At 49.8% G+C, this 113097-nt stretch carries 114 protein-coding genes (1 of these 114 only partly in view); 67 read left to right on the top strand and 47 right to left on the bottom strand.

The annotated features are described in order from the left end of the window. The 3 genes in view from DRJ53_RS19515 to DRJ53_RS19505 are tightly spaced (at most 6 nt apart) and all read right to left on the bottom strand, a layout consistent with a single transcriptional unit that may run on beyond the window. A protein-coding gene (locus tag DRJ53_RS19515; RefSeq protein ID WP_123893712.1) for a hypothetical protein crosses the window boundary here: on the bottom strand, window positions 1–582 show its 5' portion. 39 nt of this gene lie to the left of the window's left edge; 582 of the gene's 621 nt are visible here — the first part of the coding sequence; its start codon is at window positions 580–582; its stop codon lies beyond the left edge, outside the window. Beyond that, window positions 579–1127 (bottom strand): RNA polymerase sigma factor, encoded by a 549-nt coding sequence (locus DRJ53_RS19510; protein WP_114237342.1) that lies wholly within the window; start codon window positions 1125–1127, stop codon window positions 579–581. The genes DRJ53_RS19515 and DRJ53_RS19510 overlap by 4 nt, the downstream gene beginning before the upstream one ends. 6 nt (window positions 1128–1133) lie before the next feature. Then, complete coding sequence (locus DRJ53_RS19505) at window positions 1134–1994, bottom strand: hypothetical protein (RefSeq protein WP_123893710.1); 861 nt, start codon at window positions 1992–1994, stop codon at window positions 1134–1136. A 454-nt stretch (window positions 1995–2448) separates the two neighbouring features. Between DRJ53_RS19505 and namA the strand changes: the two genes are divergently transcribed. Further along, window positions 2449–3513, top strand: a complete 1065-nt coding sequence (gene namA, locus DRJ53_RS19495) for an NADPH dehydrogenase NamA (protein ID WP_114237339.1) — start codon at window positions 2449–2451, stop codon at window positions 3511–3513. 37 nt (window positions 3514–3550) lie between these two features. On the opposite strand, the gene DRJ53_RS19490 is transcribed toward namA, so the two are convergent. From DRJ53_RS19490 to DRJ53_RS19480, 3 genes are all read right to left on the bottom strand, one after another. Beyond that, complete coding sequence (locus DRJ53_RS19490; RefSeq protein ID WP_114237364.1) at window positions 3551–5653, bottom strand: catalase; 2103 nt, start codon at window positions 5651–5653, stop codon at window positions 3551–3553. Window positions 5654–5830: 177 nt separating this feature from the next. Then, window positions 5831–6229, bottom strand: coding sequence for a DUF779 domain-containing protein (locus tag DRJ53_RS19485; protein ID WP_114237338.1), 399 nt, complete (start codon window positions 6227–6229; stop codon window positions 5831–5833). Window positions 6230–6408: 179 nt separating this feature from the next. Continuing rightward, window positions 6409–7941 (bottom strand): aldehyde dehydrogenase family protein, encoded by a 1533-nt coding sequence (locus DRJ53_RS19480; protein WP_114237337.1) that lies wholly within the window; start codon window positions 7939–7941, stop codon window positions 6409–6411. Between the two features lie 165 nt (window positions 7942–8106). Here DRJ53_RS19480 and DRJ53_RS19475 point away from each other — a divergent pair, with 165 nt between their 5' ends. Next, window positions 8107–9039: an AraC family transcriptional regulator gene (locus DRJ53_RS19475; protein ID WP_114237336.1), complete on the top strand. Its 933-nt coding sequence runs from the start codon at window positions 8107–8109 to the stop codon at window positions 9037–9039. Between the two features lie 6 nt (window positions 9040–9045). Here DRJ53_RS19475 and DRJ53_RS19470 read toward each other — a convergent pair whose 3' ends face one another. Both DRJ53_RS19470 and DRJ53_RS19465 read right to left on the bottom strand, forming a co-directional pair. Continuing rightward, window positions 9046–9798, bottom strand: coding sequence for a transporter (locus tag DRJ53_RS19470; RefSeq protein WP_114237335.1), 753 nt, complete (start codon window positions 9796–9798; stop codon window positions 9046–9048). A gap of 105 nt (window positions 9799–9903) precedes the next feature. After that, window positions 9904–13245 (bottom strand): methylmalonyl-CoA mutase family protein, encoded by a 3342-nt coding sequence (locus tag DRJ53_RS19465; RefSeq protein ID WP_114237334.1) that lies wholly within the window; start codon window positions 13243–13245, stop codon window positions 9904–9906. A gap of 147 nt (window positions 13246–13392) precedes the next feature. On the opposite strand from DRJ53_RS19465, the gene DRJ53_RS19460 reads away from it, so the two are divergent. From DRJ53_RS19460 to DRJ53_RS19440, 6 genes are all read left to right on the top strand, one after another. Beyond that, complete coding sequence (locus DRJ53_RS19460) at window positions 13393–13959, top strand: hypothetical protein (RefSeq protein ID WP_114237333.1); 567 nt, start codon at window positions 13393–13395, stop codon at window positions 13957–13959. A gap of 103 nt (window positions 13960–14062) precedes the next feature. Further along, window positions 14063–15013, top strand: coding sequence for a hypothetical protein (locus tag DRJ53_RS19455; RefSeq protein ID WP_206609842.1), 951 nt, complete (start codon window positions 14063–14065; stop codon window positions 15011–15013). After that, a complete protein-coding gene (locus DRJ53_RS19450) occupies window positions 15010–16551 on the top strand; it encodes a vanadium-dependent haloperoxidase (protein ID WP_114237332.1) in 1542 nt (513 codons plus the stop codon). The genes DRJ53_RS19455 and DRJ53_RS19450 overlap by 4 nt, the downstream gene beginning before the upstream one ends. A gap of 42 nt (window positions 16552–16593) precedes the next feature. Beyond that, a complete protein-coding gene (locus tag DRJ53_RS21745; RefSeq protein ID WP_241558635.1) occupies window positions 16594–16854 on the top strand; it encodes a hypothetical protein in 261 nt (86 codons plus the stop codon). A gap of 18 nt (window positions 16855–16872) precedes the next feature. Beyond that, complete coding sequence (locus DRJ53_RS19445; protein ID WP_241558634.1) at window positions 16873–17697, top strand: hypothetical protein; 825 nt, start codon at window positions 16873–16875, stop codon at window positions 17695–17697. A 115-nt stretch (window positions 17698–17812) separates the two neighbouring features. Next, window positions 17813–19285: a RapZ C-terminal domain-containing protein gene (locus tag DRJ53_RS19440; protein WP_114237331.1), complete on the top strand. Its 1473-nt coding sequence runs from the start codon at window positions 17813–17815 to the stop codon at window positions 19283–19285. A gap of 619 nt (window positions 19286–19904) precedes the next feature. Here the strand turns inward: DRJ53_RS19440 and DRJ53_RS19435 are convergent. Continuing rightward, a complete protein-coding gene (locus DRJ53_RS19435) occupies window positions 19905–20849 on the bottom strand; it encodes a UDP-3-O-(3-hydroxymyristoyl)glucosamine N-acyltransferase (RefSeq protein WP_114237362.1) in 945 nt (314 codons plus the stop codon). Between the two features lie 389 nt (window positions 20850–21238). On the opposite strand from DRJ53_RS19435, the gene DRJ53_RS19430 reads away from it, so the two are divergent. From DRJ53_RS19430 to DRJ53_RS19415, 4 genes are all read left to right on the top strand, one after another. Further along, a complete protein-coding gene (locus DRJ53_RS19430) occupies window positions 21239–22117 on the top strand; it encodes a YicC/YloC family endoribonuclease (protein WP_114237330.1) in 879 nt (292 codons plus the stop codon). 118 nt (window positions 22118–22235) lie between these two features. Beyond that, window positions 22236–22712, top strand: coding sequence for a gliding motility lipoprotein GldH (locus DRJ53_RS19425; protein ID WP_162303935.1), 477 nt, complete (start codon window positions 22236–22238; stop codon window positions 22710–22712). A gap of 108 nt (window positions 22713–22820) precedes the next feature. Next, a complete protein-coding gene (locus DRJ53_RS19420) occupies window positions 22821–23801 on the top strand; it encodes a sensor histidine kinase (RefSeq protein ID WP_114237328.1) in 981 nt (326 codons plus the stop codon). A 106-nt stretch (window positions 23802–23907) separates the two neighbouring features. After that, complete coding sequence (locus DRJ53_RS19415; RefSeq protein ID WP_114237327.1) at window positions 23908–24612, top strand: response regulator transcription factor; 705 nt, start codon at window positions 23908–23910, stop codon at window positions 24610–24612. A 610-nt stretch (window positions 24613–25222) separates the two neighbouring features. On the opposite strand, the gene DRJ53_RS19410 is transcribed toward DRJ53_RS19415, so the two are convergent. Next, on the bottom strand, window positions 25223–25930 hold the full coding sequence (locus tag DRJ53_RS19410) for an SDR family oxidoreductase (protein WP_114237326.1): 708 nt from the start codon (window positions 25928–25930) through the stop codon (window positions 25223–25225). A gap of 226 nt (window positions 25931–26156) precedes the next feature. Between DRJ53_RS19410 and DRJ53_RS19405 the strand changes: the two genes are divergently transcribed. Continuing rightward, a complete protein-coding gene (locus DRJ53_RS19405; RefSeq protein ID WP_114237325.1) occupies window positions 26157–26852 on the top strand; it encodes a YjjG family noncanonical pyrimidine nucleotidase in 696 nt (231 codons plus the stop codon). 526 nt (window positions 26853–27378) lie between these two features. Here DRJ53_RS19405 and DRJ53_RS21370 read toward each other — a convergent pair. The 4 genes from DRJ53_RS21370 to DRJ53_RS19385 all read right to left on the bottom strand — a co-directional run bounded on the left by DRJ53_RS21370 (window position 27379) and on the right by DRJ53_RS19385 (window position 30262). Continuing rightward, the gene (locus DRJ53_RS21370) at window positions 27379–27555 is read right to left on the bottom strand and encodes a hypothetical protein (RefSeq protein ID WP_155523231.1); all 177 of its coding nucleotides are present in this window, start codon (window positions 27553–27555) and stop codon (window positions 27379–27381) included. 44 nt (window positions 27556–27599) lie between these two features. Beyond that, entirely contained in the window at window positions 27600–28256 is a 657-nt protein-coding gene (locus DRJ53_RS19395; protein WP_114237323.1) for a phosphatidylserine decarboxylase family protein, read from the bottom strand. A 112-nt stretch (window positions 28257–28368) separates the two neighbouring features. After that, window positions 28369–29319: a DUF3078 domain-containing protein gene (locus DRJ53_RS19390; protein WP_114237322.1), complete on the bottom strand. Its 951-nt coding sequence runs from the start codon at window positions 29317–29319 to the stop codon at window positions 28369–28371. A 184-nt stretch (window positions 29320–29503) separates the two neighbouring features. Beyond that, window positions 29504–30262, bottom strand: a complete 759-nt coding sequence (locus tag DRJ53_RS19385; RefSeq protein ID WP_123893709.1) for a DUF5995 family protein — start codon at window positions 30260–30262, stop codon at window positions 29504–29506. Between the two features lie 145 nt (window positions 30263–30407). On the opposite strand from DRJ53_RS19385, the gene DRJ53_RS19380 reads away from it, so the two are divergent. Both DRJ53_RS19380 and DRJ53_RS19375 read left to right on the top strand, forming a co-directional pair. Continuing rightward, window positions 30408–31124: a nucleotidyltransferase family protein gene (locus DRJ53_RS19380; protein WP_114237320.1), complete on the top strand. Its 717-nt coding sequence runs from the start codon at window positions 30408–30410 to the stop codon at window positions 31122–31124. A 170-nt stretch (window positions 31125–31294) separates the two neighbouring features. Next, on the top strand, window positions 31295–33238 hold the full coding sequence (locus DRJ53_RS19375; protein WP_114237319.1) for a M1 family metallopeptidase: 1944 nt from the start codon (window positions 31295–31297) through the stop codon (window positions 33236–33238). A gap of 134 nt (window positions 33239–33372) precedes the next feature. Here the strand turns inward: DRJ53_RS19375 and DRJ53_RS19370 are convergent, their stop codons facing one another. Continuing rightward, on the bottom strand, window positions 33373–34500 hold the full coding sequence (locus DRJ53_RS19370; RefSeq protein WP_241558633.1) for a metallophosphoesterase: 1128 nt from the start codon (window positions 34498–34500) through the stop codon (window positions 33373–33375). A 242-nt stretch (window positions 34501–34742) separates the two neighbouring features. On the opposite strand from DRJ53_RS19370, the gene DRJ53_RS19365 reads away from it, so the two are divergent. After that, window positions 34743–35213 carry a regulatory protein RecX gene (locus DRJ53_RS19365; RefSeq protein ID WP_114237318.1) on the top strand — a complete coding sequence of 157 codons (471 nt, stop codon included), beginning with the start codon at window positions 34743–34745 and terminating at the stop codon, window positions 35211–35213. A gap of 119 nt (window positions 35214–35332) precedes the next feature. Beyond that, window positions 35333–36274, top strand: a complete 942-nt coding sequence (locus DRJ53_RS19360; protein WP_114237317.1) for a lipid A deacylase LpxR family protein — start codon at window positions 35333–35335, stop codon at window positions 36272–36274. Between the two features lie 19 nt (window positions 36275–36293). On the opposite strand, the gene DRJ53_RS19355 is transcribed toward DRJ53_RS19360, so the two are convergent. Then, window positions 36294–36929, bottom strand: coding sequence for an HAD family hydrolase (locus tag DRJ53_RS19355; protein ID WP_114237316.1), 636 nt, complete (start codon window positions 36927–36929; stop codon window positions 36294–36296). A gap of 120 nt (window positions 36930–37049) precedes the next feature. Here DRJ53_RS19355 and DRJ53_RS19350 point away from each other — a divergent pair, with 120 nt between their 5' ends. Then, entirely contained in the window at window positions 37050–37406 is a 357-nt protein-coding gene (locus DRJ53_RS19350) for a four helix bundle protein (protein ID WP_114237360.1), read from the top strand. A 67-nt stretch (window positions 37407–37473) separates the two neighbouring features. Here DRJ53_RS19350 and uvrB read toward each other — a convergent pair whose 3' ends face one another. From uvrB to DRJ53_RS21430, 4 genes are all read right to left on the bottom strand, one after another. Further along, on the bottom strand, window positions 37474–39501 hold the full coding sequence (gene uvrB, locus DRJ53_RS19345; RefSeq protein ID WP_114237315.1) for an excinuclease ABC subunit UvrB: 2028 nt from the start codon (window positions 39499–39501) through the stop codon (window positions 37474–37476). A gap of 155 nt (window positions 39502–39656) precedes the next feature. Beyond that, entirely contained in the window at window positions 39657–40112 is a 456-nt protein-coding gene (locus DRJ53_RS19340) for a methylglyoxal synthase (protein ID WP_114237314.1), read from the bottom strand. A gap of 319 nt (window positions 40113–40431) precedes the next feature. Continuing rightward, window positions 40432–41433, bottom strand: a complete 1002-nt coding sequence (recA, locus tag DRJ53_RS19335) for a recombinase RecA (protein ID WP_114237313.1) — start codon at window positions 41431–41433, stop codon at window positions 40432–40434. 133 nt (window positions 41434–41566) lie between these two features. Beyond that, window positions 41567–41806 (bottom strand): hypothetical protein, encoded by a 240-nt coding sequence (locus tag DRJ53_RS21430; RefSeq protein WP_162303933.1) that lies wholly within the window; start codon window positions 41804–41806, stop codon window positions 41567–41569. Here DRJ53_RS21430 and DRJ53_RS19330 point away from each other — a divergent pair. The 4 genes from DRJ53_RS19330 (at window position 41805) to DRJ53_RS19320 (ending at window position 44159) form a co-directional block, all read left to right on the top strand. Next, complete coding sequence (locus tag DRJ53_RS19330; RefSeq protein ID WP_162303932.1) at window positions 41805–42281, top strand: DUF4920 domain-containing protein; 477 nt, start codon at window positions 41805–41807, stop codon at window positions 42279–42281. The two genes, DRJ53_RS21430 and DRJ53_RS19330, sit on opposite strands and share 2 nt — an antisense overlap. 99 nt (window positions 42282–42380) lie before the next feature. Continuing rightward, window positions 42381–42539 carry a hypothetical protein gene (locus DRJ53_RS21365; RefSeq protein WP_155523230.1) on the top strand — a complete coding sequence of 53 codons (159 nt, stop codon included), beginning with the start codon at window positions 42381–42383 and terminating at the stop codon, window positions 42537–42539. 44 nt (window positions 42540–42583) lie between these two features. Continuing rightward, a complete protein-coding gene (locus DRJ53_RS19325; RefSeq protein ID WP_114237311.1) occupies window positions 42584–43378 on the top strand; it encodes a DUF1206 domain-containing protein in 795 nt (264 codons plus the stop codon). 136 nt (window positions 43379–43514) lie between these two features. Continuing rightward, window positions 43515–44159 carry an outer membrane beta-barrel protein gene (locus DRJ53_RS19320; RefSeq protein ID WP_114237310.1) on the top strand — a complete coding sequence of 215 codons (645 nt, stop codon included), beginning with the start codon at window positions 43515–43517 and terminating at the stop codon, window positions 44157–44159. A 257-nt stretch (window positions 44160–44416) separates the two neighbouring features. Here the strand turns inward: DRJ53_RS19320 and DRJ53_RS19315 are convergent, their stop codons facing one another. Next, window positions 44417–46057 (bottom strand): ABC-F family ATP-binding cassette domain-containing protein, encoded by a 1641-nt coding sequence (locus tag DRJ53_RS19315; protein WP_114237359.1) that lies wholly within the window; start codon window positions 46055–46057, stop codon window positions 44417–44419. A gap of 316 nt (window positions 46058–46373) precedes the next feature. On the opposite strand from DRJ53_RS19315, the gene DRJ53_RS19310 reads away from it, so the two are divergent. After that, entirely contained in the window at window positions 46374–46580 is a 207-nt protein-coding gene (locus DRJ53_RS19310; RefSeq protein WP_114237309.1) for a hypothetical protein, read from the top strand. A 179-nt stretch (window positions 46581–46759) separates the two neighbouring features. Here the strand turns inward: DRJ53_RS19310 and DRJ53_RS19305 are convergent, their stop codons facing one another. Both DRJ53_RS19305 and DRJ53_RS19300 read right to left on the bottom strand, forming a co-directional pair. Then, on the bottom strand, window positions 46760–47467 hold the full coding sequence (locus DRJ53_RS19305) for a phosphatase PAP2 family protein (protein ID WP_114237308.1): 708 nt from the start codon (window positions 47465–47467) through the stop codon (window positions 46760–46762). Window positions 47468–47700: 233 nt separating this feature from the next. After that, on the bottom strand, window positions 47701–48435 hold the full coding sequence (locus DRJ53_RS19300) for a DNA-formamidopyrimidine glycosylase family protein (RefSeq protein ID WP_114237307.1): 735 nt from the start codon (window positions 48433–48435) through the stop codon (window positions 47701–47703). Between the two features lie 432 nt (window positions 48436–48867). Here DRJ53_RS19300 and DRJ53_RS19295 point away from each other — a divergent pair, with 432 nt between their 5' ends. Both DRJ53_RS19295 and DRJ53_RS19290 read left to right on the top strand, forming a co-directional pair. After that, a complete protein-coding gene (locus DRJ53_RS19295; protein ID WP_114237306.1) occupies window positions 48868–49125 on the top strand; it encodes a KTSC domain-containing protein in 258 nt (85 codons plus the stop codon). A 117-nt stretch (window positions 49126–49242) separates the two neighbouring features. Further along, a complete protein-coding gene (locus tag DRJ53_RS19290; protein WP_114237358.1) occupies window positions 49243–49611 on the top strand; it encodes a response regulator in 369 nt (122 codons plus the stop codon). Between the two features lie 92 nt (window positions 49612–49703). On the opposite strand, the gene DRJ53_RS19285 is transcribed toward DRJ53_RS19290, so the two are convergent. The 3 genes from DRJ53_RS19285 to DRJ53_RS19280 all read right to left on the bottom strand — a co-directional run bounded on the left by DRJ53_RS19285 (window position 49704) and on the right by DRJ53_RS19280 (window position 52177). Further along, window positions 49704–50582, bottom strand: a complete 879-nt coding sequence (locus DRJ53_RS19285; protein ID WP_114237305.1) for an SDR family NAD(P)-dependent oxidoreductase — start codon at window positions 50580–50582, stop codon at window positions 49704–49706. A 442-nt stretch (window positions 50583–51024) separates the two neighbouring features. Further along, a complete protein-coding gene (locus DRJ53_RS21360; RefSeq protein ID WP_155523229.1) occupies window positions 51025–51183 on the bottom strand; it encodes a hypothetical protein in 159 nt (52 codons plus the stop codon). Window positions 51184–51244: 61 nt separating this feature from the next. After that, window positions 51245–52177 carry a YihY/virulence factor BrkB family protein gene (locus DRJ53_RS19280; protein ID WP_114237304.1) on the bottom strand — a complete coding sequence of 311 codons (933 nt, stop codon included), beginning with the start codon at window positions 52175–52177 and terminating at the stop codon, window positions 51245–51247. 136 nt (window positions 52178–52313) lie between these two features. On the opposite strand from DRJ53_RS19280, the gene DRJ53_RS19275 reads away from it, so the two are divergent. The 5 genes from DRJ53_RS19275 to DRJ53_RS19255 all read left to right on the top strand — a co-directional run bounded on the left by DRJ53_RS19275 (window position 52314) and on the right by DRJ53_RS19255 (window position 54835). Continuing rightward, complete coding sequence (locus DRJ53_RS19275; RefSeq protein WP_114237303.1) at window positions 52314–52616, top strand: hypothetical protein; 303 nt, start codon at window positions 52314–52316, stop codon at window positions 52614–52616. 186 nt (window positions 52617–52802) lie between these two features. Further along, window positions 52803–53018 carry a hypothetical protein gene (locus tag DRJ53_RS19270; protein ID WP_114237302.1) on the top strand — a complete coding sequence of 72 codons (216 nt, stop codon included), beginning with the start codon at window positions 52803–52805 and terminating at the stop codon, window positions 53016–53018. A gap of 264 nt (window positions 53019–53282) precedes the next feature. Beyond that, complete coding sequence (locus DRJ53_RS19265; protein WP_123893707.1) at window positions 53283–53816, top strand: hypothetical protein; 534 nt, start codon at window positions 53283–53285, stop codon at window positions 53814–53816. Window positions 53817–54113: 297 nt separating this feature from the next. After that, window positions 54114–54341 carry a hypothetical protein gene (locus DRJ53_RS19260; protein WP_123893705.1) on the top strand — a complete coding sequence of 76 codons (228 nt, stop codon included), beginning with the start codon at window positions 54114–54116 and terminating at the stop codon, window positions 54339–54341. A gap of 56 nt (window positions 54342–54397) precedes the next feature. Then, window positions 54398–54835 carry a hypothetical protein gene (locus DRJ53_RS19255; protein WP_206609841.1) on the top strand — a complete coding sequence of 146 codons (438 nt, stop codon included), beginning with the start codon at window positions 54398–54400 and terminating at the stop codon, window positions 54833–54835. Window positions 54836–54920: 85 nt separating this feature from the next. Here DRJ53_RS19255 and DRJ53_RS19250 read toward each other — a convergent pair whose 3' ends face one another. Further along, window positions 54921–55376: a GNAT family N-acetyltransferase gene (locus DRJ53_RS19250; RefSeq protein WP_114237299.1), complete on the bottom strand. Its 456-nt coding sequence runs from the start codon at window positions 55374–55376 to the stop codon at window positions 54921–54923. A 273-nt stretch (window positions 55377–55649) separates the two neighbouring features. Between DRJ53_RS19250 and DRJ53_RS19245 the strand changes: the two genes are divergently transcribed. Next, the gene (locus DRJ53_RS19245; protein WP_123893703.1) at window positions 55650–56144 is read left to right on the top strand and encodes a hypothetical protein; all 495 of its coding nucleotides are present in this window, start codon (window positions 55650–55652) and stop codon (window positions 56142–56144) included. An 80-nt stretch (window positions 56145–56224) separates the two neighbouring features. Here DRJ53_RS19245 and DRJ53_RS19240 read toward each other — a convergent pair whose 3' ends face one another. After that, complete coding sequence (locus DRJ53_RS19240; protein WP_114237297.1) at window positions 56225–56647, bottom strand: hypothetical protein; 423 nt, start codon at window positions 56645–56647, stop codon at window positions 56225–56227. A gap of 497 nt (window positions 56648–57144) precedes the next feature. Here DRJ53_RS19240 and DRJ53_RS19235 point away from each other — a divergent pair, with 497 nt between their 5' ends. Both DRJ53_RS19235 and DRJ53_RS19230 read left to right on the top strand, forming a co-directional pair. Then, window positions 57145–58248: a fatty acid desaturase family protein gene (locus DRJ53_RS19235; protein ID WP_206609840.1), complete on the top strand. Its 1104-nt coding sequence runs from the start codon at window positions 57145–57147 to the stop codon at window positions 58246–58248. 14 nt (window positions 58249–58262) lie between these two features. After that, the gene (locus DRJ53_RS19230; protein ID WP_114237296.1) at window positions 58263–59672 is read left to right on the top strand and encodes a membrane dipeptidase; all 1410 of its coding nucleotides are present in this window, start codon (window positions 58263–58265) and stop codon (window positions 59670–59672) included. 72 nt (window positions 59673–59744) lie between these two features. On the opposite strand, the gene DRJ53_RS19225 is transcribed toward DRJ53_RS19230, so the two are convergent. Next, window positions 59745–61313 carry an ArnT family glycosyltransferase gene (locus DRJ53_RS19225; protein WP_114237295.1) on the bottom strand — a complete coding sequence of 523 codons (1569 nt, stop codon included), beginning with the start codon at window positions 61311–61313 and terminating at the stop codon, window positions 59745–59747. A gap of 331 nt (window positions 61314–61644) precedes the next feature. Here DRJ53_RS19225 and DRJ53_RS19220 point away from each other — a divergent pair, with 331 nt between their 5' ends. Next, window positions 61645–63960, top strand: a complete 2316-nt coding sequence (locus DRJ53_RS19220) for an ATP-dependent helicase (protein ID WP_114237294.1) — start codon at window positions 61645–61647, stop codon at window positions 63958–63960. A gap of 108 nt (window positions 63961–64068) precedes the next feature. On the opposite strand, the gene DRJ53_RS19215 is transcribed toward DRJ53_RS19220, so the two are convergent. Both DRJ53_RS19215 and DRJ53_RS19210 read right to left on the bottom strand, forming a co-directional pair. Next, entirely contained in the window at window positions 64069–65616 is a 1548-nt protein-coding gene (locus DRJ53_RS19215) for a hypothetical protein (protein ID WP_114237293.1), read from the bottom strand. 394 nt (window positions 65617–66010) lie between these two features. Beyond that, window positions 66011–66415 carry a hypothetical protein gene (locus DRJ53_RS19210; RefSeq protein ID WP_114237292.1) on the bottom strand — a complete coding sequence of 135 codons (405 nt, stop codon included), beginning with the start codon at window positions 66413–66415 and terminating at the stop codon, window positions 66011–66013. Window positions 66416–66419: 4 nt separating this feature from the next. Between DRJ53_RS19210 and DRJ53_RS19205 the strand changes: the two genes are divergently transcribed. The 4 genes from DRJ53_RS19205 (at window position 66420) to pnuC (ending at window position 69279) form a co-directional block, all read left to right on the top strand. Then, a complete protein-coding gene (locus tag DRJ53_RS19205) occupies window positions 66420–66917 on the top strand; it encodes a hypothetical protein (RefSeq protein ID WP_114237291.1) in 498 nt (165 codons plus the stop codon). A 72-nt stretch (window positions 66918–66989) separates the two neighbouring features. Further along, the gene (locus DRJ53_RS19200; RefSeq protein WP_123893701.1) at window positions 66990–67787 is read left to right on the top strand and encodes a hypothetical protein; all 798 of its coding nucleotides are present in this window, start codon (window positions 66990–66992) and stop codon (window positions 67785–67787) included. Window positions 67788–67881: 94 nt separating this feature from the next. Beyond that, window positions 67882–68478, top strand: coding sequence for a NifU family protein (locus tag DRJ53_RS19195; RefSeq protein ID WP_114237289.1), 597 nt, complete (start codon window positions 67882–67884; stop codon window positions 68476–68478). A 159-nt stretch (window positions 68479–68637) separates the two neighbouring features. Continuing rightward, window positions 68638–69279, top strand: a complete 642-nt coding sequence (pnuC, locus tag DRJ53_RS19190; RefSeq protein ID WP_114237288.1) for a nicotinamide riboside transporter PnuC — start codon at window positions 68638–68640, stop codon at window positions 69277–69279. Between the two features lie 401 nt (window positions 69280–69680). Here the strand turns inward: pnuC and treA are convergent, their stop codons facing one another. Further along, entirely contained in the window at window positions 69681–71225 is a 1545-nt protein-coding gene (treA, locus tag DRJ53_RS19185) for an alpha,alpha-trehalase TreA (protein ID WP_114237287.1), read from the bottom strand. A gap of 200 nt (window positions 71226–71425) precedes the next feature. After that, a complete protein-coding gene (locus tag DRJ53_RS19180) occupies window positions 71426–71806 on the bottom strand; it encodes a RidA family protein (protein WP_114237286.1) in 381 nt (126 codons plus the stop codon). A gap of 195 nt (window positions 71807–72001) precedes the next feature. Between DRJ53_RS19180 and DRJ53_RS19175 the strand changes: the two genes are divergently transcribed. The 5 genes from DRJ53_RS19175 (at window position 72002) to DRJ53_RS19155 (ending at window position 76366) form a co-directional block, all read left to right on the top strand. Continuing rightward, entirely contained in the window at window positions 72002–72634 is a 633-nt protein-coding gene (locus DRJ53_RS19175) for a 3-hydroxyacyl-CoA dehydrogenase family protein (protein WP_114237285.1), read from the top strand. A gap of 251 nt (window positions 72635–72885) precedes the next feature. Next, a complete protein-coding gene (locus tag DRJ53_RS19170) occupies window positions 72886–73371 on the top strand; it encodes an RNA polymerase sigma factor (RefSeq protein ID WP_114237284.1) in 486 nt (161 codons plus the stop codon). 6 nt (window positions 73372–73377) lie between these two features. Then, window positions 73378–74487 (top strand): anti-sigma factor, encoded by a 1110-nt coding sequence (locus DRJ53_RS19165; protein WP_114237283.1) that lies wholly within the window; start codon window positions 73378–73380, stop codon window positions 74485–74487. 142 nt (window positions 74488–74629) lie between these two features. Next, window positions 74630–75457: a porin family protein gene (locus DRJ53_RS19160; RefSeq protein WP_162303931.1), complete on the top strand. Its 828-nt coding sequence runs from the start codon at window positions 74630–74632 to the stop codon at window positions 75455–75457. 339 nt (window positions 75458–75796) lie between these two features. Further along, window positions 75797–76366, top strand: coding sequence for a L,D-transpeptidase family protein (locus tag DRJ53_RS19155; RefSeq protein WP_114237281.1), 570 nt, complete (start codon window positions 75797–75799; stop codon window positions 76364–76366). A gap of 122 nt (window positions 76367–76488) precedes the next feature. Here DRJ53_RS19155 and DRJ53_RS19150 read toward each other — a convergent pair whose 3' ends face one another. The 3 genes from DRJ53_RS19150 to acs all read right to left on the bottom strand — a co-directional run bounded on the left by DRJ53_RS19150 (window position 76489) and on the right by acs (window position 80885). Further along, on the bottom strand, window positions 76489–77772 hold the full coding sequence (locus DRJ53_RS19150; RefSeq protein WP_114237280.1) for an alpha/beta fold hydrolase: 1284 nt from the start codon (window positions 77770–77772) through the stop codon (window positions 76489–76491). Window positions 77773–77906: 134 nt separating this feature from the next. Next, a complete protein-coding gene (add, locus tag DRJ53_RS19145) occupies window positions 77907–78893 on the bottom strand; it encodes an adenosine deaminase (protein WP_114237279.1) in 987 nt (328 codons plus the stop codon). Between the two features lie 78 nt (window positions 78894–78971). Continuing rightward, window positions 78972–80885, bottom strand: coding sequence for an acetate--CoA ligase (acs, locus tag DRJ53_RS19140; protein WP_114237278.1), 1914 nt, complete (start codon window positions 80883–80885; stop codon window positions 78972–78974). Window positions 80886–81181: 296 nt separating this feature from the next. On the opposite strand from acs, the gene DRJ53_RS19135 reads away from it, so the two are divergent. The 3 genes from DRJ53_RS19135 to DRJ53_RS19125 all read left to right on the top strand — a co-directional run bounded on the left by DRJ53_RS19135 (window position 81182) and on the right by DRJ53_RS19125 (window position 83750). Next, window positions 81182–81484: a GIY-YIG nuclease family protein gene (locus DRJ53_RS19135; protein ID WP_338323175.1), complete on the top strand. Its 303-nt coding sequence runs from the start codon at window positions 81182–81184 to the stop codon at window positions 81482–81484. 252 nt (window positions 81485–81736) lie between these two features. After that, on the top strand, window positions 81737–83266 hold the full coding sequence (locus tag DRJ53_RS19130; protein WP_114237277.1) for an MFS transporter: 1530 nt from the start codon (window positions 81737–81739) through the stop codon (window positions 83264–83266). 241 nt (window positions 83267–83507) lie between these two features. Beyond that, the gene (locus tag DRJ53_RS19125; RefSeq protein ID WP_114237276.1) at window positions 83508–83750 is read left to right on the top strand and encodes a DUF6814 family protein; all 243 of its coding nucleotides are present in this window, start codon (window positions 83508–83510) and stop codon (window positions 83748–83750) included. Between the two features lie 216 nt (window positions 83751–83966). On the opposite strand, the gene DRJ53_RS19120 is transcribed toward DRJ53_RS19125, so the two are convergent. From DRJ53_RS19120 to DRJ53_RS19105, 4 genes are all read right to left on the bottom strand, one after another. Next, the gene (locus DRJ53_RS19120) at window positions 83967–85331 is read right to left on the bottom strand and encodes a TolC family protein (RefSeq protein ID WP_114237275.1); all 1365 of its coding nucleotides are present in this window, start codon (window positions 85329–85331) and stop codon (window positions 83967–83969) included. After that, entirely contained in the window at window positions 85328–86650 is a 1323-nt protein-coding gene (locus DRJ53_RS19115) for an HlyD family secretion protein (protein ID WP_114237274.1), read from the bottom strand. The genes DRJ53_RS19120 and DRJ53_RS19115 overlap by 4 nt, the downstream gene beginning before the upstream one ends. A gap of 46 nt (window positions 86651–86696) precedes the next feature. Beyond that, window positions 86697–88349: a peptidase domain-containing ABC transporter gene (locus DRJ53_RS19110; RefSeq protein WP_114237273.1), complete on the bottom strand. Its 1653-nt coding sequence runs from the start codon at window positions 88347–88349 to the stop codon at window positions 86697–86699. A gap of 96 nt (window positions 88350–88445) precedes the next feature. Continuing rightward, on the bottom strand, window positions 88446–88793 hold the full coding sequence (locus DRJ53_RS19105) for a hypothetical protein (protein ID WP_155523228.1): 348 nt from the start codon (window positions 88791–88793) through the stop codon (window positions 88446–88448). A 329-nt stretch (window positions 88794–89122) separates the two neighbouring features. Here DRJ53_RS19105 and DRJ53_RS19100 point away from each other — a divergent pair, with 329 nt between their 5' ends. The 14 genes from DRJ53_RS19100 to DRJ53_RS19035 all read left to right on the top strand — a co-directional run bounded on the left by DRJ53_RS19100 (window position 89123) and on the right by DRJ53_RS19035 (window position 102482). Next, window positions 89123–89470 carry a hypothetical protein gene (locus DRJ53_RS19100; protein ID WP_114237271.1) on the top strand — a complete coding sequence of 116 codons (348 nt, stop codon included), beginning with the start codon at window positions 89123–89125 and terminating at the stop codon, window positions 89468–89470. A gap of 274 nt (window positions 89471–89744) precedes the next feature. Further along, on the top strand, window positions 89745–91379 hold the full coding sequence (locus tag DRJ53_RS19095; protein ID WP_114237270.1) for a SulP family inorganic anion transporter: 1635 nt from the start codon (window positions 89745–89747) through the stop codon (window positions 91377–91379). Window positions 91380–91453: 74 nt separating this feature from the next. Beyond that, entirely contained in the window at window positions 91454–92089 is a 636-nt protein-coding gene (locus DRJ53_RS19090) for a carbonic anhydrase (protein ID WP_114237269.1), read from the top strand. A 188-nt stretch (window positions 92090–92277) separates the two neighbouring features. Next, on the top strand, window positions 92278–93420 hold the full coding sequence (locus DRJ53_RS19085) for a glycoside hydrolase family 130 protein (protein WP_114237354.1): 1143 nt from the start codon (window positions 92278–92280) through the stop codon (window positions 93418–93420). Window positions 93421–93527: 107 nt separating this feature from the next. Further along, window positions 93528–93821 carry a TFIIB-type zinc ribbon-containing protein gene (locus DRJ53_RS19080; RefSeq protein ID WP_114237268.1) on the top strand — a complete coding sequence of 98 codons (294 nt, stop codon included), beginning with the start codon at window positions 93528–93530 and terminating at the stop codon, window positions 93819–93821. A gap of 69 nt (window positions 93822–93890) precedes the next feature. Further along, on the top strand, window positions 93891–94805 hold the full coding sequence (gldA, locus tag DRJ53_RS19075; RefSeq protein WP_114237267.1) for a gliding motility-associated ABC transporter ATP-binding subunit GldA: 915 nt from the start codon (window positions 93891–93893) through the stop codon (window positions 94803–94805). Between the two features lie 21 nt (window positions 94806–94826). Then, a complete protein-coding gene (locus DRJ53_RS19070) occupies window positions 94827–95057 on the top strand; it encodes a hypothetical protein (RefSeq protein WP_114237266.1) in 231 nt (76 codons plus the stop codon). After that, window positions 95054–95500 (top strand): PIN domain-containing protein, encoded by a 447-nt coding sequence (locus tag DRJ53_RS19065; protein ID WP_114237265.1) that lies wholly within the window; start codon window positions 95054–95056, stop codon window positions 95498–95500. The genes DRJ53_RS19070 and DRJ53_RS19065 overlap by 4 nt, the downstream gene beginning before the upstream one ends. Window positions 95501–95663: 163 nt before the next feature. Beyond that, on the top strand, window positions 95664–96947 hold the full coding sequence (eno, locus tag DRJ53_RS19060; protein ID WP_114237353.1) for a phosphopyruvate hydratase: 1284 nt from the start codon (window positions 95664–95666) through the stop codon (window positions 96945–96947). Between the two features lie 166 nt (window positions 96948–97113). Next, window positions 97114–97428 carry an FtsB family cell division protein gene (locus tag DRJ53_RS19055; RefSeq protein WP_175580769.1) on the top strand — a complete coding sequence of 105 codons (315 nt, stop codon included), beginning with the start codon at window positions 97114–97116 and terminating at the stop codon, window positions 97426–97428. Between the two features lie 125 nt (window positions 97429–97553). Then, complete coding sequence (locus tag DRJ53_RS19050) at window positions 97554–97784, top strand: hypothetical protein (protein WP_240040750.1); 231 nt, start codon at window positions 97554–97556, stop codon at window positions 97782–97784. Window positions 97785–97876: 92 nt separating this feature from the next. Further along, on the top strand, window positions 97877–98554 hold the full coding sequence (nth, locus tag DRJ53_RS19045) for an endonuclease III (protein WP_114237263.1): 678 nt from the start codon (window positions 97877–97879) through the stop codon (window positions 98552–98554). 176 nt (window positions 98555–98730) lie between these two features. Beyond that, window positions 98731–101058 carry a hypothetical protein gene (locus DRJ53_RS19040; RefSeq protein WP_123893699.1) on the top strand — a complete coding sequence of 776 codons (2328 nt, stop codon included), beginning with the start codon at window positions 98731–98733 and terminating at the stop codon, window positions 101056–101058. A 293-nt stretch (window positions 101059–101351) separates the two neighbouring features. Then, the gene (locus DRJ53_RS19035) at window positions 101352–102482 is read left to right on the top strand and encodes a cellulase family glycosylhydrolase (RefSeq protein ID WP_114237261.1); all 1131 of its coding nucleotides are present in this window, start codon (window positions 101352–101354) and stop codon (window positions 102480–102482) included. Window positions 102483–102583: 101 nt separating this feature from the next. Here DRJ53_RS19035 and DRJ53_RS19030 read toward each other — a convergent pair whose 3' ends face one another. From DRJ53_RS19030 to DRJ53_RS19020, 3 genes are all read right to left on the bottom strand, one after another. Continuing rightward, window positions 102584–102805 carry a hypothetical protein gene (locus tag DRJ53_RS19030; protein WP_114237260.1) on the bottom strand — a complete coding sequence of 74 codons (222 nt, stop codon included), beginning with the start codon at window positions 102803–102805 and terminating at the stop codon, window positions 102584–102586. 117 nt (window positions 102806–102922) lie between these two features. Beyond that, a complete protein-coding gene (locus DRJ53_RS19025; RefSeq protein WP_114237259.1) occupies window positions 102923–103498 on the bottom strand; it encodes a type 1 glutamine amidotransferase domain-containing protein in 576 nt (191 codons plus the stop codon). 62 nt (window positions 103499–103560) lie between these two features. Beyond that, on the bottom strand, window positions 103561–103818 hold the full coding sequence (locus tag DRJ53_RS19020; RefSeq protein WP_114237258.1) for a hypothetical protein: 258 nt from the start codon (window positions 103816–103818) through the stop codon (window positions 103561–103563). A 127-nt stretch (window positions 103819–103945) separates the two neighbouring features. Between DRJ53_RS19020 and DRJ53_RS19015 the strand changes: the two genes are divergently transcribed. From DRJ53_RS19015 to DRJ53_RS18990, 6 genes are all read left to right on the top strand, one after another. Then, window positions 103946–104311, top strand: coding sequence for a hypothetical protein (locus DRJ53_RS19015; protein WP_114237257.1), 366 nt, complete (start codon window positions 103946–103948; stop codon window positions 104309–104311). A gap of 139 nt (window positions 104312–104450) precedes the next feature. Next, a complete protein-coding gene (locus DRJ53_RS19010) occupies window positions 104451–104660 on the top strand; it encodes a hypothetical protein (protein WP_114237256.1) in 210 nt (69 codons plus the stop codon). 90 nt (window positions 104661–104750) lie between these two features. After that, window positions 104751–105266, top strand: a complete 516-nt coding sequence (locus DRJ53_RS19005) for a hypothetical protein (protein WP_114237255.1) — start codon at window positions 104751–104753, stop codon at window positions 105264–105266. A gap of 197 nt (window positions 105267–105463) precedes the next feature. Further along, a complete protein-coding gene (tsaB, locus tag DRJ53_RS19000; RefSeq protein WP_114237254.1) occupies window positions 105464–106138 on the top strand; it encodes a tRNA (adenosine(37)-N6)-threonylcarbamoyltransferase complex dimerization subunit type 1 TsaB in 675 nt (224 codons plus the stop codon). A 122-nt stretch (window positions 106139–106260) separates the two neighbouring features. Further along, window positions 106261–106593, top strand: coding sequence for an ArsR/SmtB family transcription factor (locus DRJ53_RS18995; protein WP_114237253.1), 333 nt, complete (start codon window positions 106261–106263; stop codon window positions 106591–106593). Between the two features lie 66 nt (window positions 106594–106659). Further along, window positions 106660–107340 carry a rhodanese-like domain-containing protein gene (locus tag DRJ53_RS18990; RefSeq protein ID WP_114237252.1) on the top strand — a complete coding sequence of 227 codons (681 nt, stop codon included), beginning with the start codon at window positions 106660–106662 and terminating at the stop codon, window positions 107338–107340. Between the two features lie 75 nt (window positions 107341–107415). Here DRJ53_RS18990 and DRJ53_RS18985 read toward each other — a convergent pair whose 3' ends face one another. The 4 genes from DRJ53_RS18985 to ispG form a co-directional block, all read right to left on the bottom strand. Then, entirely contained in the window at window positions 107416–107871 is a 456-nt protein-coding gene (locus tag DRJ53_RS18985; protein ID WP_114237351.1) for a GNAT family N-acetyltransferase, read from the bottom strand. Between the two features lie 37 nt (window positions 107872–107908). After that, the gene (locus DRJ53_RS18980) at window positions 107909–108811 is read right to left on the bottom strand and encodes a lysophospholipid acyltransferase family protein (RefSeq protein WP_114237350.1); all 903 of its coding nucleotides are present in this window, start codon (window positions 108809–108811) and stop codon (window positions 107909–107911) included. A gap of 109 nt (window positions 108812–108920) precedes the next feature. Then, the gene (gene nadB, locus DRJ53_RS18975; RefSeq protein WP_114237251.1) at window positions 108921–110519 is read right to left on the bottom strand and encodes an L-aspartate oxidase; all 1599 of its coding nucleotides are present in this window, start codon (window positions 110517–110519) and stop codon (window positions 108921–108923) included. Window positions 110520–110674: 155 nt separating this feature from the next. Next, window positions 110675–112765: a (E)-4-hydroxy-3-methylbut-2-enyl-diphosphate synthase gene (gene ispG / locus DRJ53_RS18970; protein ID WP_114237349.1), complete on the bottom strand. Its 2091-nt coding sequence runs from the start codon at window positions 112763–112765 to the stop codon at window positions 110675–110677. A 32-nt stretch (window positions 112766–112797) separates the two neighbouring features. On the opposite strand from ispG, the gene DRJ53_RS21355 reads away from it, so the two are divergent. After that, the gene (locus DRJ53_RS21355) at window positions 112798–112953 is read left to right on the top strand and encodes a hypothetical protein (protein ID WP_155523227.1); all 156 of its coding nucleotides are present in this window, start codon (window positions 112798–112800) and stop codon (window positions 112951–112953) included. Window positions 112954–113097 lie beyond the last annotated feature (144 nt).

Raw genomic sequence — 113097 nt, 5'->3', positions numbered from 1 at the left:
CTTATCGCTGATGTTTTGCAGGCCGCGGCGCTTTTTAGGCACCGTGTCTTGCTTTACTTCGGGCAGCGCTGCGGGCACATTTGTGGTCGCTTGCGCCGTGAGGTTTTCAGCAGGCGTAAAACTGCTGTCGCCATTTGGTGTTGGCGCAATGGTCACATCTGCAATTGCAGTTTCGGGTGCCGCCGTTTGCGGCTTGCCTGTGTTAGCTGCGGGTGGGCCATTTACGGGTTTCATCAATGCGCTTTGATTGGAAGGAATATCATTATTAATTGTTGGCGTTGCTACCTGGATGTTGGCAGGAGTATTTGCAGGAGTGTTGTTGGTTATTTTGTTGGAAACGGGTTGGAGATACAAAAAAGCGATCAGCGCACCTACAACGGCCAGCAAACCTGCACCAACGGCAAGCCCGCCGCCGCTCCATGGCGATGGTGGTTCGGGCATATTTCCGCCTTCGTCCGATGGCAGGTCAATATCCAACTGCCGCTCAATCCGCAGCCAGATGGCATCGGCCATATCGGGCAGCGGCAGTGCGGTAAGTTTGCCGGTGATGATTTCCTCGTATCGTTCTTTTGGATGCATCAATTATTCAAATGCTGTAGTTGCTGTTGCAGGGTTTTGCGGGCTTCGCTCAGGTGCCATTTCGATGTGCCCTCGCTGATGTGGAGCCGCTCGGCAATTTCGCGGTGGTTGTAGCCTTCCACCGCATACAGCACAAACACGGCATGCGTTGCCGGCGGCAGTCGTTTGATCAGGTTCATGATCTCTTCGGCACCCATTTGTTCCAACGCCGCGTTGTTGATATACGCAGGCTGCGCCACCGATTCCAATTCCACCTCTTCGCTAAACCGGCTGCGTGTTTTTATGTGGTCCAAACCTTCGTTTACCACAATGCGTTTGATCCATGCATGCAGCGAACCTTTTTCGGGATCAAAGGTGTGGATGCTTTTAAATATCTTGACAAACGCATGGCTCATGATGTCGGCTGCATCCAGTTCATCGCGGCTGTAGCGCAGCGCAATGGTCATAGCAAAGCCATAGAACTGACGGTACAGCCCTTCCTGCGCACTGCGCCGGTTGGCGCGGCAGCCATCAAGTAGTTCCTGTATGTCGGTTGCTATGGTTTGCATGGGTGCTTAAAAGCTGCGTGCTACGTTATCACGGTCTTTTTCTACGTCCTGCATCCGCTTCAGCAAAATGGCCGAAGCAATGGACGAAAGCACCAGTTTATCTGATGCCTCCAAATCGTTGTACAGCCAAAGTGAGTTGTCCATGATGTCGATAATGGCCACCAGTCCATCGTCCCATTTAAGTTCATAACCCGTAAGCATGGGGCCGCCCAGTACTTTGGTTTGCTTGCCGCTTTTGGTGGTTACATCTTGCAGTCGCAGGGGTTTTATAATAATTTTTTCTTTGCCGTTGGTGGCGTAGCCTTCTTCCTCTATATGTGGTTGGTAAAATAAGCCGCGGATGGTGTCTTTTTTCGAATCATACTTGTGCGTCATCACCAGCGACCAGGGTTCCGGTGTTTGTGCACTCACCGGCACAATGGCTGCCGTAAATGCATACTCGTAGCGCTGCGTGGCCGATACGTTGCCGAGCAAAGCATGGTCTGTTTTATACACCAAGTCTTTTTCATTGAACTTTTCGGTGGCATAAATCTCCGTGATGTTGTTGCCATCGGAAAGGGTGTATTGAAACTTGTTGTGCTGTGCTAAAAGCTGGCGGTCGGTACCGATGTTGATGACGCGTAATAGGAAATCCTCGGGCCGCATGCCAAAGCGGGTGTACTGCACCGACGAGCTAAAATCCCACCCGCGTTTGATGGCAGATGTTTGGTATTGGGCAAACGAAAGTTTCTGGTTCACCATCCAGCCATTGAGTCCTTTGATGGGCAGGCGGGTGGCGCTGCTGCTAAACTGTTGCGGCACCGAAACTTTTACGGCCGTACAGGAAGAAAAGAATGCTATTAAAAATGAGTAAGAGATCCATTTCATCGTTAAAGGTTTTGTTGGTTAGTGTTTGGTTGTGGTATGAACTAAAAAGTAGGTGAACATTTGGGTGCTGTCAGGCAAGGTACAGGCCGGGCATCCGGCGGTAAAATGCTTTATGCTGGGCGGTTGCATTACTTGTTGAATAAAACAACCTGCAGCGTTGTTGAAGTAAGTAAACGGGGCGCATTAATACCGGATGCTGCTGCTTTAGCAATCCCTCGGTTGGTGTTCGTTCAGTTGGTTGTTCATGATTAAAAATTGATGATTGCTTTTTGTCTTCCCATTTATAAACAGTACCCCTTGCGGAGGCAAAAGGGTTGGGTGAAAATTTTTTGCTTAACAAATCATTAACGGCTGTTGCCTATCAGGCCATAGAAAAGATCAATAGCAAACAAACACAGCGCTGACAAATGGAGCGGCATTTGCAAGCAACTTTGCTCCTGAAGAAGCACACATTATGGCATTACTATTTCAACCCTTAACCTTTAAAAGCATCACCCTCAAAAACCGGCTCGTTGTATCGCCCATGTGCCAGTACTCCGCACAGGATGGCTTTGCCAACGACTGGCACCTGGTGCACCTCGGCAGCCGCGCCGTAGGCGGTGCAGCGCTCATCATCCAGGAGGCAACAGCCGTTAGCCCCGAGGGCCGCATTACACCTGCCGACCTCGGCATCTGGAGCGACGAGCACATTCCGTTTTTGCAACGCATCACTTCCTTTATTACTGGGCAAGGTTCCGTGCCGGGCATACAACTGGCGCATGCCGGCCGCAAGGCCAGCCACCGTGCACCCTGGCTCGGTGGCGATTCACTCAACCATGAGGAAGGCGCATGGCAAACCGTTGCACCCAGTGCGCTATCTTTTTCCGATGACACTCCTGCACCCATTGAGCTTGATACAGCCGGCATCAAAAAAGTAGTGGCCGATTTTAAAGCAGCTGCGCAGCGTGCCTTGCAGGCCGGTTATAAAGTGGTGGAAATTCATGCGGCACATGGCTACCTGCTGCACGAATTTTACTCGCCGCTGTCCAACCAGCGCACCGATGAATACGGCGGATCGTTTGAAAACCGTATCCGACTGGTGCTGGAAGTAACAGCCGCCGTGCAGGAAGTGTGGCCTAAAGACCTGCCCATTTTTGTGCGCATTTCCGCAACCGATTGGACGGAAGGCGGATGGACCGGCGACGACTCGGTGCAATTGGCAATTAAATTAAAAGAGATGGGTGTCGACCTGGTCGATTGCTCGACCGGCGGAAATGTGCCTGCGGCAAAAATCCCGGCGGGACCGCTGTACCAGGTGGCGTATGCCGAGCAGGTGAAAAAAGGCGCAGGCATTGCCACCGGCGCGGTGGGCATCATCACACAGGCAAGCGAAGCCGAGGCTATTTTGCAAAATGGCCAGGCCGACCTCATCATCATTGCCCGCGAGTTTTTGCGGCAGCCTTATTTTCCGCTGCATGCAGCCAAAGACCTGGGCGTGGATATAGAATGGCCCGATCAATACAAACGAGCCAAGCGATAAAACAAAAACGCAGCACCAATTGGTGCTGCGTTTTTTATTAAGCCGGTATCAGCTCTTTATTTTCTTCCCGTTCCCAATGCCGGTGTTTTTTCATGGCTTCAATAAACTGCCGGCCTACTTCGGCTGCATCGCCGCCTTTTGCCGAACTCACCAAACCTTTGTCGGTTTGTGCTTGCTCAAACACCATCTGCTCGGGCAACTGGCAGGCCTCAACCAATTCCACGCCTTCGCCAATGGCTGCAATGGGTTTGCAATGTTTATACGCTTCGCGAATAAAATGCAGCACCTTGCCCATCTTTTTCATGCTGTCCACCGATTGGCGGCCACCGGGTATCAGCACCGCATCGTACATAATGGAGCCGGTGGTTACATGGCTTTTATCGGTTTGCACATCGGCGCCAGTGGCGGCTTTGCGCTGGCCCTGTGCTTTGGAAATAACCTCGCAGGTAGCGCCTGCTTTTTCCAGCATGCCCTTTATCTCGTCCAGCGCTTTGCCATCAAAACCATCTTCAATCAGTATGGCCACTTTGCGGCTTTTGATGGAATCCATTGCCGTATTCAACTGGCTCAATGCCGGCGACACATCCACCCGGCGTTTGCCTTCGGTGGTGGGCATTGGTTGCGGCTCCACGGTTATCTTTTTGGTAACGCCAACGCCTTCGGCCACTTGCTGCGCCAGCTCGGTATCTACTTTTGCAATAAGGTCCACCATGCGTTCGCGGATATGCATCGTATCCACTTTGCCCAGTTCGAATTGAAAGGCTTCCAAAATATGCATTTGCTCCGCTTTCGACACGCTGTTGTAAAACAGGCGGGCCTGTGTAAAATGGTCGTTGAAGCTTTCGCTGCGCTGCTTGATCTTGTGGCCATCGATGCGTTCGGCATAATGGGTAAATGCACCCATATCGGCACCAGCCGCATAAGGGCATCCGCCACCCAGCGAGTTGGGCGAATAATTGACCTTGCGTTTCATATTGTTCTGGCGCATGTAACCATCCTGCTGGTTATTCACCACCGGCACCTGCGGCCTGTTGATGGGTATTTCGGCAAAATTGGGCCCACCCAGGCGAATGAGCTGCGTATCGAGGTAGGAGAACAAGCGGCCCTGTAACAGCGGGTCGTTGGAAAAATCAATACCGGGCACCAGGTGGCCTGGGTGAAAAGCAACCTGCTCTGTTTCCTGGAAATAATTATCGGGGTTGCGGTTCAGGATCATTTTGCCCACCGCCTGCACCGGCACCAGTTCTTCGGGCCATATTTTGGTGGCATCGAGTATGTCGAAATCAAAAGCAAATTCATCTGTTTCGGGGATGATCTGCATGCCTAATTCATACTCGGGGAAAGCTTCTTTTTCAATGGCCTCCCACAGGTCGCGGCGATTAAAGTCGGGGTCTTTGCCGGCCAGTTTCTGCGTTTCGTCCCACACCAGCGAATGCACGCCCAACGTAGGTTTCCAATGAAATTTTACAAAATGCGAAACGCCTGCTTCGTTAATGAGCCGGAAGGTATGCACACCAAAACCTTCCATCATGGCGTAGCTGCGCGGCAGGGCCCGGTCGCTCATGGCCCAAAAAATCATGTGCAGCGATTCGGGCATCAGGGAAATAAAATCCCAGAAGTTATCGTGTGCCGCCGATGCCTGCGGAATTTCATTGTGCGGCTCGGGCTTCACGGCATGCACCAGGTCGGGAAACTTGATGGCATCCTGGATAAAAAACACCGGGATGTTGTTGCCCACCAGGTCGTAGTTGCCCTCGGTGGTATAAAACTTAGTGGCGAAGCCCCGTGCATCCCGCACCGTGTCGGCCGATCCGCGGGAACCAGCCACGGTAGAAAAGCGCACAAACACTTCGGTTTGGAGGCTTGGGTCGGTCAGGAATTTTGCCTTGGTGTATTGCTTGAACGAGTCGTTGTACACACGAAACACGCCATGCGCCGCGGCACCCCGTGCATGTACCACCCGCTCCGGTATCCGTTCATGGTCGAAGTGGGTCATCTTTTCCCGGAAATGAAAGTCTTCGATGAGGGTAGCGCCTCTGACGCCTGCTTTCAGCGAATTGTCGTTGTCTGCAATCTTCAGCCCCTGGTTGGTGGTAAGGTGCTGCTGCGTGCTGTCGTTGCCTTGTTCATGATTTCCCATGCGTTCCATTTTTTTGAGTGAAAAAAATGGCAGAAGGGACAGCGGCTTATTTACCCGGCAAAGAGCACTGCGCATTAATTGCCGGGCCGACTAAGATAGATAAAAAACCGCACCAGCACATGGCGCTTGGGTGATGCTTTTGTTATTGAATGAGGCTGGATGTTGTATAGGCTGCAATCATTGATGCAACAATTCGTTGTTGCCTGCATTTTCGGTTAGAGATTGCAGTTGGGCCAGCTCGCTTTGGGTAAACACCCTGGAGCGGGTAAGGAAACGTACGCCCAGCGGAATTTCCAGCGAAAAAGAGCTGCCGCGGCCCGGCGTTACATCCAGGATCAGTTGGGTATGTTTCCAGTATTCATATTGATCGCGGCTCATGTAAAACGGGCAGTCTTCAATGGTTTGGAGCAATACATCGCTGTTGCCGGTTTTAAATTCGCCCAGCGTAAAACACATTGGCTGCGATCCGTCGCAACAGCCGCCGCTTTGGTGAAACATCAGCGGGCCATGCAGTTCTTTCAGTTGCCTGATCAGCACTTTTGCAGCATCGGTGGTCACTACTTTTGGAGGAGCCATTGTTCGTTGGTTTTTGTGTTGTGCTAAAAAGCAAATGCATCAATCATTAAGTCTGTAACCGACCCGGTAACACAACACTTTTATTTAAAAAGAAAAAGACACAAAGCCCGCTGCGCTGCAACATCAAATTATCCTTCGAGCAGCTTGGTGTGCTTTGTGTCTTCGTGGTTCAAAAGCCTTTAAAAAAATCCGAGCTTTTGTTTGCTGTACGAGATCAGCATATTTTTTGTCTGACGGTAATGATTCAACATCATCTTGTGGGTTTCGCGGCCAAAGCCCGATTTTTTATAACCACCAAACGGTGCATGTGCCGGGTAAGCATGGTAGCAGTTTACCCACACACGACCTGCCTGAATAGCGCGGGGCACCGTGTACAGTTCATGCGCATCGCGGGTCCATACGCCGGCACCTAAACCATACAGCGTATCGTTGGCAAGCTCGATGGCTTCTTCTGTGGTTTTAAACGTAGTTACCGATGTTACCGGGCCAAAAATCTCTTCCTGGAAAATGCGCATTTTGTTGTGTCCGCGGAAGATGGTGGGCTCAATGTAATAGCCGTTTTCCAGCGCTGCTTCATTTTTAAATGCACGGCCGCCACACAACACTTCGGCACCTTCCTGCCTGCCAATATCGAAGTAGCTCATTACCTTATTGAACTGGTCTTCCGATGCCTGTGCACCCATCATGGTGGTTTTATCCAGCGGGTTGCCCAGCTTAATGGCAAGGGTGCGTTTTACCACGCGTTCCAGAAACTTATCGGCAATGCTTTCGTGCACCAGTATGCGGCTGGGGCAGGTACATACTTCGCCCTGGTTCAGCGCAAACATCACGGCGCCTTCAATGGCTTTGTCAAAATATTCATCATCGGCTTCCATTACCGATGGAAAGAAAATGTTGGGGCTTTTGCCGCCCAGCTCCATGGTTACAGGCACCAGGTTTTCCGATGCATACTGCATGATGAGGCGGCCTGTTGTGGTTTCTCCGGTAAAGGCTACTTTACTTACACGAGGCGATGTGGCCAGCGGCTTGCCCGCTTCGGGGCCAAAGCCGGTTACAATATTCAATACACCCGGCGGCAACAGGTCGCCAACCAGTTCCATCAGGCACATAATGGAAGTGGGTGTTTGCTCCGCGGGTTTTACAATAACACAGCAACCTGCAGCCAGCGCCGGTGCTACTTTCCATGTGGCCATCAGCAGCGGAAAGTTCCATGGAATGATTTGTCCCACCACGCCAATTGGCTCGTGCAGTTGTATGCTTACAGTTGTTTCATCGTGCTCCGAAATAGAGCCTTCCTCGGCACGCAGCACGCCGGCAAAATAGCGGAAATGATCCACTACCAGCGGCAGGTCGGCGGCCAATGTTTCACGGATGGCCTTACCGTTGTCGATGGTTTCCACAGCCGCCAGATACTCCAGGTTTTCCTCGATGCGGTCGGCGATTTTTAATAAAATATTGCTGCGTTTGGAGGCCGCCGATTTGCTCCATGCAGGAAATGCCGCCCATGCAGCATCGAGTGCCCGCTCAATATCCTGCGCATTGCCCCTTGCGGCCTGCGTAAATACTTTGCCGTCTACCGGCGAAATATTATCGAAGTACTGGCCCGAAGCAGGTGCGGTAAATTTCCCGTTGATGTAATGGTCGTAACGGTCTTTGAACGATGGGCGTGCCACCAGGTTTTCGGCCCGGGCCGCCACAGTTGCGGTAGACATATGCAAGCAAGTTTTTGGGTGAAGAATAGGTACAAGTTGGAAAAAACAGGGGATAGGAGGGGCAGAAAATCGTATTATTTTATAGCACAATTGTACTTTAATTAACCGGCTGCTGCATTTTTCTGCTTAATTTAAACCGACTAACGATTACCAAAAGCATTGCCTGTGGCTACAAAGCGCCTGTTGCACACCATCAACCTTACTCCGGAAAAACACTTGCAAACGCTGGTGGAGGCCCGCCGCATATTTAACCTGCACAATTGCGAGCTGAATGTTTTTGAAAGCTACCAGCAGGCTTATGCCGTGCCGCTGCAGTTTTCCGATTTTGTAATTACCAGCATGGTGCGGGGTAAAAAAATAATGCACCTGCCCAACAAGCCTGCGTTTGACTACCTGCCCGGCGAAACCGTGATTGTGCCGGCAAACCAAACGATGGTGATTGATTTTCCGGAAGCGGCTGCACACAATCCATCGCAGTGTATTGCACTGGCGGTGGACGATGGTTATATCCGCAAAACATTGCAGTATTTAAACGAACATTTCAACAGCGATCCGGATGGCACAACCGATTGGAAACTGCAGTGCAATAAATTTCATTTTGACAACGATGAAGAGATCACAGCACTGATCAATAAACTGATTCGCATTTGCAGCAGCGCCGATAAAGCCAAAGGTGTTTTTGCCGATCTGAATTTAAAAGAATTGTTGATCCGGCTGATTCAAAGCCAGCACCTGCAACAGGTGGAAGTGGCTGCCATCTGCGATCCCAATCGTTCGCGGCTGCAGTTTGTGCTGCGCTATATTCACGAACACCTGACCGATAAAATACTGGTAGACCAGTTGTGCCACAAAGCATACCTGAGCCGCAATGCATTCTTTAAATGGTTTCGCGAACAGCTAGGCATCACGCCGCTTGAATACATTATCCGCGAACGCATCAAACTGGCTAAGGAGTTGCTTTCCACACGGCGCATGTCCTTATTTGAAGTAAGCCTGCAATGCGGCTTTTCGGACGTGAATTATTTTGTTCGCCTGTTTAAAAAAGTGGAAGGCATTACGCCTAAAGCATACCAGCGGCTGTCCGGTTTTTATGCATAAATGCACTTACATTTTAAACCGAAATGCAAGGCCGGTGCTGATAAAATATTCCGGTGCTTCATGCGATAAACCTTTACCTGCAATCACATCCAGCTTCAGGTTTTTGGAAATAAAATAGCCCATGCCGGCATCCACCACATGCTCCGGACCATGGCCTTTTTGCCATTTACCATAAGCTTCCACAAACAGTTGCCATTTGTTGTTAAGGGTGAGTTGCGGTTCAATGGTCGCAATCCATTGCGGCGCCGTAGCATTGCCATCCCACTCGGCGCCAACATTGTAATCAAGCTCCCATTGTTCGCCCCATTTGTTTTCCATCAGCAGGCGCAGTTGCGGTGCTACATGCGGCGCTTTATTGTCGTGTGATGCCCAGGTGGGCATGCCTGCCATGCCCATAAATGTGGTTTGCGGCAATGCGCCGTTCCCTTCAAGCAGCGCTGCTTTAAAGCCAAGATGCACCGGCAGCAAACCATATTTGTATTCGCTTTTAGAAAATGCTTTTTCCGAATCCGCATCGATCTCTGCACGCAGTTCCACCTTTTTCGACAGGCCGTATTTTACAGCGGTGCGTGGATGAAAGATGGTGTAATCGCCGCCGCTGGCTTCCTTGCGGATGCCGGCTTCTATCTGCACATATTTAGGCGCTGTCAGTTGCGGTGTTTGCGTTTCGCTGGGTCGGTCGGCCACCACTTTATCTTCCTGTGCACCGGCACATTGCACCAGCAATAACATGCCTGCCGCGGCCATCCATTTGATCATGAATTATGGTTTTATAAAGTGGATAAAAACTTGTGCCAGTAACAAAAAAAGCCCCGGCAGATGTGCTAATCTGCCGGGGCTTTTATAAAAACATGTATTTGTTTACTACATGCTTCTGCGGTATTGTCCGCCCACTTCGTACAACGCATGGGTAATCTGTCCCAGCGAACAATACTTCACCGTTTCCATCAGTTCGGCAAAAAGGTTGCCGTTGCTAATGGCTACTTCTTTCAACTGCTTTAGTGCTGCTTCGCTTTTGTCTTCATTGCGCTTCCAGAAGGCGTGCAGGTTTTCGATCTGCAGCTCTTTTTCTTCCCTTGTTGCGCGGATCACTTCAGCAGGTAAAATCGTAGGACTTCCGGCTTTGTTCAGAAAAGTGTTTACACCGATCAGCGGTAGTTCGCCGGTATGTTTCAGGTGCTCGTAATGCAGGCTTTCTTCCTGTATTTTGTTGCGCTGATACATGCGTTCCATAGCGCCCAACACACCGCCTCTTTCAGTAATGCGGTCAAACTCCTGCAACACGGCTTCTTCCACCAGTTCGGTCAGTTCTTCAATGGCAAAAGAGCCCTGAATAAAGTTCTCTGTTTTTGCCGAACCCAACTCGCGGTTGATGATCAGTTGAATGGCCATGGCACGGCGTACACTTTCTTCGGTAGGCGTAGTAATGGCTTCGTCGTATGCGTTGGTGTGCAGGCTGTTGCAGTTGTCGTAAATAGCATACAGCGCTTGCAGCGTGGTGCGAATGTCGTTGAAATCAATTTCCTGCGCATGCAGGCTGCGGCCACTGGTTTGAATATGATATTTCAGCTTCTGGCTGCGGTCGTTGGCACCGTATTTTTCTTTCATAGCTTTGGCCCAAATGCGGCGTGCCACACGGCCAATTACGCTGTACTCGGGGTCCATGCCATTGGAGAAAAAGAACGAAAGGTTGGGCGCAAAATCGTCGATGTGCATGCCGCGGCTCAGGTAATATTCTACATAAGTAAAACCGTTGGCCAGCGTAAACGCAAGCTGCGTAATGGGGTTGGCGCCGGCCTCCGCAATATGATATCCCGAAATAGAAACCGAGTAAAAATTGCGTACTGCGTTTTGAATAAAATATTCCTGCACATCGCCCATTAATTTTAGCGCAAACTCGGTGCTGAAGATGCAGGTGTTTTGTGCCTGGTCTTCCTTTAAAATATCGGCCTGCACCGTGCCGCGTACCTGTTGCAAGGCGGTTTGTTTGCATTGCTCATACACATCGGCAGGCAGCACTTCATCGCCACTAAGGCCAAGTAGCTTTAAACCCAGCCCATTGTTGCCATGGGGCAATCTTTCCGGTGCCGCAGGATTGTAATAGCGCGGGGGATTATTGTTCTTGTATTTTGTTTTGGCAAACGTTTCTACGTCGCTCCACAGTCCATTTTGCTCAATATATTTTTCGCATTGCTGGTCGATGGCGGCGTTCATGAAAAATGCCAGCAGCATGGGCGCCGGCCCATTAATAGTCATCGATACAGATGTCTTCGGATCGCACAGATCAAAACCGCTGTATAATTTTTTTGCATCGTCAACGGTAGCAATACTCACACCGCTGTTGCCTACTTTGCCGTAAATATCGGGGCGGTGTGCAGGGTCTTCACCATAGAGTGTTACGCTGTCAAATGCAGTGGAAAGGCGCTTTGCAGGCTGCCCTTCCGATACATAATGGAAGCGTTTGTTGGTGCGTTCCGGGCCGCCTTCGCCAGCAAACATGCGGGTAGGATCTTCGCCCTGGCGCTTTAGTTCAAACACGCCGGCGGTGTATGGAAACTCGCCGGGCAAACCTTCCTGCAATTGCCAGCGCAGTATATCGCCCCAGTCTTTGTAACGCGGCAAAACAACTTTCGGAATGCGGGTGCCGCTCAGCGAAGTAGTGGTCAATGGTTGGCGGATCACTTTATCACGCACCTGGTATTCAAAAAAATCAGCGTTGTATTTTTTTACAACCTGCGGCCACTGTTCAATTAGCTTGCGGCATTGCGGATGCAGCTTTTCTTCAAAGGCAAGTTTTAGAGATTCCATCTCTTTAAAAGCCGGAATCTCTTGCATCACACCATTAATTTGGTACAGCTTTGAAGCAACCGCGCATTGGTCTGTTACCCATTTATCATAAGCCCGGTTGGTGTCGGCTATTTCGCTCAAATAACGAACCCGTTTGGGCGGAATGATCTGCGATTTGCTGGTGGTATCTTTTGTATGCTGGTGCAATTCAATGGCGCCGAAACCGGCACCCGTTTTGGTTTGCACAGCGGCCATCAGTTTTTCAAACAACTCGTTTACACCCGCATCGTTGAACTGTGCGGCGATGGTGCCCACTATGGGTAGTTCATCGTCTTTTGCTGTCCACAACTGGTGGTTGCGTTTGTATTGCTTCCGCACATCGGCCAGTGCATCCAGTGCGCCGGCTTTATCAAATTTATTAATGGCTACTACATCGGCATAATCGAGCATGTTGATCTTTTCGAGCTGCGATGCCGCACCGTATTCTGGCGTCATTACATACAAACTAACATCGCAATAATCCAAGATGGATGCATCGCTTTGGCCCACACCTGCCGATTCCAAAATGATAAAATCAAACGCGGCTGCTTTGCAAATATTCAATGCATCCTGCACGGCCGAACTCAGCGCTGTGTTGTCATCCCGCGTAGCCAGCGACCGCATATAAGCCCGTGGCGATGAAATGCTGTTCATGCGAATACGATCGCCGAGCAACGCACCACCGGTTTTTTTCTTGGATGGATCGACTGAAACTACCGCGATGGTTTTATCCCCAAACGCAGCCAAAAACCTGCGCACCAGTTCGTCGGTAACCGATGATTTGCCTGCGCCACCAGTGCCGGTAATGCCGAGGACGGGTATTGTTTTTTCGGTGAGTAGATCCACTTTATTGACCACACCGTTTTCGGCATTGGTTATTTGCCGTGCTATCTGCCGCACATCTTTTACTTCGCCCAGGTTCATGGGTTTAGTATAAACACCGTTGCCGTTCAGGCTCGTGTCGCATTGTTTCAACACGTCTTCAATCATCCCTTCCAGCCCCAGTTTCCTGCCATCATCGGGGCTGTAAATGCGGGTGATGCCGTAATCGTGCAACTCTTTAATTTCCTGTGGCAAAATGGTGCCGCCGCCGCCGCCAAATATTTTGATGTGGCCACAGCCCGCTTCGTCCAGCAGGTCTTTCATGTATTTAAAAAACTCCACGTGGCCGCCCTGGTAGGAGGTAATGGCAATGCCCTGCACATCTTCTTCAATAGCGCATTCTACTATTTCGTGCACCGAACGGTTGTGACCCAGGTGAATGATCTCGGCGCCCTTCGATTGCAAAATGCGGCGCATGATATTGATGGCGGCATCGTGCCCGTCGAACAGGGATGCGGCCGTAACTAAACGAATCTTGTTTTCGGGTTGGTAACTCATAATGTAATTAAAAAGCAAGCGTTGAGGCCAAAGGTACAGCAGAATAGGAGAGGGTAATAGTGCAGCATTTTGGGGACTGCATTGGTCTTAAAATAAAATTGGATATTAATACCCGGGTTTGTTAAAAAATGTTAATTTGAGCCCTGCTTGAAACGATTTGCCGCCATATTTTTCCTGGGCCTGCTCCTTTTTAATATTGCAGGATACCGCCTGCTGTTCAACTGGGCAGAGCACCGCGCTACAACGGCGCTGATTGCCGCAGTGGATGGGGAACAATATGATGCATCCGAACTCATCACCATCACAGTACCGCTGTCGCTGCCTTACCAAATGGACTGGACCGATTGGGAACAGGTGCGTGGCGAAATTGAATTGGACGGCGTAACCTACCAGTATGTGCAGCGCAAAGTGGTGGATGGGCAAATCCATTTGCAATGCCTGCCTAATAAACAGCAATCCAAAATTGAATCGGCCCGCGACCGGTTTTTTGAGTTGGCCAATTCATTCCAGGCCGATGGTACTGGTAAAAAAGGAGCGGCCGGCAGCACCATTAAATTTTCCAAACCAGCCCTGTCCGATTTTGACGACCAATGCATGTTGTGGCGCATTCCGCAGCTTTCCGCGCCAACGCCAATACAGCACTTTTTTGATCAATCCCTGATACCGCAACCAGCACTAACAGTAATGGGCCAGCCGCCCGAGGTTCGTTGTTAAGCACATTACATTTCAATCCACACAGTTTACCTAAAGCCTGATTGGTTAAAAGCCATTGGCTACACGGGTATTCATTTCAACGAACCACCACAATAACTTTTTTATGAGATGCAATAACGCTGGCAGGCTCCTGCTTGCAGCTGCGTGTTGCTTTTTTTGGAGCGCCGGCCAGGCCCAAACCGACCTGGATGCGCTGACCATGAACAAAAAGCAACTATGCGTAGGATTTCAGTACAGCCACAATTCCTGGGATCACTATTGGGAAGGAACGCTCAAACGCACCAACGAAAACATCGGCACCATTACCACGCAAAGTGTAGCCCTGATGGGCAACTACGGCATCAGCAATAAAGTAAACCTGCTGTTTGCTGTGCCTTATGTTTTTACCAAAGCATCGGCCGGAACATTGCAGGGACAAAAAGGATTTCAGGATGGCACGCTGGCCGCTAAATGGAATGCATTTCAGCACAAAGGCGAAAAGCAGGCTTTTTCGCTGTTTGCGCTGGCTGGTGTTTCGGCGCCGTTGAGCAATTACACGCCTGACTTTTTGCCCATGTCCATTGGCCTGCACAGCCGAGCTGCTTTTGTGCGGGGCCTGGCCGACTATCAGCGCGGAAAATTTTTCATCACCGGTTCTGCTTCGTACCACCTGCGCAACAATGTGGACATTGCCCGCACCGCGTATTACACCACCGAAATGCACTACACCAACGAAGTGGAAATGCCCGATATGTGGTATGCCAACCTGCGCACCGGTTACCGCGGCCGCCAGCTTATTGTTGAAGCCACCGCCGACCGCACCACCACGCTTGGCGGTTTTGATATCAGGAGAAATGACATGCCTTTCCCAAGCAACCGGATGAATCTAACCAATGTAGGCCTTAGCCTGCGGTACGAACCGGGCTGGCTGAAATGGGTTACGCTTACTGCCGGTGGCACACATGCCGTGGCAGGCCGCAACATGGGCCAGGCCACCGCTTACTATGCCGGCGCATTTTACATTTTCAACTTTGGGAAAAAAGCAGCAGTAACCAAAACAAGCCAAACACCATGAAACATTCGTTATCCTTTTTTATAGGTGCCTGCGCACTGTTATTTGTTGCATGCAACAAAACGCCGGAAGACCGCTCTGAGTCGTTCCCCGCACTGGCACCAGCCAACATCGATATCCAGGCTGGTACCTGGAAGCCACTGCTGCTCACCAAAGCCGATGAAGTAAGTCTGCCCGCACCGCAGGCCGCCAACAGCCCGGGCTACATTGCCGAACTGAATGAAATAAAAAGCTGGCAGCAAAAACTAACCGGCGAGCAAAAAGCATCGATCCGGTACTGGGGTGCCGGTGGTGTGCTCCGCTGGAACGAGATCATGCGTACGCTAGTGGCCAAGTACAACCTGCCGCCATATCAAAATGCCGATGGCACTTATCCCGTGCCCAATGCAGCCAACCCCTTTGCGTATCCCATTTTCCCGTTTGCCAGTCCGCCTTATGCTGCACGGGCCTACGCTTATGTATCGGCTGCGCAGTACGATGCGCTGGTGGCGGCATGGCATTACAAAAACCTGTACAAACAAGCCGCGCCACACAAGGCCGATGCCGGTATAAAGACCCTGTTGCCGGTTTCGGAGCTGTCTACTTACCCATCGGAAGATGCCGTGATTGCCGGTGTGTCGGCCGAATTGTTGAAACTGCTGTTTCCTACCGAGCAGGCCTATGTACAGCAAATGGCTACAGAGCACAAGCTGTCGCGCATTTTGGCCGGCATGAACACCCGCAGCGAGCTGGAAGCCGGCGAGGCTTTGGGTAAAATGATTGCGCAAAAATTTGTGGCCCGTGCCCGCACCGACCGTGCCGGTACCGCCGGAGGCAATCAGGCGCAATGGGACCAAATGGCTGCAGATGCTGTTGCCAAAGGCGAAACGCCGTGGATCAGTATTGATGCGCCCAAACGGCCACCCATGCTGCCGCTTTTTGGCAAAACCAAATCGTTCCTGATGGACTCGATGATGGTGATCAACGGCCGGCCGGCAGCACCGCCATCTGTGCACTCGGCGCAGTTTAAAAAAGAACTGGAAGAAGTAAAATACTACACCGAAAATGCGACCCCAGAACGCATCCGCATTGTGCAGTTTTGGGCCGATGGTGTAGGCACCTACACACCGCCGGGCCACTGGAATGCCATTGCAGCCGAAGCCTTTGTAAAGGAACGCTACAGCGAGGTACGCTGGGCCCGTAACCTGGCCTTGCTCAACCTGGCCATGATGGATGCAGCCATTTGCTGTTGGGATGCAAAATTCACTTATTTCAACCCGCGTCCATCGCAGGTAGATCCGTCGATTAAAACACTGACCGGCGTGCCCAATTTCCCTTCATTTACTTCGGGACATTCCACGTTCAGCGGTGCCGCATCTACATTTTTATCGTACCTGCTGCCCGGCCAGGCTGCCGGCTTTAAAAGCATGGCAGATGAAGCATCCATGTCGCGGTTGTATGGCGGCATCCACTACCGCAGCGATTGCGAAGTGGGCCTGGAAATGGGCAACACCATTGGCAAAATTGCCATCTCCCGTGCCCGTACCGATGGCGCGGATTGATCCTTTTTCTAAACATCTTCATTACAACAAACGAACACCAACATGAACAATACTTTTATCAAATACATGCTTGCCGCAGCAGTTGCCGGCATTTCAATAACGCCTAAAAGCGCACTGGCGCAGGGTTGCGTGGCGATACGCGGCACGGGTACGGTTTGTACCAAAATGTCGCACATCGAAGAAGAAACTAGGGGCTGGCAACTCAATACCAACTACCGTTATTTTAAATCTTTCCGCCACTTTAAAGGCCGCGAAGAACAGAAAGAACGACTGGTGCAAAACACCGAAGTAATCAACTGGTAGCATACCCTCGACCTGTCGTTGGTTCGTGTGTTCAATAACCGCTGGTCGATGGTGGTGGGCATGCCGCTGCTGGGCAACAGCCGTTCCTCGCTATACGAGCATGGCCGCGCCGAACGCCACCGCTCGGGCTCTTATGGCCTCGGCGATATGCGCATTGTGGGCTACCACTGGATGCTGGATCCGGCAAAAAGTAAAAAAGGAAATATTCAACTGGGCCTGGGCTTGAAACTGCCAACTGGCGAAGAGAACTACCAGGATTATTTTCAAAATGTTGGCCCGAATAAAACACCCGAACTGCGTCCGGTGGATCAGTCGATTCAATTGGGCGATGGCGGCACAGCGTTGATCACGGAGTTAAATGGCTTTTATAATTTCAACGAACGGGCAGGCCTGTACACCACGTTGTTTTACATGGTTAATCCACGCGAAGTAAATGGAGTACGTACCTACCGCGAAACACTCAACGCATCACTGGCCAACGAAAGCATCATGAGCGTGCCCGACCAATACATGGCAAGGCTGGGTGCCAATTATAGCCTGGGGGGCAAATTAAACGGTGTATCAGTGCTGTTGGGTGGCCGTCTGGAAGGCATCCCGGTAAAAGACCTGGTGGGCGGCAGCGAAGGCTTTCGCAGGCCCGGATACATTGTTTCGGTGGAGCCCGGTGTGAATTACATGGTCAAAAAAATGAACTTTTTCCTGACTGCACCCTTTGCGGTGGAACGCAACCGCACACAAAGCGTAACCGATAAAGAGGCTACTGCCAAAACCGGCGTGTTCCGCCAGGGCGATGCCGCCTTTGCCGACTGGGTGTTGAACCTGGGCTTCTCAGTGAAGTTTTAATTGATAAGAAAATAGCGCTAAGGGTTGGGCCGGTGACGCCTGTTGGGTATGGGTAAAATACCGGCAGGCGGCAAACAGCTCAACCCTTTTTCTTTGTGAGTACTACATTTGCGCCATGCAGCAATTGATTGACGCCATTTCGGAATTGTACCAGCAGTGGAAAGGGCAGGCCCCTAAACAGGTGGATGTGTTGCCGGAATCGGGTAGCGACCGCCGCTATTTTCGCCTGCATGGCGAAGATGGGGAAACCGTGATTGCCACCTCGGGGCCCAATGTGCGGGAAAACGAAACCTTTATTTACTTCTCCGAACATTTTACCGCCAAAGGGCTGCCGGTGCCCCGTGTGCTGGCCGTAAGCGACGAAAAAAACCTGTACCTGCAACAGGATGTAGGCGATACTTCGCTGCTGGAGGTATTGGAGCAGCAAGGCTATAATGAAGCCTCCTATGAGCTGTTTAAAAACAGCCTGAAGGCGCTGGCGCACCTGCAGGTAACCGGCGACGATGGGTTGGACTACGACCGCTGCCTTACCAACAAGGAGTTTGGCAAACAGGCCATCATGGCCGACCTGCTGTATTTTAAATTTTACTTTCTGGATGCGCTGCGCAAGCCTTATGATAAACAAAACCTGATTGACGATTTTGAGGCGCTGAGCAACTACCTCACACATACGGAGTACAAGTACTTTATGTTCCGCGACTTTCAAAGCCGCAATATACAGGTGCAGCCCGACGGGTCGGTGCATTTTATCGACTACCAGGGCGGCATGAAAGGCGCACCGCAATACGATGTGGCTTCGCTGATCTGGCAGGCAAAGGCCAACCTCCCCGACGAGTGGAAAGACCGCCTGCTGCAGGATTATATGGACGCATTTGAAGCCACCATCGGCAAACCTTTGGACCGCGCCGTTTTTCAAAGCCAGTACAATGGTTATGTATTGATCCGCCTGCTGCAGGTTTTGGGTGCTTATGGCTTCCGCGGCTTGTTTGAACGTAAAGCGCATTTCCTTACTTCCATTCCGCTGGCGCTGAAAAACCTGCGCTGGTTTGTGGAGCATAACAGCTTGGGCATCATGCTTGCCGAGTTTAGGAAAGTACTGGACCTGTGCACTGCCGATGAAGTGATCGAGCATTTTACACCCATACAGGCCAGCGAGGATACGCCGCTCGTGGTGCAGGTGGGCTCGTTCTCTTATAAAAAAGGCCTGCCCGAAGATACCTGCGGCAATGGTGGCGGCTTTGTGTTCGACTGTCGCGGTATTGACAACCCCGGTCGCCACGAGCAATATAAAACCGTGCATGGCCGCGATAAAGTGGTGATGGATTACCTGGAACGCCAAACCCGCATGCAGGACTTTTTAAACTCTGTTTTTGACATTGTAGATATTTCGGTGGAAGATTATATCCGCCGCGGCTTTACGAGCCTTACCGTTAGCTTTGGTTGCACCGGCGGACAACACCGCAGCGTGTATGCCGCCGACGCACTGGCCAAGCATTTAAAAAATAAATATGGAGTAAAAGTGGAGCTGTTTCACCGCGAACAGGAGTATAAAGGGTGGAAAAATGAGCGGTATGGTGTGGAAGGATGATGGATGATTGATGGTGGATGATGGTAGGAAGTTGACAGTTGGTAGTTGATAGTTGATAGTAGTGTAAGTGCAGTAAGTCATTGCGAGGCGCGGCGGTGGTGATTTAGTTTGCTGCATCTTGTGCGCCGAAGCAATCTCCAACATATAAAAGCTGGTTTTAGAAATTAGACGTTATCCATTTACCGTTTTTGCAAATGCGTTGATCAGGAAAACGTCAAGTATCAGTTGCTCAACTGTACTTTCAACAAAAAGGCGGAACAATTTATTTTGTTCCGCCTTTTTGTTGGCCCGATCAATTTTTTGTTGAACTGATCTTTATGCGAGGTTGACTTTGATGAAACATCGTTTAAATAAAGACGGTAATTCATTTACTTACTGAATAATTGGAGATTGCTTCGGCGCACCATATTTATCCAGCTACGATAACACTACCGCGCCTCGCAATGACGAATCGCTGCTGAACGATGCTATGATTTGCCCACTAAATTTTGGTACTAAAACACACTGCAACCCACAAACCCGTCACTCGCCAACCAAAAACTCCAGTCTGCCTACTACCAACAATCAACTATCAACTGTCAACTCCCTACAACCATCTATCATCCATCATCTCTCCCCACTACTTCATAATCTTATCCCACAACAACGGCAGACGCTTCAGCCAAACCGATTCGCGGTTTTTGTTCATCGCCAGGTCGGCGGGAGTACCAAAATATTTCCCGTTGCCTGCGGGCAGTGATTTGGTGATGCCGCTTTGTCCCAGCACCTCTACACCTTTACCAATCGTAATGGTTTTATTGACGCCTACCTGTCCCCAAAGGATCACTTCATCTTCCAAAATAGTAGCACCGGCAATGCCCACCTGCGCAGCAATCAAACAGTTCTTACCCATCACCACATCGTGGCCCACATGCACCAGGTTATCGATGCGGGTGCCGGCACCAATAATGGTGTCCGATGTTACACCGCGATCGATGGTGCAGTTGGCGCCAATTTCCACATCATCTTCAATCACCACGCGGCCGCAGCTCTGCATTTTTTTATAATGCACGGGGCGGGCCGTTTTTTTATTGTAGTAAAAAGCGTCAGATCCAATGATGGTGCCCGCCTGTATCACCACGTTGTTGCCAATGACGCTATGGTCCATTATCACTGCGTTGGGATGAATAACAGAATTGCTACCAATGGTTACGTTGTTGCCGATCACTGCACCGTGCATCACGACGGCGTCTGGTGCAATGCTTGATCCAATGCCTACAGGTGCCTGCACCGGCCTGAATGGTTGATAGTGATTGACGATTTTCAGGTATGCTTCAAAAGGTTGGTCTACCAACAGCAAAGCCTTGTGGGACGGGAACTCCGCCTCCTGGTTGATGATGATAAAGGACGCTGCAGACTCAATACATTTCTGGTAATATTTCGGGTGATCTACAAATGCAAGGTCGCCCGCTTCCACGCGGTGTATTTCGTTGATGCCGGTGGCTGCACCTTCGGTGTTGCCGATGAGTTGCGCACCAATCAATGCGGCAATTTGGGTTACGGGCACAGGTTGTGCAAAGCGCATACGCAATAATTTTTGCGAAGGTACGCAGCCCGCATTTTGTACACTTAAAAAGAGCGGGCAGGCAACCATTGATGCAGTAAAAGCGTTTCAATTATTGCAACTGCATCATCCGCTTTGTGCATTGTTTGATGTTATGCTGGTGCATGATGCATGCACATATCAGCAGTAAATAAAAAAATGTGTATAAAAACTGCATTAATTTTTTTTAGTTCGGAAAAAATCTTTTTAATATTGTGTTAGGAATTTTTTAATTCCTGTACTTACTAACCCATCTACATATTAGCCTCGCATCAGCGAGGCTTTTTCTTTGCAGTAAACGGAGCACCTGCAATACCGATTTATCCACCTTATTTGGAATAACTTTACCCCACACAAATAAACTTAGGTACATGCTAAAATCAATGACCGGCTTTGGACGTGCAGAGCAATCGGTAGGCGACAAAACCTTTTTAATCGATATCAAATCGCTCAACGGAAAGCAGTTTGACCTGCAATTGAAAATGCCCGCATTCCTGAAGCCTTTTGAGTTCGACATACGCAGGTTGCTGTCGGAGGGATTGGGCCGGGGCACGGTTGATTGCAGCATCAACCTAAAGGAAACAGGCAACGCGAAACCCGTAACCATCAACACCGGGCTGGCCAAAACATATTATTACCCGCTGGCCGAACTGGCCAAGGAACTGAACCTCGATGCATCTACCATTTTAAGCACACTGGTAAAGCTGCCCGAAGTAATTACACCCACCAGCGAAACACTGACCGAAACGGAGTGGTCGCAGTTTGAACAAATGATGCAAACGGCCATTGCCAACTTAAACGAGCACCGCCTGGATGAAGGCCGCTCCCTGAAAGGCGACCTGGAACTGCGCATTGAAAACATCCGCAAACAACAGGCAGTGGTAACCGAATTGGCGCCGCTGCGCCAAACAAAAATCCGCGAGAACCTGACCCGGCTGCTGGAAGAAAAAGTGGGCAAGGATGCATACGACGACAACCGACTGGAGCAGGAGTTGATTTATTACATCGAGAAGATCGATATTTCGGAAGAGCAGGTGCGCCTCAACAACCACTGCGATTATTTTATTACGGTAATGAACGAGGACAATGCTGAATCGAAAGGCAAGAAGTTGTCGTTCATTCTGCAGGAAATTGGCCGCGAAATAAATACCACCGGCTCAAAGGCTTACGATTCGCAAATTCAAAAAGCAGTGGTGCTGATGAAAGACGAACTGGAAAAAGCAAAGGAGCAGGTGTTGAATGTGATGTAGAGTCTGAAGACGGAAGTCCGATGTCCGAAGAATGTTCTGAAAGAATCAACCGTTTTCATCGTCGGACTTCGGACACCGGACTTCGGTCATATTTCCCATTTTTGCAAAAAATATCTTCTTGAACAAGCGCTTTATTTTTTTTGCCGCAATATGCCTGGTGTTGCTATCGTGCACTACGGGCAACCTGTACGAAAAAGTGGTGTCCATACCGGGCCACCAGTGGGCGGGCAATTACCAGCCTAAATTTACTTTCAACATCACCGACACGGCCACACCGTACCGGGTATATGTTATTTTCCGGCATTCGGAAAAATACAATTACAACAACCTGTGGTTGCGCCTCGGCATCCAGGCGCCGGATAGCAGCGCCGTATCCTCCGTTCAATACGAACTGCCGCTGGCCACCAATGAAAAGGGCTGGCTGGCTTCGGGCCTTGATGATCTGTATGAGCACCGCATTGGCCTGACGCCGGAGTCGGGCGATTTTTATTTTAAAAAGAGCGGCACCTATACTTTTACCATTGCCCAACTGATGCGTGAAGACCCACTGCAGGCCAGCTACAACGTGGGGCTGCGCATTGAGCGGAAACAATAGGGCGATTGACGAATTACGATTTCGGATTTTAGATTGTTGAGCCCAAGTTTATCAATATTGGCTATTAACCTGAAATCGTCAATCGTCAATCCAAAATCAGAAATCTACATGACTGATGTGCACAGAAAAAAACTACAGCGGGTAACCATCATTTACTGGGTGCTGCTCCTGTATATTTTTGCGGCACTCTATTGGTGGTATTATTCACTGGAGCTGCAAAACCAGGAAATGTATGTGCTGCAAAAAGCAGCCATCGAAGGGTTGCAGCAGACCGCTCCGGCCGAATACAACCGGCGTTTGTTCCTGATCGAAGACGGCACCCGCCGCGATACCTGGAAGCACCAAAGCGAAGGCGTTACGTTTTTTGGACTGATCGTATTTGGCGCCGCATTTATTTACCGTTCCGTGCAGCGGCAGTTTCGATTGCAGCAACAGCAGCAAAACTTTATGATGGCCGTTACCCACGAACTAAAAACGCCCATCGCTGTTTCCCGCCTCAACCTCGAAACCATGCAAAAGCACCAGTTGCCCGAAGACAAACGGTCGCGGCTGCTGCGCATGACGCTTCAGGAAAACCTGCGCCTCGATACCTTAATCAACAACATTTTATTGTCGTCGCAACTTGAAGCCAATGCATATAAAATGCAGCACGAGCCTGTTGATTTTTCGGCCTTGGTTTCGGAAGTGGTCAGCGGCTTCCAGGCCCGCTACCCCGACCGCCAGGTGGCCAAGCAACTGCAGGAAAACGTAACCATCAACGGCGACGCCGTGCTGCTGAACCTGCTGGTGAGCAACCTGCTCGAAAATGCGCACAAGTACTCGCCAAAGGTCAGCGCCATTGAAGTACAACTCGATAGCACTGCCGCCGGTGCACAGCTACAAGTGATCGATGAAGGCGAAGGCATACCTGAGGCAGAAAAAAGCCATGTGTTTGAAAAGTTTTACCGCATTGGCAACGAGCAAACCCGCAAGGCCAAAGGCACTGGCCTGGGCCTGTGGTTGTGCCGCAAAATAGCGCAGGACCACGGCGCCCAAATCCGCATTGCGGATGGTGTGCCCACAGGCAGTATTTTTATAGTTCAGTTTTAAAATAAGTTTGAACCACTAAGACACAAAGAACACCAAGTTTCACCAAGTACATTCTTCGTGTTCCTTTGTGCTCTTCGAGTCTTAGTGGTTTAATAAAGCCCAATCAATGGAACAAAAGCAATACTCCATACTGCTGGTAGAAGACGAAGAAAACCTGCACGAAACCTTGAAGATGAACCTGGAACTGGAAGGCTACGAAGTAACATCGGCGTTTGACGGCGCCGCTGCCATGAAGGCGGTGCACAACGAATATTTCGACCTCATCATCATGGATGTGATGCTGCCCGAAATGGACGGCATTTCGGCCACGCAAAACATACGGCTTACCAACAACGAAGTGCCCATCCTCATCTTAAGCGCCAAAAGCACTTCGGCAGATAAGGTATTGGGGCTGAAACGCGGTGCCGACGATTACCTCACCAAGCCCTTCGACCTGGAAGAGCTGATGTTGCGCATTCAAAAACTGATCAACAAAAACAAAAAGATCCAGGAAAAATCCAGCGTTGGCGACACGTATTCGTTTGGCGGCAATACCATCGATTTTAAAGCGCAGGAAGCCCAAACGGCCAGCGGCGAAAAGCTGCAGTTGAGCAAGAAAGAGGCTATGCTGCTGAAGCTGCTCATCGAAAACAAAAACGAAGTGGTGCCCCGCGAAAAGATCCTGCAATCGGTGTGGGGTTACAACGTTTATCCCACCACCCGCACCATCGATAATTTCATCCTCAACTTCCGCAAATACTTCGAGTCGGACAGCCGCAACCCCAAATATTTTCACTCGGTGAGGGGCGTGGGGTATAAGTACACGGAGTAAGTATTTACCTATTCGCTGGTGAGGCGTAGGCCTCTTATAATATTGAAAGATTCCATCTCTTCAAGAGATGGAATCTTTTTTTGTAACCAGCTGTAGTATTGCTATGCTGCACCTGTTGCGTCGCACACTTGTACGTTCTGTATTGTTATTCGGCTTTTATCTATGCACCTGTAGTAAGCTGTTCTCTTTAGGGTCATGTCATGCCGACGCATGTTGGCATCTCCTTCTTCTCGCGGAGTTTACAAAAGCACAAGGAGATGCCGAAACAAGTTCGGCATGACAGACACTGTTTGTGTATGGTTTCCTACTGGTCCGCTATAAATACACACTCAATTAGTAATGCTCTTTCTCCACCAATCACACTCTTGCCCTGTCATCCTGACGAAGGAAGGATCTGAACTTGCCACATTCGAGTTCTCTGCAACTTTCAGATGCTTTGCTGTGCTCAGCATGACAAAGGCAAGAACCCGCACCTGAATTTAAAAGCATAAATCAGCGAAACAAAAAAGCCACAAGGATTGTAGTCCTTGTGGCTTCAATATTCAAAACAAAAAGTTCATGCTATTTGCAAACACTGTAATTACAAATCCGCATTTAGTAAAAACGGAATCTACAAATCACCCAACTGCGGCCGCACCACAATCTCCTCCACAGTAGCCTGCGGTGAAAGATGCGCTGCCTGGTACACCAGCAAGGCAATGTCTTTTGCTTCCATGATGCGGCTTTGCGGCACATCGCTGCCGGCCCAAGAGTCGGTATACACGGCGCCGGGCATTACAGCCGTTACTTTAATGCCATGCTCTTTTAATTCTTCCCGCAGGTTTTTAGAAAACCCCAGCAACGCAAATTTGGAAATGCTATAAGCCCCACCGTTAGGGTAAGCCTTTAGCGAAGCAATGGAACACATATTGAAAATATGCCCGCTCCGGGCTGCCTTCATGGAGGGCAGCAGCGTTCGGGTAAGATGGTAAGCACTGTACAGGTTTACTGCCATCATGTGCTCCAATGCACCATCGGGTTCATCACCCACATTGCCGGGCACGAACGAGCCCGCATTATTTACCAGCACATCGATCTGCGGCACCCGGTGCAGTATCCATTGGCCCAGCGCCACCGTTGCTTCTTTATCGGCCAGGTCGGCGGCTTGCGCCAAAATGCGGGTACGTGGAAAGCGACCCTGCAACTCACGGGAAAAAGTTTCCAAGTATTCTTTGTTGCGTGCCGTAAGAATCAGCGTGTGGCCTTGCTTGTCCTGCGCAAAAGCTTCGGCAATGGCCCGGCCCAACCCACGCGATGCACCAGTGATCACAATGTTCATGTGGGCAAAGATAAAGGGAAGGCGGGTGGCGTGAGGAGGTAGTAGTTGGGAGGTAGTAGTTGGGAGTTAACAGTTGGGAGTTAAGAGTCGAGAGTCTGTAGTCGGAGTTTATAGTATGTTGTTTCTACTGGTTGTAGAAAAATGTAGTTATCAAAATTATTTTCCTGCCAACCACCAACTACCAACTATCAACTCCACACTGCCAACTCTCCTTAACTTGCGGCCCATGAAGTACCGCCACTTGTTCTTCGACCTGGATCATACCCTTTGGGATTTTGACGCCAATGCCCGTGCCACGCTGGAACACCTGCACCACGAGCTGCAACTACACGATAAAGGCGTGCACGATTTTGAGGCTTTTTATAAGAATTACCTGGTCCACAACGAAACGCTGTGGAACAAATACCGTCTTGGAAAAATAAAACAGGATGAACTGCGCCTGAAACGCATGTGGCTGTCGCTGCTCGATTTTAAAATTGCAGATGAAGTGCTGGCAAGGGAAATGAGCAAGTTGTTTTTGCAAATGCTGCCTACCCGCACCCTGTTGTTTCCGCACACGGTGGAGGTGCTGCATTATCTTAAAGCCAAAGGCTACACCATGCACATCATCACCAACGGGTTTGAAGAAGTGCAATTGGGTAAGTTGCACAATTGCGGCCTCACCTCTTTTTTTCAGCATGTCATCACATCCGAAGGTTCCAATAGTTTGAAACCCCGGCCGGAAATTTTTCATTACGCCATGAGCAAGGCCGGCGCCCTTGTTGCCGAAAGCCTGATGATTGGCGACGGCCCAGATATCGATATTGCGGGGGCTGCATCGGTGGGTATGGATAGTGTATATGTCAATCATATTTCGCAAGAAAAAGACCCTGTGGCTACCTATACCATTTTTCATTTGGAAGAGCTGGAAAGGATCTTGTAAAATGTCGAACAGATGAACAAGGAACAGAAGAAGTTGGGGAAGAATAACGAACAAGGAATAAGGAATGACGAATGTCGAATTGGAACAGCCAATGGTTTGGGAATTATGAATGCGGAATGATGAGTAATGATTTGGTGACGTAGTTCAATAATGGCGCAATCCCATACTTCAAAGCGAAGGCAGCTATAAATAAAATAAAAATGTGGGCATAGCCCACACCTGTTGGTAGCAATAAGAAATTGAATATATCATTCTGGGCGTAGCCCAAACCCGTGCACCGTTTTGCTTTGCGAATAACCATCCCACTTACAGGGTTGATCTACGATCAACGGCAAATTAAAATGATGTTGATTGTGTTGCTACCAACGGGTTTGGGCTACGCCCAATACTTTCGTGCTGCAATAGTTCGCCGCACCACAAGCACCCAATAATTAATAATTCATCATCCGTCATTTGACTTCGGTATTCGTCTGTTCCTTGTTCATCTGTTCTCACAAAAAAGCCTCCATCCGGAGGCTTTGTCTTTTTAGGCATATCTGCTGCATTTGGATTTTTTATACATCCCGTTGCAGTTTCCTTTTTTTACTTCTTTTTGTACTTCCTTTTTAGCCGTTGCTTCTTTCTTGTTGCCATTCACCGATGCATACACAATGGAGGCGGTTGTGAGCAGTCCTGCTGCTGCAAACAGTACAAACTTTTTCATGGCTGGGTGTTTTCAACAAGTTACCACAAATAGCGGCCTCCTGTTTACCACGTACCCAAAACGGTTACGCCCCCCTGCACCTTCTGGTTGAGCTTTACGGTAATATTGGTGTCCAGCGGCAGCAGCAGGTCTACCCTTGAGCCAAACTTGATAAAGCCCATTTCGCTGCCTTGCTCCACCACATCGCCGGGCTTCAGGTAGTTTACAATACGCTTGGCCAGCGCACCGGCAATTTGTTTTACCAGCACTTCACGGTTGCCGCTGCGGTACACCACCGAGTGGCGTTCGTTGTCGGTCGAAGATTTAGGATGCCAGGCCACCAGGTATTTGCCCTTATGGTATTGGCTGTACAGCACTTCGCCGCTCACCGGGTTGCGGTTTACATGCACGTTCAGCGGGCTCATAAATATGGAAAGCTGCAGGCGTTTTTCTTTAAAATATTCATCGGGCTCCACTTCTTCAATCACCACCACGGTGCCATCGCAAGGCGCCACAATTGAGGCTTCCCCCTGGTGATGATCGCGTTTGGGAATGCGGAAAAACGAAACAATAAACAGCAGCAGCACGAAGGTGGCCACAAAAATCAGCCAGCCCAGTACCGTTGAAAAAGAGGCCAGAAAATAAAAGGCCAGCACATTGATAATGGCAAATACAATTACTGCTACAATGATGCTGTTGAACCCTTCCTTATGAATCTTCATATTGCGAAAATAGGGCGCAAAACTACGAGAATAGTCGACAGTTCTGCATTGAAAGTTAGATGCAGCCTCTTATGGCACTGCTTTCGCCGGGTGCTGGCTACACGGCTGCACCTTATCTAGGCGCTTTGATATTGCTTGTTTTGATCAGTAGGCCGGCACCAAACAGCGACTTTACCTGCAGCGCCGGCGTATTGCTTTCGGAGCCAAATAGGCGTACATCGTCATCGTAAATAAGGTCAAGATTCCAGGTAAACGAAAGTACATTGGTCAGCTTTAGTGCCCACACATTGGTCATAAACAGGTCTACGTTTTTCGGGTTGTGGCGATAGTTGGAAAATAGGTCGAGACGGCCGCGGTAAGAAACCGATTTGCTCAACTCTTTAATATAATTGGCCGTCAAAAAAGCACCCAGCTCTAAGTTTGAAGTCTTGCCCGGGTCCACGCCGTACAGGCCTTTTGCCGAAAGCGAGTCGTTGCGCACCACTACCCAACGCGAGGTGATGGGCGAAATAAAAATGGACAGGTTGGGGGCAGGTTTAAAATCGGCACCGAGGCTGACGGTGATATAAGCCGGCGATAAAAACGCGGAGGAAAGGGTAGGATCATCGTCGGTGTTGAACGTGTAGCCATTGAACAGTTGCGACCGGAAGTTGAACAACCCGCCGATGCTCCATTTATCGGAAACCGAGTAACCGTATTTCGATAAAAAGTCCAGGCGGTCGTCGTTTTTGCGTTCGCCCAGCGAAGAGGTTTTTACATAGCCCAAATTAAAATCAAGTATGTTGTCCCAACTGTTGCGGCCCCTTTTGTAAAACGCAAACATGTTGAGTACCGATGTGGCTGAGAGGCTGAAATCGTCGCCGCCGGCAGCCCAGTTGTTGAGCGAACCCTGCGTTACGGCCAGGTTGTAGGTGAGGCCGCGTTTCCACTTTTGTTCTACCGTGTCCTGTTCAAATCGTTTTACGGCTTTTGATGTTTCGTCGCGCAGCCTTTTTACGGTGGAATCCTGGGCAAAAATTGCGGTGGAGCACATCAGCATCAGGATCAGGAGCAGCCTGTTCATTTGGTTTTGTTTTGGGTGAAAAAGAAATGGTGTTTGGGGGCAAAGATAAGTTTTGCTGTAACAAGCCTTTTTGCATGGAGTATTGGATACAGCTACAAACACATTTTGATAGATCTAAAAACATACGATGCAACGGCCGGTTTTTAATAGCCTAACGCAATAACTTCCGCTTGTTATAGCTGCATCAATTTGCCTGCAACAATTGAATGATATCGCCGGGTTGTTTGGGCTCCATCCATTGCACTGTTTTTAATAAAAATGACGTGTAGCGGCCCGGCCAGATGATGCCGCCTGCCACCTTGGTAACCGTGTGGTCAATAACATCAATACACTGATCCCGTGCTGCATTGTCGCCGGCATAAGCCAGCAGCAGCGCATTGGCCCAGGATGCTTCCCTTGCCTTTACAATACTGAAATTAACCACGGCTTCGTGGCTGTTTTGTGTGATGCGCCCCAGCATGCGCAGCGGCAACCATATGCGGCACAAGCGGTCGTACATGGTGCCTACCAGTGATGCAATCACTTCGTTGATTTTTACAAAATCTCCATGCATGCCTTCAATAGCGCTGCCCGGCGCCATTTGCGCTGCGGCAATAGCGAGGTCCAGGTTGATGTGTGTATTTACACCCAGCAGCATGTGCTGGATAACGGCCAGATTGTTTTGCTTGCAGGCATCAAAGGCGGTTTGCCAGCTTTGCGAGCAGGGCTTGCCGTGATTGTAGCAATGCCATGCCTGCACGTATAAGTTGGCAAAAATGGTATCCAACTTATCCATCCGTGGGCCATCGGCAAACAAACCCTTATTAATGCCTTGTTGCACGGCCACGGTGGTGCGGTGATACAGGGCGGCAAAATATCCTTGCCGCGATTGGTGCTGTACGCACCACGCAACGATCTCTTCGAGTTGGGCAATTACTTCGGCGATGTTTTTGGCTGGAGGCATGAGGGGAAAGGTAATGCGCACCTGCCGGTAATGCAACAGGCATTGGGCAGCCGGTTTAAATACTGTTTGTGTTGTATGCTTACTGCTGGCCGGGCTTTTGCCTTTTGCGAAGCCATATCTTGCACTCCTCTAATTTTTATACAACATGCAGGCAATGATCTTTGCGGCGGGCTTAGGCACCCGCTTTAAACCATGGACCGACGAACACCCCAAGGCACTGGCCGTGGTGAATGGCAAAAGCCTGTTACAACGCAACGTGGCGTACCTGCAACAGTGGGGCATCAGTGATGTGGTGGTAAACGTGCACCATTTTGCCAACCAGATAGAACAGGCCGTTGCAGAAGCCGGTGGCTGGGGCAGCAACATCTGTATTTCGGATGAACGTAACGACGTACTGGAAACCGGCGGCGGCCTGCTGCATGCGCAGTCGCTGTTGCAGGGCAGCGAACCGTTTGTAACCATTAATGTGGATATACTCACGAACCTGGACCTGGGCGCTATGATCGAACACCACAAGGAGCAAAACGCATTAGTTACATTGGCAACAACCGATCGTAGCACATCGCGGTACCTGTTGTTTGATGAAGACGACCGCCTATGCGGCTGGCGTAACACGGCCACCGGCGCCGAAAAGCTGCCGGTGCATAAAGAAGTACTGCGCCAAAAAGCATACAGCGGCATTGCCGTGTTTCAGCCCGAAATATTTAGTTGGATGCAACACACCGGCAAGTTTTCGCTGATTGATGTGTACCTGTCGCTGGCCACTGCGCATAAGATCATTTCCTTTGATCATAGCGGTGGCGCCCTGGTTGATGTGGGCAAACCTGAAAGCGTGGCTGTTGCGGAAAGCTTGTTTGCTTAAAGGTTTTTTGAACCACGGAGACACAAAGAACACCAAGCAGCACAAAGAAAATCCTTTGTGAACCTTAGTGCCCTTCGTGTCTCCGTGGTTCAATCGTACTCGGGCTCAACCTTTGCATTCCATTTGCACCGGTTTTCGTTCCTTTACCCAATACGTTTACTACTCCACACATGAAGCAATTTTTTCTCTGGGCGTTTGCCGCCGTTATAGGCATCAACGCCGGTGCACAGCAGGCTTATGACCACCGCGAAGCATTTAGCCCTATTTTTTACCCCAATACCGGCAACCAGTACCGCAGCGCAAGTGGCCAGCCCGGCCCGGCGTACTGGCAAAATGTGGCCGACTACAACATTGCCGTAACCCTCAATACCGAGCAGCACAAAGTATCCGGCGAGGTAACGCTTACCTATACCAACAACAGCCCCGACGAACTGCGCTTTTTGTGGCTGCAACTGGATCAGAATATTTATAAAAAGGACTCCCGTGCATCGGCTACCACCACGCAGCAGGGCGGCCGCTGGGCCAATGCCAATTACACCGACGGTCAGGTGATCAAATCCATCACGGCCGAAGTAGAAGGCAAAAAGTTTACGCCCAAATACAACATCACCGACACCCGCATGCAGGTGTGGCTGGATGAAGTGTTGAAAGGCAGTGGCAAAAAGGCAAAGCTGGTAATTGGCTACGAGTTTGTAGTGCCGCAATATGGCACCGACCGCATGGGCCGGCTCGATACCAAGAACGGCACCGTGTACGAAGTGGCGCAATGGTTTCCCCGCATGTGTGTATACGACGACATCCAGGGCTGGAACACGCTGCCGTACATAGGTGCTGGCGAGTTTTTCCTAGAATACGGCACTATTGAATACAGCGTAACCGCACCCTCCGAACTGATTGTAGTAGGCTCCGGCGAATTGATCAATGAAAAAGAAGCGCTGACGCCGGTACAGCTAAACCGCTTGCAGGAAGCCCGCAACAGCGATAAAACCGTAATGCTCCGCACCGAGCGGGAAGTAACCGACCGCTCATCGCGGCCGGCTGGCGGCAACACTACCTGGCGCTTCCGCGTCGAAAATACACGCGATGCTGCATGGGCTGCGTCCAAAGCGTTTGTGTGGGATGCTGCACGCATCAATTTGCCATCGGGTAAAAAAGCCCTGGCCATGAGTGCTTACCCTGCGGAAAGTATTCGGCGCAATGGCTGGCAGCGCAGCACCGAGTTTGTAAAAGCATCCATTGAACATTACTCCAAAATGTGGTACGAGTATCCGTATGGTGTAGCCGTAAATGTGGCGGGCATTGTGGGTGGCATGGAATACCCGGGCATCGTGTTTTGCTCGTATGAAAGCAGCGGCGCCGACCTGTGGGGCGTTACCGACCACGAGTTTGGACACATTTGGTTCCCCATGATTGTGGGCACCAACGAACGTAAATATGCCTGGATGGATGAAGGTTTCAACACGTTCATCAACGGGCTTTCTACAAAGGCATTCAACAAAGGTGAGTTTGCCGGCTTTTCTTATTTCCGCGGTGAGTTGAACAAATATCTTTTTAGCAAAAACCTGGATCCGCTGTTTACTACCCCCGATGTGGCGCAGCAGGAGGCCATTGGCATGGTGGCGTACGAAAAACCTGCGGTGATGCTCAGTACGCTGCGCAATGCGGTGCTGGGCCCCGAACGTTTTGATGCCGCTTTCCGCGAATACATCCGGCGCTGGGCCTACAAGCATCCTACGCCGTTTGATTTTTTCCGCACTATGGAAAACGTCGCCGGTGAAGAGTTGGGCTGGTTTTGGCGCAGCTGGGTGTTTACCAATGCATCGCTGGACATTGCTTTGAAAACAGTAGCCTACGAAGAAGGCAAACCGGAGAACGGCGCCAATATTACTTTGGAAAATGTGGGCCAGATGGTGATGCCGGTAACGGTTTTGGTAAAAGAAAGCAACGGCAAAGAACAACGCATCAACCTGCCGGTGGAAGTATGGCAACGCGGCGGCACGCATACCTTTGGCGTGCACACCACCAGCCGCCTCCGCGAAGTAGTTGTTGACCCCGATAAATTGCTGCCCGACATGGACCGCAAGAACAATAAGCTGGATGGAAAGGCATTTTGATGAGAAGACAATAGACAATAGATTTTAGACGATAGACATTAGATAGTAGATATAAGACAGTACAATCAAAATCTGTCATCTACCATCTAATGTCTATTGTCTTTTATCTGTTCTCTTTTATCTGTTGTCTCCCCTCACGTCCAATTGCTTTCTTCCGGCGTGGTTACTGCCAGCAGCAGGTCGGCCAGCGGCGTTTCTTCCAGCACCTGTCGGTGTGCGGTGCCGTCCACTTTTTTCCATTTCACCAGGCGCAGGCTGCTGTCGGCAATTTCAATCCCGGTAATGTCGCCATCCGAAAAGCAGCAGCAACCCGTGTTGAAATAACAGGGCTGCAGCGAAAGGTATTGATCCGATACCGTTTTATACTCTTGTTTGCGCAGCTGTATTTCCTGCTCCAGTTCGGTGCACAGTGGCGCATCTGCTGCCTGCCTGGCAAGCAGCAATCTGCGGTACAGCCGCTCCAGGTGCGTTAAGGATTCAAACACCGGCTGGTGCGTGTGGCCGGTAATGAGCAGCAACCCGTTTTGCGCAGCGCTCCATTCCTGCATCAGGCGGTTGTGGGTTGTTTTCAGGCCGTTGTCATAGGCCGGTGTGTTGGGGTTTATTTGCACAAAAGCCTGCAGCGGCGCCCATATCCGCGATACAAAAAACTTCGAGAACCAGTTGCCATCACTGACTTCATCGCCCTGGTGGCCATGCGTACAAAACAAGTGTATTTGATGCCCGCCAACATTTGTTTGCAGCACCACACCTTCGTAAATGGGCACATTTGTGCCGTACACTTCTTTTAAAAAAATAGGGGCAAAAGGATCTTCTTGCCATTGCAGGTCGTGGTTGCCAAACACCTTCGTAAAAAGGCCCGCATCAATGAATTTTTTTTCCTGCTCAAACGATGGCTTGTGCGCTTTTTTTACCGCCATCCAGGTATTTTCCCAAAGCTCTTCGCAATCGCCCAGGCCAATGAAGTGATAGCCTTCATCGTGGTAATGTTGCAAGGCCTGCAGGTACACCGTTTCACTCATCACAAAATCATCGGCACCGTTGCGACCGCCTTTGTGCTGGTCGGAAAAAATGATGAATTTGCCCGAAGCCGCATCAAACGGGATCAGCGGGCCTTTGGCCTTTTCGCCATCGGTAATGGCTGCATACAACTTCGACAGCGACTCGAAAATGCGCAGCCGGTTGGGCCGCGATGCATAGCGGTTGGTGGCCCACACAATGGGGCCGCGCAGCGTTCGTTGAAGCCAGTTCAGTGTTGCCAATGGTTGGTGTCTGTTTGCGGCGCAGCCAAATGATGTTGCCGTTTGCAACTGCATGGCTGGCATTAGTTTTTCTTGTTGTACTACATGCATACATGCACCCAACAAGGTCCAATAAGGCGTAAAAGTTAGGTTTAATTGTGCAGGTAAACAGGGCTGTTGTTGCACGGCATCATTAAACTAAACGCTGCGCCTATCTTTACGGCACTTCAATTTTATACCACCTGCCGTTGCAAACAAGCGCCATGCAAAAGAAATACCTTACCAAAGAACAGGCCCTGCAAAAGCTCAAACAATATTGTGCTTACCAGGAGCGCAGCCACAGCGAGGTGGTGCAAAAACTTTGGGACCTGGGCGTGGCCAAAAAGGAACACGATGAAATTGTGGTGGCGCTTATCGAAGGCGATTACCTCAACGAAGAACGTTTTGCGCAGCAATTTGCCGGGGGTAAATTCAGGATGAAAAGCTGGGGGCGCAAGAAAATTTTATACGGGTTAAAAGAAAAAGGCGTCAGCGAATACAACATCAAAAAAGCACTGAAAGCCATCGAAGAACGGGATTACTTAAAGACGCTGTACACCCTCGCCGAAAAAAAATACGAAAGCCTGAAGGGCGAACAATACCTGGTGCGTAAAAAAAAGACGAGCGACTTCCTCATGCAGCGCGGTTTTGAACCGCACCTGATCAACCAGGCCTTAAAGGATTTGACTGAATAAAAAACGGCGCTGCAAATGGCCGAAATTGAGACTGGTCGTTTGTTTTTTGCCACCCATCGAACAGCATTTGCAAGCTGAGCAATAAAAAGTAACTTGGCGCTTCCGAACCCCCCGCCAAAATGCGCCGCTGCCAACTGCTGCTATTTTTTTGCTTCAATACAATTTGCTTTTCTGCCGTACAGGCACAAAAGCGCATGAGCCACCAGGTTACCCTCGTTAGCGAAAACGATAATTACGCATTTACTTTCCGCGACCGCTATTATTCCAACGGAACTATGCTGCGCTATGTGCATGCATTGCCGCCGGGGGCGAATGGCCAACCGCGGCTCTTTACCGCCGAACTGGGCCACCAGATTTTTACACCTTACCGCTTTAATACCGGCGACGCCGAAGACATGGACCGCCCGTTTACCGGCTACCTGTACCTGAAAGCGTTGCGCAGCCGCTTTTATGCAAGTGGTAGCCTGCTGCAATGGGGCGCACAAATAGGCGTAGTGGGTGAAAAGGCTTTTGGAAAAGAAGTGCAGCGCTGGCACCACCACAACTTCCGGCTCCGGGTGCCGTTTGGCTGGGAAAATCAATTGAAAACAGCTGTCGGCATCAATGCCGAAGCCCGTTATGTGCATCCCCTGTTGCAAGTGGGCAATCCATCATTTGGAATGCAGTTGCATGGCAGCGTGCAGGGCCAGTTCGGCAACCTGTTTGTGCAGGGCGGCACGGGTGCATTGCTGCGCATTGGCCGGGTCAATAGAACTTTGGGTTCGGCGGCGTTTGATGCCCGCATGCTGGATGCGGGTAAAAGATGTGAGTGGTACGTTTATTACGAACCGCAGTTGATTGCGCAAGCCCACAATGCTACGCTGCAGGGCGGTTGGATGCAACATGCCGATAACCGGTTTGCCACCTCGCCACGGCCGCTGCTGGCCAGGCACCAGGCAGGAATTGTTGTGGCGCCGCGCCGCTTTTCCATCCAGGTAGCCATGACGCATAAGGGCCGTGAGGCCACCACCATGCACCTGCCCGAAAACTGGGGCACGGCGGCGCTGTCTTTTCGCTGGTAAATGGGACGCAAGAAATAAATTAGCTGGCGGATATCAAATCGGGCAGCTGCGCCATGCTTTGAAATACCACCACGCCTTCGGGCACTTCGTAAACATGATCGGGGTGGGGTTGATAACAAAGCACTTTCATGCCGGCAGCCACGCCAGCCCGCACACCAAAAATAGTGTCTTCAATCACCAGGCAATTCGTTGCACCGTAGCCCATTTTTTCGGCCGCTTTTAAAAAAACATCCGGCTCGGGTTTGCCTTTTGCCACCTCGTAAGACGAAGTGATTTGCACAAAATATTTGCGCAGGCCCGTTACTTCCAACGATAGCGCAATGCGCTGGGGCTCGGAGCCCGAAGCCACTACTTTGGGATGCGGCAACTGCGGCAGCACTTCGGGAATGTGGGCAATGGGTTGCAACTCGTTGCGCAGCACCACTTCAATTTTTTGGGCGTAGTCTTCCAGCACACCTTCGGAGGGCAGCCGGCCAAAATGATCTTCCAGCGAATGCAGGCAGTCGCGCAGCGAACGGCCCAAAAAGTATTTATTGCTGAACTCCGGCGTCAGGGCAAATCCATCGGCCTGCAGGCATTTATTGAATTCCCGGTCGGAAAGCGGCTCGCTGTCCACCAGCACGCCGTCGAGGTCGAATATGAGCAAGGGCAACATGTAGAGATTTACGATTTACGATTTTGGATTGACGATTGTATTCTGGCGCAAGTGTACTTATCTTTTGCGACAATGCTTTTTTGCGGAATTTAAACAGCCTTGAAACCTAAAGCAACCAGAATGACTAGCGATGAGTTAAAGATTCGGTTCAAAAAATGGGCGGTACAAGTCTGCCTGTTTACCAGAACATTTCCTAAGGAAGATGAATTGCGCATTATAAAAGGACAGCTTGTACGGTGTGCCACATCAGTTGCAGCAAACTATCGGGCTGCTTGTCGCGGAAAGTCCACGCCAGATTTTATCAACAAACTTAAAATAGTAGAAGAAGAATTGGATGAAAGCATGTTTTGGTTTGAATTTATTGCCGCACTGGAACCTCGTTTCCGCGATGCCGTTGCGCCCCATTTCAAAGAAGCAAACGAGCTGCTTTCAATTATAGTAGCTTCTATTAAAACATCAAGAAACAAATTGAATTGATTTTGGATTTACGATTTACGAACGACGATTGCTCTCCAATCGTAAATCCAAAATCGTAAATCGTAAATCATTTCATCGCTTCTAGCTTTTTTTGCAATCCAAACATCTCGTCGCGCAGTCTTGCAGCTTCCATAAAGTCCAAGTCACGGGCTGCTTTTTCCATTTCTTTTTTGGTTTTGGAGATGGCTTTTTCTACCTGCGGAATGGTGGTGTATTCATCGCCGTCTTCCGCCGCTTTGGTTACAATTTCTTCCAGTGCATACGGCGAATCAGGGTCGTAACCTTTGATGTCGAGCACTGAGGTTTGCGCCATGATCTGCTCTTTTGATTTTTTAACCGTTGTGGGCGTGATGCCATGCTCAATGTTATAAGCCATTTGCTTTTCACGGCGGCGGCCCGTTTCATCAATGGTGCGCTGCATGCTTTCGGTGATCTTATCGGCATAAAAAATCACCAGCCCTTCTGAGTTACGGGCAGCGCGGCCGGCAGTTTGCGTCAGCGATCGTTCGTTGCGCAAAAAGCCTTCTTTATCGGCGTCCAAAATGGCCACCAAGGACACTTCTGGTAAATCCAGCCCTTCCCGCAGCAGGTTCACACCCACCAGCACATCAATTTTTCCCAGGCGCAGGTCGCGCAGAATTTCAATGCGCTCCAGCGTGTCTACATCCGAGTGGATGTATTTCGATTTAATGTCAATGCGTTTGAGGTATTTATCCATTTCCTCTGCCATGCGCTTGGTCAGCGTCGTTACCAGCACCCGGTCGCCTTTTTTTACCCGCTTGTCAATTTCGTCCAGTAGGTCGTCAATCTGGTTCACGCTGGGGCGCACTTCAATGGGCGGTTCCAGCAGGCCGGTAGGCCGCACCACCTGCTCCACCACCACGCCGCCGGTTTGCTCCAGTTCGTAGTCGCCGGGGGTGGCACTTACATAAATTACCTGGTTCATCAGGCCTTCAAATTCATGGAAGTTCAGCGGCCGGTTGTCCAGTGCCGAGGGCAGGCGGAAGCCATAATCCACCAGCGTTATTTTACGGCTGCGGTCGCCGCCATACATGCCGCTCACCTGCGGAATGGTCTGGTGGCTTTCATCGATCATGCAGATATAATCTTTTGGAAAATAATCGAGCAGACAGAAGGGGCGGGTGCCGGGTTTGCGGCGGTCAAAAAAGCGGCTGTAGTTTTCAATGCCGTTACAAAAGCCCAGTTCGCGAATCATTTCCAGGTCGTAATCCACCCGTTCTTTCAGGCGCTGCGCTTCAATAAATTTGCCCACGCTTTTAAAATACTCCACCTGCGCCGACATTTCATCCTGAATTTCATAGATCACCTGCTGCATCATGTCCTTTGGCGCCACGTACAGGTTGGCAGGGAAAATGGCCGCGTTATCCAGCCGGCCAATGCGTTTATTGGAGGCAATATCGATGCTTTCAATGGAGTCGATCTCATCACCGAAAAAAGTAACGCGGTAACCAAAGTCCATGTAAGGCAGGTTGATGTCCACCGTGTCGCCTTTTACCCGGAAAGTACCGCGGGTAAATTCAACGGAGGTGCGGGTGTACAGCGAATTGACCAGCGCATGCAAAAAGCCCTGACGGCTCAGCCGGTCGCCCTGCGCAATGCGGATGATGCCGCTTTCATAATCGGTGGGGTTACCCATGCCGTAAATGCAGCTCACCGATGCCACCACGATGATGTCGCGGCGGCCCGAAAGGAGCGAAGTGGTAGCCCGCAACCGCAGCTTGTCCAGTTCCTCGTTGATGTTGAGGTCTTTTTCAATGTAGGTATCGGTGGTGGGCAAATAAGCCTCGGGCTGGTAATAGTCGTAGTAGGATACAAAATACTCTACGGCATTGTCGGGAAAAAACTGTTTGAACTCGCCATAAAGCTGTGCCACCAGCGTTTTGTTGTGCGTCAGTACCAGGGTGGGTTTTTGCACATTTTTAATAACGTTGGCCATGGTAAATGTTTTACCCGAGCCCGTTACACCCAGCAGCACCTGGTGCGGGTCGCCATCAATGATACCTTCAGTAAGTTGTTGTATGGCAAAAGGCTGGTCGCCAGCCGGTTGATAAGGAGATTGCAATTGAAAGGGCATACCCGCAAATTTAAGCCACACAAGGCTTTCAGCGTGTTAAACATGCCTCTTTTTACCAGCGATTTTTGTTCAATTTCGCCGCTACATTGTATACATACAATGGGCGATGAACAATAAAAGTCCATCGCCCTTCGCCTATAGTCCATCGTACTTTTTTACACCAGTTTACGGGTAAGGTAGCCGGAGTAATCGGGGGTAATAATGGTGTATTCGGAATCCATCAACGGGGAGGTCAACAAGAAATCGGCACTGGTGCGGTTGCAGGCCATCAGGATGTTCCAGGCCACGGCCAGGCGGAGCAGCGCTTTTACGTCACTGTCGTGGGGCTGCGCTTCCATAGGGTCCCAAAAAAACACGATCAGGTCAATATGCCCCTCAGCTATGAGGGAGCCGATCTGCTGGTCGCCACCCAGCGGGCCGCTGTACAGCTTTTTTACAGGCAGATCCAGTTTCTCTTCCAGCAGTTTGCCGGTGGTGCCGGTGGCCAGCAGTTCGTGGGTAGCCAGCATGTCGCGGTTTTGTACTGCCCAGTCTATTAGTTCCTTTTTTTTGTGATCGTGGGCCACCAAAGCAATGCGTTTGCGGAGGCCAATTTTGCGTATATCTGCCATGCTGGAAATTTTGGGTGAAATTAATTATTCCGGGCTACTGGCCGGCAAAGGGCCCAAATGATATCGATCAGGGCCAAAATACGGAAGTGCTTGTTTTGTAACTATACTGATGGGTAATGTTTTATATATATGGCAAAGTATTTGATATAAAAACAGCCGAGCCATAAAAAGACCTTAACCACGCAAAGACATTGTTGAAAAACCAGAGCGTGCCCATTTAAACAGATTTATCCATACTTGAAAAGCCCAACCGCTCCTAGTAACACCAAAAAAGGCCTGCATACGCAGGCCTTTTTTTTATGCCGAAAACTAATTTGTGTTACGCTGCTGCAGCTTCTTTCAGCTTTTCGCGGATCTTGGTTTCGATCTCGTTGGCTAGTTCGGTATTGTCTTTCAGCAGTTGTTTTACCGCTTCGCGGCCCTGGCCCAGCTTATCGGTGTTGTAGCTAAACCAGCTTCCGCTTTTGTTTACAATGCCCATCTCTACGCCAATGTCGAGGATCTCGCCAATTTTGGAAACGCCTTCGCCAAAGATGATGTCAAACTCGGCCACGCGGAACGGAGGCGCTACCTTGTTTTTCACCACTTTTACTTTTACGCGGTTACCCACGGCTTCTTCACCGTCTTTGATCTGCGTCATGCGGCGGATATCGAGGCGCACCGAAGCATAGAACTTCAGGGCGTTACCACCGGTGGTGGTTTCGGGGTTGCCAAACATTACCCCGATCTTTTCGCGCAGCTGGTTGATAAAGATGCAAATGGTGTTGGTTTTGGAAATGGTGGCCGTGAGCTTACGCAGGGCTTGCGACATCAGGCGGGCTTGTAAGCCCATCTTGGAGTCGCCCATTTCGCCTTCCAGTTCGCCTTTGGGCACCAGTGCGGCTACGGAGTCAATCACCACCACATCCAGCGCGCCGGACAAGATCAGGCGGTCGGCGATTTCCAGCGCCTGCTCGCCATAGTCGGGCTGCGATATCAGCAGGTTGTCGATGTCCACGCCCAGCTTTTGTGCATAGATGCTGTCAAAAGCATGCTCGGCATCGATGATGGCACACATGCCGCCTTTCTTTTGTGCTTCGGCAATAACGTGGGTGGCAATGGTGGTTTTACCCGAGCTTTCCGGACCGTAGATCTCGATCACACGGCCTTTGGGCAGCCCGCCAATACCAAGGGCGGCATCCAGGCCAATGGATCCTGTAGAGATCACTTCCTGCTGCTGTTCGCCACGTTCGTTCATCATCATTACGCTGCCCTTGCCAAAGTCTTTGTCGATCTTGTCAATGGTAAGTTTCAGCGCTTTTAATTTTTCGCTATTAGACATGTTGTTGTTTTGAAAAAATAAAGAAGGGGTCCTTAAAAATAGGCATTTTTTATCCCGTTGTGCCGGGATTTTTTTGCGTTGTAAAACTAATGATTTTAGCAAAGAAAAGGGCTTTTTCTTGCTTTTTTTCCGTTTAAAAATAGGTTAAAGACCGGCTGGTTTTTAGCGCCATGATCGGTGCAAAATAAGCACCGTTTTTTGAGGGCTGCAATACTGTAAATGGGTTGCTTTTCGTTGGGTAAAAAAATGCTTTGCCTGCCCAATGCCTATTAATGGCGGGTTGTGTGTTTAACACCACTGTAAATAACGCAACTGGATAAATGATTATCTTTCCGCCGCAAATTTTACCATTCAACAAACAATCTTCCATCATGAAAAAGCTGCTTTTTTCCCTGTTTGCACTTTCTGTAGTTGTAGCAGCCGGAGCGCAGGAAAGCGATATCAAGCCTGCAGCCAAAGGCGTAACCTACGGAACCCTGGCCAAAACAAAACAAGCCCCGATTACCATTGACCAGTTGGACCAAAAAATGACCAACGATGAATTCAATGGCCGCATTACGGGCAAGGTTACTGAAGTGTGCCAGGCCATGGGCTGTTGGTTTAAGGTGGAAAAAGCAGACGGCACTTCTGTAATGGTGAAAACAAAAGACCATTCATTCTTTTTGCCCCAAAACCTGGTGGGCAAAACCGTGATTGTGGACGGCACCGCTAAAGTGAAAGAAGTAACCGAAGCGCAGCGCAAACATTTTGCGGAAGACGGCGGCAAATCGAAAGAGGAGATTGAAAAAATAAAAGGTTCGGAAAAAGGCGTGCAGGTAGTGGCCGCCGGTGTACAGGTGGTAGATTAAACTACCGTTTCGAACAGATTAAATAGCTTTTAAAAAAAGGCCGGTGCATATGCACCGGCCTTTTTTGTTGGTGGCACAAATGTTTTAACGGGTACTGCCATGCGTTATCTTTTTATTTTATGGGTAATAGCAGCCGTTGGCTGCAATACCAGCAGCAGCGAAAAAGAACGGGAAACCGATTCGGCAAAAGTGGACGGCACCAGGCAATTGGATACGCTGCCGCCGGGCACCGACAGCCTGCCCGTTAGTGGAAAATAAGCCAGTACTTTTTACTTAAAAATGAGGATTAAAAATTCCTACCCATGCAAGTAGTGCAAGCAAAAAGAGGTGTTCAGAAATTAGCCCGTGCCGGTTATGCATCAAAAGGAATAGTATACATGCTGCTGGGCGTGCTGGCCTTTATGGCGGCTTTTGAGCTGGGCAGCGCCTCGGCCGATGCCAGCCGCGGCGGTGTGTTTAAAATGGTGCGTGATGCGCCGGCCGGCGGGACGCTGCTGCTCTTGTTGGCTGTTGGGTTGTTTGGCTATGTGGCCTGGCGCATGGTACAAGCCTTTGCACCGGCGTATGGCCATGAACATAAAAAAAGCAAACGAGCCCTTTATTTTTTGAGCGGACTGGGCTATGCAGGCGTGGCCGTGGCGGCACTCAATATGGCTTTGGGCAAAAGCAGCAGCGGTGGCGGCAACAGCCAGCAAACCCTTGCGGCTACGTTGCTCGATAAACCGGGAGGGCAATGGCTGGTGGGCATTGTTGCGCTTATTATGCTGGGCACCGGCATTTACCAATTATATTATGGGTGGACGGAGCAATACCGCAAGCATGTAAACGAAGGGCAGGTGCATACGCCGCATGCTTCGCTGCTGGTGCGGTCGGGGAAAGTGGGCTATATAGCCCGCGGCATTGTGTGGATCATATTGGCTTACCTGCTGCTGCGTGCAGCCATGCATGCCAATGCATCGGAGGCAGGTGATACCAGTGAGGCATTCCAGTTCCTGGAGGGTTCGCCAATGGGCTCTTATTTATTGGGTGCCGTGGGGCTGGGGTTTGTGGCTTATGGCATCTTTAATTTCTTGCGGGCCCGCTACGAACGGTTTTAAAAAATAAAACAGCCGTTTGCGCCATTACATTTCAACGCTCATGCGGCACCTTTCATGCAGCCCAATCTTCAACTCATCAACAATGCGGCCCGAGGTGTATTAATGTGCCGTTTCTTGCAGTACTAAAACTACTGCAATGAGAAAAGCAATTCTGGGATTGATCCTGGCTACCACCGCATTTGCCGCACAGGCACAAAAAGAAACCAAGCTGAACCCAAGCCGCAATCAACTGGGCATAAAAGCGGGCTATAACTGGTCGTATGTAACGGCCAGCGGATCGGGTATCAACACCAATAATAAAAGCGGGTTTATGGTCAGCGCATTTTATGCGCCGGCACCCAGCAGCGGCCGCGGCTTCCGCTCCGAAATCGTGTTTTCACGCCAGGGCTATAGCTTTGATAATGGCGGTAAGGCCACCGATGTACTCAACGATTATATTTACCTGCCACAACTTTCCACGTTCAACGTTGGCAAGTTTCTGCAATTGCAACTGGGCGGGCAGGTAGGCCTTTTGCTCAACAGCAAACTTTCCAACAACGTAAAAGACAGCTCCATCACCAACCTGCTCAATCGCATTGATTATGGTTTTGCCGGCGGCATAGAACTAAGGCCGGTAAAGGGTTTGTTGGTGGGCGGTCGTTACAATTTGGGCTTGGGAAAATTGTATAAAAAATGGGAGTCGGCTGCTACCAACCCCAACCCGTATCCTCTGCCGTTTAACCCAGAAACCACCAATTTTAAAAATGGGGTAGTGCAGTTTTTTGTGGGATATGCTTTTTGAGTTTTTAGGTTCTGTTTTGTCATCCTGAGCGCAGCGAAGGATCTGAACGTTGTAAATAAAACACCTGTTATTAAAAGCAGGCTTGTTCTTTTTACAAAAATTGCAATGGTGCAGGCTCAGATCCTTCGCTACGCTCAGGATGACAAAGGCAAAATACTTTGGCATTATAAAATGAAAACGCCGCTGAATATTTCAGCGGCGTTTTTACTATCGTTTTAAGTTTACTTTCCACTCGTAACTCCCAACTCACAACTCACTTAAACAAGTACCGCACCTTCGTACAGTTCTTCGCGCAGCTCTTTTACTCGAGCATCTTCCATGTATTCGTCAAAGGTCATCAGTCGGTCGATGATGCCTTTAGGCGTCAGCTCAATTACGCGGTTGGCCACGGTTTGAATGAACGTATGGTCATGCGAGGTAAGCAGCACAATACCGGGGAATATGGTACAGCCTTCGTTAAAGCTTTGGATGCTTTCGAGGTCGAGGTGGTTGGTAGGTTGGTCCAACACAATGAGGTTGGGGTTTTGCAGCATCATCCGGCTGATCATACAGCGTACTTTTTCTCCACCGCTCAGTACGTTGGTTTTCTTTTGAATATCATCGCCGCTAAACAACATTTTACCCAAAAAGCCCCGCAGAAACGGTTCGTCGGCATCGGTAACATGCGGCGGCACGTATTGGCGCAGCCATTCCATCAGGCTCAGGCCGGGGCCAAAAAACTCGGCGTTTTCGAGCGGCAGGTAAGCCTTGGTAATGGTGGTGCCCCACTCAAATTTGCCACCACTGGCTTCTTTTTCGCCATTAATTATTTCAAAAAACGTAGTTACAGCCAGTGGGTCGCGGCTCAGGAAGGCAATTTTATCGCCTTTATTTACGCTGAAATTTACTTTGCTAAAAAGCGTACGTCCTTCAACCGAGGCACTGAGGTGCTCCACGTTCAGGATCTGGTTGCCCACTTCGCGCTGCGGCTGAAAGATAATGCCCGGGTAGCGGCGGTTGGATGGCTCGATCTCTTCGATGGTGAGCTTTTCCAAAGCCTTTTTACGGGAAGTTGCCTGCTTTGATTTGGAGGCGTTGGCCGAGAAGCGTGCAATAAAGTCCAAAAGGGCCTGGCGCTTTTCTTCGGTCTTTTTATTCTTGTCGTTGATCTGGCGGGCCATCAACTGGCTCGATTCGTACCAGAACGTATAGTTGCCGGTAAATACCTTGATCTTGGCACGGTCCACGTCGGCCACATGCGTACACACGGCATCCAGAAAGTGACGGTCGTGGCTCACTACCAACACGATGTTTTCGTAATCGGCCAGGAAGTTTTCGAGCCAGGAAATGGTTTCAATGTCCAAGCCGTTGGTCGGTTCATCGAGCAGCAGGATGTCGGGGTTGCCAAAAAGCGCCTGCGCCAGCAATACCCGCACTTTCATGTTCGATGGAATATCCCGCATCAGCATCTGGTGCATTTCTTCGCGAATGCCCAAGCCGCTCAGGAAAGTAGCCGCATCGCTTTCGGCGGTGTAGCCGCCCATTTCGCCAAACTCGGCTTCCAGCTCACCGGCTTTCATGTAGTCGGCTTCGGTAGCGTCGGGGTCGGCATAAATGGCGTCTTTTTCGTGCATCACATCCCACATTTTTTTGTGGCCCATCAGCACGGTGTTCAGTACGGTTTGCTCGTCAAACTCAAACTGGTTTTGCTTTAAAAAAGACATGCGTTCACCCTTGGTGATCTCCACGCGGCCTTTGTTCGGCTCAATTTCGCCGGACAATATTTTTAAAAAAGTAGACTTGCCGGCGCCGTTGGCCCCGATCACGCCATAACAGTTGCCCTTGGTGAAGTTGATGTTCACTTCATCGAACAAAACCCTTTTACCAAAGGAAAGCGATACATTATTTACAGAAATCATGATGCTAAATATGTTTTTGCCCTTGCTGCGCCCCAAAAAGCGGGATTGCAAACGGCGGGCAAAGGTACCAATTTTCAGCTTGCTTACATGGGGCTTTTTCGTTAAGAATAGGCAAACAAAAAGCTTCGGGAACGGTTGGGAAAATTAGCTGGGAGCGGAAATGTGGTGCGGGGGTGGGTTTGTAAAAAGTTTTCTATAGCGACTAGAAGCCGGGAACCGAGCTGGATTTAAGATTGGGTTTGTTGATTACGGTTCAAAGGCCTGAAAGGGGTGGCAAAATAGTTGTACCAATGGCTGTTCATTAAAAACAAACAACATGAAAATAGCAGCGATCATTTTAAGCGCCGCCCTTTTGGTGGCCTGCAATGCCAGCAACAACAATCCCGGCGAAAGCGGTGCCGTAGACGACGGCATCAAACCCGTGGACCAGAACGGCGCCATGCAGGATACCGGCTACAACTACACCCCTGAAACCGACACTGCCAAAGGCGAAGACCGGGTTGATTTGCAACAAAGGAATTAGTGGGGGAGTTGGTAGTTGGCAGTTGGTAGTTGATAGTTGACAGTGAGGATTGTTTCACGGAAACATCAGAACTTCATTTTCAAGAAATACAAAAAGGCAATTAAACTTTGATTGCCTTTTTGTATTTCCTCTACCAACTATCAACTATCAACTGCCAACTATCAACTCCTAACTCTTCCTCACGCCTGCTCCACAATCGGCTGCAGTTTGCGGCGGCTATATCGTTCCATATTTTCCAGTATCCAAAGTGATAAAAAAAGCCACATCAAACCCATAGCAAAGCCGGCCAGCACATCGCTGGTGTAGTGCACTTTTAGGTAAATACGGCTAAAGCCAATGAGTATAATCAGGATCACCAAAAACGTGATCATGGCCCATTTGGCGGTTTTGTTTTTCCAGAGATGGTACACGGTGTAAATGAGCAGGCCATAAAAAGTAACGCTCATCAGCGCATGGCCGCTGGGAAAAGAAAGACCGCGGGCCGCCTCCAGCAAGGGCACTTCGGGCCTTGCCCGGTTGAATACGTTTTTGAGTAAAAACATCAACCCCAATGAGCTGAGCGCCACGGCCGGCACCCGGATAGAATACCACTTGCGTTTGCGCACCAGCAAAAACCAAAGGATCAAGGCTATGTTGGCGGGGATCAGGAACTCATGCTTGCCCAGGAAAGTAATGGCAGTCATGATCTTGTTATTGGTCTCGGTGTGGTAGGGCGTCAATGCTTCAAAGATGCTTTCGTCGAAATTGTTGTTTTGCAGAATAAACACCCGGCGCACCATGTATGCAAACAGCACCACCGCGCCAATCAGCAGGCCTGTTACCACCACCACTTCGGCGGATAACAGTGCCAGCGACGCCCAGAACTTTTTTACTCTTTTCCTTACCATGCTGGTGCATATGCAAATGCTGTGCGAAAGAAGTTGGAAGTCCGGGGTCGGAAGTCGGAAGAAGAGTTTTTTGAGGCAAGTTTAGAATTGAGAGTCGGGAGTTGAGAGTCGGGAGCCAGGAGAGATGGTTGTATATGTTGCTGAATTGGTTCGGTACTTTTCTATTTGCACTTCATTTACCCACAACCCGCATCGTCTTCCGACTTCCGTCTTCGGTCCTCCGACTTCCGACGCTACCCATACTTCACCTGGCAATTGGTACAAAAAAAGCTACGTCGCGGTGTGAGGCCGGTGTGTTGTTTGGTGATGGGACCGCCACAGCGGCTGCATGTTTTTTTGGTGTGGGCCAGCCAGTGCTGGCGCAGGGTGCCTTCACGTTTCCAGTCAAGGAATTGAAAACAGTAGTGCCGGGCTTCTGTAACCAGTGCTTTCAGTTTTGGATTTGGCATTGAGCCGATCTTGCTTTCCGGGTGTACGCCAATCCGATGGAGCACTTCGTTTTTAATGATGTTGCCCACGCCTGAAAATACCTGCTGGTCCAGCAACAGATCATCGGCCTGGCGATGGGGCATATCTTTCAGTTTCGCTATCGTTTTATTGGTGCTCCATGCATCGTTCATTACGTCGGTACTCCAGTCGTAAAGGACATCGAGGTTGGTGGTGTTGAGCAGCTTAACGGCGCAACTGTAATGATGCCATTGTCCGGTGGCAAAATACAGCGACAGTTTGGGTTCTTTTTCGGGGTGGCGGCTATCGATGTAATAGTTGCCAAACATGAGGTAATGAATACGGATTGTGTCCCTTTCCAGCAATAGCAGCAGGTGTTTGCCCCAGGTGGCCAGGCCGGTCAACTTTTGACCGGTAATAAAATCCATATCCAGTTTGCTGGTGCCTTCGGCGGCGTCAATTCTTTTACCCACAAACTTACTGGCTTCTTCTTTGAGCAACACTAGTGATGGTCCTTCCATGTGGTGCGGAGTTGCAAAAGGCGTGCAAGGGGGGGAGGAGGTGATAGTTGATAGTTGATAGTCTGGAGTTCAGAGTCGGTAGTTGATAGTAGGGATGTGTAATTGGCCTATGTGTTGTGTGGTTTAATGTGTAAAATAGTTTTTACCTTATTTGTTTCCTTGGCTGTGGGATAATTGGAACGGCCTATGATCAATTGGGGATTGCTTCGGCGCATTGAAGTGGCAGTTTTTGTAAACACGACGGCGCCTCGCAATGACGGGGCTTTGTTTGAAGGATTGGCTATAACTACAAACCTATAAATGCAAACCCAAATTCAAAATGTACACTTCCAACTCGGAACTCCCGACTGTCAACTGTCAACTACCAACTATCAACTATCAACTATCAACTCCCCACTCACTCCCTCCTTGGCCCAATTTTTTTAGCTCATCTTGGATAAAGAACGCATTGCCATGAGCCAGGCCCTGTTTACTGCAAAGTCGCAGACCATCCACCGGATGGAGTATTCGGAAAAAGATAAAACGCTGGAGATTGAATTCCGCACCGGCAATGTGTATCGGTACCAGAACGTGCCGCCAAGGCTGTGGAAGATTTTTCAACTCTACATCGAATGCGAAGGATCGGCAGGATCATTTTTCAACGAGTATATTAAAAACCAGTTTTCATCCGAAAAAATACGAGAGGCCTGACCAACCCTTGCAAACACCTAAATATGTAACTTTAACGCCGCCTCACCTATGCGGCACCCTGCCTGGCCTGCCAGGCTTTTTTAACCCAGTAGCACCCTTTTGCACAACGAAATTGGCATGGAAAGAATACTGATCATTGATGACGACCCGGATGTGCTGACCGTACTCCAGATGATCCTGAAAAAGCGCGGATACCAAACGGCTACCGCCGTACACGAACATGAAGTTTACCAACAGGTAGCCGCCGAAAAGCCCGACTTGATTTTGATGGATGTGCTGCTTTCGGGTGCCGATGGCCGGCATATTTGCCGCAAGCTAAAATCGTCGGAACATAAAGATATTCCGATCATCATGCTCTCAGGACATCCGGCTGCGCAAAAAGGCATGGAGGAGTACGGCGCGGATGATTTTTTAGCCAAACCGTTCCGGGAAAAAGACGTGCTAGATAAAATCGAAAAGTTTCTGGTGCCCAAGACGGAGTTGTAAGTTTTTGGACCACCAAGGCGGAAAGGCGCAAAGCAACACAAGGAAATTTCTCGGTGTTGCTTTGCGCCTTTTTTTGCAAGGGCACTGCGGTGCTAAATATCCTTTTGCTCACCGCGCAACATATCAGTAGCACCTTCTTTTTTGTGCTTCAGCAGTAACTCACCAGAAGGTTCTTTCTTCGCTGCTTTCTCTGCCTCTTTGCCCACCGCACCTTTGGCAATGGTGATGCCGCCGTCCACTTGGAACAGCGTACCGGTTATAAAAGATGCCTCGTCGGAAGCCAGGAACAGGTAAGCATTGGCAATTTCTTCCGGCGTACCGCGGCGGCCCAGCGGCGTGCCTTCCACAATCATGGTTTCGTGTTTCTTTTTCATCGGGCCGGTTTCCTTATGCGTCCATGCGGTATCAATGGCGCCGGGGCACACACAGTTGGCCCGCACGCCGTGCTTGGCCTGCTCCACCGCTACACCTCTGGTAAACGCATGTATAAATCCTTTGGTGCCGCCATACACTGCATTTTCGCCCAGGCCGATCATGCCCGCTTCGGAGCCGGCACAAATAATACAGCCCTTGGTTTTTTGCAATTCGGGGATGGCATATTTGGTCATTAAAAATGCGGTGCGCACATTATTTTTCATCAGGTATTCAAACGCCTTTGTCGGGTAGTTTTCAATCATTTCCATTACGGGGAAAACGCCGGCGTTGTTGATGAGGATATCGAGTTTGCCATAAGTTTCCACGGCAAATTGCACGCAGGCCATGGCATTGCCTTCTTCCGATACATCGCCCAAAAAGCCCACTGCATCCCAGCCGCCGCTGGTGATTTCATTTACCACATCCATTACCGGGTCTTCCGGGAAACCGTTCACCACCACTTTAGCGCCTTCCTTGGCAAATTTCTTTACAATGGCTTCGCCTATGCCGGTAGCGCCACCTGTTACGATGGCTACTTTACCCCTGAGTCGTGTCATAGCTAACTGTTTTAAAACGGGGATGCAGAAAGGATTGTGCCAGCCGGAATACTGGTTTAAAACAACAATGTTTTTGGGTGCAAAGCGGTTGGGGGAATGATCGAAAATCAGAACTTGTTGGATGAAATGGCTTGGGCAAAGTGCACCCCAATGCTAAATCGTTTTACAAATAAATGGCAAAGCAGCTTAAGCCCGATTTAACACAATTTGCGAACCATAGCCGAAGAGTGGAGCAAAATATTTATGTTCAGTAAAAAAGTATTTGCTCTTTGCCCGCTTAGTAAATATTTGTTCGGAAAATGCAAACTGGCAACAGCCATAAACCAGGTTTTGCCATAAAAAAAGCCGCCCCTGGGGACAGCCTTTTTAGTCATGTGGATCAACTCTTACAACTGGGCCTGCGGCCCTGCAGTTTGTTGTCCGTTATCGGTGAGGTATGCCGTTAGCTTCCGCGCTGCGAGCCGCCGGTCATGCCTTTTTTACCCACGTTTGCCTGGCCTTTGCTGTTGGGCCCCTGAATGAATTTTGATTGCTGGCCTGGCTTGGGCGCCGCATTTTTCTTGCCGTCGCCTTTTTTTCCTTTTGGTGTCAGTAATCCCATAGTATGTTGTATTTAGTACCCTATAAATGTACGCATTGTTGTGGTGCTGCACAGCATTTGGTCAATCCTCCTCGTCCAGCGGCGTTTCCACAAGGCGATAATGCATGGCATGAGCCAGCGGGGCAATGGGCGTTTTGCGGTGCTGGGCCCATACTTTGGTAAATGCCGCACCAAAATAAAGAATGAGGGCCGCGTAAAATACAAACAGCAGCAGGAGCACCACCGAGGCCGATGTGCCGTACAGCGTATTGAGGTTGCTGTACGATAGCAGCACCCGCAGAATAATGCGGCCTACGGCAAACAGGAGGCTGGTAACAAAACCGCCCACCAGTGCAATGGGCCAGCGGGGCCGGGCATCGGGCAGATAACGAAACATGATGCCGAACCACAGCGTAACAATAATGAGGGAAACGATTTTGCTGACCGCGGTATTGAAATAAAAAGAAGCTAGCGGTGAAAAATCAAAGATTGCCCTGCCAATAAACGACTGCAATGCCTCGGCCACCAGGCCAATAAGGAACAGCATCCCGGCAATTAAGATAACGACCACGGCATGGCCGCGGGTACGCAGTCGCTTGGCCAGTCCATGGCGCTTTTGCGGCCTTATTTTCCATATTTGGTTGATGGAGTTGGAAATAATGGTAAACAAGGTAGTGGCCACAAATACCAAAAAAACAGCGCCGCCAATGGTGATCCAGGTGTTTTGCGCCAGCTGCCTAAACGCCATCAGCACGCCAACCGTTTGCTCCACCGCTTCGGGGCCCACAATTTCGGAAAGGCTTTTGAACAACTCGGCCCGCACATAGCGCGGGTTGAGGATGCGTTTGAGCAACTGAATTAAAATCACGAGAATGGGCGGCAGCGCAAAAGTGGTAAAGAATGCCGTGGCGCCGGCCATGCGCAACGGGTCGTTGCGCTGCAGCACGCCAAAGGCGCTGCGCAGCAGGCGCACCAAAATGGAAAAATTAAAGCCGGCCGGGCGGTGTTGGGCCATAAGCAAAATAATACCTGATCGGTATGTAGAAAAAAAGGTGCCGCTATTGAATTTTCTATTGAGTTGGCCCTGCTAATGCCTTGACAGGCATGGTTTTTATACATTTATCCACACTAACCCCACATCCATACATTTAATGCCGCGGCTGGAACATACCGCCCTGCTGGCGCTTTTACTGAAAGCGTACAACCGCCCGGTAATGGACTATCATTATTTCCCCGACATTGTGCTTATTGGCAAAACAAGAATTGAGCGGGACGAGTTGCAAATGCTGTTATCGGAAGGGTACCTGCAACAAACCCACCGCGACAATTTTGGCCGTTTTTATGCACTGACCGAAAAGGCAAAATTGCTGTTGCACCAAAGCCTGAAAGCAGGCCGCAAAGGCCGGAGAAAAACGCCAGAACCGCCGGTTCAGGCTAATCTTTTATTTCGCTGAACATTTGCCTGCGCAATAGCAGGATTTAATTCGATGGCTTCGGCATTGTTTGGTAACATGGCGGCTTACGCCTTTTGCCCTTAACGGCTTTATGTGGTTTTACTTAGTAGCGCCAAATTCCCCTTTTGCTTTTTGCACAAAAGGGAAAAAATTAATTGTTTTACTCCATCCAATATAAACCCACCTATGGAGTTGATGATGTACCTCGGTAACGACTTTATCGAGTCGGTAAACCTGAACCGGGAATTTATTTCCAAGCCCGGTTACCTGGGCTCGTTTAAGCGCCACCTGAAAGTAAAGTACCAAATGCTGTTGCAGGAAACACCTGTGCCGCCAGAGTTTATTGTGGTCAACCCAATGCCTATTACGGCCAACAGTTTTGCTGCTCCTTCGCTTTCCTGATCGCTGTTATTTTTCCGCACTTTGAGAAAGGCGCATCCTAACCTTTGTAAATGCTTTTGGTACATGCGCCTTTGCTTTTTGCGGCACCTTTTTATTGCTGTAAAAAAGTTCTCCTCCATTCACTCGATCCTTCCACTCGTGTAGCATAAACGGCTGCTCATGCAGCCTTTTTTGCTGATCGGCAATCTTCGGCTTTTTGCGGCGCCGTTGCGGGGTTAATCTTGCAGCGCATCTTTTATTTTACCCCCAACCAAAACCAACATTATGAGAGCATTATTTCTGTGCTGCTTGTTTGCAGCTATTGCCCTGGCGTTTACCCACTGCACCAAAACCGATGAACAATTTGACAACATCGGCACGCCCCGCACCAACCCGGTGCCCGATGAACTGGTAGGGCGCTGGGCCATCGTTGGCATTTCGGGCAGTACCGTGTACAACATTCCCTCGGGCACTACGTACAACACCAACGAATATTTCCTGGGATACGAGATTAAGAAAGACGGAACGGTAAAAGAAGACGGCTACCTGGCCACTTACCAATACGGCGTTTCTGCATGGGCCAAATGGACTGGTTACGGATCGGTGGAAATTGATGGCAGCAACATTTCGTTTCACCGGGCCCGCGGTGCCTACACCACCAGCCGCAACAGTTCGTCCAAAGCTTTTGGCAGCGATGAAGTGTATCCCAACAAAACCTCTACTTACGCCGGGTTTGAAATAGGCACCGACAGCCGCGGCCAGCGGGCCCTGCTGCTCACCCACGCCGACGGCACCACGGTGGCCTATGTAAAACAGTAAATAAGATCAAAGCATTCCGGCGCTGTTCAATTGCGCTCCATCCATCCCGTACCGGCATTTAGTTGGGATCACAAATTTCCCAACCGGTGCTGGTACGGGATTTTTATCCTAATTATTACGGATGTAACAATTGGGACGACTGTAACATGATGCTTCCAAATATTTTTTATAGTTTCATGCAACAAACAGCTGCTGATTTCTGTCCTAGTTAGTACCGTTCGCCCTCCGATTCCTGTGCAAATTCCCAGCGTTTAATCCAGCCCTCCTCCCTGAAGTACCGCCTAAAAACACCACGCCATGAACGCTTTGATGAATTTTGCCGGGTTGATGCTGTATTACGCATTTATGTTGTTCCTGCTGCCCATGTACGCAGTGCTCATCCTGTTATTTGCCTGTCACCAACTGGTGGTATTCATTAACCAAGTTGTGGGATATTTAGGAAAACTCGCAGCGCACTTTCATTTGGTGCGGCGCCACATGCCTGCACGCCGCCTGGGCCGGCGCCTGGCAACAGTGCATGCCTGATGTACAGCGCTTGTGGTTTGGTTTTTGAGCCGTTGGGTTATATAAATTCCTACAGAATGGCTCATTTTTTCTACAATGTGATCAACCGCAGGGTGCTGGCAATGCTGGTGCTCCTCTTCGCGGTAACAATGGCTTCGTGCAACCGTAAAATCGCTTTCAACACATCGACCGTAGTGCCCGCTGCGGAGGGTTTTGTAAAAATCAAAAAAGATAAAAACAATAACCACGCTATTGATGTATCGGTAAAAAACCTGGCAGAACCGAGACGGCTGCCGGTGCCGCAAAACGTGTACGTGGTGTGGATTGAAAGCCGGGACGGCATTAAAAAGCTGGGACAGCTCAAAACCAGCAGCGGCTTGTTTTCCAGCACACTGCGGGCTCAATTGGAAACAGTATCTGCTTACAAGCCCACAAGGCTGTTTGTTACTGCCGAAGGCACCGCTGAAACCAATTATCCCGGCGCACAAGTAGTGCTCACCACCGATGGCTTCTAAATCATATTTTCTACAAAAAGGCCAGGCATTGAATACATGCCTGGCCTTTTTGTAATATGCAGCGCCGATGCTTGTTTGGTGGCGCCTATATGTGCAACGATGTGGGCCGTTCCATACACAATATTGGATAAGGCTTGCCCAGGCTGTCCGTTTCGGTTCGGTCGATAACGGTAAAGCCCATGTGCCGGTAAAAGCCAACTGCCTGTTCGTTTTGCTCGTTTACATCTACTTTGGTTTTACCCAACTCGTTAACGGCATAGCGCAACAGGTTTTTGCCTACACCCTTGCCCCTGGCCTGCGGATGAATGAACAGCATTTCAATTTTATCTGCCGATGTGCCCAGAAACCCTTCAATTGCACCCCCACTATTTTTACTGCAATACAGTTCTACGGCGTACAGGTATTCGTTGCGGATCTTTGGTTTAAGCCACAAAATATCTTTGGGTTGTAAAAAATGGTGCGTTGCCCGCACCGATGCTTCCCACAATTGGGTAAGCACATCAAAGTCTTCTTCGGTCGGCCGCACAATATTTTGCGTCATGGTTATTTTTTGACTTGCAAAATAGCAATGGCTGCTGCATGAATAAATAGATTCAGGAATTGTGTCGGGGATCAATATACAGGCGGTTGTAAATGGCGCTGCCGGTTTTTCAAATAATATTTTGGTGCTCGTTGCATGGCAACAACATCAATTTTCAGCGCTTCATTTTGCAGCCAACACTCCTAAAATACCATTCTTAAATGCATACGGCAGCTGAAACAGTGCAGTTGCATGGCTGCCGTAATATTGTATAGTTTAGAACAAACAACTGCTATGAAAAGGTTCGTCCTGCTCCTGTGTATACTGGCGGCGATATTGCCAAATACATTTGCCGCAACAATGCCTGCAAACCCACACACTGCTGCATTTAACCCTACTGATACAAAACCGGCAAAACAAAAGCCCGATCCCGGTGCGGCTTATTTGCAAAAGCATCCAAAACTGCAGCAGGTTTTGCTGCAGTGGACACAAAAAAAGTGGGTGCAAAAATGGATGGCCAAAGCCGATAAAAAACAACGTACCAAAGACGTTATGGGAACCGTTGCCCTTGTTTCGGGCATCCTGTTGGTGGTGTCGCTTTTTACTGTGCCGACAGCGGCTTTGCTGCTGGTGCCTGCTGCTTTGGTTGCCGGTATCATTGGCATTTCCAAAAACCCCAATCGCAGGTCGTACTGGTTTGCATTGACCGGGTTGATTCTGGGCGGGTTGTACGTGGTGCTGTTGCTGGTATTGCTGGCCGCCGCACTTGCATGGAGTTATGGTTGGTAAAAAATAGTGTTGGCACACAAACAAAGGCTGCCCCCAACAAGGGCAGCCTTTGTTTATGCAGCATCGAATGTAAAAAAGCATCATGCTTTTTCCCAGGCGGTTTCTGCAGTGGCTTTTACTTGGATGGTGCCGTTAGAGGATAGCACCACATTTTTCAACGTGTAATAGCCGGGCGACAAACTGTCCGGCACTTTTAGTCCTTCCACCAGCACCTGTGCAGGGATGATGCCGCCATCGCCGCAGGTTACGGTTTGCTGCACCTTGATGGTGCGCATGGGGCAGAAATACAGCACAATTCCTTCGGGCTCTTTATCGAGCCGCACCGGCGAGAGGGATGCCAGCACCGTTTCGCCATGGGTCAATTTTTCTTCGCGCATTTTTTGTTGCAGCACATGGGGTTGCGAGTAAGCGGTGGTGGTTACCTGACGTTCGGTTTGCGGACTGTTGGCGCGGGGCCAGGCACCAAACAATTTTCGAAGCAGCGAGGTGTTTTCTTCTTTCATCGTTCATAGTTTTTGTACGTGAACAATAGGCGATAGCGGAGTGGTTCATGCATACGCTTTTGTTGCGGAAATGCCGGGCCTTGCTGCCCCTTTAAAGTTGAGAACCTGTTGCCGTTGCTGACGATGCCGTTGGTAGAAGCCGGTTAGCCGAAGAAATAACTGCGTGCCGTGGGTGTGGTACAATGCCCGTTGTAAAAGCTTAAACAAGGAACACTGGCTTTCGTTTTTTACAACAATAAGTTAAGCAAAGTTTCGCAGGAGCAAAAGCCCCTGCGGTAAATTTTATTTGTGGTTGTTTGGCTTGCTTCATTTTTATGCTTTGGTAAAAGCATGCAAATGATTTTAGTCCAATACAGCAAAGCGCCAGGCTTGCAAAAGCCGCTAAACAATGTTATTTTAATACGTACAGCCCGTGCATCATATAACAGCAGCGCCCCACCTGTACTGCTGCACGCACTGCCTGTATGGCCATCGCTGACGCTTTAAACCACCGCCATATGCACCTGCAAGCCACCACCGCGCTGCCCCGGTTTATGGGCAGCCCAACCGACGCAAAACTTTTTGCCGAATTAAGAAAAAAAGTACAGCAGGTGCTTTCGGCTGCACCACCCCACCGGCAGCGGTGGGCTCGTGCCAAAGCTTTTGTATTGCCGCTGCTGTACCTGGGTTTTTATGCCCTGGGTTTGGTGGCTGAAACCTATACTGTTTTCCTGACGGCATACACTTGTCTTGGGCTGCTGCTGGTGATCATTTTTGTAAACCTGATACACGAGGCCTGCCACGAAAATTTGTTTCGTTCCAAACGGTTGAACCGGCGGTACCTGCTGGTGTTCGACCTTATTGGCGCCAACAGTTACATGTGGAAACGGCGGCATGTGCGGCTGCACCACAATTACACCAACGTGCAGGGCTGGGATAGTGATATTGAAAAATGCCGGTTTTTAAAAGTACATCCCGGCGACCATAAAAAGTGGGGCATCCGTTATCAGCACCTGCTCATTTTTTTGTACCCGCTTTTTATTACCAACTGGTTTCTGATCCGCGATTTCAAGGACTTTTACAACGCCGGTACTATTGTACGTAAACTGGGTGCACCGCCGCTTGTTGAACACTTCAAACTTTTTTTCTTCAAGCTTTTCTTCGTGTTTTATTTATTCGTGGTGCCGCTGTGGCTTACACCTTTCAATTGGCAGCAAATTGCCGCCGCTTTTTTACTCATGCTTTTTGTTGCGGGTTTGTTTGCCCTGCTGGTGCTAATACCGCCACATGTAAATACCAGCAATCTATTTCCGGAAACCGACAGCAACCTGGAGCTGCAACAAAGCTGGTTCATGCATCAAATGCTCACCACCAACGATGTGGTGGGCGATAATTGGTTTTCACGGCATGTACTGGGTAACTACAACTATCACATCGCACACCATTTATTTCCCAACATCAGCTATGTATATGCAAAGGAAGTGACCGCCGAGATCCAAAGTTTTTGTGCCGCAAAAGGAATTCCATACCGGTCGTATCCGTTGATGTACACGTTTGTGCAACACTACCGCCTTATTCGCCGCAATGGCAAAGCGCTGGAATTATTGGAGGATGACCTATAACCAATATAACGCTTATGGACAATCGATTTTGTTATGCCGATGTGCATTGCCATCCCAACCTGAAAACATTCGGGCACAGTTTCGATAAGCAGCGCTCCTCCCGCAGTTGTATGTGGCAGCCAGTGCCGCCTTCATTATACCGGCGCATGGTGCAGCGCTATACGGGCATCACCAAATTTTCGCAAACCGATTTCAGTACTATGGCCCATGCCGGGGCCCGCGTGGCTTTGGTTTCCTTATATCCGTTTGAAAAAGGTTTTTTTACACATAAAAAAATATGGCCGCCGCTGGCGGCTTACCTCGCCGATTGGGGTATTGAAATCGGATATCAACGCGTTAGGTACCTGCAACAGCATAACAACTATTTTACCGACCTGTTGGCCGAATATGAATTTGTGCAACGAAGCGTTCGGGAAAAGGCCGTGCATGGAACAGGCCACCGCTGGCAGCTTACCGGCAACTGGGCTGATGTGGCCGGAGCACTGCAACAACCCAACACCATTGCAGTGGTGCTGACCATTGAAGGGGCACATGTATTTAATTCGGGGTTGCAGGAGTACGGAGTGCCCATTTCGGAGCCCGAAATTTTAGCCAACATTGCCGTTGTAAAAAAGTGGGCGCATGTGCCCTTGTTCATTGGGTTGGCGCACAACTTCAACAACGATCTGTGCGGGCATGCCCGAAGCCTGCAGCGGTTGGGCAAGCTGGTGGACCAGCAGTTGAACCTGGATAAGGGCATCAGTCCAATTGGGCAAAAAGTGATTCACGCCCTGCTGGATACTGGTAATGGCCGGCCGATTTACATTGACCTGAAACATATGAGCCTTGCTGCCCGGCTGGAATATTATGCACTGCTGCAACAACATTATGCCGGCAGGCCCATTCCGCTGGTGGCCAGCCATGCATCGGTTACCGGCCGGCAATTGGATGGCGAAAAAAAGGCAAATGGCGGAGCGGATATTTTCAATGAATCTGACCTTAATTTTTTCGACGAAGAAATAGTGCTGATTGCACAATCGGATGGGTTGATTGGCCTGCAAATGGACCTGGCCGTGCATACCGACCGGCAAAAAATAAAACAATACTGGCAACAACAGCCACATGCCACTGCCATTCAAAAATCGGCACAAATTATTTGGAACCAATTGCAGCATGTGGCCGCCACCTGCGACCGAATGGGTCTGCCCGGGTGGGATTGCTGCGCAGTGGGTTCCGATTTTGATGGCAGCATTTATCCGTTGCCCGGTGTGCTTACTGCTGCAGGCCTGGAGCCGCTTGCAAAAGCACTGGTGCCTCTTGCCGATAAATTTCTCAAACGCCGCCATTTGCATTTGGCTGTAAACCAGCAGGTCGATGCCGAAGAAGTGATTGATCGTTTTATGTACGGAAATACCATCCGGTTTTTACAGGCGTTTTATCACTAAGCCTGTATTGTCTGTGCGAAGGTTTTGAAGTAAAAGCGTTTGTTTAAACAAACGCATTACTTCAACTTCCCTTTATTGCTTTTGCCCCAAACAAAAAATCACGAAATCACCAGTCTGTTCCACCAGTTTGTATTGCTCGTTCAGGTGCTGGTCAAAGTCTGGCATTTCGGTTTGTATGTGTTGGTAATGATTGGCGGCAATGCCCAGCCATTGTGCGCCCTGGCCCACCAAGCTATCCAGTTGGCGGATGCATACAGTGCCATCGGGGAAAAAGCCCGGCGGCATATGGTTGGTAGTGGGCGGAAAAACCCAGCCCTTTGCCTTGCTGTGCCACACGCCGGTGGGGCTGCCCATATCGTGGGTTACGGTCAGCACCAGGTCGTTGGGTTGGGTATGCTGTTGCATGCCCTGCCCCATTTTATAATTCACGGTATTGCTTTCCGAATCATAGAGTTTTGGCAATAGTAAAAAATTGCTGCCGCCAATGGCCAGCACCAGCGCCGCCAACACGGCTCGCTGCGCCTGTTTGCCGGGTGCCCAACTGGCCAATGCTACAATGCCGCGGGCTGCAAAAGCAACAATACACGGCGTAAAAATGTGGAAGTTCCAGGGGTTCCAATACAGTTCTTCGGTGCCGATGATGTAGAAAAATGCCAGCCCTGCGCCGTACGGGAAAAACATCCAGACGGGGCTCAGGAAATTGCTTTCCTGCGCAGGCCGTTCAATGCCCTTTTTACCCTTAAGCGCCACCAGTGCTCCTGCAATGCCCAATGCAAAAACGAGCACACCCCAGAACTGGGGCGCAAAGCGGCCAAACAGCGAACCAAGGTGAAATTTCTTGCGCAGCATGTCTGCAAGGCCAAGGTCCCACAACCAGTTTTGGGCACCTGCAAAATGATAGGGCGGATAAGAAACCGACAGGTGGCGGGCCCACAAATAATACGAAGCCACCGGCACAATCATCAAAAGGGTCAATCCAAAAAACCGCAACAGTTGCTGCGCACTAAGCTTGCCATTTTGGTACAAATAAGCCACTACCAGGTAAGCCATGGGCAACAGCATGAGCATGCCGGTTATTTTGGTTAAAAAACCAAACGTGCCGGTAATGAGCGCCCACACCAAATATTTAGACTTGTTGGTGTGCAGGTGGGCTGCCAGCAGCCAGGTGCTGGTAATGACCAGCGATACCATGGCGGGATCGGGCAGAAAGGAGCGATCCATAAACACAGCAAATGGCGTAAAGGCCATTACAGCCGCAGCGGTCAATGCGTGTTTGCGATCCCAAACAATACGCACCAATTGGTGCAATGCAAAAATGCCCCACACGCCAAATACCACCGCCACGCTGCGGCCGATCCAGTCGTGCTGGCCAAAAATTTTGTACAGCAAAGCGCTGATGTAGGTGATGGTTTGAAACTCGCGGCCTTGGTAGCTGGGGCCGGGGCCACTCCAGTTTACCTGCGGAAAAAAGATATTCCAGTCGGTGGTAAAAAAGTTTTCCGCCATCATAGCCGTGCTGGCCTGGCGCCATGCAAAATCATCGTTGAATGGCTGCTCGATGTGGAGCAACCGTAGTATCAGCCCTATCAATAAAATACTGGGCAGTAACCATGTCTGCCGGTTCACATTGGTGTTCGTCATAGCGTCGGGATCGTTAATGGATGGGCTTAAAGATATTGGCTGCCCGTACAGCAGGCAAGCGGCGCATTATATTTATATATAAACAATTTGTATAAAAAATTAATAGGAGTGTATTTGTATGATGATTACCTGCACTTTGTTTTTTGTGCTATGTGCACGCAGTATTTCTTAAGGTGCTGATTTCACGCAGTATTTCTTAAGGTGCTGATTTAATGTAATGTTCAACAGGTAACGGTTCCAGATTTTGTCCCTGCATTCATTTTACCCTTTCATTTAATTTTTCCACTACATATTTTAGCAATGCCTGCCCCGCTCCGTACCTTTGCCCACTATGCAAGACTACCTGAAGGGACTGAACGATAACCAACGCCAGGCGGTAACCACCACCGAAGGGCCATTGATGATTGTAGCCGGCGCAGGCTCCGGCAAAACCAAAGTGCTCACCACCCGCATTGCCCACCTGATGGCCAATGGCGTGGATGCATTCAACATACTGGCGCTAACATTTACCAATAAAGCCGCTGCCGAAATGAAGGAGCGGATTGGCCATATACTGGGCACCGGCGAAGCCCGCAACCTGTACATCGGTACGTTTCACTCGGTGTTTGCCCGCATACTGCGCGGCGAAGCGCACCGCCTGGGCTATCCCAACTCGTTTACCATTTACGATACCGACGATGCCAAAAGCGTGATCAAAACGGTGGTGCAGGAGCTGAACCTCGACGTGCAGCACTATAAACCCAACGCCTGCTACAACCGGATTTCCAGCGCAAAAAACGCATTGGTGGGGCCGGCCGAGTACGCCAACGATTACCACATTCAGCAGGAAGACATGCGGGCCAACCGCCCCATGATGGGCCAGATCTATATGGCCTATGCCAAGCGTTGTTTTAAAAACGGCGCCATGGATTTTGATGACCTGCTGATTAAAATGTACGAGCTGCTGAAAAGCTTTCCGGAGGCGCTGCACAAGTACCAACACAAGTTTAAATACATCCTCATCGACGAGTACCAGGATACCAACCCGGCGCAGTACGAGATCATCAAACTGCTGGGTGCGGCGCATGAAAATGTTTGCGTGGTAGGCGATGATGCGCAAAGTATTTATTCGTTTCGCGGCGCTACCATCCAAAACATTTTACAGTTTCAAAACGACTATGACGATGTAAAGGTGATCAAGCTGGAACAGAACTATCGCTCCACGCCCAACATCCTGAACGTAGCCAACGAGATCATTAAAAACAACAAAGGACAGATCCCTAAAACGCTGTTTACCGACCAGCCTAGCGGCGATAACATCAAGCTGGTGCGCACCCAAAGCGATAACGACGAAGGCAAGTTTGTGTCGGACTCCATCATGGAGCAAAAGCTGCGCAACCACTACACCAATAAGGAATTTGCCATCCTGTACCGCACCAATGCGCAAAGCCGTTCGTTTGAAGAAAGCCTGCGCCGTGCCAATATTCCGTACACCATCTTTGGCGGCATTTCGTTTTACCAGCGCAAAGAGATCAAGGACTACATCGCTTACCTGCGCCTGATTGTAAACCCACAGGATGAAGAAGCGCTCAAGCGCATCATCAATTATCCTGTTCGAGGCATTGGCAAAACCACTATAGATAAAGCCATATTATACGCCAACGACCAAAGCATTTCGATGTGGCAAGTGCTGGAAAGTGCGGCCTATCATGGCTTTAAAGCGGGCACGCTGCAAGCGATTGATGAATTTGTAACGATGATCAAATCGTTTCACAGCATGCTGGGCAACAAGAATGCATACGACATTGCATTTCATGTGGGCAAGCAAACAGGTTTTGTAAAAGAACTGTTCAACGATAAAAGCACCGAAGGCGTACAGCGTTATGAAAACGTGCAGGAGTTGCTCAACTCCATCAAAGAGTTTATTGAAACGCCATCGAACGAAGAAAGCGGTGAAGTAGGCGATAAAAGCCTGAGTGCTTACCTGCAACAAATTACACTGCTAACGGATTCGGACCAGAAAGATCCGAATGCGGATACGGTGAAACTAATGACCATTCACGCGGCCAAAGGTTTGGAATACCCGGTGGTATATGTAGGTGGTTTGGAAGAAGGCCTCTTCCCCAGCGGCATGAGCATCAATACGCGGGAAGAACTTGAAGAAGAACGGCGGCTTTTTTATGTGGCCATTACAAGGGCCAAAAAGAAACTGTTTCTAACGTATGCGAACACACGATATAAGTTTGGTTCGCTAACGCAAAATGAACCCAGCCGGTTTATCGACGAAATGCCGCAGGACCTGCTGGACCGTTCGTATGCCGGTGGTGGATTGAAAAACCAGTCTTCGGGATGGGGCTCAGGCAGTGCATTTGACCGCATGCGCAAAACAGCACCCGAACCTAAAACCGAACGCACATTTGTATCGGCAGTGGCAGCCGGTGCAGTAAAAGGAAAAGAAGTAACGCATACGCCATCGGCCAATTTTGTGCCGTCCGACCCTGCACAATTGCAGGAAGGAATGCGGGTGGAGCACCAGAAGTTTGGCTTTGGCGCGGTAGTGAAACTCGAAGGCTCGGCACATAACCCTGTAGCCACCATTAAGTTTGATCAAAATGGCGAGAAAAAGATCATGCTTAATTATGCTAAGCTGATGATCGTAAATGCATAAAAAAATTCGATCAAAATCATACACAACAAAGCGCCCCATTGGAGGCGCTTTGTTGTTTTTATAAAGTGTTTTTTAAAAGAGAAAGTAGGTGCTTTTGAATACAACTTCTTACTGGTATTCAAAAGTTGTTTTGGTAGTGTAAGCATGCTTGCTCACGCCGCCTTTAAAAGAGCGGTAGTGGTGAATCACTTCTGTTGGATAGCCGTCTGCATCGTACTTGTATTCCGACTTGTATGGTGTTGCATCGGGGTAGCCGGCGTGAAAATATTTATACTCATTTACTACGTTGTTCTGGTTCATGTTCGATAAGTACAAATCGGGCAGGTTGAGGAATCGATATGGGTTGATGCCATCGTCGTAATCGCTCATGCCGTTCTCTTCCTGGAAGTTGGTGCGGGTAATGTTATAATCCTGCACATTGCCCAATCGGAAATTCCTGTTGTGAAAGATCTGGTAGTGATAACCGGGCTTGGTGTAGGTGTAAGTAATGCCCATGCCCGTAGCTGGTGTGCCCAGGTAAGTAACTGCTCCGGTTACCCGTTCAGCGCCCTGCTGGTGGTCGATGCCGGTAACGCGGTTGGCTGCATCGTAGCTGAATGAGGTGGCCCATGTTTGTACTCCTTTTTCATCAAAACGCTTAACACTGGCCACGTTGCTGCCGCTATAAGCAAGGCGTTCGGTAATGCCTCTTAAAATGCTGCCGTCCTGCTGCCGAAATGCATATTGCACTTCGGTAAGCTTGCTGCCATTGCCGTACAGGTACACCTTTTTGTGGTCGGGCACATATTGGTTGTTCACCATTTTAAGCGTGGTTTCCGATTTCAACAGTTTGGCGCTTTTTTCGGTGCTGAATGTGTAAATGGTATCCAGTTCCAAATCGGCAGCGGTCAGGGATAATTCACTCCTGGTGCCCCATTTGGTTACTGTAAGTGTAAAGCGGGTAGCGGCTTTCAGCAACTTGATGTCGTTAATGCCGGCTTTGAGGCTGGCGTAAGTGGTGGTTTGTGCGCCATTCGAAGTGTAGGTTGTAATAGCTACTGATCCGGTAGTGTTTTCATATACCACATCGCCTACTTTAATCTGTACCCTTGCTTTGATGGTGGCATAAGGGTCGGTGTTCGATTGGTTGTGATCAAAAGCACCTGCGGGATAACCAAACTGCGCCGGCTTTTCACCTTCGGCTACTTTTAATACTTCAACCGGTACAACAGTTGTTTCAGTTTGTTTTACGCCAAACGAAATAGCCAATGGATGTTGCACACCTTGCGCTTTTGCCGACCCGGCCATGGGTGCCGCAAAGCGGGTGTAAGTGTTGCCGTGTTCCAGGCGAAACGAAGTGAGCTTGTACTGGCCCACGGGCAGCGTAAGGTTTTGCGTAATTACCTGCTCGCCAATTTCAATAGTCAGTTGTTTGTCGGTAAGCACTGCTTCTCCTTTTTCGTTTACTACAGTTACAATCGCATGCAGGCTGCTGGGGTGGTAAGGCTGGCCGGTTAAATTGATTTGTGCAGCAAAACGAAACAGCGCCGTTGCCGGGGCCGGTGTGTCGCCTTTGCCGGGAACGGGCTTTGGCAGGTCTTCTACTTTGGAGCAGGATGCAAAGAGCAGGACAAAGGTGAATAGGGCTACAGTTAGTTTTGAAAAAATGAGCTTCATGGTTTGCTTGTTTAAATGGTTTTGGTTGATGATTTATAAGTAGTACCCTATGCGGTGGAAAAAGGGTTGGGTAGGTTAGTGGCCATTATGGAAACTTTAACAAATGGAGCCAATAGGCTTTTTTCGTTAGCGCTTTTTTATAGGGCCAAACCTATTGCAGCAACTGAATAAACCGGACGAAGTAGTGACCAAACGGATGATGCAAGCCGCGAAGCGTTGTTTTTTATTTCCGAAGTGAATTGCTTAAAGCTGGCAGAATGGAGCGGCTGGAAGCGCAATAGTATAATGTAGCTAGCGGGATTTAGGAAACAGTTGCAATGATCAATGCAAGGTGTACCACTCGCCATCACCTTAAATGTTTGGTTACCGAAGCAGCAGCCACAGTTCAGAACTGTTAAAAAAAATACATCGGTGATTTAAACCTCAGCAAAAGGCCGACGTCTACAATTACAAATAACCCAAACACGAAAACCATGAAAACATCACAAACATCCGTATTGCTATTTGCTTCTTTGTTGGTTGCGTCTTCTTCTTTTGCACAACATGGCATTGGTCTTACCCGCTCAACGAACGCTGCGCTTAATGCTTCTGTAAGAGCTTCTGCAGCGCAGGCTGCAAGCCGTTCTGCATTAAATGCCAGTACAAGGGCTTCTGTCCAGTCTGCTGCTCGTTTGCGTGCTACCAGCAATGCTGCTACACAAAGAGCAGCCGACGTAAGATCGGCGGCCGCACAAACTGCAACAACAACTGTATCTGCTGCCGCCAATACTGCATCTGCAGCCAGGGCTGATGCAAACAACGCCGTGAAAGCTGAAAAGCGTGTGCAGGCGCAGGCATCGTTGCATGCTTCTGAATCGGCAAAGGTGCATGCCAATGAACACTCTGCGGTGCTGCAGAATAATACAACTGTTGGTACTAATGTGGGTGTGTCGGTTGATGCTGCACAAACAGTGGAAGCTGCCGCAAAAGAAGGTACAGAAGTTAGACAGGAAGCAAATGCGCATGGCAAAGCCACTGCCGATGCCGCTAGACAGTTAAAAACAGCAACCACGAATGAAGCGGAAGCGCAGGCTGATAACGCTGCACAGGCTGGTGCCGCTGCTGCAACAGAATTCCGTGCTAAGTCGAAAGGGGCAGTGCATGCTTCGGAGCAGGCTGTAGAGCACGCCAATGAACGTGCTGCTGTTGTTGACGTACAAACCACATCTGCCGCTAACGGAAGTGTACAAACAGATAAAAAAGCGGCAAAGGTTTCCGGTAAAACTTCCGCATCCTCCAAGGCTAAAGTTGGTAAGCATTAATACACTTCAATCCCCCCAGATAACGCATCCCATTCCACAAAAGAATGGGATGCGTTTTTAAAAGCTGTAACCATGAAAACATGCATTTTTTTATGCTGCTCCCTGTTGTTGGTCCAAATGGGTTTTGCGCAGCAGGATAGTGCCGGCAACAATAAGCTTCAATTCAAAATCGGAGTCAACTACAATAGCAGCTTGCATTATTTTGGCCGAACCGATAGCTTGTCGAGCACCGGGTTTTATCCCATGGCCGAACTGTGGCTTGGCGATAGCTGGTATGTAAATGCCGCTCCTATTTTTGTGCGCAACCCGGTGGTAGGCACCGAATATGCCGGAACGGTAGCTACCCTAGGTTTTTTAAAAGCCACGGAGCATACCGTTGCGCATCTATATGCGTTGAAGCCATTTTATACAACAGAAAGCAGCCTCGTACAATCGGCTTTGCAAGGGCAGGCGGGTGCTTCGGTTACGGTGTTGTCCAGTTTGGCCAACATAACCGTTGGTGGCGATGCCAAGTTCAGCGACCGAATCGATTTTGGCGCACAAGCAAGCCTCGATCATCTTATTAGAAAAGAGGCTGGTGCCAGCGTTTTTATCATCGACCCAACCATTACTGTAAACGCCGGTACGCAGCATTTTCTAACTACATACCGCCAGAAGAAAGGCTTCATTTTGCCTAGAGAGGAAGTGGTAACAAAACAAAAAACCGCCTTCCGCCTGTTGGCTTATGAGTTGTCGGTTCCGGTTATTTATAACCGCGGGCAAATTCAGTTGCTGGCAACACCAGCCTATGTCGTACCCCAAAACATCCAGGCAGGTGAATACGGTAAGCCGCTGGCTTACATTAGTTTAGGCGCCAAGTTTACTTTTTGAACAGGTTTTAACAACCCCGCGCTGATTCTTCCCGATTTCGAAACTTTATGATGGCGTAATTGTTGCTAAATTTGTAGTCTTAAAAGTTAAGAGTATGATCAAGACTGGAAACCCCGTTATCAGCATATATACCGAAATGACGCCCAACCCGGAAACAATGAAATTTGTGGCCAACAAGCTGCTGTATCCTGGTAAAAGCATCGATTTCCCGGATGTGGAAAGTGCCCGTCCTTCGCCGCTGGCAACCGAGCTGTTTGGTTTTCCGTTTATCCGCGCCGTATTCATTGCCTCCAATTTTGTAACCCTTACCAAAACCCCTGAAACACTTTGGGATGATGTGATTCCATCCATCCGCCAGTTTTTAAAGGAGTATTTGGAAGAAGGAAAAGGCGTGATCAATGAAGACGAGCTGGCACAGGTAAAACAAGAAAGCTCCAACGAAGTGGCGGCCGATGATGATGACGTGGTAAAACGCGTTAAAGAATTACTGGAAAACTATGTAAAGCCTGCAGTGGAAATGGACGGCGGTGCCATCCAGTTCAAAAGCTACCGCGAAGGTGTGGTCAACCTGATGTTGCAGGGAAGCTGCTCCGGTTGCCCATCAAGCATGATCACTTTAAAAGCCGGTATTGAAGGCATGATGAAGCGCATGATCCCTGAAGTAAAAGAAGTGGTAGCCGAGGCAGAGTAAAGAACTGAGATTAATTTGATTTCAATCGATTTTATAGGAAAGGCTTCGCCGAAAGGCGGAGCTTTTTTTATGGGTTTGCAAAATCAATTTTTTATAATGGTCAGTTACTAACATCTTGCACTTACTGTCAACTCCCAACTATCAACTCTCAACTTATATATGTCTTTTCCCGACTTTTGGCAACAGTTTGTAACCGGCATGCAGCAAACCACGGCGCTGGAGTATGTTGCCGTGGTGATGGGTATTGTATCGGTTTATTTTTCGCGAAAGGAAAATATCTGGGTGTATCCCACCGGGCTGGTCAATACAACCATTTATGTGTACCTCAGTTTCAAGTACCATCTGTTGGGCGAAGCGGCGGTTAATTTCTATTACACCATTATGAGCGTTTATGGATGGGTGTTATGGGCCCGCCGCAACGACCGGCAGGAGCATGTGCTGCATGTTAATTTTTCCACCAAACCAGAGCTGCGTTTTCAACTGCTGTTTTTTGCAACGTTGTACCTCGTTATCTTCTTTGCATTGCGTTATTTAAAAGAAGCCTTTTATGCCGGCGCCATTCCGTCGGTTGATGCGTTTGCATCGGCTACGGCGTTTACAGGTATGTACCTGATGGCCCGGAAAAAAGTGGAGAGCTGGTGGTGGTGGATCGCCACCAATGTAGCATCGGTGCCGCTGTATTTTGTAAAAGGGCTGGTGTTTACATCGGTGTTTTACGTGGTGTTATTGCTGTTGGCCGTTTCGGGTTTGGCGGAATGGAAACGAAGGGCCAGAGTGGCAGGTGTTGTGGCACGGGGATAGTGAGAAAGCCAAAATTCAAAACCAAAAACTTAAAGAGCCTTTATTTCTCCAGTGTTGTTTGCAAAAAAATAAGAATAACGATGCTCATAAAATATTTGGGCATAGCCCAAGCCTGTCGGTAGCAAATAATGGTTTGTGGTAAAAATCATTTTCGTTGATCGTAGATCAACTCTTAACTACTACATATTAGAACCTTTTTAACCTCTTAGGTGAAAGGGGATTGCTTCGGCGCGGGAAACCCATTTACCTACAACCCCACCGCTGCGCCTCGCAATGACGGATGGGCAAAAGCATTCCAGTAACGGCACAACAACACTATCAACTACCAACTTTAAACTCCAAACTGTCAACTCCCAACTTATAACCCATCTTCCGACCTCCGACTTCGGTCTTCCGACTCCTCAAAATCCCTTATACTTCGCAATGATCGCCATCAGCACGCCGTTGGTCCAGCCAAAGCCGTCCTGCGATGGATATTCACCGCCACCGGCTTCGAGGTCGGTTTCCACCACATTGTATTTCTCCATCATTTTACCGGTGCGTTTATATACATCGGTATTCAGTTGCAGCCAGCGCTCCGCAATGGTGCGGGCCAGTTGCGGCTGTGCATAATTTTCAAAACCAACAATGGCCATCCATTGCAGCGGCGCCCAGCCGTTGGGCGCATCCCATTGCTGGCCGGTGCGCTGATCGGTGGTAATGAGGCCGCCAGGTTTTAAAAACCGCTGCTTTGTGTTTTGCGCAGCAATATAAATATGGTTTTGCGGCGCCACATTCAGGAAAAAAGGCACCAGTCCGGCCAGCGTCCAGGTGCGGGTGTGCCGGAACGTAGTAATGTTGTAATCGGTGTACCAACCCATGGCCACCGACCAGCAATATTTGTTGATGGCTTTTTTACGTGCCGCTGCTGCATCGCGGTAGCGTTGTGCTTTTGCGGCATCGCCGTTTTGTTCATAAGCCAATGCCAGTGTTTCTTCCAGCGCAAACAACAACGCATTCAGGTCAACCGGGATAATATTGGTGGTTTGAATGGTACTGATGTTTTGCCCATCGGCAAACCAGCGGCTGCTGAAATCCCACCCGCTTTCGGCACCGGAGCGCAGGTGGCGGTAAATGCCTTTTTTATTGCCAGCCTCTTTTGCGGTAGCCACATCTTCGGCATACGATTCCTGCCGCGGCTTGTCCAGCTGATCGTAATAGCGGTTGAGCAGGCTGCCGTCGGGCATGCGCACCACATGCTTTGTAGGACCGGTTTTGTCCATCCAGTAATCCCATTCGCCCTGCAGGGCGGGCAACATTTCGGTGTACACCGCATCGCCTTTGATGCCCGCCAGCATGCGCACCATCAAGGCAAAAAACGGGGGTTGCGACCGGCTTAAATAATACGACCTGTTTCCATTGGGGATATGCCCGTAGGTGTTGATCAGGTAGGCAAAATTGCGCACCATGTGTTCGATCATATCGCCTTCGCCACTTTCGCGCAGGCCCAGCATGGTAAAATAAGAGTCCCAATAATAAATTTCGCGGAAGCGGCCACCGGGTACAATGTAGGGGTGGGGCAGGGGCAGCAGTGATGAACCCCGCACTACCGAATCGTTGCCGCGTTTCAGCACGGTCCACAACTCTTTCAGGTGTTGCGCCACGTCGGGCTCTGTGCTTTTGTAACCCGAGGCCGGCGTTGACGGCACATAAAAATTTTCCTGTACAAACAGCTCTAGGCTAAAGCGGATGGCCGGGTTGGCCTTAATGCGCCGGTAATCGGCCACAATGGCCGCGGGGTCGCGTTTGGGCACGCAGTCCACAAAGGTTTTGTTGTCGGGGAAAATGCGGGAAAGTTGCACGTCGGTAAATAGCTCGCCATACACCACATCGGGTGTGGCAACAGTTTTCTGGGTAGCGCCAACCTGGATTAAAGCCATAAAAAAGAATAGGAATAGGGGCTTCATTGGCAAGGGTGTTAGTGGGGAGGTAAGAAAAAGAAAGAATTCGGTTAAGTTAAAAGGCAAAAGTCAAAAGCAAAAAGTTGCCTGCTTTTCCGCTGCGTTCCATTTTCTTAAAACAACACGATGATGAACAGAAAAGCCCCGAAAAGGGGCGTTTATTTTTTAGTGCAACAACACATGGATTTTTTAAAAACCGCTGTGCGTTATTTCACCGCAATCATGCTGATCTCCACGTTCACGAAGCGGGGCAGCGCGGCTACCTGCACGGTTTCGCGGGCCGGGAAGTTGCCGTGAAAATATTTGCCATAGATCTCGTTGATCTCGCTGAACTGGTGCATGTCGGTAATAAAGATGGTGGTCTTAACCACGTTGTCGAAGCTCATGCCGGCTTCGTACAGCACCGCTTTCAGGTTTTGCATGCATTGGTGCGTTTCTTCCTGGATGTCGCGGTTTTTGAGTGTGTTGGTTGTTGGGTCCAGGCAAATTTGTCCGGAAATGTATAACGTGCCATTTACCAGCACCGCCTGGTTATAAGGTCCGATGGGTTCTGGTGCGTTGGTGGTTTGTATAATTGTGCGTTCCATATTAGTTCTTGTGAGGGCGAAGTAACGCAATTTTCAGATTTCGGATTGGGGATTTCGGATTTCGGAATCCAGGCTGTGCAGCATGTTTCAATTGTTGGTTAAGGGTCCGAAATCTTAAATCCGAAGTCCGCCCCAATCGTAATTCCAAAATCGTCAATCGTAAATCGCTCCATCTTTGTAGCAAAATGGGATTGCATGCAGGTAGCGGTACTTTGTTCGGAGGGGCAGCGGCAGGAACTGGGCGCCACAGGGCCCGATGTATTTTTTACAGAAACGCCACAGGCGCTGGCTGCGGCTACTGCCGATGTATACGTCGACCTGCTGTTTGAAGACAACGAAGCGCAGCACCTGCCGCTGCTGTCAGCACTTGGCGGCAAAGCCATTTTGGTAAATGCTGTAGCGCCAGTCGCCACACTGCCGCCGCCTTTTGTACGCATCAATGCCTGGTCCACCTTTCTTTCGGGCAACGTGGCGGAAGTATGCGGCGGAACTGAGCCCGCCAGGCAGCAAATAACCGGGGCACTCCAGCTTTTGGGCAAGCAGCCCGAGTGGACGCCTGATGTGCCCGGCATGGTATCGGCCCGCATTATTGCCGCCATCATCAACGAAGCTTATTTCACCCTTTCCGAAGGCATTGCCACCCGCGAGGCCATCGACACAGCCATGAAGCTGGGCACCGCCTACCCCTACGGCCCCTTTGAATGGGCCCAACAAATTGGCCCGCAGCGCATTGCCCGCCTGCTCCATACCCTGTCCCAAACCGAAAGCCGGTACCAGCCCTGTGCGCTGCTGGTGGAAGAAACGAAAGGATTGCGGATTGCGGATTGACGATTGCCGATTTACGATTGCGGATTTCGGATTTGTGATTTCAGATTCACGGTCGCGTTGGAAGGGCAGTTCCGGCAGCCGGAGCAAAACAGTCCAATTCCACAGTGGCTGTTCCCCAATCGTCAATCCAAAATCGTCAATCGTAAATCCACTCCCTCTCTATTATTTCTAGAAATTTTTTCCGCTCTTTGTAACTATTTCATTCGTCAGGCGTAACACAACTGTACGAAGCCAATTTTTACCTGCTGTTTATGACAGAAAAAGATTACAATGACTGTGTGCGGCAATGGGCGGACAACGTGTTTCGCTTTATTGTCAAAAACCTCAAACATGAGGAAGATGCCCGTGATGTGGTGCAAACGGCATTTGAAAAACTCTGGATAGCCCGTGAAGAAGTGGATGCTGCCAAAAGCAAATCCTACCTGTTTACGGTAGCCTACAACGCCATGATCGATCACCTGCGCAAAGCAAAGCGGGTGTACCTCAGGGAGGAGTTTTCCGATGACCTGCGTGTATCCAACAAGCCGGTAGCCAATGTGCGGAAAGTGCTGGAAGATGCGCTGGCCCGCCTTTCGGAAACGCAGCGGTCGCTGGTGTTGCTGAAAGACTACGAAGGCTACAGCTACGAAGAGATCGGGCAGATCATGAACCTTTCGTCGAGCCAGGTGAAAGTGTATCTGCACCGGGCCCGCATCCAGTTGAAGGAGTATTTGGTAAAAATTGAAAACGTAATGTAACAAGCCATGTCAATCCATTCAAACAATATAAACCCCATCATTACCCGCGATAACTACGAGGAGCTTTTCCTGATGTACGTGGACAATGAACTGACGCCGCAGGAGCGGAGCCAGGTGGAAGCCTTTGTGCTGGCCAACCCAGAACTGCAGGCCGAACTGGACATGCTGATGGGGGCCAAACTGGAACCCGAGGAGCTGAGCTTTGGCAATCTGGACAGCCTGCTCTCCGCCAACATGGCCGGCAGCCTGGTAGACGAAGACCTGCTGCTGCATGTGGACGGTGAGCTGGATGAGGCAGCAAAAGACAAAGTAGTGCAGCGCCTGAAAAAGGATGAGGCATACAACCAGCAGTTTCAATGGCTGCTGCGCACAAAAAGCAACCCTGCCGAAGTAATTCCCTGTCCCGACAAGGATAGCCTGTACCGGCACACTGTTCGGCGCATTGGTTTCGCACCGGCCCTGCGCATTGCCGCCGCTGTGTTGATCATTGCGTCGATGGGACTGGTGTGGTGGATGCAGGATGACGAACAGCTTACAAACGCACCGGCAGTGGCCAACACCAATGTACGGGCAACAAAACCCGCAACCGCAGCCACTGAGCCCGGCACTCAAATGGCAAAAGGCGCCCAACCGGAAACTGAACCAGCAACACCCGGAAATAAAGTAATTGAGGCCAACCCGGCACCGGACATGCAACTGGCCCAGGCTGCTCCGCCGGCAAAAGCCAAAGCAGCACCCGGCGTAGCCAAAAAGGCAGCCGTGCAGCAAGTGATCATTCCCGAGCCTACTGCCAACGATCATATCATTGCTTACAACGAGCCGATGGCCCAGCCAATGCGCAGCAACAACCTGCCGGTGCCGGTACAGGATGCGCCGAAAAAAGATGCTGCATCAGCTGTAACATCTCCCAATGTTGAAACGTATAACACTACAAACACGGTTGCGCAGCCCAGTTACGCATCGGCCAACGACAGCGAAGACCGTGGCAATAATAAAAACAACCTGAAATCCCTGCTGCGCAAAGCCACTCGCCTGGTAGAACGCAGAACCGGGATTGATGCCACCAACGAAGAAGACGAACTGATCATTGGGGCGGTGGCCATCAAGCTGAAATAATCAACCACAAAATTTTTTGGAACAAAAGCCAGTGCAGGGCCCCGCTTTGCAGGGTCCGGCTTTTGCCTGAAAGAAACAAACCCGAATAAAAAAATAGTTAACCAAAACAAGTAAACCCCGCAATATGAAAAAGATCAGTACAATGAAACGAATAGCCCTGGCCCTGTGTGCACTCTCGATTGGCTTTGCAGCATCAGCCCAAACCGACACCACCAAACAAGAGCAGGCCGATACCGTGCGGATTGGCGGCATGGTCATCATCCGCAAAAATGCACCCGGCGAAAAAGGACAGGACGGTGAGATTCGCGTAAAACCCGTACGCAAATCGAACAGCAAGGTAAACACCAACTGGTGGATCGTGGACCTAGGTTTTGCCAACTGGAGCGATAACACCAACTACAGCTCGCCGGCAGCACAGGCATTTGCCCCCGGCTTTGACAAAGATGGCCTGGAACTGCGCACCGGCAAATCGATCAACGTGAACCTGTGGGTGTTTATGCAAAAAGTAAAACTGATCCAAAACGCCGTGAGCCTGAAATATGGCCTGGGCGTGGAACTGAACAACTACCGCTTCGACGACAGGCAGGTGCGCCTGGAAGAAAACCCCACCCGCATTGTAAAAGATGCCACACTCACCAACCTGAAAAAGAACAAGCTGGCTGCCGACTATGTAACCGTGCCGCTGATGCTGAACTTCAACTTTACCCCCAAACGCGAAAAAGGCTTTGGCTTTGCAGCCGGTGTAAGCGGCGGCTACCTCTACTCGGCCCGCCAGAAGTTTAAAACCAACGACAACGATATCGACAAAAACCACGACAACTTCGACCTGCGCAAATTCAAAGTGTCGTACATCGGCGAACTGAGCCTGGGCGTGGTGCGGCTGTATGGTTCTTATGCTACCAAAAGCATGTGGGAAAAAGGCCTCGACCAAACCCCGTACAACATCGGCATCCGCCTCAGCTATTTTTAATAGGCCAAATTGCACTATACCAAAAGCCCCTTCCGATTGCGGAAGGGGCTTTTGGTTTATTGAGTGCTCTACGATCAGCGTACTTGTCATGCCGAACTTGTTTCGGCATCTCCTGCACACTCAGAAAATTCCGGCGATTGAAGGAGCTGCCGAAACAAGTTCGGCATGACGACACTGTGGAAGCGGAAGTCGTCAGATGATGGGCGTGCTTTTGAACGGGGAGCATTTATTTTGTCAGCCGCATTTTGTTTTCATTTAGCCAAATAGGCGCCATTGAAAAATAAAAAATCCTATTCTTGCGTTACACCTTCAGCACCGCTAACCCTCGAACGCAGATTTATGAAAACCACCCTTTTTTGTGCCGCATTGCTCTTGGGAACTATGGTATTTGCCGGTAAAATGACCCGCACTTCCAAAAAGGCCATCACCGTTACATCGGCCAGCTACCGGGGCGCTGCCTTGCCCAGCGGGCCTGTTTCCATCGTCATCGATAAATCGGATTACGAACTGCATGTGTACGATGCCAAAGGCTGGTACGCCACTTACCCCGTGGTGTTTGGCGCCAACCCACTGGCCGACAAAAAAGTGGAAGGCGACAAGCTGACGCCGGAAGGAAGTTTCCGGATCGTGGACAAGCGGCCGCATGCTAAGTGGAGCCGTTTCCTGGCGCTGGATTACCCCACGCCGGCCCACAAAGCCCGTTTTGAAGAGTGGAAACGCAAAGGCCAGGTGCCGCGCAATGCGTCGCCGGGCGGCGGCATAGGCATACACGGCACCTGGCCCAACGACGAGTTTATGATTGACCGGTTTAAGAACTGGACCAATGGGTGCATTGCCCTCAAAAACTCCGACGTGCAGGAAGTGTACAGCTACATACAAGTAGGAACACCGGTGGTGATCAGGAAGTAGGTGTGCGTTGCGAGCCGTGAGCTATGAGTAGAAAAATGATTTGCATATAGCATTTGATAAATAAAAATCTCGGAATGTTTGCTCCGGGACTTTTATTTACTGGGGTTCGTATTTAAGCAGGCCTAAAAACGCGTTTGTAAAAAATCCAAAACCACCGCATTAAACCGGGCAGGATTTTCCGAAGGGAAATAGTGGGTTGCTTTAGGCTCGATATGCAAAGTGGCCTTGGGTATGTTGGCTGCTAAGCCTTTGGTGTGCTCTGCCCTGATCATGTCTTTTGCGCCGGCAAGCACCAGCACGGGACAATTGATTTGCTTCAGATCTCCAAAGCGATAATTGGGTTCTTTCAGCAGCATCGTCATTAGTCGGGCACTGTTTTGGGATTTGTACGTCGTGTCTTTTTCCAGCACCTTAATTTGCTTGGTCACTGTTGGGATGACGCCTTTTTCTACCACTGTTTCATTTATAAAAATATTGGCGCCCATGGTCACAAGCCGCTTTACTTTGGCTGGATATTTCATGGCCATGATTAGCCCCGTGTTGCCGCCATCGCTCCAGCCAACAATGTTTACGCTATCCAGGCCGAGCACATTTAAAAACGCATGCATATCGGCTGCAAACAAATCGTAAGTGTACTGTTTGCCGTCTTCCGTCGACTTGCCCTGTCCTCTTGTATCCACGCAAATAACCTGGAAATGTTTTGCTAGTTCGGGAATTTGGTGCGTGAAGGCCGCAATAGACTGGCTGTTGCCATGCAGCAGCAGTAATGGTTCGCCGCTGCCATATTCTTCGTAATAAATTTTAATGCCGTTTACAATTGCAAACTTTCCCGTGCTGTCGTTATTGCCGTAGGTCAGTGGCTTCAATGCATTGCTGCCATCAACAGCCAGGGCGCCTTTACCTTCAAAAGCATCTATGTTGGTAACTGCCGGTAGGTAAAATTTGCTTTGTCGGTTGTAAAACCAGGTACCCAGGTTTTCGTTTTCAAAATTTCCGTTGTCCAGTTGATGCTCTTCAAAATTATTTTTTGATGTTTCGATAAACAGCTTAAAATCATCGAAATAAAAGCGGCCCTTTTTAAAATACAACCCGCCAATGTTCAGGAAATCCGCATCGTTGTCCAACTTGCCTTCAATGGTGTACACCTGCCATTGGTTGGCTGTTATGGGCCGGTCCATCATGTTGTTGAAAAAGCCCATTTTGTTGCCGGCTTTATCTACCCGCACCCAAATAGCCGCTGCAGCGGTAGGGTCAATTTGCTCCACCTTTACGGCTGCCTGAACCTTAAAACGCTTACCGGCAAAGGGTTTGGCGTCGATGCGCTGCACAATAGCATCCCATGTGCCGGCAGGTTGTGCCAGCAGCGTAAGCGGAAATAAAACCAGGAGGATGAATAGATATCGCATGGGTTGTGCAGTTAGTTGGTATCAATGTTTCCTTTTCGGAACGGAAATTTGTTGTGCAAAAAAATGTTCTCCGAAGCGCTCAAGTTCCATCCCGTTGTTTTGCGAAAAATAAACGAGTAAAATGCATTGCTATGCTATCTATAAGCAGCTTCTATTTTCCTGCGCACTTTTTCTTTTACCTCACCTGAAGCAAATGAATGGTCAATGGCTTCGAGGTTGCATTTTTTAAAATGCGCTTTGGTCCATCGAAACACCCGTTCCATAAGTTTGTATTCATCTCCAAGGGTTACATTGGATATGGTTCTCGCATCGGTATTGATACTCATGGAAACACCTGCATTATAAATCTTGTCCGCTGTATGTTGCTCAATGGTGTCAAAAACATTGGTTTGCACGTTGCTCGTGGGGCAAACTTCAAGGTGAATGTTTTTTGCTTGTAAAAACTGCAACAAGCCGGGATCTTCCGCACTGCGAACGCCGTGGCCGATGCGGGACGGATGAAACTGTTCGAGTGTTTCCCATACGCTTGCTGCACCTTTTGCTTCGCCAGCATGGGCCGTGCATTGAATGCCATTTGCATGTGCAAATTGAAACGCTTTAACGTGGTTGTCGATCGGGAAACCGGCTTCATCTGCAGCAATGTCAAAGCCCACCACATGGGTGCCTGCAAACTCTTTTATAAGAGCAACCGTTTCCATGCTTTGCGCCTCCGAATAATGCCTGAGGGTACATAAAATAATGCCCGCATCTATGCCATAAGTGTTGATGCCTTCTTCTGTTGCGCTGTTCACTGCCGCCACTACTGCTGTAGGTGTCAAACCCTGAAATGTATGCTGCAACGGTGCAAAACGAATTTCGGCATATACTACGCTGTCCGCTTTTAGTTGTTTGAACAAATCCAGCGTTACCAGCCTCAGTTGTTCCCCAGTTTGCATCAGTTCAAAGCCTTTAATGGCCCGTTTGATGTAGTCGGCCAGGTCGGTGCATTTGGGCGGCCCAATAAAAGACTGGTAGTATTCTTCGGGTGTAACAGAAGGTTTGAGTTGTTGTACCACTTCATAGCTGAGGGAGCAATCCAAATGCAGGTGCAGTTCAACTTTTGGTTCTTTGCTGTAATCCATTTTTGCCAGCAGTCAATGTGTATTTGAAAAATGTATGCACCCGTGGCTTTTAAGTTAACCACAGCTGCATACCACTATCTATAATTTTCCGCCCGCAATTTCTTCCACCACATTCGGGTCCAGCAGCGTAGATGTGTCGCCAAAGTTTTGCGTTTCGCCTTCGGCAATTTTGCGCAAAATGCGCCGCATGATTTTGCCGCTGCGGGTTTTGGGCAGACCGGTTACAAACTGGATTTTATCGGGCTTGGCAATGGGCCCGATGATGCGGCTGACGGTTTGTAAAATATCCTGCCGTGTCAGGTTTTCGTCTTCGTGCAATCCCTGGAAAATCACAAAAGCATAAATGCCTTGTCCTTTGATGTCGTGCGGGAAACCCACCACTGCACTCTCCACCACGCCTGCGTGCATGTTGATGGCGTTCTCTACTTCGGCAGTGCCAATGCGATGGCCGCTTACATTGAGCACATCATCAACGCGGCCGGTAATGCGGTAGTTGCCCACTTCATCGCGCAGGGCGCCATCGCCGGTAAAATACATGCCGGGATAGGTACTGAAATAAGTGTTGCGGCAGCGTTCATGATCGCCATAAGTGGTGCGGATAATGGCAGGCCACGGGGCTTTGATACAGAGGTTTCCCGAAGCGGGATTGCCCGTTATTTCGGTGCCGTTCTCATCTACCAAAATGGGTTGCACACCGGGCAGCGGCAGCGTAGCCCAGGATGGAATGCCCGGCGTAATATTGGCCATATTTGAAATCAAAATACCACCGGTTTCGGTTTGCCACCAGGTATCCACAATGGGGCACTGCTTTTTGCCCACATGCTCGTTGTACCAGTTCCATGCTTCCTCGTTAATGGGCTCGCCAACGGTGCCCAATACTTTCAGCGAAGAAAGATCGTAGCCTTGCAGCGGCTGCAGCCCAAAGCCCATTAGGGATCGGATGGCCGTCGGTGCCGTGTACAGGATATTTACCTTGTACTTTTCCACGATCTGCCAAAAACGGCTGGCATCGGGCCAGGTGGGCACGCCTTCAAACATCAGCGTGGTGGCGCCTGCGGCCAGCGGGCCGTATAAAATGTAACTGTGGCCCGTGATCCAGCCAATATCGGCGGTGCAAAAATGTACGTCGCCGGGTTGGTAATTAAATACGTTTACAAACGAATACGCCGTGTAAATCATGTAGCCGGCACAGGAATGTACCACGCCCTTGGGCTTGCCTGTGGAGCCCGAAGTGTATAAAATAAACAAGGGATCTTCGGCGGCCATTTCTTCGGCAGGGCATTCGGTCAGTCCCAGCGTTTCTACTTTTTTTACTTCATCTTCCCACCACACATCGCGGCCCTTGATCATGCTCACCGGGGTGCGGGTGCGGGTACACACAATCACACGTTTTACAAAAGGGCATGCAATTAATGCATCATCAATCACGCTTTTCAACGGAATGTCTTTGGTACCGCGGAATGCACCATCGCAGGTAACAATGTATTCCGCTTTTGCATCCTGCAGGCGGTCGGCAATGCTTTGTGCCGAGAAGCCGCCAAAGATCACCGAATGGATGGCGCCAATGCGGGCACATGCCAGCACGGCAATGGCCAGTTCGGGAATCATACCCATATAAATACATACGCGGTCGCCGCGCTGCACGCCATTGTTGCGCAGCACATGGGCAAACTCGCAAACCTTATCATACAGGTTTTTGTAAGTGAGTACGCGGTGGTGTTCTTCTGGATCGTTGGGTTCCCAGATAATGGCGGGCCGGTTCGGATCGGTGGCCACGTAGCGGTCGAGACAGCTTTCGGTGATGTTGAGGCGGCCGCCTGCAAACCAGGCCACATGCGGTTCTGCAAAGTTCCAATCCAGCACTTTATCCCAACGCCGGCGCCATTCAAAATGTTCCGCCACGCCGGCCCAAAAAGCCTCGGGTTGTGCTACGCTTTGTTGGTACGCCGCGTCGTATTGTTCTTTACTGGTAATTTGATAGGGATATGACATGCCAATCTTTATTTGTGGGGTTTAAATGTACTGAAAATGACAACAGAGGAGCGGCGGTGGGTTGGAGATGGGCGCTGTGGGTATCTTTAGTTTGAAAGTGTTGTAGGTAAAATCGCGTTTTGTTTCAATCGCCAGCAAGGAACTTGAGTAATGGGTAAGAGTGGACCTAACCAAATCAAACTGTTATTTGCATCACGTAGTTTAACCCGCCAACCGCGGAGTTGTCATGCCGAACTTGTTTCGGCATCTCCTACAACCATTAGGCACTTGCATCCTCACTAGAAATGCACTAGCTTATGCTCATGCTGCGCAACTCCGAACCATATGCTGTGTACATAATGAGCAATAAGCATTTGACCACTTTCTACATTGGCGTTACCGGCAATTTGCAGCAGCGCATTTGGCAACATAAAAATGACGAAGCCAATTTTACAGGCAAATACAATTGTTGCGAGCTCATCTTCTACGAAACGTATACCGATGTTCAGCAGGCCATTGCCCGGGAGAAAAATCTCAAGAACTGGCACCGCGAATGGAAGATTAATTTGGCCCGGACTATAAACCCGGAGCTGAAAGATTTGGCGGCTGAGTGGTATTGAAGATTACACTTAAATGTAGGGAGATGCCGAAACAAGTTCGGCATGACAACTCCGCGGGTGGGAGTTGCTTTTTCCTCGGCTGGTGTTCTTTATTTTTTCAGCGGTCATTGTCTTTTTGAATTAACCATGATCAGGCGCTAAATTCAACCATTCCATCGCTCATTTATTCAGCAAACAAGGCTGTTTATTAAAAATTTTTCATCGTTAGCACCGCATCCTATATCTTCTACGCCGAAAACTAACGAACGCTATATGCCGCATTCCACAAAGAACAGCATCTGGAAAGTGATCGGTGCTTCTTCGCTCGGTACACTCATCGAATGGTACGACTTTTACATTTTCGGTTCACTGGCAACCGTTATTGCCACGCAATTTTTTCCCAACACTAATCCCACGGCGGCGTTGCTTTCTACGCTGGCAACTTTTGCCGCAGGCTTTATTGTGCGGCCTTTCGGCGCACTGGTATTTGGCCGCCTCGGCGATCTGATCGGGCGTAAATACACCTTCCTTTTAACGCTGGTGCTTATGGGCGGCTCTACCTTTGCTATTGGCCTCGTGCCGTCTTACGAAAGCATTGGTTTTGCAGCGCCCATTATTGTGCTGGTGCTGCGGCTACTACAGGGCCTGGCACTGGGCGGCGAGTATGGCGGTGCGGCTACTTATGTTGCCGAACATGCACCGGCATCGCGGCGCGGATTTTTTACATCGTGGATACAAACAACGGCCACACTCGGGCTCTTTGTTTCGCTGGGTGTGATCCTTATTACCCGTAGTGCCCTCGACCCCGATCCGCAGGTTTCTATTGCCAAGTTCAACGACTGGGGCTGGCGCATTCCGTTTCTTGTTTCCATCCTGCTGGTGGTGGTTTCCATTTACATCCGCATGAAGATGAAAGAGTCGCCGCTGTTTACCAAACTAAAGGCCGAAGGCAAAACATCCGTAAACCCGCTGAAGGAAAGTTTTGGTCACCGCGCCAACCTGAAAATGGTGCTGCTGGCGCTTTTTGGTGCAGCCATGGGACAGGGCGTGGTGTGGTACACGGGCCAGTTTTATGCGCAAAGCTTTTTGGAAAATGTATGTAAAATAGATTTCGAACAAAGCCGCACCATACTCATTTGGGCCATCCTTTTTGCCACGCCGTTTTTCGTGGTGTTTGGTTCGTGGAGCGATAAGATCGGCCGCAAATGGATTATTTTAACCGGCATGCTGCTTGCGGTGGTTACCTATCGGCCGCTGTTCCAGGCCATGTATGATATTTCCAATACGGAGCAGCAAGTGGCCGCCACCACCGAACAAAAAGAAACAACCGACGGTATTGCCAACAGCGACAATAAGCTGCGTACGCTGGTAACCACGGCACACTATGCATCGGGCATGGTTGCCATGACCACCCAACGCGATACGGTATATGCCACACCAGTGCAGGCAACGGTAAAACCGCTGGTGCAGGTATCGAAATTATTGGGTGGAAATGATTACTGGAAAATGGTGGGCCTGGTGTTCCTGATGATCCTGTATGTAACGATGGTGTATGGACCTATTGCTGCATTTTTGGTGGAGCTGTTTCCAACAAAGATCCGGTACACATCTATGTCGTTGCCGTATCATATTGGCAATGGTGTGTTTGGCGGCTTAACGCCTTTTGTGGCCACGCTGCTCACCACCATTTATACCGATGATAAACTGGTTGGGTTGATGTATCCCATCATCATTGCGGCAGTGAGCCTGGTCATTGGTGCGCTGTACATTAGCAATAGGATTGATCCCGATGTGAATGATTAATGTTCGTGAAACGTCAAACGTCAATCGTGAAATGTGAATGGTCAATGGTGGATAGTCAATCGTGAATGGTGAATGGTGAGAGGTGAATAGGTGGCTGTCGATGTGAAGACTATTCAGCGTATAAAAATGTTGCAAGAAGTAAATTTTGTGTTCGCATCAATGGTGTTGGAAAGGGCATGTAGTCCGCACCAACGTTGTTGTAGTATAATCGTAAATCTTCATTCGTAAATCGTCAATCAAAATGGATCAAATTAAAAGATACGCAGGCATCGTATGGATGCTGCTGGGGCCGGTGGCCATGTTTTATTTAATCAAAACTGCTGCATCTGAAATTGCTGCCAAGCCGGTGATCGATACCAAGATTCAGTGGGGTGTTTTTGTGATTGTTTTTCTGCCTATTGCAGTGGGCATGATCATATTTGGCTACTACGCATGGAAGGGTGAATACGACCACCTGCCCACCAGTTCGAACGAGGTGGATTGATGCGGCATTAACTGTGTATCGTCATTGCGAGGCGCAGCGGTACTAAGGTAGGTTAAGCAATGTGGTGCGCCGAAGCAATCTCCTTTTGACGAAGTGTATTTCGCCAAATCATTGAACGGGCCTTTTTGTTATAGGAGATTGCTTCGGCGCAACAGTTTAAATGTATTGCAGGCTGATATGGCGCCTCGCAATGACGATATCATTGTTTATCTAAACCTAATCAGCCAGTACACCGGCGGCCCAGCGAATGCTAACTGCCGCTTTTTGTTGCTTGGCCTGTAGCTCCACCAGTTTCTGCCTTGCTTCCAGCGTTTTTACTTCCCTGCTGTTGATGAGAAACAGCGAGCTTTCGCCGTTGGCATATTTCATTTCTTCGGCACGTTGCAGGCCCGTGTATTGCGCCACTGCAGTGCGTTGCAGCGCTACCTGCTCCAGCAGTTGGGTCCAGTCGTTGCGGTATTGGCGCAGCTTTACTTCCAGCTCCACCTGTTTGTTGGTGCGTTCCCATTCGGCCGCTTCCAGTTTTAATTTGGCTTGCCGGTACAAACCGCGTCCTTCCGAAAGACGCAGTGGCAAAGCCATGCTTACACCATACCGATAATTGTTTTCAAACAGCGGCGATTTAAATGCATCACCAATGCGATGACTGCCGGTAAGCTGGTTGTATTTTAAGGTAATATAAGGCAACAGGTATTGTGCCTTCAGCCGCCGGTCTACACGCAGTGCATCGATTTTGAAATTGTATTGTTGCAATGCCGGGTGCTGTGCAATCAGCTGGTCTGCATCGGCCAGCAATATGCCATCCGGCGCCACGGGTGTTACTGTTTGCGGCAGGTCATATGGTTGTCCTTCCTGTTGCCACAGGTACATCGAAAGTTGCAGCCGTGCATTTTGCAACTCCTGTGCTACACCTGCCCGCTGTATGCGAAAAGTTTGCAGCTGCGCCAGGGCCTCCAGTGTATCAATGGCTGGCCGTTCACCTATGCGGTACGCGGTTTTGATCAAGTTAAAACGCTGCTCCGCATTGGCCGCAGCTTCGGTAAACAATTGAAATGTTTGGTACTGCTGCCACCAGTTCCAATACGCAGTGGCTGCGCCTTGCATCAGGTCGTTGAGCATTACGCGGCGTTCTTCTTGCGATGCCTGTTCAAATATGCGGGCCTGCTGCAGTGCGGCACGGCGGCCATCCATCAGCAGTCCGTTTGCCAGCGGCACCGACAGGCCAATAAAACTGGATGCACCTTTCGTATCCACCGGGTTGGTGCGTTCGCCGGACAGTTCTTCGAGGCCTGCATTGATGTTGATACCAAACCAGGTAGGAATGTTTACCTGGTGCAAACGGTGGTTGTAGTACTGCGTGCCGCCAAACTCTTTTTTACTGATGTCCGACTGCAACAGCGGATCAAATGCACCCCGCGCCGCGGTTACTTCCGCGCTGGCTATTTGCACCTGCAGCGATGCCTGCCGGGCCACCGGGTGATAAGCTTTGATGACGTCGAACAACTGTTGTTGGGTAAACTCCTGTTGCCCATGTGCAACAAGCGCCAGTAATATGCCAATGCTTAAGCCAATAGTTTTCATGGTTTGTTTTTTGCCACCGCTGCTTCCTCTTTGGTGGGTTGGTAATAATCGGGTGGAAACGAGTTGATGTTGCGCCACAACTCGTACCAGATCGGCACGTTTTTCAACAAGGCAATGCCGTTGGCGCCGGTGCCCATTTTGAGTTCTTTTGGCCAGGGCCGTTCGCCGGGCTGCTCGGTCACCAATACTTTAAACAAGCCGTTTACACTTACATCACTTTCCACCGCCACTACCTGCCCTGAGAACAAACCGTACGATGCCTGCGGCCAGCCGCTGAATACAATGGCCGGGAAACCGTCGAACATAAACCGCACCGACTGCCCCGCATTTACCAGGGGCAGATCCACCGGCCGCACATACATTTCCACTGCGTATTGAATATCATCGGGCACAATGTGCACCAGCATTTCGCCTTCTTTTACAATTTCCCCAATGCCGCTTTTGGTGGCTTTAATTACCTGCCCGCTTTGCGGCGCAATAATGTAATACATGCCGTTGCGGATGCTATACGATGCATACTGGTTCTGCAGTTTGGCAATGTCGCCCTGGCCTGTGGCTATTTGCGATAAGGATTGAAAACGTTCGCCTTCGGCCTTGGCAATTTTCTCGGTATACTCCTGCCGCGTTCCATTCAGGTCCAGGTTGATGATGCCCAGTTCCTGCTTGCTGTTCATAAACTTGTTTTCCGCACTCAGTCTTTTTGCCAGCGCATTCTGGTAAGTTTGGTTGCGCTGTTCAAACTGCGTTAGCGACACCAACCCGCTGTCGAACATGGCCCGCTGGCGTTCAAACTGTTTGGCCGCAATATTGAAATCATTGGCGGCAGCAATCATTTCCATGCTGTCGCTTTGCACCTTCAGGCGCTGTTGCCGCATCTTGTTTTCGAGCTGGTTTATTTTAATGGACAGTGCACTGTTCAACGCCTCAATCTGTTGGCCGGAAGTCTGCACTTTGTTGCTGTAATAGTTTACCGTTTGTTCCTTTGCTTCCAGTTGTTCGCGGGTACGGTCCACCAGTTGCGGGTCGAGGTATGCGTCTTTAATTTCGGCCAGCTGCACCAGCGTATCGCCCCGTTTTACATAGTCGCCTTCTTTTACCCGCCATTGTACAATGCGGCCGCCAATGATGGTGTTGATCTCCTGTGGCCTGTCTTCTTGCCGCAGTGCGGTAACCGTACCCTTGGCCCTTATGTTTTGCGTCCAGGGCAAAAACAGCAGGATGATCAGTGCGGAAAAAAGGCCGATGAGCCACAGGCGTATATGGCTTTTTTTGCCCTGCCGGTAAATATGTTGGTATGCTTTAAAATCGTAGTCGTTCATATTTCAATCGGTTGCCAGATTATTTGATGTTATTCTTTTTGCCCGCTTACCTGCCGCGGCGTGTGTTGGCCGTGAGGTCGATCACGCCATCGCATTGCTGCGCAAAATGCGGATCGGCAGAGGAAACCAGTACGGTGGTATTGGCAAGTTCGTGCAACAATAAGTCCTGAATTTGCTGCCGGTACGGTGCTTCCACGCCCTGCCAGGGTTCTTCCAGCAGCAACAGCCCTGGTTTTATCAATAAGGCACGCACCAGCTGAATTTTTTGCACCACGTTTCGCGGCAGCCTTTTGCCCGCAGGGTCCAGCTCGGTGTCGTATCCTTTGTCAAGGCTGGCTAAAAAAGGCGTAAGGCCCACTTTGGCTACCAGCTCGTTGAGGTAGGCCGTGTCAACATCGGCACGGCCCATGGTCAGGTTGTCGTGCAGCGTGGCCTGGAACACATCTTCGTGGTGCAGCAAAATGCTGCTGTGTGCCCGGTACGAGTCGAGGTTGTAATTAAAAATAGGCACGCCGTTTACCAGCACCGATCCATCAAACTGCGAGTAGGCGCCGCTGAGCAGGCGCAGCAAAGTGCTTTTGCCCGCACCATTTTCGCCGGTGATACACACTTTTTGTCCCGGTGCAATGCGAAAGCTGAGGTTGTGCAAAATGGGGTGGCCATTGTAACCAAACGTAACCGACTGCGCCTCGATGCCGATGGGCTGACCGGGCTGCATGGGCATGGTGCCGTTGTGCTCGAGCGGCTTTTCAATCAGCTTTGCAATTTTCTCTGCCGAGGTCATCACATCATAAAGGCTGTCAAGGTTGATGATAATTTTTTCAACCGATGCAATCACGGTGAGGATAATGATTTCGGAGGCAATAAACTGGCCAATGTTGATCTGCTGGTTTACCAACAATAAAGAGCCTACAATGAGCATGGCTGCAGTGATCAATACTTTAAAACCAACCAATGCACGGTATTGCATCAGCAGCACGGCAAAGTGATCTTTGCGGGCATCGAGGTATCCCATGGTTCGCTGGTCGGCCTTGCGCATGTGAATGCCGGTGGTTTGCGAAAACTTAAAGGTTTTGATCACCCGTGCCATTTCTTCAAACCACGCCACCAGCGCATATTTATAGCGGCTTTCTTCCAGGCTGGTTTCCATACCCCGCGATGAAGTGAGCCGTAAAATAAGCCACAGCACCAGTATCAGCACCAGGCCAAACAGGATGAATGCCTGGTGGTAAAATGCAAGCAGCAGTAAGCCAAAGATTATCTGGATCATGGCCGTGGGCAGATCGAGCAGGAGTTTGGCAAAGCTTTTTTGCATGGTGGGCGTTTCAAAAAATCGGTTCACCAACTCGGGCAGGTAGTAGCCATCCACACTTTTCATGTCGAGGCGTGGAATGCGTTCGGCAAAAGAGTAAGCATAGCGCACAAAAATGTGCTCCTGTATGCGTTCAATCACCTTCATTTGGTTGATCTGCAGCAACCCATTGAACAGTACACCCAACACCACCAACGAAATAAGCAGCACCAGCGATGCCGATACCGAACCGCCCAGCACAAAACCAATAATTGCCTGGATACCCAAGGGAAGGGACAGTTGAATAATGCCGTTTAAAACAGCGTAGAAATAAACCGTTGTAATATCTTTTTTATCGAGCCGCACAAGGCTCCACAGCCGCGCAAACGAGCTGATCTTTTGTTCCATAAACACGTGGTTGTTGATGTAATGCAGTACACAAATCCGGACGCAACAAATTGCATCGGGCCTAATTTGCCCATAAAGGTAAATGCAAAATTTGCACTAACCCAGGTTGGGAGGGGGACAATGAAACTCGGGGTGGAAAGAAATGTAAGGATGGGCAATATGCCACTTTTCGTGTGCCAGCAGCGGCTGCCCGTAGGGGCAGGGTTGCTGTTGCTCGTGCAGGTATTCTGATAAGGTGTTGATGCCCGACTCGGCCCGTTCTTCGGTAGCACTCTGTAGCGGCGCATCCTGCTGGGCAGCTTTATCTTTTTGCAAATGCTTGGCGGCTGCCTGCCTGTCGGCATACACAAAAGGCGTGCTGATGGTGAGCCATAGCAATGCAGCCAGCATCAGCAGGGCAGATGCAATGGCGCCGTTTGTTGCATTGTTTTTATGGGTTGCCATGAGCATGGAGCAAATGTTGAATAAACAATTTCGGCGCAAAAGTGTTCATTATAGACCAGACTTTTTTATTTGATACGGTTAAAAAATAGTTATCTGGCTATATTTTCTTTTATGTCGCAGACGTAAACATTTTTGTCCCGAAATGGTAAAGAAGATAAAAAAATGGGTTCTTTGACCTGATCCGTTTGTAATTCAGCACCAGCATCTATATTTTTGCGACGATCCAAAACATTTGGGTCTGGATAAACGAACACCAAATAAGATTTGTCCGCTCGGCAGTAGATTTAGTTTCCATTTGCTGAAACCACTGTTGTAGCTTTACAAAGCCGATGCAAGCAAAAAATAATACATACGATAACGTGCTGAAGCGGTTTCACAGCCTGCTGATGATGGTGCTGCTCATGTGGCTCACCGTTAGTACGCCGTTTGTATACGAGGCGCAGCAGGACGTCTTGGTGTCGCAGGGCATAACCGATGAGGAAGTGCCCAACCCCCTGACCAATACCAACGAAGAACGGGTTGAAGCCGGCGGCAGCAACCTTTCGGAGTACCTGCACGAGCCCCACCAATACCAGGTACCTTCCAACACCATCGAGCTTACTTATAAATGTCACCCCGACGATTTATACTCTGCATTTCATCCTGAACTGCTTTCTCCCCCTCCCGAACTTGGGTAATATTGCTGTAACACACGCTGCTGCTTTGTTGTAAGCGTGTTGGCCTGCTGTGCGCCTGCACCGTTTCCCCGATACTTTTTGTATTGTAATGGCCGTCTTGATCTTTCAGCAAAAAAAATATATAGCCTGCTGCGCATGCTGTGGCTCCCTAACTAAGGTGATGGTACTGCATTTGTTGGCATAAATGGGTGATGGGCCTTGCCCCTGCCCGGGTAAACATGCTAGTGCAACCCGCCTTAGTGTGCATTGAAATCATTACATAAATATCATAGCGATGGCTCAACGTGTAGCTTCTGTATTTAAAAACCTCCGGTCGGACATTCCTTCATCCGTTGTTGTATTCCTGGTGGCCCTGCCCCTGTGTTTGGGTGTGGCCCTGGCATCTAATGCACCCTTGTTCAGCGGCCTTATTGCCGGTATCATTGGTGGTATTGTTATTGGCGCATTGAGCGGATCGCAGCTTAGTGTAAGCGGCCCGGCGGCTGGCCTTACCGCAATTGTGGCGGCAGCAATTTTAAACCTGCCTTCATTCGAAGCCTTTTTGCTGGCGGTAGTGCTCTGCGGTTTTTTGCAAATGGTGCTGGGTTTTATCAAAGCCGGTGTTATTGGCGATTATATTCCCAACAGCGTGATCAAAGGCATGCTGGCGGCCATTGGCCTCATCCTTATCCTCAAACAGTTTCCGCACCTCATTGGTTACGACGCGGATTATGAAGGCGATGAATCGTTTGTACAGGCCAACAACGAAAACACATTTACCGCTATTGGTCATGCACTGAAAGCCATTACGCCGGTGGCGCTGCTCATTGGTGCGGTATCCCTGATTTTTCAATTTGCATGGGAGGCATTTGTATCCAACAAAAAAGGTTTTGTACGCCTCATACCCGCACCGCTGGTAGTGGTGCTGGTGGCAGTAGGCATTAACTTGGCGTTTACAGCAAATGGCAACGGCCTCGATCAAAGCCATATGGTAAACATCCCGGCGGCGAGTTCTGCAGGCGAGTTTCTTTCATTTTTTACTTTCCCCGATTGGAGCCAGGTAACCAATTCCACAGTGTGGATTACGGCAGTAACGCTGGCACTGGTAGCATCGCTGGAAACCTTGTTGAGCATTGAAGCCATCGACGACCTTGACCCATACCAGCGGGTTACCAACAAAGACCGCGAACTGAAAGCGCAGGGCGTGGGTAACTTCCTTTCGGGCCTGATTGGTGGCTTGCCCATTACCTCGGTAATTGTGCGGTCATCGGCCAACGTAAACTCCGGCGCCAAATCAAAAGCATCTACCATCATGCATGGCTTGTTGCTCCTGTTGTGTGTGGCGTTGATCCCGGTGCTGCTCAACCAGATTCCGCTGGCCGCACTGGCTGCCATCCTCATTTTTACCGGTTACAAACTGGCCAAGCCGAGCCTGTTTAAAATGTATTACAAAAAAGGCTGGGACCAGTTTCTGCCTTTTGTTATCACCATCATTGCCATCCTGCTCACCGACCTGCTGAAAGGTGTGTTCATCGGCATTGGCGTGGGTCTTATTTTCGTACTCCGTACCAACTTCCGCAGCGCGGTGCTGGTGGTGAACGATGCCAGCAATTATTTGTTCCGCCTGCGCAAGGATGTTTCTTTCCTCAATAAGCCCATCATCAAAAACCGCCTTGAAGAAGTGCCCGAAGGTGCTTCGGTATTGATTGATGCCAGCAGGGCCGATTTTATTGACCGCGATGTTATTGAGGTAATTGAAGACTTTATGCTGCATGCGCCGTTGAAAGACATTCGCGTGGAGCTGAAAAGGAGCCAGTACCGCGATCAGGGTTTCAATAACCAGTTGCTGGAGCGCAACAGCGAATTTGTAAAGCTGGTGCGTACCCACGAAAAGACCATTGAGCCCGAGCCGGAGATGCAAAAGCTTTAATGAAAAAGCGCCATTGGCGCAACTGCAGCATTTGATTACAATAAAAAGATTGGAAATTTAATAAAAGCAAACACATGCATTCATACGAAAAACTGTTGTTAGAAAACAAAGCCTGGGCCGCAGAAAAAGTAACCGAAGACCCCGATTATTTTAACCGGCTTGCAGAGATTCAGACACCCGAGTTTTTGTGGATTGGTTGTAGCGACAGCCGCGTACCGGCCAATGAAATTACCGGCACCAAGCCGGGTGAAATTTTTGTACACCGCAATATTGCCAACATGGTGGTTAACACCGATACCAACCTGTTGTCGGTACTGGATTATGCAGTGATGCACCTGAAGGTAAAACACGTAATTGTGTGCGGTCACTATGGTTGCGGCGGCGTAAAAGCAGCCACTACCAACACCGACCTGAAGCTGGTGCTGAACATGTGGCTGCGCAACATTAAAGATGTGTACCGCATTCACCGCGATGAACTGGATGCACTGCCCGAAGGCGATACCCGCACCAACCGGTTGGTAGAGCTGAATGTGCAGGAGCAGGTAATGAACCTGGCTAAAACTTCCATCATTCAGCGGGCATGGAAAGAGCGCCAGGCACCCGCCCTGCACGGATGGGTATATGGTTTGAAAGACGGCATCATCAACCCCGTTTTTGAAATGAAAGCCGGCACCCACATCGATCCGCTGTACGAGTTTAGTAACCTATGATCAATCGATAAATAGTAACAACGCAAGGCTATAAACCTTGCGTTGTTCGTTTTACAGCAATCCTATTGTATGGTGCATTTGGTTTTGCAAAAGCCGGCTGTGAGAACCGTTCTGCAATTACTGCTGCTGCATCAGTTGGCTGTACAAATGCGGTGTTTTCATTATCTTCTGCTTACATAAACAGCTATATGATACGCTTTGCCTTTTTATTCCTGTTGCAAGCCGGCGGTTGTGCATTTGCCCAACAATTGCCGCCCCGAAATACACAGCAATGGGCCTTGCTATCGTTTGTAAAAGCAGATAGGGCCAACCCTGTTTTGCAGCCCGATGCTTCCCTCCAGTTTACAGATCCTGTGTGGAACAAGCCAGTGCGCTGGGCGCAAAAAGATGTATTCAACCCGGCAACAGTAGTAAAAGGCGATACTGTTTTTTTGCTGTTCCGCGCCGAGGATACCGTGGGCCGGCATGCAGGCGTATCACGCATTGGGCTGGCCTGGAGCACCGATGGATTGAAGTTTACCCCATTTCCCGAACCGGTGTTTTTCCCGCAGCCTGGCAAGTTTCAGCAGTGGGAGTGGGAGGGCGGTTGCGAAGACCCACGTGTGGTGCAGGATTCAAGCGGCCGCTACATCATGACCTATACAGCCTATGACGGTAAAACCGCAAGGCTGATGGTGGCTACGTCGCCCGACATGCGCAGCTGGACCAAACACGGGCCTGCATTTAAAAATGCATTTGGCGGCAAATACATCGACAAGTGGAGCAAATCGGGTTCGATAGCAGCGCTGTACCACGAGGATGGCCGGATTGTAGCCGAAAAACTGGGCGGAAAGTACTGGATGTATTGGGGCGATGTAAACATTTGGGCCGCCACATCGGACGACCTGGTAAACTGGTCTCCCGTGTTGTATAAAGACGGCGAACAACGCGAAAAAGATTTGCGCCACAATGCGCCGGAAATAGCCGAAGTAAAAACTGTTGTTGCGCCGCGTAAAAAAAAGTTTGACAGCGACTTGGTGGAGCCCGGGCCACCGGCCATGATCACTGATTATGGGATTGTGCTCTTGTACAATGGCCGCAATGTGCCCAGCATTGGCGATGCAGCTTTGGCGGAAGGTACTTATGCTGCGGGGCAGGTGTTGTTGAATAAAAGCGATCCCACCAACGTGTTGCAGCGGCTCGACCATTATTTTTTACGGCCCGAAAAGCCGTATGAAATTACAGGTCAGGTGGCGCATGTTTGTTTTATCGAAGGCCTGGCCCGTTTCAAAGGCAAGTGGTATTTGTATTACGGCACAGCCGATTCTAAAATTGCGGTAGCTGTTAAATAACGATCAGGATTTAAGAAGTTTTGCTATAATGCAGCATACCTAAACTATTCGTGCAGATCGTTGAATGATTAGATCATGCACATCATCTTTAACCAAAAAAATAGAATATGAATTGTCCCAATTGCAACGTTACCCTGGTCATTGCCGATAGGCAGGGCATTGAAATAGATTACTGTCCGCAGTGCCGCGGTGTGTGGCTCGACAGGGGCGAACTGGATAAGATCATCGAACGCTCAGCAGGCTATACCCGTGCACCGGAAACCGGCGATTTTAATAATGCCTACAAGCCCGATCACCGCGATCATCCATCGCAGCATCAGCAACCTTATTATGGCAACGATCCCAAGTACCGCCATAAAAAGAAGAAGGGTTTCCTGTCCGACTTTTTCGATTTCGATTAAACACCATCTGGGGCAGCGCCCCGGTAATGGCTAATTGGCTACATTAGCAAGCCAAAAAAGATCAGCAGCATGGCCATTGAAGTAAATGGATTGACCAAATTGTACGGCACGCAGCGGGCGGTAGACGGTATTTCGTTTTCGGTGTCCAAAGGTGAGATCGTGGGTTTTCTGGGGCCAAACGGCGCCGGAAAATCCACCACCATGAAAATGATTACTGGCTACCTGCAGCCTGATGGCGGTACAGCAAAAGTAAGCGGCATCAATGTGGCCGAAGCGCCGCTGGAAGCGAAGAAAAAAGTAGGCTACCTGCCCGAATCCAATGCGCTGTACTACGACCTGTATGTGCGTGAATACCTCCATTTTATTGCTGATGTGCACGGTGTGGCCGATAAAAAGGGCCGCGTGGAAGCGGTGATCCAAACCGTTGGTCTTACGCCGGAAAGCCGTAAAAAGATCGGGCAACTTTCGAAAGGATATAAACAACGGGTAGGCATAGCCGCAGCGCTGTTGCACCAGCCCGAAGTGCTGATCTTGGACGAACCCACCAGTGGCCTCGATCCTAACCAGATCGTGGAGATACGCCAGGTAATTAAAGAACAGGGTAAGGATAAACTGGTGCTTTTTTCTTCGCATATTTTACAGGAAGTAGAAGCCATTTGCGACCGGGTGATCATCATCAACAAGGGCAAGATTGTAGCGGACGAACAATTGGCTACGCTGCGCCAACGTTCCAGTTCCAATTTTGTATCGGTAACGTTTAAAGAACCGCTGGAGTCCGAATGGATGCGACGCCTCAATGGTGTGCAAAAGGTTTATAAGCTGGAAAACAACAGCTGGCGCCTGGAAACCGAAGCACCCGAAGCCGTACGCAAAGCCGTGCTGGAACTGGCGCTGCAACATAATCTTTCCATTGTATCGCTGCACAGCGAAAGCGGCAGTTTGGAAGAAGTGTTCCGGCAACTGACTGCCCCAAATAATGGGTAAATTTGGAAAAAAGCACACCGTATGGAAGCACGGAAAAAATACGAGGAAGAGATCTTGCAAAAGGTACATCGTTTGCCCGATGAGCAGTTGCCGAAGGTGGTGTCGATGTTGGATAAACTGCAAGCAGAAGCAGGCAGCGAAGTAAAATATTCCGATGCCATCGAAAGGGCATGGGGCTTACTGTCAGACGGCCTTTCCTCAAGTGATGCGTTTGCAATGCGCAAACAAGAAGAAAAAGAACTGGACAAATGAGCAACCCGATGGAGCACAATGCTGCAGAAGGAGCAAGCTATGTTTTAGATGCATGTAGCCTGATTGCGCTGATACGGCGTGAGGCCGGTTCTGACCGGGTTGCCATGCTGCTGCACCAGGCGGAAAAAGGGACGGTGCATTTGTTTGTACACCGCGTCACCCTTGCCGAGGTATATTATGATGTTCTTCGCTCATCGGGGAAAGAAAAAGCTGATGATGCTTTGGCTGCACTGGAAGCTTTACAAGTTGCAGTGAGTTATGACCTCGACATTACATTTATACAAACCCTGAGCAAATACAAGGTGGCGCACAAAATCTCTTTTGCCGACGCTTTTGTATTGGCCCTGGCCGAAACCCAAAACGCCACGGTCGTTACCTCCGACCGGCACGAGTTCGGCCCCATTGAAGAAAACGGGATATTATCTTTTTTGTGGATACGCTAATCCGCACCCAAATCCTTTTCTTTGCACACCGGCTTTGCCGGCACATGAGCGGAATGGATGACTTGATAATTAAAACACTTGTTGTTGATGATTGTCAGGCATTGCTAACCCGAAATACGATTGCTTGCACCTTAAAAATCGTAAATTAAAAAACCGAAAAAGAATGAGCTACATCGCCGAGATCTTTGCCCGACAGATCCTTGATAGTCGTGGTAACCCAACTGTAGAAGTAGATGTTATTACCGATGACGGAGCTATGGGCCGCGCCGCGGTGCCCAGCGGTGCATCTACCGGTATTCACGAAGCCGTAGAGCTGCGCGACGACGATAAAAAAGTATATGTAGGTAAAGGCGTACTGAAGGCTGTAGAAAACGTAAATAAAACCATTGCCCCTGAGCTGGTAGGTTACGATGTAGCCGACCAAACCGGCATCGACCAATTGATGATCGGCCTCGACGGCACTGACAATAAAGGGAAGCTGGGCGCAAACGCTATGCTGGCCGTATCGCTGGCCGTGGCCAAAGCTGCTGCCGAAGAAGCCGGCCTGCCCCTGTTTCGCTATGTAGGTGGTACCAACGCCAAAACGCTGCCCGTGCCGATGATGAACATCCTGAACGGTGGCGCACATGCCGACAACAAGATCGACTTCCAGGAATTTATGGTGATGCCCGTTGGCGCTTCTTCTTTCTCCGAAGGCCTGCGCTGGGGTGTTGAAATTTTCCATGCCCTCAAAACCGTGCTGAAGAAAAAAGGCTACAGCACCAACGTAGGCGATGAAGGCGGTTTTGCCCCCAACATCGGCTCCAACGAAGAGGCCATTGACACCGTGATGGAAGCCATCAATGCGGCCGGCTACAAAGCTGGTTCGCAGGTGTTCATTGCCATGGACGCAGCCAACAGCGAGCTGTTTAAAAACGGTAAATACACCTTCCATAAAAGCGACGGCAAAACCCTGAGCTCCGATGAACTGGTGAAATACTGGGAGAACTGGGTGAACCAATACCCCATCTGCTCCATTGAAGACGGCATGGCCGAAGACGATTGGGAAGGCTGGAAAAACCTGACCGACACCGTGGGCAAACGTGTTCAGCTGGTGGGCGACGACCTGTTTGTAACCAACGTAACCCGCCTGGAGCAAGGCATTCAAAGAGATATTGCGAACGGCCTGCTGGTAAAAGTAAACCAGATCGGTACGCTGACCGAAACCATCAATGCCGTAACCATGGCCCAGCATGCCGGTTACAACACCATCATGAGCCACCGCTCCGGCGAAACCGAAGACAGCACCATCGCCGACCTGGCCGTGGCCCTGAACTGCGGACAAATTAAAACCGGTTCTGCTTCCCGCTCCGACCGTATGGCCAAATACAACCAGCTGATCCGCATCGAGGAACTGCTGGGTGCATCTGCCTACTACCCCGGCGCTAAGCTGAAGTTTGGCAAATAAGACTAGTTGATAGATGACAGTTGGTAGTTGATAGGGAACAGCTTTTTGCTGCAACTTTTCAACTGCCAACTGTTTTTTTATGCCCAATCTAAAAATTGTTGGATGTTTGCACGTGTCGGCTGTTTTACTGTCAACTACCAACTGCCAACTTATCTTTCAACGTTCCATGAAATTCATCTCCAACATACCCTCATTTGTTTACAACAAATACCTGCTCACCGGTGTGGCTTTTACCGTATGGCTGGTGTTTTTCGATCGCAACGACCTGTTTACCCAACGCGAACGCCGCATGGAGTTGCGGGCACTGGAGCGGAGCAAACAATATTATAACGACCAGATTATCACCGAACGCAAAGTGCTGGAAGACCTGCAGAACAACCCGGCCGCCATTGAAAAATATGCGCGGGAACGCTACGGAATGAAGCGTGACAACGAAGACGTGTTCCTGATCGTGGCGCCGGAAAACAGCGAAACGGATTAACCAATACTCAAAAAAGTTACGCGGCAGCGCCGGTGCAATAAAATAGAACAGGGCTCGTTTTAAAATGCGGACGGAACATTATTCTTTATCAATTCGTACCCCATTCCGGATACTGTCACACAATTATGAGCCTTTTTACCCCTGAAGATTTGCTGCTTTACCTGTACAAAGAAACTACCCCTGAACAAACCGCAGCCATTGAGCTGGCTTTGCAGTCCGACTGGACGCTGCGCGAAAAACTGGCCGTGTTGCAAACCTCTAAAACACGCCTCGACGCCCTTGTAGAAACGCCCCGCACCGAAGTGGTACTCAATGTGCTGAAATATGCGGCGACCGGCGAGAAAGTGAGTCATTAGTCTGGAGTTTATAGTTCGGAGTTAGCAGTAAAAAATATCGCTGACTTTGAACTCAGAACTGCAGACTTTGAACTATTACACTAATTTGCCGCATGACGCGTAAGGACCGCTTCCAGTTTGTGATCGGTTATTTCCAAACATTCAAGCCGGAAGCCGAAACAGAATTGAATTTCGAAAACACCTACCAGTTACTGGTAGCCGTAATTCTCTCGGCACAATGCACCGACAAGCGGGTGAACATGCACACCCCCGAGCTGTTCCGGCACTACCCCGATATCAAACACCTTTACCAAGCCGAATACGACGACGTTTTTGCGTTGGTGAAAAGCATTTCTTTTCCCGGCAATAAGACGCGTCACCTGCTGGGCATGGCCAAAAAAGTAACTGAAGACTTTGGCGGCGAAATACCGATGACTGTAGAAGAATTGGTACAACTGCCCGGCGTAGGCCGTAAAACCGCCAATGTCATCACCTCCGTGGTGGATGGGCAACCCAATATGGCGGTCGATACCCATGTGTTCCGGGTGTCGGCACGGCTGGGCCTGACCGTAGGTGCAAAAAATCCATTGCAAACCGAGCTGCAGCTCATCAAATACGTGCTTAAAGAGCTGGTGCCCAAATTCCACCATTGGATCATCCTGCACGGCCGCTACACCTGCGTGGCCCGCAAGCCCAAATGTGCCGAATGTGGCCTGAAGCCTGCTTGCAAATTTTTCAGCAAGCTTACCCGGCAGGACAAAGAAGCACTGGGCATTATCCCCGTTGCTTAAATTTCTCCTTTTTTTAATTGTTTTCCGGCCAAATGGAGGTGTGGGCGGCGGTCAATGCCATTCTTTGGCGCAGAGGTTGATTGTATATATCTGGCAAAATGTAGTCAAAACTGCTGCACGCCATTTATATGAATGTAATTTCCCGAAAACACGCCGGCATAAACAGCCTTTTTTCCTTGCAGCCACTTGTGGCGGCCCTGCGAAAAATGGTGGCCGATGGCAAGCCGGGTACCCGAAAACTATACGAACACCTGTTGCAGGAACTGGACGCCGTGCCCCAATTGGAACACCCCACGGCCGATACGGCGGCCCTGGCCGAACACGAAACATTGCTCAACTCGGTACTGGCTTCGCTTTTTCCGCCCGCCACCGGCGAGCAGGAAGGTATTTATGCCGTTTCGTACCCGTTTCACAACCAGGTGGTGTATGCCTCCGAGCCATTCCGCGCCATATTTCTGCCGGGCAGCACCGACAGCATCAACGTTTCCGGCACCGAGGCCAATGAAACCATTGGCCGCTCTTCCATGCAGCTGGCTTATAATCTTATCCTGCGCCGCTTTTACAACCAGCAAATTCCCGCGGTTGCTTCATCGGTGCACACCATACCCGATAGCGAAACAGGCCTGACCCGCTATTTGGAGTTAAAACTCAATGCAGGTTTTGTATCGGTGCAACTGGCCGATAAGAATTTTGCATTGCCCAAAAATATTTCGGCGCAAAGGGCGCTGGATGTTGAAGAACTACGGACCATATTGCCCCTGGAGCATTTCCAATTTGAAGGGTTAGTGGTCATTGAAGTGGCTGATGTAACCGGGGAAGAAGTAATTGCAGCCATTAAAAATTCGCTGCTTAACATCAACGCAGCCGCCGACGGCACCGTGTATGCAGGTTTTGGCGAGCATGTGCGAACGCTGGTTGGACTGCCTTCCATCGAGGTGGGCATCACGCCGTTTTTCCGGATGAACGATTTTTCCCTGTTTGCAGAAACTTATTTCAGCCACAGCCTGTTGCTGCGCAATGGCGCCGAGGCCGATAAAGCGGCACGTTTTAGCCGGCTGGCAGGCAATATGTTTCGCAATGCGGATCAGCCGGTTTTGTACAGCCAGTTTGTAGTGGAAAATAATGGCGGCGGGCTGTTGCAGGCTTATTACGAGGCCGGTGCCCGCAGCCTGGTACTTTGCCCGCTCAAATGCGATGATGGCGAACTGATCGGGCTTTTGGAACTGGTTTCTACCGAACCCGGCACGTTGCGGTTTGAACACCTCAAAAGGCTGCAGCCCGCCATCCAGTTGTTTGCGCTGGCGCTGGACAAACATGCCGAAAACCTGGAGCTGCAAATAGATAAAACCATCAAGGAACATTTTACCGCCATACAACCGGCTGTGGCGTGGAAATTTACCGAGGCGGCATTTAACTACCTCCAACGCCAGCAGGCGCAGGATTCGGTGAAGATGCAGTCCATTATGTTTGAAAATGTGTACCCGCTGTACGGTTCTATTGATGTACGCAATTCATCGCTGGAGCGCACCCATTCCATCCAGCTCGACCTGATGGAACAGCTGACGCAGGCCAGCAATGTGCTGGAAATTGCTGCGCAACAATCGCCGTTTCCGCTGCTGCGCGAAATACAGTTTAAAGTGGAGCAATACCTCGCCAACACTTCCGATACGTTGCTGTCGGATGATGAACTGGTGATCTGCGATTTTCTGCAAGGCGAACTGCACAACCTGTTTCGCCACTTGCACGAAACACGCCCCGACCTGCAAAAACAGATCGACGCATATTTTGCCCTCCTCGATACACAGCGCGGCATGGTGTACCATCACCGCAAAAAATACGAGGACAGCATTACCCGCATCAACGATATGCTCGACCGCTTTATGGATGCAGAGCAAAAGAACGCACAACAGGTGTACCCGCACTATTTTGAACGCTACATCACCGATGGCATTGAGTTCAATATTTACGTGGGGCAAAGCCTGGCGCCCAATGCGCCGTTCGATGAAATATATGTACGCAACCTGAAGCTGTGGCAGCTTACGCTGTTGGCCCGTGCGGCCCGCCTGAGCCATGCGTTGGAAAAACGTCTGCCCATGCCGTTGCAAACCACGCAGCTTATTTTGGCGCATTCCATTCCGCTGTCTATTTCATTCAGGCGCAAGGAACGCAAGTTCGACGTGGACGGAGCCTACAATATCCGCTACGAGATCATCAAAAAACGGATCGATAAAGTACACCTGAAAGACAGTGAAGAACGCCTGACACAACCCGGTAAAGTGGCCATTGTTTACTCGCAACAAAAAGAGCTGCAGGAGTACGAAGAATACGTGCAGTTTTTGCAACACGAAGGCCTGCTGGGCGAACAACTGGAGCACCTGGAACTGGAAGACACACAAGGCATCAGCGGGCTGAAGGCTTTGCGGGTGGATGTGATCTTTAACCAGGACAGCAACGGGCAAAAAGAGGCCGTTGCGCAGCGCCTGGAAGTGCCTGCCCCGCAGTAATAAGTTTAACTACATAAAATATGCCTCGCAACAGTGAAAACCCTTATTCAGCAAGGGTTTTCGCTTTTTGGCGCCTTTGATGGACGCTTACTATTCCTACCCATTTTTACTGCATCTTTTACGGTAAAATGCGGCAGCTTCGTCGTTGATTTTTCCTCCTCGTCCGCTCTTTTCGGCGCTTCACCGATTAATTGACACCTTAACACTATTTAAGGAGGTTGTAATATGACTTATGAGCTTATTTTGAGTCATAAACAAAACTGAAAAACACCCAGTTTCCAATCATCCTGGCTATGGCAACAAGTACAACACCTTCCCTTACCGCACACGATCCGGAACTCATTCACAAATGGTCTGAAGAAAAGGCCGCCGCATGGGCGCAAAAGCATGGCTGGCTGGTGGGCTGCAACTATGTGCCGCACACCGCAATCAACCAGCTTGAAATGTGGCAATCCGATACATTCGATCCGTTCCTGATTGATAAAGAATTGGGTTGGGCCGAAGACCTCGGCTTCAATACCGTACGGGTATTTCTGCACCACCTGCTGTGGCAGCAGGATCCTGCTGGTTTCCTGGAGCGCATCGACCTGTTTTTGGGCATTGCCCACAAACACGGCATCAAAACCATGCTGGTATTGTTCGATGCCGTTTGGAACCCATACCCCGTGCTGGGCAAGCAGCCCGAGCCCAAACACAACGTACACAACTCGGGTTGGGTGCAGTGCCCCGGTTACGATGTGCTGAACGACCCCACCCGCTACGACGAGCTGCAAAGCTATGTAGAGGGCATTGTAACCCATTTTAAAGACGATGAGCGGGTGTTGATCTGGGACTTGTACAACGAGCCGGACAACATGAACCTGGCGTCGTACAACGATCAGGATTACAGCCAGCACAAGGCCGAACTGTCAAGGGAGCTGCTGCGCAAATCCATCATCTGGGTTCGTGCCATCAACCCGTCGCAGCCCATTACCATGGGCCCCTGGCAGGAAGACTGGAGCGAAGCTGCCCGCCTTACCCGCATCGATGACTATATGTTCTCGCATTCCGACGTTATTTCTTTCCACTGCTACCGCGATAAGGATGTAATGGAAAGCCATATCAATACCCTGAAGCGCTACAACCGACCCATGATGTGCACCGAGTACATGGCAAGGCCTTTTGGCAGCACCTTCCAGGATATTTTGCCGGTGTTGCAAAAGCACGGCGTGGGTGCTTACAACTGGGGTTTTGTGGCAGGTAAATCGCAAACACATTGCCCATGGGATTCGTGGCAGATTACGTACAACAACGAGCCGGAACTGTGGTTCCACGATATCTTCCGGTCCAACGGCGAATCTTATGTGCCTGCAGAAGTAGCATTTTTAAAGTCTATTCTGAAGCAAAAGCAGGAAGTGCCTGCAATGGCCGAAATGATGGCGTAAGACAGCATTTTTACTGAGCTTTTTTTTATAAAAAACAAATGGTCCTGCTGACATCAGCAGGACCATTTGTTTTTAGCATTGCGCTACGCAAAAAGGAAAGATCAGGGCGTTCTTTCGCCTTGCTGCACATCGCTTTCGTCTTTTTGCCGATTGTTATTTCCTGCTCTTTGTTCTTCCGCTTCATTGAGCATATTGCTCATCGGCTGATTGTTATTGGTGTTGAGGTTTTGGCCGCCATCGCCGGTTGTAGCCGTATTGTTTTGCTGGCCTTCCTGGTGCGGATGGTCTTGGTGGTTTACATTGGGTTGTTCTCTGTTGCTCATAAAATAAGGTTTAAAGGTGATTGGGTGAATGGGCAATGGTGAATGGTGAATTGGCAAAAGAGATTGGTTGTTGTATCCAGCCTTTTATTTACCATTCACCACGCACCATTCACGTTTTTATGCTGTCGTAAACTGTCCCGTGGTATCATGCTGGCCTTCGCCAATTTCTTCCAGCATTTTGCGGTTAAATGCATCGAGGTCTTTGGGGCTGCGGCTGGTAACCAGGCCATTGTCTACCACCACTTCCTCATCCGACCAAATAGCACCGGCATTTTTCAGGTCGGTTTGAATCGAAGGATATGAAGTCATTTGGCGGCCGTTGATCATGCCGGTTTCTACCAACAGTTGCGGCCCGTGGCAAATGGAGGCCAGCGGTTTGCCCTGTTCCAAAAAGTGTTGTGCAAACTGGACGCAGGCTTTGTTGGCCCGCATAAAATCGGGGTTCATCACGCCGCCGGGAATCACCAGCGCATCGTAATCTTCCGGTTTCGCGTTCTGCAGCGGTACATCTACCGGCACTTCAATGCCCCAATGATCATTATCCCATGCTTTTACTTTTTCGGTTTGCGGCGATACAATGTGCACCGTGGCACCTGCCGCTTTCAACGCCTCCAATGGGCTGGTCAGTTCTACTTGCTCAAATCCATTTTCTGTTAGAATAGCCACTTTTTTTCCGGAAATATTCCTTGCCATTATTGTTTGTTTTATAGGTTGATCTGTTGAAAAAATAAACGTTGCGCTTTACCTACGCCTGTTTATTGCCGGGGCGGTTGGCCGGGCACTTTTCTGTTCATACCGGTATCATACACCGAGCCTTGGCCTGGTGTGGAATCGGGGTTGTAGATGTTGTTGTTGGTAGTGGGTGTAGAGTCTGCACTGCTATTGCCCAATGGCGCATTTGCAGAATCCTGCACCGTTTTAAGATCGTATGTACGATCGCCTGCGCCTGCATTGTCGTTGCCGCAGGCCGCCAGTATCAATGAAGCCGTGCCAAATATCCAAAGCTTTTTCATAGCCGATTTTTTGCCATACGCTTCAAATCTTCTGCCAGCTTTGGCCTCCACGCCTTACTGCAGCGTTGTGGCATGCCTATTGTCGGCTTTAAATTGTATATTTATTATATTAACCAAAAGGCCTCCTTTGAAATCATTTTTACTCTTTTTGTTTACTTTTTTGCTGCTGCAATCAAATGCGCAGCCAAAAACATCCGGCGGCCTGCCGCCCGGCAGGTACGAAACGTCGGTAAAACCCGGTACCAGTAAATGGGAGCGGGGCGATATTATTTTACTGGACGACAACCGTTACCGCATATCCACTTCCGAAGAAATAGGCGAATACCGCGTCAGTGTGGCGGCACAGCGAATTATGTTTACTAGTGGGCCGCTGCGGGCCGTGTATGCCAAAGTGGTGCAGCAGGGCAAAAAGCCGGCTATCGAGTTGCCTTTCGCCGAAAACAGCCACCAGCACCTTGCTACTGCCGATATTGTAGCGGTGTGGAAACAATAGTAGATTTCGGATTTGGGATTTCGGGTTTCGGAACCTGTGCAGCTGTAATCGCCTCTGCTGTGCCATATCCGAAATCCAAAATCGCTATTCCGCAATCCCGGTGGCCTTTTTTTTGCAACCATCGCCCTAAAAAGCGGAAATGAATTTAAAAAGGGTATTTGGCGTATTACTTACTTTACTAGGTATTGGCGGGTTGATTTATGCGGCCGTGCTGTTTATGAACTCAGAGGGATCGGGCAAACAGATTAAAGCCCTGATCGTGTACGGCATTTTGGGCGCCGTTTTCTTTTTTACCGGCATCGGGCTCATCCGCACCACCCACGACGAAAGCCAGCCCCCGGTGCGCTGATTTTTACCAACATCATAAAGTTTTTGCATTGCTTCCGGCGCCACACTGGCCTGCCGGGCTGGTATGCATTTTCAAAAAAGGAATGAACCAATGCGTATTCAACTGTGTTTATTTTCTGTAGGCCTGCTGTTGCTCACTGAATGCGGCGGGCCGGCCAATGAGGCGGCAATGGGGAAAGATAGTTTGGGCGGAAGTAGCGTGCATGGCCAGGCGCCGGCTAACACCGGGGTACTTTCAGGGACGCCGTTTGTGCTGGCGGGTTGTTATGAAATGACGATCAAAAGGGACACCGCTTTTCTTTCGTTGCAAGTAGAGGACACGCTGGTTTCCGGAAAGCTTAGATACGACTGGCATGAAAAAGACGGCAATGTGGGCACCATTAAAGGCGTGCTGCGCGACAGCCTGATCATTGCAGATTATACATTTGAATCGGAAGGGTTGATTTCGAACCGCGAGGTGATTTTTAAAATAGAAGACGAAACGCTGCTACAGGGATTTGGCGAACTGGTAGAACGCAATGGTGGATATATGTTCCAGGATCGGTCGCAACTGCAGTTTATGAAGAGCACACCGTTTGTAAAAATAGATTGTCCCGAAGGCGAATAATTGAACACCAAAATAGTAGGATTTAGGTACGCAAATATTTTTCAAAGTTTCTGTGCAAAAAATGCTAATGGTTAACCCTTACCATTATGCGATAAATTATGTAGTGGCCGTTTTTAATTGTAAACACACTGATAAAAATCAGTCACATATAGTCATTAAACATCACGCTATTGGCATTCCTTCTTTAATTTGCTTCCGTGAGCCTGATCCTGCATATCGACACTGCAATTGACACTGCTTCTATTTGTCTTTCCGACAACGAGCAAGTGTTGTTCTCTGCGCAAAACACACAAACACGTGAAAGTGCAGGATGGCTGCAACCAGCCATTCAAAGCATGTTGCAACAAGGCGGTATTTCATTACAACAATTGCAGGCTGTTTCAGTAAGTGCGGGTCCCGGATCGTACACAGGGCTGCGTGTAGGCATGGCTTCCGCAAAAGGATTGTGCTATGCACTGAACATTCCACTCCTTACAGTAGATACGCTGCAATCCTTGGCTGGCGCGGCTTTGCGCCAGGTGTGTGATGTAGATGCATTGCTGTGCCCCATGATCGATGCACGCCGCATGGAAGTGTTTACGGCTATTTATGACCGTGAGTTGCAGGAAGTGTTGGCGCCTACCAATTTGATTGTAGAACCAACGAGCCTCGATGAATGGTTGGATCAACACACCGTTTATTTTTTTGGCAACGGAAGCAATAAAGTAAAAGATGTATTGCAGCATGCACATGCGCAATTTATAGAAGTGCACAGCAGCGCTACACATTTGGTACCGTTGGCTTATCAGCAATGGATGCAACAACAGTTTGCACCATTAGCATATGCCGAACCAAAATATGTGAAAGGCTTTTATTCGCCACAGCCACGTTAATTAATGCTTAACTAAGTCTTTTCTGTATCTGAAATGAGCAAGAATACTTACAAGCAGCAAAAACAAAGTGTAAATTATACATTTACTGTATACATTTGTATCACGTGTTAAGAGAGAAAAATATGAACAATGTTTTAAATGAAAATCCTGTGGCTGAGAACGTTGAATTAAAGATTGACGTACTGCAGCTAAAGAAAGCTGCTCTTATTTTAAGGGCGATCAACCACAAGTTGCGCCAGCAGATCTTGAAGTTGTTGCACCAGAATGAGAAAATGACCGTTACCGAAATTTACGTAAAGCTGCGCCTGGAGCAGTCAGTTGCATCACAGCACCTGGCTATTCTGCGGAAGGCTGGTTTTGTAAATACGGTTCGCGACGGCAAGTTTATTTTCTATTCGGTGAACCACGACCGCATGGATCAGGTGCACAGCTTTGTGTACGAGCTGTTGAAATAAGCTGCTTTCTTCAACGCACATGTCTTTGATTGCAATGGGTTACTTTTGCCGTCAAAGACATTTTTTATGCCCGCAACGCTGCAATCGCTTTCCATCACCGCATTCAAACAAGCTGTTGACGCAGGTGCCATTATTGTAGATACCCGCCCGGCTACCGTGTTTACTGCGGGTTTTGTACCTGGCTCCATCAGCCTGGGTTTGGAAGGATCGGTGGCCGAATGGGCCAATGCACTGCTGCCGCACCAACAGGCTTTGGTGCTGGTAACAGATGCGGGCAGCGAAGCAAAAAGCGCCGACCTGCTGGCTGCCGAGGGGTTTACAAAAGTGCTGGGCTACCTTGAAGGCGGTTACGAAGCCTGGCAGCAAAGTGGCGAAGAAATAGACATGATCATTGATGTGGAGGCCGATGAACTGGCCATGGACCTGCCTTTTGATGAGAACATCGTGGTGCTGGATGTGCGCCGCCCGGCCGAGTTTGCCGAAGGCCATGTGGTGGATGCGGAGAATGTACCGCTTGATGAAATGGCCGACCTCGTAAACATTGCCAACATCGAAGAGGAGCAAAACGTGTACATCCATTGCCGCAGTGGTTACCGCAGCGTTATTGCTGCATCGCTGCTCAAGCGGCAGGGCATCCACAACATCCGCAATGTGCTGGGCGGATGGAATGCCATCAAAGCCGAAACAAGAATTAAAACCGAGAAAAGCGCTGCGGGCGACACCAAAAGCACCGACACGCCGGAATAGCTTTTAGTTGATAAAATTAATGGAGCGGGCAAACGGCGAAAGCTGTTTGCCCGCTTCTTTTTTTGGCGCAGTCGTTTATTGCTGTGGCAATGTGTAGTAAAAATGTACTACTTCCTCTTCTTCGGTGGGTTTGGTGGCGCGGTAAAAAAGAAGCGCATGTGCATCTACTTTATCGGCCTGCACAAACACTTCTTCAAAACCTTGCTGCCGGCAATATTCATTGGTGGTGTCGATGAGTTTTTTGCCAATGCCCATGCGTTGATATTCGGGAAGTACGGCCAGGTCATAAATATAAGCCAGCGGCTTTTCGGCGTAATATTGGTCGAGCACATAAAAGGTAAGGCCGCCAACAACGTTGCCATCAACACTGGCAACAACGGCAAAAAAATGATCACGAGATAAAACGGATTTCAGGTGCGCATCTGCAGGCATCCTGAAGTGGGCCATCTCAAAACTGCGTTCAAACACTGCAATGAGGCCCTTGAACGCAGTAAGGTTGTTGGCATCAAGTATTTGAATGTTTACCGGCACAGCAAAAGCATTTGTTTGCTTAAATATAAACAACACACTACGAAATAGAATCCTGCTGTGGTGCAGTAAGCAGGCCGTATTCGGGCTTCCACTGGTGTTTCCAGCGGCGGTGGCTCCATAGCCACATTTCCGGGTCCCGCGTAATTGTTTCTTCAAGGTAGGCAATGTAGCGCCGGGTCAGTTCGCCTTTGGGCAGGCTGGCCGGGTCGGCTTCGGCTAAAAAGAAATGACCTTCGTAATAGCCGCGGCGTTTTTTGGTAAAATGCCCAAACACCACCGGGATGTTGCCGATGCGGGCACCGTTTTCGGGCCCGGAAACAAAAGGCGTGGGCCTGCCGAAAAAAGGCACCCAGTAACAGCCGCGACGGGTATCGCCGGGGTTTTGGTCGGCAATCAGGCCCAGGGCATATTGCTGGTCGCGGTAAGCCAAAATGGACCGCCGCATATCGTTTGCCGGCAGCAGCACCGTACCTGTGCGGGAACGCATTTGCATAAAAATGCGGTTCACCGCTTTGTTTTGAATGGGCTGATAAACACCCAAAAAAGTAAACGGAATATTCAGTGCCACCCCAAGGTTGGCCAGTTCCCAGTTGAAGTTGTGACCGGTGTGGATCTGTATTTTTTTACCCTGCGCAAACAGCTCTTCAAATACCGTGTAATCGGTTTTAAAATGCCGGTTGATAAACGCCGGAGAAGCGCTGATAAACTTGATGGTTTCAATGAACGTGTCAGTGAAATTGCGGTAAAATTTGCGGGCAATTGCCTGCCGGTCGCTTTCGGTTTTTTGTGGAAATGCAATGGCCAGGTTGCCCAATACTACCTTTTTGCGGTAGCCCATCAGGTGATAAATAACCAGGTAGGCAAAATCGGACAGGAGGTACAACACCCGCAGCGGAAGGAGCGAAAGCAGGTACAAAAAGCCATAAAGCACATAATACATACTGCCGGAATTTGGGTCCAAAACTGCTTGAGGAAATCTGCCGCAAAAGTACCGGCAAAGTTTTACAATGCGGGCCCCGCCAAAAACCGCGGCAGTTTTGCGCAGTACCTTACAGCACGATGTTTTGCGTCAGCTCCGATTTTTGGGGGAAATCGGTGTTGAAATGCAGGCCGCGGCTTTCTTTGCGGAAAGCGGCACCTTTAATAATCAGGTAGCCCACCGTGATCATATTGCGCAGCTCCAGCAATTGCGGCGACACTGTAGTGCCCTGGTACAGGGCTTCAGTTTCTTCAAACAGGAGGTCGATGCGTTTGATGGCCCGCTCCAGGCGTACCGTATTGCGTACAATGCCCACATAATCGCTCATCACCTGTTGCAGTTCTTTCAGGCTTTGCGTAATCAGGATCATTTCATTGGGGTCGGAGGTGCGCTCTGCGTTCCAGTCGGGGATCTGGGGCATCTGCTCGTTGTTCTGCGGGTTGTTTACCGCATCCAAAAAACAGCGGTGGGCAAACACCATTGCCTCGAGCAGCGAGTTGCTGGCCAGTCGGTTGGCGCCGTGCAATCCGGTCGATGCACATTCGCCGCAGGCATACAGGTTACGGATGGACGTGCGGCCCCACTCGTCGGTTTTGATGCCGCCGCAACTGTAGTGCGCTGCAGGCGCCACGGGTATCATGTCTTTGGCTACGTCGATACCAATGGAAAGGCATTTTTCGTAAATGTTCGGGAAGTGCTCCTTAAACTGCTCAATCGGCATGTGCCGGCAATCGAGCCACACATGCTCGGTACCGGTGCGTTTCATTTCGCTGTCAATAGCCCGGGCCACAATATCGCGGGGCGCCAGGTCGCGGCGCTCATCGTAGCGTTCCATAAATGCTTCACCATCCACGTTGCGCAAAATGCCGCCATCGCCACGCACTGCTTCGGTAATTAAAAATGCCTGTCCGCGGGTGCCTGCCTGGTACAGCGCCGTGGGGTGAAACTGGATGAACTCCATGTTTTCGATGCGGCCTTTGGCGCGGTACACCATGGCCACGCCATCGCCGGTGGCAATAACGGGGTTGGTGGTTGTGCGGTACACCTGGCCATTGCCGCCGGTAGCCAGCATGGTTGTGGGGGCCAGTATTTTTTCAATGCGGTTGCTTTCTTCGTTCAGCACATACACGCCATAGCAACAAATATCAGGAGTGCTTTTGGTAACCAGGTAGCCCAGGTGGTGCTGCGTAATGATGTCGATGACAAAACAATGCTTGATGAACTCCACGTTCGGTGCCCGTTCAATGGCTTCGAGCAGGGCCCGTTCAATTTCCCAACCGGTAATGTCTTTATAGTGCAGGATGCGGAATTCGGAGTGGCCGCCTTCACGCCCCAGTTTGTATGAGCCAGAATTGTGCTTGTCGAACTGCGTGCCCCAGTCGATGATTTCCTGCACACGGGCCGGGCCTTCTTTTACCACAATCTCCACCACCTTGCGGTTGCACAGGCCGTCGCCGGCAATCAGCGTATCCTCAATGTGTTTGTCAAACGAATCGTTCTCCAAATCATTCACCACCGCCACACCGCCTTGTGCATACTTGGTGTTGGTTTCATCGGCCGATGCCTTGGTAATGATGGTTACTTTTTTGTGGGGAAACTGTTGCGCCACTTTCAGTGCGTACACCAGGCCGGCAATGCCGGAGCCAATTACAAGAAAATCTGTTTGCATGTAGTAAGGGGTCAGTGTTCTGATGTGGAAAGTTAAGTCATTTGGCTGCGTTTGCGCAGCTGCTCATGGTCTTGTCTAGTGCAATAACACCATAAAAAATGCGTGCAACGAAAATGCCTAACCGAAATTTTTGTTGCAAGCAAATGGATCGTTGTTTATACTTGTGCCAGTTGTGGCTCCACCCATGCACCGTGCTCTTTCAGTAGCCCGATCAGTTCCTCCACGGCCACTTCGCTGGGTACATTTCGTTTCACTACTTCTTTGCTTTTATACAAGGTAATCTTGCCCGGGCCGCTGCCTACATAGCCAAAATCGGCGTCGGCCATTTCGCCGGGGCCGTTTACAATACAACCCATGATGGCAATCTTCACGCCTTTTAAATGGTGTGTTACCGCACGGATTTTTGCCGTTGTTTCCTGCAGGTCAAACAAGGTGCGGCCGCAGGAGGGGCATGAAATATATTCGGTTTTGGAAATGCGGGTACGTGTGGCCTGCAGTATTGAAAAAGCCGTGTTGTTGATGAATTGCTCCGGCGTTGCATTTTGCAAATAAGTACGTGCCGCAGGCAAATCAAAAGCCGTTGCTTGCGCCCCATTTACCGACTGCTCATAACTAGCCGCCAGCTGGCTGTAACTGCTCATGGTCATGCCAAAACAAACGCCGTCGCCAAAGCCTTCGAGCAGCAGCGCACCGGCTTCGGTGGCAAAATGAATGAGGTGTTCATCGGCCGTGCCACCGTTGCTGTCCACCAGCAAAATGGCGGGGTTTTGAATGCCGCGATGGGCCAGCTCCACAAACATGCGGCGCACTGCCTGCATGGCATTGCTGCGGGTGCTGCTCAGGCACAAAACAACGGTCGAATCGTTGGCTAGTGCATCGAGGTAGGTATAATCGTTGAGGGTAGTGGCGTCGTTGTAGCAATCCACCATCACAAAGTTCAGTTCAGCACTGCGTGCTGCTGCGGTGGCAAAGCCGCTGTCCTGGAACAGCGGAAGATATTTGGCTTCTTCAGTACCGCTGGTTGTTGCAAAATGTTCCGCCCAGGTGGCTGGAAATACCAACACTTTCAGCGTGCCGGGCAGGGCAAAAGGCAACACCTGGTGACCGGTAAAAACATAATCGGCCGCAGTATCGGCAATGCTCCATTTATCCGAAACGGCATCATAAGTGTAGCCAATGCTGCGCAGGCTTTCCGGTGTAATTTGTTCCAGCTTGCTCAGGTCGGCAATTACCACCGGCACCTGCTGGCCGCCAATATTGCCTACGGCAAATGTGCCGCGGCGACGGTAGTTGAACGGATCGTAGGAAAGCTGTTTGATGGGCGGCACCGGTACTGCTGCAATTGGTTGCTGCATGCCGGTTGCCGGTTCGTATTTTTTAATGAGATCGCGGCACACAGGTATCTCCAGCTCCGGATCTTCCGTCAAGGATACGCGGATGGTGTCGCCCAGTCCATCTTGCAGCAGCGTGCCAATGCCCACTGCACTTTTAATGCGGCCGTCCTCGCCATCGCCGGCTTCGGTTACGCCCAGGTGCAGCGGGTAGCACTCGCCAAACTCGTCGTGCATTGTTTTTACCAGCATTCGGTATGCCTGAACCATTACCTGCGGGTTGCTCGACTTCATGCTCAGCACAATGTTGTGGTAAGCGTGGCTGCGGGCAATGCGCAAAAACTCCATCGCACTTTCCACCATGCCCATCGGCGTATCGCCGTAGCGGCTCATGATGCGGTCGGAGAGGGAGCCGTGGTTGGTGCCAATGCGCATGGCCGTGCCGTGCTCTTTGCAAATATTTACCAGCGGCGTAAACCGCTCATAAATGCGCTCCAGTTCTTCGGCATAATCCGCATCGGTGTATTCGATCAGCTCGAATTTCTTTTTATCTACATAATTGCCCGGATTCACCCGCACTTTTTCTACAATGCGGGCCGCAATTTCGGCAGCGTTGGGGGTAAAATGAATATCGGCAACCAGCGGCGTGGTGTAACCGCGGCGGCGCAGTTCGGCCTTGATGTGCGCCAAATTTTCCGCTTCTTTTTTCGAAGGCGCTGTAATGCGCACCAGCTCGGCGCCGGCTTCAATACAGCGGATGCTTTGCTCCACGGTGCCCAGCGTGTCCATGGTGTCGGTGGTGGTCATGGTTTGCACCCTTATCGGGTGGCCGTTGCCCAGCAGCAGGTCGCCAATGCGCACCTCGCGGGTGGCCAGGCGGCTATATTCGGTAAGGCTTGCAGTATATGATTGCATCATGTAATGTGCAAATTTGAAAATATGCGAATTTGAAAGTGGCAGAAAATGGCGGTGTCAACAGCCATCCGGTTTTTTACCAAAATGAACAATGCGGTGCAAAGTTAGTTCAGTATGGGAAAGGGCCGGTTGAAATGTGCCCAAAGGTTTTTGAAATGGAATTTCCTGTGGAGCGCAATATTTTTTGACAAAACCTAAAAGCAGTAGGAGCCGCCGAAACGAGTTCGGCATGATTGTCATGATTTATCCAAAAATTTTTTAAGCTGCAGCGGGTCGTTTTTCTTCATACTTCCGGCCCTTAGTCACTACCGAAGCTACGCGCAGCAGAATTT

Origin of the sequence: Paracnuella aquatica (assembly GCF_003332885.2) — a bacterium.
In the GTDB taxonomy this organism is placed as follows: domain Bacteria; phylum Bacteroidota; class Bacteroidia; order Chitinophagales; family Chitinophagaceae; genus Flavisolibacter; species Flavisolibacter aquaticus.
The sequence above is the reverse complement of the archived record's forward strand: the minus strand, read 5'-3'. Positions and strand labels throughout refer to the sequence as shown.

What these genes read in the sequence shown, in the direction of transcription:
- DRJ53_RS19410 (WP_114237326.1), bottom strand. Translation starts at nt 25,930, where the DNA reads ATGAACATTGTGATCACTGGTGCATCGCGTGGGTTGGGCCGGGCCATT.
- DRJ53_RS19235 (WP_206609840.1), top strand. Translation starts at nt 57,145, where the DNA reads ATGCACCTGCAAGCCACCACCGCGCTGCCCCGGTTTATGGGCAGCCCA.
- DRJ53_RS19435 (WP_114237362.1), bottom strand. Translation starts at nt 20,849, where the DNA reads ATGCGCTTTGCACAACCTGTGCCCGTAACCCAAATTGCCGCATTGATT.
- DRJ53_RS19325 (WP_114237311.1), top strand. Translation starts at nt 42,584, where the DNA reads ATGCAAGTAGTGCAAGCAAAAAGAGGTGTTCAGAAATTAGCCCGTGCC.
- DRJ53_RS19255 (WP_206609841.1), top strand. Translation starts at nt 54,398, where the DNA reads ATGGCTCATTTTTTCTACAATGTGATCAACCGCAGGGTGCTGGCAATG.
- DRJ53_RS19385 (WP_123893709.1), bottom strand. Translation starts at nt 30,262, where the DNA reads ATGCCTCCAGCCAAAAACATCGCCGAAGTAATTGCCCAACTCGAAGAG.
- DRJ53_RS19320 (WP_114237310.1), top strand. Translation starts at nt 43,515, where the DNA reads ATGAGAAAAGCAATTCTGGGATTGATCCTGGCTACCACCGCATTTGCC.
- DRJ53_RS19165 (WP_114237283.1), top strand. Translation starts at nt 73,378, where the DNA reads ATGTCAATCCATTCAAACAATATAAACCCCATCATTACCCGCGATAAC.
- recA (WP_114237313.1), bottom strand. Translation starts at nt 41,433, where the DNA reads ATGTCTAATAGCGAAAAATTAAAAGCGCTGAAACTTACCATTGACAAG.
- DRJ53_RS19420 (WP_114237328.1), top strand. Translation starts at nt 22,821, where the DNA reads ATGACTGATGTGCACAGAAAAAAACTACAGCGGGTAACCATCATTTAC.
- DRJ53_RS19110 (WP_114237273.1), bottom strand. Translation starts at nt 88,349, where the DNA reads ATGGAACAAAAGATCAGCTCGTTTGCGCGGCTGTGGAGCCTTGTGCGG.
- DRJ53_RS19505 (WP_123893710.1), bottom strand. Translation starts at nt 1,994, where the DNA reads ATGAAATGGATCTCTTACTCATTTTTAATAGCATTCTTTTCTTCCTGT.
- DRJ53_RS19120 (WP_114237275.1), bottom strand. Translation starts at nt 85,331, where the DNA reads ATGAAAACTATTGGCTTAAGCATTGGCATATTACTGGCGCTTGTTGCA.
- DRJ53_RS19005 (WP_114237255.1), top strand. Translation starts at nt 104,751, where the DNA reads ATGCGTATTCAACTGTGTTTATTTTCTGTAGGCCTGCTGTTGCTCACT.
- ispG (WP_114237349.1), bottom strand. Translation starts at nt 112,765, where the DNA reads ATGCAATCATATACTGCAAGCCTTACCGAATATAGCCGCCTGGCCACC.
- DRJ53_RS19245 (WP_123893703.1), top strand. Translation starts at nt 55,650, where the DNA reads ATGAAAAGGTTCGTCCTGCTCCTGTGTATACTGGCGGCGATATTGCCA.
- DRJ53_RS19200 (WP_123893701.1), top strand. Translation starts at nt 66,990, where the DNA reads ATGAAAACATGCATTTTTTTATGCTGCTCCCTGTTGTTGGTCCAAATG.
- DRJ53_RS19115 (WP_114237274.1), bottom strand. Translation starts at nt 86,650, where the DNA reads ATGAACGACTACGATTTTAAAGCATACCAACATATTTACCGGCAGGGC.
- DRJ53_RS19225 (WP_114237295.1), bottom strand. Translation starts at nt 61,313, where the DNA reads ATGACGAACACCAATGTGAACCGGCAGACATGGTTACTGCCCAGTATT.
- DRJ53_RS21430 (WP_162303933.1), bottom strand. Translation starts at nt 41,806, where the DNA reads ATGATGGAAGATTGTTTGTTGAATGGTAAAATTTGCGGCGGAAAGATA.
- DRJ53_RS19020 (WP_114237258.1), bottom strand. Translation starts at nt 103,818, where the DNA reads ATGAAAAAGCTTTGGATATTTGGCACGGCTTCATTGATACTGGCGGCC.
- DRJ53_RS18990 (WP_114237252.1), top strand. Translation starts at nt 106,660, where the DNA reads ATGCCCGCAACGCTGCAATCGCTTTCCATCACCGCATTCAAACAAGCT.
- gldA (WP_114237267.1), top strand. Translation starts at nt 93,891, where the DNA reads ATGGCCATTGAAGTAAATGGATTGACCAAATTGTACGGCACGCAGCGG.
- DRJ53_RS19230 (WP_114237296.1), top strand. Translation starts at nt 58,263, where the DNA reads ATGGACAATCGATTTTGTTATGCCGATGTGCATTGCCATCCCAACCTG.
- DRJ53_RS19105 (WP_155523228.1), bottom strand. Translation starts at nt 88,793, where the DNA reads ATGGCAACCCATAAAAACAATGCAACAAACGGCGCCATTGCATCTGCC.
- DRJ53_RS19390 (WP_114237322.1), bottom strand. Translation starts at nt 29,319, where the DNA reads ATGAACAGGCTGCTCCTGATCCTGATGCTGATGTGCTCCACCGCAATT.
- DRJ53_RS19280 (WP_114237304.1), bottom strand. Translation starts at nt 52,177, where the DNA reads ATGGCCCAACACCGCCCGGCCGGCTTTAATTTTTCCATTTTGGTGCGC.
- DRJ53_RS19430 (WP_114237330.1), top strand. Translation starts at nt 21,239, where the DNA reads ATGCTAAAATCAATGACCGGCTTTGGACGTGCAGAGCAATCGGTAGGC.
- DRJ53_RS19100 (WP_114237271.1), top strand. Translation starts at nt 89,123, where the DNA reads ATGCAAGCAAAAAATAATACATACGATAACGTGCTGAAGCGGTTTCAC.
- DRJ53_RS19350 (WP_114237360.1), top strand. Translation starts at nt 37,050, where the DNA reads ATGACTAGCGATGAGTTAAAGATTCGGTTCAAAAAATGGGCGGTACAA.
- DRJ53_RS19135 (WP_338323175.1), top strand. Translation starts at nt 81,182, where the DNA reads ATGCTCATGCTGCGCAACTCCGAACCATATGCTGTGTACATAATGAGC.
- DRJ53_RS19415 (WP_114237327.1), top strand. Translation starts at nt 23,908, where the DNA reads ATGGAACAAAAGCAATACTCCATACTGCTGGTAGAAGACGAAGAAAAC.
- DRJ53_RS21370 (WP_155523231.1), bottom strand. Translation starts at nt 27,555, where the DNA reads ATGAAAAAGTTTGTACTGTTTGCAGCAGCAGGACTGCTCACAACCGCC.
- DRJ53_RS18995 (WP_114237253.1), top strand. Translation starts at nt 106,261, where the DNA reads ATGAACAATGTTTTAAATGAAAATCCTGTGGCTGAGAACGTTGAATTA.
- DRJ53_RS18980 (WP_114237350.1), bottom strand. Translation starts at nt 108,811, where the DNA reads ATGTATTATGTGCTTTATGGCTTTTTGTACCTGCTTTCGCTCCTTCCG.
- DRJ53_RS19010 (WP_114237256.1), top strand. Translation starts at nt 104,451, where the DNA reads ATGAATTTAAAAAGGGTATTTGGCGTATTACTTACTTTACTAGGTATT.
- treA (WP_114237287.1), bottom strand. Translation starts at nt 71,225, where the DNA reads ATGAAGCCCCTATTCCTATTCTTTTTTATGGCTTTAATCCAGGTTGGC.
- DRJ53_RS19310 (WP_114237309.1), top strand. Translation starts at nt 46,374, where the DNA reads ATGAAAATAGCAGCGATCATTTTAAGCGCCGCCCTTTTGGTGGCCTGC.
- DRJ53_RS19405 (WP_114237325.1), top strand. Translation starts at nt 26,157, where the DNA reads ATGAAGTACCGCCACTTGTTCTTCGACCTGGATCATACCCTTTGGGAT.
- DRJ53_RS19330 (WP_162303932.1), top strand. Translation starts at nt 41,805, where the DNA reads ATGAAAAAGCTGCTTTTTTCCCTGTTTGCACTTTCTGTAGTTGTAGCA.
- DRJ53_RS19085 (WP_114237354.1), top strand. Translation starts at nt 92,278, where the DNA reads ATGATACGCTTTGCCTTTTTATTCCTGTTGCAAGCCGGCGGTTGTGCA.
- namA (WP_114237339.1), top strand. Translation starts at nt 2,449, where the DNA reads ATGGCATTACTATTTCAACCCTTAACCTTTAAAAGCATCACCCTCAAA.
- DRJ53_RS19465 (WP_114237334.1), bottom strand. Translation starts at nt 13,245, where the DNA reads ATGAGTTACCAACCCGAAAACAAGATTCGTTTAGTTACGGCCGCATCC.
- DRJ53_RS19215 (WP_114237293.1), bottom strand. Translation starts at nt 65,616, where the DNA reads ATGAAGCTCATTTTTTCAAAACTAACTGTAGCCCTATTCACCTTTGTC.
- add (WP_114237279.1), bottom strand. Translation starts at nt 78,893, where the DNA reads ATGGATTACAGCAAAGAACCAAAAGTTGAACTGCACCTGCATTTGGAT.
- DRJ53_RS19055 (WP_175580769.1), top strand. Translation starts at nt 97,114, where the DNA reads ATGAAATTCATCTCCAACATACCCTCATTTGTTTACAACAAATACCTG.
- DRJ53_RS19155 (WP_114237281.1), top strand. Translation starts at nt 75,797, where the DNA reads ATGAAAACCACCCTTTTTTGTGCCGCATTGCTCTTGGGAACTATGGTA.
- DRJ53_RS19455 (WP_206609842.1), top strand. Translation starts at nt 14,063, where the DNA reads ATGAGATGCAATAACGCTGGCAGGCTCCTGCTTGCAGCTGCGTGTTGC.
- nadB (WP_114237251.1), bottom strand. Translation starts at nt 110,519, where the DNA reads ATGCAAACAGATTTTCTTGTAATTGGCTCCGGCATTGCCGGCCTGGTG.
- DRJ53_RS19480 (WP_114237337.1), bottom strand. Translation starts at nt 7,941, where the DNA reads ATGTCTACCGCAACTGTGGCGGCCCGGGCCGAAAACCTGGTGGCACGC.
- DRJ53_RS19490 (WP_114237364.1), bottom strand. Translation starts at nt 5,653, where the DNA reads ATGGGAAATCATGAACAAGGCAACGACAGCACGCAGCAGCACCTTACC.
- DRJ53_RS19035 (WP_114237261.1), top strand. Translation starts at nt 101,352, where the DNA reads ATGGCAACAAGTACAACACCTTCCCTTACCGCACACGATCCGGAACTC.
- DRJ53_RS21745 (WP_241558635.1), top strand. Translation starts at nt 16,594, where the DNA reads ATGAACAATACTTTTATCAAATACATGCTTGCCGCAGCAGTTGCCGGC.
- DRJ53_RS19380 (WP_114237320.1), top strand. Translation starts at nt 30,408, where the DNA reads ATGCAGGCAATGATCTTTGCGGCGGGCTTAGGCACCCGCTTTAAACCA.
- DRJ53_RS19220 (WP_114237294.1), top strand. Translation starts at nt 61,645, where the DNA reads ATGCAAGACTACCTGAAGGGACTGAACGATAACCAACGCCAGGCGGTA.
- DRJ53_RS19275 (WP_114237303.1), top strand. Translation starts at nt 52,314, where the DNA reads ATGCCGCGGCTGGAACATACCGCCCTGCTGGCGCTTTTACTGAAAGCG.
- uvrB (WP_114237315.1), bottom strand. Translation starts at nt 39,501, where the DNA reads ATGCCCTTTCAATTGCAATCTCCTTATCAACCGGCTGGCGACCAGCCT.
- DRJ53_RS19290 (WP_114237358.1), top strand. Translation starts at nt 49,243, where the DNA reads ATGGAAAGAATACTGATCATTGATGACGACCCGGATGTGCTGACCGTA.
- DRJ53_RS19070 (WP_114237266.1), top strand. Translation starts at nt 94,827, where the DNA reads ATGGAAGCACGGAAAAAATACGAGGAAGAGATCTTGCAAAAGGTACAT.
- DRJ53_RS19485 (WP_114237338.1), bottom strand. Translation starts at nt 6,229, where the DNA reads ATGGCTCCTCCAAAAGTAGTGACCACCGATGCTGCAAAAGTGCTGATC.
- DRJ53_RS19375 (WP_114237319.1), top strand. Translation starts at nt 31,295, where the DNA reads ATGAAGCAATTTTTTCTCTGGGCGTTTGCCGCCGTTATAGGCATCAAC.
- DRJ53_RS19395 (WP_114237323.1), bottom strand. Translation starts at nt 28,256, where the DNA reads ATGAAGATTCATAAGGAAGGGTTCAACAGCATCATTGTAGCAGTAATT.
- DRJ53_RS19125 (WP_114237276.1), top strand. Translation starts at nt 83,508, where the DNA reads ATGGATCAAATTAAAAGATACGCAGGCATCGTATGGATGCTGCTGGGG.
- DRJ53_RS19180 (WP_114237286.1), bottom strand. Translation starts at nt 71,806, where the DNA reads ATGGAACGCACAATTATACAAACCACCAACGCACCAGAACCCATCGGA.
- DRJ53_RS19130 (WP_114237277.1), top strand. Translation starts at nt 81,737, where the DNA reads ATGCCGCATTCCACAAAGAACAGCATCTGGAAAGTGATCGGTGCTTCT.
- DRJ53_RS19065 (WP_114237265.1), top strand. Translation starts at nt 95,054, where the DNA reads ATGAGCAACCCGATGGAGCACAATGCTGCAGAAGGAGCAAGCTATGTT.
- DRJ53_RS19315 (WP_114237359.1), bottom strand. Translation starts at nt 46,057, where the DNA reads ATGATTTCTGTAAATAATGTATCGCTTTCCTTTGGTAAAAGGGTTTTG.
- DRJ53_RS19360 (WP_114237317.1), top strand. Translation starts at nt 35,333, where the DNA reads ATGCGCCGCTGCCAACTGCTGCTATTTTTTTGCTTCAATACAATTTGC.
- DRJ53_RS21360 (WP_155523229.1), bottom strand. Translation starts at nt 51,183, where the DNA reads ATGGGATTACTGACACCAAAAGGAAAAAAAGGCGACGGCAAGAAAAAT.
- DRJ53_RS19080 (WP_114237268.1), top strand. Translation starts at nt 93,528, where the DNA reads ATGAATTGTCCCAATTGCAACGTTACCCTGGTCATTGCCGATAGGCAG.
- DRJ53_RS19450 (WP_114237332.1), top strand. Translation starts at nt 15,010, where the DNA reads ATGAAACATTCGTTATCCTTTTTTATAGGTGCCTGCGCACTGTTATTT.
- DRJ53_RS19195 (WP_114237289.1), top strand. Translation starts at nt 67,882, where the DNA reads ATGATCAAGACTGGAAACCCCGTTATCAGCATATATACCGAAATGACG.
- DRJ53_RS19260 (WP_123893705.1), top strand. Translation starts at nt 54,114, where the DNA reads ATGAACGCTTTGATGAATTTTGCCGGGTTGATGCTGTATTACGCATTT.
- DRJ53_RS21365 (WP_155523230.1), top strand. Translation starts at nt 42,381, where the DNA reads ATGCGTTATCTTTTTATTTTATGGGTAATAGCAGCCGTTGGCTGCAAT.
- DRJ53_RS19285 (WP_114237305.1), bottom strand. Translation starts at nt 50,582, where the DNA reads ATGACACGACTCAGGGGTAAAGTAGCCATCGTAACAGGTGGCGCTACC.
- DRJ53_RS19030 (WP_114237260.1), bottom strand. Translation starts at nt 102,805, where the DNA reads ATGAGCAACAGAGAACAACCCAATGTAAACCACCAAGACCATCCGCAC.
- DRJ53_RS19240 (WP_114237297.1), bottom strand. Translation starts at nt 56,647, where the DNA reads ATGAAAGAAGAAAACACCTCGCTGCTTCGAAAATTGTTTGGTGCCTGG.
- DRJ53_RS19050 (WP_240040750.1), top strand. Translation starts at nt 97,554, where the DNA reads ATGAGCCTTTTTACCCCTGAAGATTTGCTGCTTTACCTGTACAAAGAA.
- pnuC (WP_114237288.1), top strand. Translation starts at nt 68,638, where the DNA reads ATGTCTTTTCCCGACTTTTGGCAACAGTTTGTAACCGGCATGCAGCAA.
- nth (WP_114237263.1), top strand. Translation starts at nt 97,877, where the DNA reads ATGACGCGTAAGGACCGCTTCCAGTTTGTGATCGGTTATTTCCAAACA.
- DRJ53_RS19025 (WP_114237259.1), bottom strand. Translation starts at nt 103,498, where the DNA reads ATGGCAAGGAATATTTCCGGAAAAAAAGTGGCTATTCTAACAGAAAAT.
- DRJ53_RS19470 (WP_114237335.1), bottom strand. Translation starts at nt 9,798, where the DNA reads ATGATCAAATGGATGGCCGCGGCAGGCATGTTATTGCTGGTGCAATGT.
- eno (WP_114237353.1), top strand. Translation starts at nt 95,664, where the DNA reads ATGAGCTACATCGCCGAGATCTTTGCCCGACAGATCCTTGATAGTCGT.
- DRJ53_RS19270 (WP_114237302.1), top strand. Translation starts at nt 52,803, where the DNA reads ATGGAGTTGATGATGTACCTCGGTAACGACTTTATCGAGTCGGTAAAC.
- DRJ53_RS19510 (WP_114237342.1), bottom strand. Translation starts at nt 1,127, where the DNA reads ATGCAAACCATAGCAACCGACATACAGGAACTACTTGATGGCTGCCGC.
- DRJ53_RS19300 (WP_114237307.1), bottom strand. Translation starts at nt 48,435, where the DNA reads ATGGAAGGACCATCACTAGTGTTGCTCAAAGAAGAAGCCAGTAAGTTT.
- DRJ53_RS19365 (WP_114237318.1), top strand. Translation starts at nt 34,743, where the DNA reads ATGCAAAAGAAATACCTTACCAAAGAACAGGCCCTGCAAAAGCTCAAA.
- DRJ53_RS19160 (WP_162303931.1), top strand. Translation starts at nt 74,630, where the DNA reads ATGAAACGAATAGCCCTGGCCCTGTGTGCACTCTCGATTGGCTTTGCA.
- DRJ53_RS19340 (WP_114237314.1), bottom strand. Translation starts at nt 40,112, where the DNA reads ATGGCAGATATACGCAAAATTGGCCTCCGCAAACGCATTGCTTTGGTG.
- DRJ53_RS19305 (WP_114237308.1), bottom strand. Translation starts at nt 47,467, where the DNA reads ATGGTAAGGAAAAGAGTAAAAAAGTTCTGGGCGTCGCTGGCACTGTTA.
- DRJ53_RS19175 (WP_114237285.1), top strand. Translation starts at nt 72,002, where the DNA reads ATGCAGGTAGCGGTACTTTGTTCGGAGGGGCAGCGGCAGGAACTGGGC.
- DRJ53_RS19440 (WP_114237331.1), top strand. Translation starts at nt 17,813, where the DNA reads ATGCAGCAATTGATTGACGCCATTTCGGAATTGTACCAGCAGTGGAAA.
- acs (WP_114237278.1), bottom strand. Translation starts at nt 80,885, where the DNA reads ATGTCATATCCCTATCAAATTACCAGTAAAGAACAATACGACGCGGCG.
- DRJ53_RS19090 (WP_114237269.1), top strand. Translation starts at nt 91,454, where the DNA reads ATGCATTCATACGAAAAACTGTTGTTAGAAAACAAAGCCTGGGCCGCA.
- DRJ53_RS19095 (WP_114237270.1), top strand. Translation starts at nt 89,745, where the DNA reads ATGGCTCAACGTGTAGCTTCTGTATTTAAAAACCTCCGGTCGGACATT.
- DRJ53_RS19150 (WP_114237280.1), bottom strand. Translation starts at nt 77,772, where the DNA reads ATGCGATATCTATTCATCCTCCTGGTTTTATTTCCGCTTACGCTGCTG.
- DRJ53_RS19355 (WP_114237316.1), bottom strand. Translation starts at nt 36,929, where the DNA reads ATGTTGCCCTTGCTCATATTCGACCTCGACGGCGTGCTGGTGGACAGC.
- DRJ53_RS19265 (WP_123893707.1), top strand. Translation starts at nt 53,283, where the DNA reads ATGAGAGCATTATTTCTGTGCTGCTTGTTTGCAGCTATTGCCCTGGCG.
- DRJ53_RS19170 (WP_114237284.1), top strand. Translation starts at nt 72,886, where the DNA reads ATGACAGAAAAAGATTACAATGACTGTGTGCGGCAATGGGCGGACAAC.
- DRJ53_RS19250 (WP_114237299.1), bottom strand. Translation starts at nt 55,376, where the DNA reads ATGACGCAAAATATTGTGCGGCCGACCGAAGAAGACTTTGATGTGCTT.